Annotated in this window: 97 protein-coding genes, 1 tRNA gene and 2 pseudogenes (2 of these 100 running past the window's edge); 56 read left to right on the forward strand and 44 right to left on the reverse strand. The window is 76.3% G+C overall.

Annotation, left to right across the window (positions count from 1 at the left end; translation table 11 throughout):
* Both ACI79Z_RS01815 and ACI79Z_RS01820 read right to left on the reverse strand, forming a co-directional pair.
* Nucleotides 1–1,305, reverse strand: partial view of an ABC transporter permease gene (locus ACI79Z_RS01815; protein ID WP_456901495.1) — the 5' portion only. 348 nt of this gene lie to the left of the window's left edge; 1,305 of the gene's 1,653 nt are visible here — the first part of the coding sequence; it begins with the start codon at nt 1,303–1,305; its stop codon lies off the left edge, out of view.
* Nucleotides 1,302–2,228, reverse strand: a complete 927-nt coding sequence (locus tag ACI79Z_RS01820) for an ATP-binding cassette domain-containing protein (RefSeq protein ID WP_456901496.1) — start codon at nt 2,226–2,228, stop codon at nt 1,302–1,304. Before ACI79Z_RS01820 ends, ACI79Z_RS01815 begins: the two co-directional genes overlap by 4 nt.
* A gap of 74 nt (nt 2,229–2,302) precedes the next feature.
* On the opposite strand from ACI79Z_RS01820, the gene ACI79Z_RS01825 reads away from it, so the two are divergent.
* A complete protein-coding gene (locus ACI79Z_RS01825; RefSeq protein ID WP_456901497.1) occupies nt 2,303–2,806 on the forward strand; it encodes a GbsR/MarR family transcriptional regulator in 504 nt (167 codons plus the stop codon).
* On the opposite strand, the gene ACI79Z_RS01830 is transcribed toward ACI79Z_RS01825, so the two are convergent.
* A complete protein-coding gene (locus ACI79Z_RS01830) occupies nt 2,803–6,234 on the reverse strand; it encodes a BTAD domain-containing putative transcriptional regulator (RefSeq protein ID WP_387990604.1) in 3,432 nt (1,143 codons plus the stop codon). The two genes, ACI79Z_RS01825 and ACI79Z_RS01830, sit on opposite strands and share 4 nt — an antisense overlap.
* 130 nt (nt 6,235–6,364) lie before the next feature.
* Between ACI79Z_RS01830 and ACI79Z_RS01835 the strand changes: the two genes are divergently transcribed.
* Nucleotides 6,365–7,816, forward strand: a complete 1,452-nt coding sequence (locus ACI79Z_RS01835) for an FAD-binding oxidoreductase (RefSeq protein ID WP_456901498.1) — start codon at nt 6,365–6,367, stop codon at nt 7,814–7,816.
* A 189-nt stretch (nt 7,817–8,005) separates the two neighbouring features.
* Here ACI79Z_RS01835 and ACI79Z_RS01840 read toward each other — a convergent pair whose 3' ends face one another.
* On the reverse strand, nt 8,006–9,709 hold the full coding sequence (locus ACI79Z_RS01840; RefSeq protein WP_456901499.1) for an FAD-binding oxidoreductase: 1,704 nt from the start codon (nt 9,707–9,709) through the stop codon (nt 8,006–8,008).
* A 38-nt stretch (nt 9,710–9,747) separates the two neighbouring features.
* On the opposite strand from ACI79Z_RS01840, the gene ACI79Z_RS01845 reads away from it, so the two are divergent.
* The 3 genes from ACI79Z_RS01845 (at nt 9,748) to ACI79Z_RS01855 (ending at nt 14,598) form a co-directional block, all read left to right on the forward strand.
* On the forward strand, nt 9,748–11,253 hold the full coding sequence (locus ACI79Z_RS01845) for a glycerol-3-phosphate dehydrogenase/oxidase (RefSeq protein WP_456901500.1): 1,506 nt from the start codon (nt 9,748–9,750) through the stop codon (nt 11,251–11,253).
* Between the two features lie 145 nt (nt 11,254–11,398).
* The gene (locus ACI79Z_RS01850; RefSeq protein WP_387990593.1) at nt 11,399–13,729 is read left to right on the forward strand and encodes a glycoside hydrolase family 65 protein; all 2,331 of its coding nucleotides are present in this window, start codon (nt 11,399–11,401) and stop codon (nt 13,727–13,729) included.
* Nucleotides 13,730–13,803: 74 nt separating this feature from the next.
* Entirely contained in the window at nt 13,804–14,598 is a 795-nt protein-coding gene (locus tag ACI79Z_RS01855; RefSeq protein WP_456901501.1) for a class I SAM-dependent methyltransferase, read from the forward strand.
* A gap of 45 nt (nt 14,599–14,643) precedes the next feature.
* Here ACI79Z_RS01855 and ACI79Z_RS01860 read toward each other — a convergent pair whose 3' ends face one another.
* Entirely contained in the window at nt 14,644–15,396 is a 753-nt protein-coding gene (locus tag ACI79Z_RS01860; RefSeq protein WP_387990587.1) for a MerR family transcriptional regulator, read from the reverse strand.
* A 132-nt stretch (nt 15,397–15,528) separates the two neighbouring features.
* On the opposite strand from ACI79Z_RS01860, the gene ACI79Z_RS01865 reads away from it, so the two are divergent.
* Nucleotides 15,529–16,419 (forward strand): haloalkane dehalogenase, encoded by an 891-nt coding sequence (locus ACI79Z_RS01865; protein WP_387990584.1) that lies wholly within the window; start codon nt 15,529–15,531, stop codon nt 16,417–16,419.
* 84 nt (nt 16,420–16,503) lie between these two features.
* Here the strand turns inward: ACI79Z_RS01865 and ACI79Z_RS01870 are convergent, their stop codons facing one another.
* Nucleotides 16,504–17,943: a sensor domain-containing diguanylate cyclase gene (locus ACI79Z_RS01870; protein ID WP_387990581.1), complete on the reverse strand. Its 1,440-nt coding sequence runs from the start codon at nt 17,941–17,943 to the stop codon at nt 16,504–16,506.
* 61 nt (nt 17,944–18,004) lie between these two features.
* Nucleotides 18,005–18,604 (reverse strand): TMEM165/GDT1 family protein, encoded by a 600-nt coding sequence (locus ACI79Z_RS01875; RefSeq protein ID WP_387990578.1) that lies wholly within the window; start codon nt 18,602–18,604, stop codon nt 18,005–18,007.
* 323 nt (nt 18,605–18,927) lie between these two features.
* On the opposite strand from ACI79Z_RS01875, the gene ACI79Z_RS01880 reads away from it, so the two are divergent.
* Entirely contained in the window at nt 18,928–20,049 is a 1,122-nt protein-coding gene (locus tag ACI79Z_RS01880) for an MFS transporter (RefSeq protein WP_456901502.1), read from the forward strand.
* A 94-nt stretch (nt 20,050–20,143) separates the two neighbouring features.
* Here ACI79Z_RS01880 and ACI79Z_RS01885 read toward each other — a convergent pair whose 3' ends face one another.
* Both ACI79Z_RS01885 and ACI79Z_RS01890 read right to left on the reverse strand, forming a co-directional pair.
* The gene (locus ACI79Z_RS01885) at nt 20,144–22,768 is read right to left on the reverse strand and encodes a diguanylate cyclase domain-containing protein (RefSeq protein ID WP_387990572.1); all 2,625 of its coding nucleotides are present in this window, start codon (nt 22,766–22,768) and stop codon (nt 20,144–20,146) included.
* A gap of 113 nt (nt 22,769–22,881) precedes the next feature.
* Nucleotides 22,882–24,645: a GGDEF domain-containing protein gene (locus ACI79Z_RS01890; protein WP_456901503.1), complete on the reverse strand. Its 1,764-nt coding sequence runs from the start codon at nt 24,643–24,645 to the stop codon at nt 22,882–22,884.
* A gap of 106 nt (nt 24,646–24,751) precedes the next feature.
* Between ACI79Z_RS01890 and pheA the strand changes: the two genes are divergently transcribed.
* A complete protein-coding gene (gene pheA / locus ACI79Z_RS01895; RefSeq protein ID WP_456901504.1) occupies nt 24,752–25,687 on the forward strand; it encodes a prephenate dehydratase in 936 nt (311 codons plus the stop codon).
* A 60-nt stretch (nt 25,688–25,747) separates the two neighbouring features.
* On the opposite strand, the gene ACI79Z_RS01900 is transcribed toward pheA, so the two are convergent.
* Nucleotides 25,748–27,844 (reverse strand): MMPL family transporter, encoded by a 2,097-nt coding sequence (locus tag ACI79Z_RS01900; protein ID WP_456901505.1) that lies wholly within the window; start codon nt 27,842–27,844, stop codon nt 25,748–25,750.
* 58 nt (nt 27,845–27,902) lie between these two features.
* Between ACI79Z_RS01900 and ACI79Z_RS01905 the strand changes: the two genes are divergently transcribed.
* Nucleotides 27,903–28,361 carry a MarR family winged helix-turn-helix transcriptional regulator gene (locus ACI79Z_RS01905; RefSeq protein ID WP_456901506.1) on the forward strand — a complete coding sequence of 153 codons (459 nt, stop codon included), beginning with the start codon at nt 27,903–27,905 and terminating at the stop codon, nt 28,359–28,361.
* Nucleotides 28,362–28,451: 90 nt separating this feature from the next.
* Here the strand turns inward: ACI79Z_RS01905 and ACI79Z_RS01910 are convergent, their stop codons facing one another.
* From ACI79Z_RS01910 to ACI79Z_RS01920, 3 genes are all read right to left on the reverse strand, one after another.
* Nucleotides 28,452–28,787, reverse strand: coding sequence for a GroES family chaperonin (locus tag ACI79Z_RS01910; RefSeq protein ID WP_387990558.1), 336 nt, complete (start codon nt 28,785–28,787; stop codon nt 28,452–28,454).
* A gap of 94 nt (nt 28,788–28,881) precedes the next feature.
* Entirely contained in the window at nt 28,882–29,229 is a 348-nt protein-coding gene (locus ACI79Z_RS01915) for a metallopeptidase family protein (RefSeq protein ID WP_387990556.1), read from the reverse strand.
* Nucleotides 29,226–30,659 carry a GuaB1 family IMP dehydrogenase-related protein gene (locus ACI79Z_RS01920; protein ID WP_456901507.1) on the reverse strand — a complete coding sequence of 478 codons (1,434 nt, stop codon included), beginning with the start codon at nt 30,657–30,659 and terminating at the stop codon, nt 29,226–29,228. The genes ACI79Z_RS01915 and ACI79Z_RS01920 overlap by 4 nt, the downstream gene beginning before the upstream one ends.
* 89 nt (nt 30,660–30,748) lie before the next feature.
* Between ACI79Z_RS01920 and serS the strand changes: the two genes are divergently transcribed.
* The 4 genes from serS (at nt 30,749) to ACI79Z_RS01940 (ending at nt 35,470) form a co-directional block, all read left to right on the forward strand.
* Nucleotides 30,749–32,041, forward strand: a complete 1,293-nt coding sequence (gene serS, locus ACI79Z_RS01925) for a serine--tRNA ligase (protein WP_456901508.1) — start codon at nt 30,749–30,751, stop codon at nt 32,039–32,041.
* The gene (locus ACI79Z_RS01930; RefSeq protein WP_387990547.1) at nt 32,038–32,964 is read left to right on the forward strand and encodes an HAD family hydrolase; all 927 of its coding nucleotides are present in this window, start codon (nt 32,038–32,040) and stop codon (nt 32,962–32,964) included. The genes serS and ACI79Z_RS01930 overlap by 4 nt, the downstream gene beginning before the upstream one ends.
* Nucleotides 32,957–33,760 (forward strand): Cof-type HAD-IIB family hydrolase, encoded by an 804-nt coding sequence (locus ACI79Z_RS01935; RefSeq protein ID WP_387990545.1) that lies wholly within the window; start codon nt 32,957–32,959, stop codon nt 33,758–33,760. The genes ACI79Z_RS01930 and ACI79Z_RS01935 overlap by 8 nt, the downstream gene beginning before the upstream one ends.
* Before the next feature lie 69 nt (nt 33,761–33,829).
* A complete protein-coding gene (locus ACI79Z_RS01940) occupies nt 33,830–35,470 on the forward strand; it encodes a methyl-accepting chemotaxis protein (RefSeq protein WP_387990542.1) in 1,641 nt (546 codons plus the stop codon).
* Between the two features lie 72 nt (nt 35,471–35,542).
* On the opposite strand, the gene ACI79Z_RS01945 is transcribed toward ACI79Z_RS01940, so the two are convergent.
* Nucleotides 35,543–36,082 carry a bacterial proteasome activator family protein gene (locus ACI79Z_RS01945; protein WP_456901509.1) on the reverse strand — a complete coding sequence of 180 codons (540 nt, stop codon included), beginning with the start codon at nt 36,080–36,082 and terminating at the stop codon, nt 35,543–35,545.
* Nucleotides 36,083–36,180: 98 nt separating this feature from the next.
* Between ACI79Z_RS01945 and ACI79Z_RS01950 the strand changes: the two genes are divergently transcribed.
* Nucleotides 36,181–37,410, forward strand: coding sequence for a cysteine desulfurase-like protein (locus ACI79Z_RS01950; RefSeq protein ID WP_456901510.1), 1,230 nt, complete (start codon nt 36,181–36,183; stop codon nt 37,408–37,410).
* 9 nt (nt 37,411–37,419) lie between these two features.
* On the opposite strand, the gene ACI79Z_RS01955 is transcribed toward ACI79Z_RS01950, so the two are convergent.
* Nucleotides 37,420–38,412, reverse strand: a complete 993-nt coding sequence (locus ACI79Z_RS01955; RefSeq protein WP_456901511.1) for an NAD(P)H-quinone oxidoreductase — start codon at nt 38,410–38,412, stop codon at nt 37,420–37,422.
* A gap of 38 nt (nt 38,413–38,450) precedes the next feature.
* Entirely contained in the window at nt 38,451–39,128 is a 678-nt protein-coding gene (locus tag ACI79Z_RS01960; RefSeq protein WP_456901512.1) for an NAD(P)-dependent oxidoreductase, read from the reverse strand.
* 154 nt (nt 39,129–39,282) lie between these two features.
* On the opposite strand from ACI79Z_RS01960, the gene ACI79Z_RS01965 reads away from it, so the two are divergent.
* Nucleotides 39,283–40,257 (forward strand): AraC family transcriptional regulator, encoded by a 975-nt coding sequence (locus ACI79Z_RS01965; RefSeq protein ID WP_387990528.1) that lies wholly within the window; start codon nt 39,283–39,285, stop codon nt 40,255–40,257.
* A gap of 68 nt (nt 40,258–40,325) precedes the next feature.
* A complete protein-coding gene (locus tag ACI79Z_RS01970) occupies nt 40,326–41,072 on the forward strand; it encodes a hypothetical protein (RefSeq protein WP_456901513.1) in 747 nt (248 codons plus the stop codon).
* Between the two features lie 60 nt (nt 41,073–41,132).
* On the opposite strand, the gene ACI79Z_RS01975 is transcribed toward ACI79Z_RS01970, so the two are convergent.
* From ACI79Z_RS01975 to folP, 4 genes are all read right to left on the reverse strand, one after another.
* On the reverse strand, nt 41,133–42,731 hold the full coding sequence (locus tag ACI79Z_RS01975) for an AMP-binding protein (RefSeq protein ID WP_456901514.1): 1,599 nt from the start codon (nt 42,729–42,731) through the stop codon (nt 41,133–41,135).
* Between the two features lie 79 nt (nt 42,732–42,810).
* A complete protein-coding gene (locus tag ACI79Z_RS01980; protein WP_456901515.1) occupies nt 42,811–43,245 on the reverse strand; it encodes a PaaI family thioesterase in 435 nt (144 codons plus the stop codon).
* 43 nt (nt 43,246–43,288) lie between these two features.
* Nucleotides 43,289–43,867: a universal stress protein gene (locus ACI79Z_RS01985; protein WP_387990515.1), complete on the reverse strand. Its 579-nt coding sequence runs from the start codon at nt 43,865–43,867 to the stop codon at nt 43,289–43,291.
* Nucleotides 43,868–43,975: 108 nt separating this feature from the next.
* Nucleotides 43,976–44,836 carry a dihydropteroate synthase gene (folP, locus tag ACI79Z_RS01990; protein WP_387990512.1) on the reverse strand — a complete coding sequence of 287 codons (861 nt, stop codon included), beginning with the start codon at nt 44,834–44,836 and terminating at the stop codon, nt 43,976–43,978.
* Nucleotides 44,837–44,922: 86 nt separating this feature from the next.
* Here folP and ACI79Z_RS01995 point away from each other — a divergent pair, with 86 nt between their 5' ends.
* Nucleotides 44,923–45,384, forward strand: coding sequence for a MaoC family dehydratase (locus ACI79Z_RS01995; protein ID WP_387990510.1), 462 nt, complete (start codon nt 44,923–44,925; stop codon nt 45,382–45,384).
* A 57-nt stretch (nt 45,385–45,441) separates the two neighbouring features.
* Here ACI79Z_RS01995 and ACI79Z_RS02000 read toward each other — a convergent pair whose 3' ends face one another.
* From ACI79Z_RS02000 to ACI79Z_RS02010, 3 genes are all read right to left on the reverse strand, one after another.
* Entirely contained in the window at nt 45,442–46,698 is a 1,257-nt protein-coding gene (locus ACI79Z_RS02000; RefSeq protein WP_456901516.1) for a serine hydrolase domain-containing protein, read from the reverse strand.
* 117 nt (nt 46,699–46,815) lie between these two features.
* A complete protein-coding gene (locus ACI79Z_RS02005) occupies nt 46,816–47,100 on the reverse strand; it encodes an HU family DNA-binding protein (protein ID WP_387990504.1) in 285 nt (94 codons plus the stop codon).
* Between the two features lie 446 nt (nt 47,101–47,546).
* Nucleotides 47,547–48,659 carry an EAL domain-containing protein gene (locus ACI79Z_RS02010; RefSeq protein ID WP_456901517.1) on the reverse strand — a complete coding sequence of 371 codons (1,113 nt, stop codon included), beginning with the start codon at nt 48,657–48,659 and terminating at the stop codon, nt 47,547–47,549.
* Nucleotides 48,660–48,805: 146 nt separating this feature from the next.
* Here ACI79Z_RS02010 and ACI79Z_RS02015 point away from each other — a divergent pair, with 146 nt between their 5' ends.
* Nucleotides 48,806–51,538, forward strand: a complete 2,733-nt coding sequence (locus ACI79Z_RS02015) for a SpoIIE family protein phosphatase (RefSeq protein WP_456901518.1) — start codon at nt 48,806–48,808, stop codon at nt 51,536–51,538.
* 73 nt (nt 51,539–51,611) lie between these two features.
* Here the strand turns inward: ACI79Z_RS02015 and ACI79Z_RS02020 are convergent, their stop codons facing one another.
* Nucleotides 51,612–52,835 carry a saccharopine dehydrogenase family protein gene (locus ACI79Z_RS02020; RefSeq protein WP_456901519.1) on the reverse strand — a complete coding sequence of 408 codons (1,224 nt, stop codon included), beginning with the start codon at nt 52,833–52,835 and terminating at the stop codon, nt 51,612–51,614.
* A gap of 28 nt (nt 52,836–52,863) precedes the next feature.
* Nucleotides 52,864–53,595 (reverse strand): trimeric intracellular cation channel family protein, encoded by a 732-nt coding sequence (locus ACI79Z_RS02025; RefSeq protein WP_387990493.1) that lies wholly within the window; start codon nt 53,593–53,595, stop codon nt 52,864–52,866.
* A gap of 103 nt (nt 53,596–53,698) precedes the next feature.
* Between ACI79Z_RS02025 and ACI79Z_RS02030 the strand changes: the two genes are divergently transcribed.
* Nucleotides 53,699–55,696 carry a putative bifunctional diguanylate cyclase/phosphodiesterase gene (locus ACI79Z_RS02030; RefSeq protein WP_456901520.1) on the forward strand — a complete coding sequence of 666 codons (1,998 nt, stop codon included), beginning with the start codon at nt 53,699–53,701 and terminating at the stop codon, nt 55,694–55,696.
* Nucleotides 55,693–56,598: an ABC transporter substrate-binding protein gene (locus ACI79Z_RS02035; RefSeq protein WP_456901521.1), complete on the forward strand. Its 906-nt coding sequence runs from the start codon at nt 55,693–55,695 to the stop codon at nt 56,596–56,598. The genes ACI79Z_RS02030 and ACI79Z_RS02035 overlap by 4 nt, the downstream gene beginning before the upstream one ends.
* A gap of 12 nt (nt 56,599–56,610) precedes the next feature.
* Here ACI79Z_RS02035 and ACI79Z_RS02040 read toward each other — a convergent pair whose 3' ends face one another.
* Nucleotides 56,611–58,671 (reverse strand): acyl-CoA dehydrogenase family protein, encoded by a 2,061-nt coding sequence (locus tag ACI79Z_RS02040; protein WP_456901522.1) that lies wholly within the window; start codon nt 58,669–58,671, stop codon nt 56,611–56,613.
* Nucleotides 58,668–59,330, reverse strand: a complete 663-nt coding sequence (locus ACI79Z_RS02045; protein ID WP_387990481.1) for a TetR family transcriptional regulator — start codon at nt 59,328–59,330, stop codon at nt 58,668–58,670. The genes ACI79Z_RS02040 and ACI79Z_RS02045 overlap by 4 nt, the downstream gene beginning before the upstream one ends.
* A gap of 90 nt (nt 59,331–59,420) precedes the next feature.
* Between ACI79Z_RS02045 and ACI79Z_RS02050 the strand changes: the two genes are divergently transcribed.
* Genes ACI79Z_RS02050 through ACI79Z_RS02065 form a run of 4 tightly spaced genes read left to right on the forward strand, consistent with a single transcriptional unit; the run spans nt 59,421 to nt 64,147 of the window.
* Nucleotides 59,421–60,710: an acetyl-CoA C-acetyltransferase gene (locus tag ACI79Z_RS02050; protein WP_456901523.1), complete on the forward strand. Its 1,290-nt coding sequence runs from the start codon at nt 59,421–59,423 to the stop codon at nt 60,708–60,710.
* A gap of 14 nt (nt 60,711–60,724) precedes the next feature.
* Nucleotides 60,725–62,065, forward strand: a complete 1,341-nt coding sequence (locus ACI79Z_RS02055; RefSeq protein ID WP_456901524.1) for a 3-oxoacyl-ACP reductase — start codon at nt 60,725–60,727, stop codon at nt 62,063–62,065.
* A complete protein-coding gene (locus tag ACI79Z_RS02060) occupies nt 62,065–62,916 on the forward strand; it encodes a MaoC family dehydratase (protein ID WP_456901525.1) in 852 nt (283 codons plus the stop codon). The genes ACI79Z_RS02055 and ACI79Z_RS02060 overlap by 1 nt, the downstream gene beginning before the upstream one ends.
* 16 nt (nt 62,917–62,932) lie before the next feature.
* A complete protein-coding gene (locus tag ACI79Z_RS02065; protein ID WP_456901526.1) occupies nt 62,933–64,147 on the forward strand; it encodes an acyl-CoA dehydrogenase family protein in 1,215 nt (404 codons plus the stop codon).
* Between the two features lie 6 nt (nt 64,148–64,153).
* Here ACI79Z_RS02065 and ACI79Z_RS02070 read toward each other — a convergent pair whose 3' ends face one another.
* Nucleotides 64,154–65,335 (reverse strand): hydroxymethylglutaryl-CoA reductase, encoded by a 1,182-nt coding sequence (locus tag ACI79Z_RS02070; RefSeq protein WP_456901527.1) that lies wholly within the window; start codon nt 65,333–65,335, stop codon nt 64,154–64,156.
* 208 nt (nt 65,336–65,543) lie between these two features.
* On the opposite strand from ACI79Z_RS02070, the gene ACI79Z_RS02075 reads away from it, so the two are divergent.
* The 4 genes from ACI79Z_RS02075 to ACI79Z_RS02090 are packed head-to-tail and all read left to right on the forward strand — an operon-like array spanning nt 65,544 to nt 68,999.
* Nucleotides 65,544–66,512, forward strand: coding sequence for an ABC transporter substrate-binding protein (locus ACI79Z_RS02075; protein WP_387990463.1), 969 nt, complete (start codon nt 65,544–65,546; stop codon nt 66,510–66,512).
* Entirely contained in the window at nt 66,509–67,369 is an 861-nt protein-coding gene (locus ACI79Z_RS02080) for an ABC transporter permease (RefSeq protein ID WP_456901528.1), read from the forward strand. Before ACI79Z_RS02075 ends, ACI79Z_RS02080 begins: the two co-directional genes overlap by 4 nt.
* Nucleotides 67,366–68,139, forward strand: coding sequence for an ABC transporter permease (locus ACI79Z_RS02085; RefSeq protein ID WP_387990458.1), 774 nt, complete (start codon nt 67,366–67,368; stop codon nt 68,137–68,139). The genes ACI79Z_RS02080 and ACI79Z_RS02085 overlap by 4 nt, the downstream gene beginning before the upstream one ends.
* A 38-nt stretch (nt 68,140–68,177) precedes the next feature.
* Entirely contained in the window at nt 68,178–68,999 is an 822-nt protein-coding gene (locus ACI79Z_RS02090) for an ABC transporter ATP-binding protein (RefSeq protein ID WP_456901529.1), read from the forward strand.
* Here ACI79Z_RS02090 and nagA read toward each other — a convergent pair.
* Complete coding sequence (gene nagA / locus ACI79Z_RS02095; RefSeq protein WP_456901530.1) at nt 68,996–70,129, reverse strand: N-acetylglucosamine-6-phosphate deacetylase; 1,134 nt, start codon at nt 70,127–70,129, stop codon at nt 68,996–68,998. The genes ACI79Z_RS02090 and nagA overlap by 4 nt on opposite strands.
* 185 nt (nt 70,130–70,314) lie before the next feature.
* Here nagA and ACI79Z_RS02100 point away from each other — a divergent pair, with 185 nt between their 5' ends.
* The 6 genes from ACI79Z_RS02100 (at nt 70,315) to ACI79Z_RS02125 (ending at nt 77,681) form a co-directional block, all read left to right on the forward strand.
* The gene (locus ACI79Z_RS02100) at nt 70,315–72,078 is read left to right on the forward strand and encodes a glycoside hydrolase family 2 protein (RefSeq protein WP_456901531.1); all 1,764 of its coding nucleotides are present in this window, start codon (nt 70,315–70,317) and stop codon (nt 72,076–72,078) included.
* A gap of 117 nt (nt 72,079–72,195) precedes the next feature.
* The gene (locus ACI79Z_RS02105) at nt 72,196–73,725 is read left to right on the forward strand and encodes an ABC transporter substrate-binding protein (RefSeq protein WP_456901532.1); all 1,530 of its coding nucleotides are present in this window, start codon (nt 72,196–72,198) and stop codon (nt 73,723–73,725) included.
* An 8-nt stretch (nt 73,726–73,733) separates the two neighbouring features.
* Nucleotides 73,734–74,666: an ABC transporter permease gene (locus ACI79Z_RS02110; RefSeq protein WP_456901635.1), complete on the forward strand. Its 933-nt coding sequence runs from the start codon at nt 73,734–73,736 to the stop codon at nt 74,664–74,666.
* On the forward strand, nt 74,663–75,601 hold the full coding sequence (locus ACI79Z_RS02115) for an ABC transporter permease (RefSeq protein WP_387990445.1): 939 nt from the start codon (nt 74,663–74,665) through the stop codon (nt 75,599–75,601). Before ACI79Z_RS02110 ends, ACI79Z_RS02115 begins: the two co-directional genes overlap by 4 nt.
* A complete protein-coding gene (locus ACI79Z_RS02120) occupies nt 75,598–76,617 on the forward strand; it encodes an ABC transporter ATP-binding protein (RefSeq protein ID WP_456901533.1) in 1,020 nt (339 codons plus the stop codon). Before ACI79Z_RS02115 ends, ACI79Z_RS02120 begins: the two co-directional genes overlap by 4 nt.
* Nucleotides 76,614–77,681, forward strand: a complete 1,068-nt coding sequence (locus tag ACI79Z_RS02125; protein WP_387990439.1) for an ABC transporter ATP-binding protein — start codon at nt 76,614–76,616, stop codon at nt 77,679–77,681. Before ACI79Z_RS02120 ends, ACI79Z_RS02125 begins: the two co-directional genes overlap by 4 nt.
* A 4-nt stretch (nt 77,682–77,685) precedes the next feature.
* On the opposite strand, the gene ACI79Z_RS02130 is transcribed toward ACI79Z_RS02125, so the two are convergent.
* Nucleotides 77,686–79,449, reverse strand: coding sequence for a helicase-related protein (locus tag ACI79Z_RS02130; RefSeq protein ID WP_387990437.1), 1,764 nt, complete (start codon nt 79,447–79,449; stop codon nt 77,686–77,688).
* A gap of 214 nt (nt 79,450–79,663) precedes the next feature.
* Between ACI79Z_RS02130 and ACI79Z_RS02135 the strand changes: the two genes are divergently transcribed.
* From ACI79Z_RS02135 to ACI79Z_RS02145, 3 genes are all read left to right on the forward strand, one after another.
* Nucleotides 79,664–79,750 (forward strand) — tRNA-Ser (locus ACI79Z_RS02135).
* Nucleotides 79,751–79,842: 92 nt separating this feature from the next.
* Nucleotides 79,843–82,431, forward strand: a complete 2,589-nt coding sequence (locus tag ACI79Z_RS02140; protein WP_456901534.1) for an EAL domain-containing protein — start codon at nt 79,843–79,845, stop codon at nt 82,429–82,431.
* A 103-nt stretch (nt 82,432–82,534) separates the two neighbouring features.
* Entirely contained in the window at nt 82,535–83,575 is a 1,041-nt protein-coding gene (locus tag ACI79Z_RS02145; RefSeq protein WP_387990431.1) for a GGDEF domain-containing protein, read from the forward strand.
* Between the two features lie 7 nt (nt 83,576–83,582).
* Here the strand turns inward: ACI79Z_RS02145 and ACI79Z_RS02150 are convergent, their stop codons facing one another.
* Nucleotides 83,583–84,692, reverse strand: coding sequence for an NAD(P)/FAD-dependent oxidoreductase (locus tag ACI79Z_RS02150; RefSeq protein ID WP_456901535.1), 1,110 nt, complete (start codon nt 84,690–84,692; stop codon nt 83,583–83,585).
* Nucleotides 84,693–84,772: 80 nt separating this feature from the next.
* On the opposite strand from ACI79Z_RS02150, the pseudogene ACI79Z_RS02155 reads away from it, so the two are divergent.
* Together ACI79Z_RS02155 and ACI79Z_RS02160 are read left to right on the forward strand one after the other, a co-directional pair.
* Nucleotides 84,773–85,051: pseudogene (locus tag ACI79Z_RS02155) on the forward strand (mycothiol transferase); the annotation flags it as partial.
* Nucleotides 84,990–85,322: a mycothiol transferase gene (locus ACI79Z_RS02160; protein WP_456901636.1), complete on the forward strand. Its 333-nt coding sequence runs from the start codon at nt 84,990–84,992 to the stop codon at nt 85,320–85,322. The pseudogene ACI79Z_RS02155 and the gene ACI79Z_RS02160, both read left to right, overlap by 62 nt.
* Here the strand turns inward: ACI79Z_RS02160 and ACI79Z_RS02165 are convergent.
* Nucleotides 85,319–85,888 carry an LOG family protein gene (locus ACI79Z_RS02165; protein WP_456901536.1) on the reverse strand — a complete coding sequence of 190 codons (570 nt, stop codon included), beginning with the start codon at nt 85,886–85,888 and terminating at the stop codon, nt 85,319–85,321. The two genes, ACI79Z_RS02160 and ACI79Z_RS02165, sit on opposite strands and share 4 nt — an antisense overlap.
* A 10-nt stretch (nt 85,889–85,898) precedes the next feature.
* Nucleotides 85,899–86,357, reverse strand: a complete 459-nt coding sequence (locus tag ACI79Z_RS02170) for a MaoC family dehydratase (RefSeq protein WP_387990421.1) — start codon at nt 86,355–86,357, stop codon at nt 85,899–85,901.
* A gap of 93 nt (nt 86,358–86,450) precedes the next feature.
* Between ACI79Z_RS02170 and ACI79Z_RS02175 the strand changes: the two genes are divergently transcribed.
* Entirely contained in the window at nt 86,451–86,930 is a 480-nt protein-coding gene (locus ACI79Z_RS02175; protein WP_387990418.1) for an NUDIX domain-containing protein, read from the forward strand.
* 2 nt (nt 86,931–86,932) lie between these two features.
* Here ACI79Z_RS02175 and ACI79Z_RS02180 read toward each other — a convergent pair whose 3' ends face one another.
* Nucleotides 86,933–87,736, reverse strand: coding sequence for an endonuclease/exonuclease/phosphatase family protein (locus ACI79Z_RS02180; RefSeq protein ID WP_456901537.1), 804 nt, complete (start codon nt 87,734–87,736; stop codon nt 86,933–86,935).
* Between the two features lie 164 nt (nt 87,737–87,900).
* Here ACI79Z_RS02180 and ACI79Z_RS02185 point away from each other — a divergent pair, with 164 nt between their 5' ends.
* The 4 genes from ACI79Z_RS02185 to ACI79Z_RS02200 all read left to right on the forward strand — a co-directional run bounded on the left by ACI79Z_RS02185 (nt 87,901) and on the right by ACI79Z_RS02200 (nt 90,653).
* Nucleotides 87,901–88,671, forward strand: a complete 771-nt coding sequence (locus ACI79Z_RS02185) for a hypothetical protein (RefSeq protein ID WP_456901538.1) — start codon at nt 87,901–87,903, stop codon at nt 88,669–88,671.
* A gap of 34 nt (nt 88,672–88,705) precedes the next feature.
* Nucleotides 88,706–89,596 (forward strand): 1,4-dihydroxy-2-naphthoyl-CoA synthase, encoded by an 891-nt coding sequence (locus tag ACI79Z_RS02190; RefSeq protein ID WP_456901539.1) that lies wholly within the window; start codon nt 88,706–88,708, stop codon nt 89,594–89,596.
* A gap of 11 nt (nt 89,597–89,607) precedes the next feature.
* Entirely contained in the window at nt 89,608–89,940 is a 333-nt protein-coding gene (locus ACI79Z_RS02195; protein WP_456901540.1) for a hypothetical protein, read from the forward strand.
* A 116-nt stretch (nt 89,941–90,056) separates the two neighbouring features.
* Nucleotides 90,057–90,653 (forward strand): TetR-like C-terminal domain-containing protein, encoded by a 597-nt coding sequence (locus tag ACI79Z_RS02200; RefSeq protein WP_387988559.1) that lies wholly within the window; start codon nt 90,057–90,059, stop codon nt 90,651–90,653.
* Between the two features lie 31 nt (nt 90,654–90,684).
* On the opposite strand, the gene ACI79Z_RS02205 is transcribed toward ACI79Z_RS02200, so the two are convergent.
* Both ACI79Z_RS02205 and ACI79Z_RS02210 read right to left on the reverse strand, forming a co-directional pair.
* Nucleotides 90,685–91,371: a TetR/AcrR family transcriptional regulator gene (locus tag ACI79Z_RS02205; protein ID WP_456901541.1), complete on the reverse strand. Its 687-nt coding sequence runs from the start codon at nt 91,369–91,371 to the stop codon at nt 90,685–90,687.
* Between the two features lie 52 nt (nt 91,372–91,423).
* A complete protein-coding gene (locus ACI79Z_RS02210) occupies nt 91,424–91,885 on the reverse strand; it encodes a DUF5946 family protein (RefSeq protein ID WP_456901542.1) in 462 nt (153 codons plus the stop codon).
* Nucleotides 91,886–92,046: 161 nt separating this feature from the next.
* Here ACI79Z_RS02210 and ACI79Z_RS02215 point away from each other — a divergent pair, with 161 nt between their 5' ends.
* Nucleotides 92,047–93,159, forward strand: a complete 1,113-nt coding sequence (locus ACI79Z_RS02215; protein WP_456901543.1) for an NDMA-dependent alcohol dehydrogenase — start codon at nt 92,047–92,049, stop codon at nt 93,157–93,159.
* Between the two features lie 101 nt (nt 93,160–93,260).
* On the opposite strand, the gene ACI79Z_RS02220 is transcribed toward ACI79Z_RS02215, so the two are convergent.
* The 4 genes from ACI79Z_RS02220 to ACI79Z_RS02235 all read right to left on the reverse strand — a co-directional run bounded on the left by ACI79Z_RS02220 (nt 93,261) and on the right by ACI79Z_RS02235 (nt 97,903).
* Nucleotides 93,261–94,229, reverse strand: a complete 969-nt coding sequence (locus ACI79Z_RS02220; protein ID WP_456901544.1) for a glucosyl-3-phosphoglycerate synthase — start codon at nt 94,227–94,229, stop codon at nt 93,261–93,263.
* Between the two features lie 82 nt (nt 94,230–94,311).
* Complete coding sequence (locus ACI79Z_RS02225) at nt 94,312–96,459, reverse strand: phage holin family protein (protein ID WP_456901545.1); 2,148 nt, start codon at nt 96,457–96,459, stop codon at nt 94,312–94,314.
* Nucleotides 96,456–97,097, reverse strand: a complete 642-nt coding sequence (locus ACI79Z_RS02230) for a DedA family protein (protein ID WP_387988553.1) — start codon at nt 97,095–97,097, stop codon at nt 96,456–96,458. Before ACI79Z_RS02230 ends, ACI79Z_RS02225 begins: the two co-directional genes overlap by 4 nt.
* Entirely contained in the window at nt 97,094–97,903 is an 810-nt protein-coding gene (locus ACI79Z_RS02235) for an MBL fold metallo-hydrolase (protein WP_456901546.1), read from the reverse strand. The genes ACI79Z_RS02230 and ACI79Z_RS02235 overlap by 4 nt, the downstream gene beginning before the upstream one ends.
* Nucleotides 97,904–98,021: 118 nt before the next feature.
* On the opposite strand from ACI79Z_RS02235, the gene ACI79Z_RS02240 reads away from it, so the two are divergent.
* The 6 genes and pseudogenes from ACI79Z_RS02240 to nrfD all read left to right on the forward strand — a co-directional run bounded on the left by ACI79Z_RS02240 (nt 98,022) and on the right by nrfD (nt 104,794).
* Complete coding sequence (locus tag ACI79Z_RS02240; RefSeq protein ID WP_387988551.1) at nt 98,022–98,258, forward strand: hypothetical protein; 237 nt, start codon at nt 98,022–98,024, stop codon at nt 98,256–98,258.
* Nucleotides 98,259–98,309: 51 nt separating this feature from the next.
* A complete protein-coding gene (locus tag ACI79Z_RS02245; protein WP_387988550.1) occupies nt 98,310–98,696 on the forward strand; it encodes an MmcQ/YjbR family DNA-binding protein in 387 nt (128 codons plus the stop codon).
* A gap of 108 nt (nt 98,697–98,804) precedes the next feature.
* Nucleotides 98,805–99,305 (forward strand): hypothetical protein, encoded by a 501-nt coding sequence (locus tag ACI79Z_RS02250; protein WP_387988549.1) that lies wholly within the window; start codon nt 98,805–98,807, stop codon nt 99,303–99,305.
* Nucleotides 99,306–99,388: 83 nt separating this feature from the next.
* A pseudogene (gene fdh, locus ACI79Z_RS02255) lies at nt 99,389–102,679 on the forward strand (formate dehydrogenase).
* Nucleotides 102,680–102,689: 10 nt separating this feature from the next.
* Entirely contained in the window at nt 102,690–103,757 is a 1,068-nt protein-coding gene (locus ACI79Z_RS02260) for a 4Fe-4S dicluster domain-containing protein (RefSeq protein ID WP_387988548.1), read from the forward strand.
* On the forward strand, nt 103,754–104,794 hold the full coding sequence (gene nrfD / locus ACI79Z_RS02265; protein ID WP_456901547.1) for an NrfD/PsrC family molybdoenzyme membrane anchor subunit: 1,041 nt from the start codon (nt 103,754–103,756) through the stop codon (nt 104,792–104,794). The genes ACI79Z_RS02260 and nrfD overlap by 4 nt, the downstream gene beginning before the upstream one ends.
* Nucleotides 104,795–104,808: 14 nt before the next feature.
* Here nrfD and ACI79Z_RS02270 read toward each other — a convergent pair whose 3' ends face one another.
* Both ACI79Z_RS02270 and ACI79Z_RS02275 read right to left on the reverse strand, forming a co-directional pair.
* Nucleotides 104,809–105,630 carry an SDR family oxidoreductase gene (locus ACI79Z_RS02270; protein WP_456901548.1) on the reverse strand — a complete coding sequence of 274 codons (822 nt, stop codon included), beginning with the start codon at nt 105,628–105,630 and terminating at the stop codon, nt 104,809–104,811.
* A 23-nt stretch (nt 105,631–105,653) separates the two neighbouring features.
* Nucleotides 105,654–107,780 (reverse strand): SpoIIE family protein phosphatase, encoded by a 2,127-nt coding sequence (locus ACI79Z_RS02275; protein ID WP_456901549.1) that lies wholly within the window; start codon nt 107,778–107,780, stop codon nt 105,654–105,656.
* Between the two features lie 166 nt (nt 107,781–107,946).
* On the opposite strand from ACI79Z_RS02275, the gene ACI79Z_RS02280 reads away from it, so the two are divergent.
* Nucleotides 107,947–108,111 carry a hypothetical protein gene (locus ACI79Z_RS02280; RefSeq protein ID WP_456901550.1) on the forward strand — a complete coding sequence of 55 codons (165 nt, stop codon included), beginning with the start codon at nt 107,947–107,949 and terminating at the stop codon, nt 108,109–108,111.
* Between the two features lie 12 nt (nt 108,112–108,123).
* Here the strand turns inward: ACI79Z_RS02280 and ACI79Z_RS02285 are convergent, their stop codons facing one another.
* Nucleotides 108,124–109,323 (reverse strand): glycoside hydrolase family 3 N-terminal domain-containing protein, encoded by a 1,200-nt coding sequence (locus ACI79Z_RS02285; protein ID WP_456901551.1) that lies wholly within the window; start codon nt 109,321–109,323, stop codon nt 108,124–108,126.
* 108 nt (nt 109,324–109,431) lie between these two features.
* Here ACI79Z_RS02285 and ACI79Z_RS02290 point away from each other — a divergent pair, with 108 nt between their 5' ends.
* Together ACI79Z_RS02290 and ACI79Z_RS02295 are read left to right on the forward strand one after the other, a co-directional pair.
* On the forward strand, nt 109,432–110,070 hold the full coding sequence (locus ACI79Z_RS02290) for a TVP38/TMEM64 family protein (RefSeq protein ID WP_456901552.1): 639 nt from the start codon (nt 109,432–109,434) through the stop codon (nt 110,068–110,070).
* A gap of 182 nt (nt 110,071–110,252) precedes the next feature.
* On the forward strand, nt 110,253–111,371 hold the full coding sequence (locus tag ACI79Z_RS02295; RefSeq protein WP_456901553.1) for a glycosyltransferase family 4 protein: 1,119 nt from the start codon (nt 110,253–110,255) through the stop codon (nt 111,369–111,371).
* Here ACI79Z_RS02295 and ACI79Z_RS02300 read toward each other — a convergent pair.
* Entirely contained in the window at nt 111,358–112,470 is a 1,113-nt protein-coding gene (locus tag ACI79Z_RS02300) for a glycosyltransferase (protein ID WP_456901554.1), read from the reverse strand. The two genes, ACI79Z_RS02295 and ACI79Z_RS02300, sit on opposite strands and share 14 nt — an antisense overlap.
* A gap of 289 nt (nt 112,471–112,759) precedes the next feature.
* Here ACI79Z_RS02300 and ACI79Z_RS02305 point away from each other — a divergent pair, with 289 nt between their 5' ends.
* Both ACI79Z_RS02305 and ACI79Z_RS02310 read left to right on the forward strand, forming a co-directional pair.
* Nucleotides 112,760–113,734 carry a glycosyltransferase family 2 protein gene (locus tag ACI79Z_RS02305; RefSeq protein ID WP_456901555.1) on the forward strand — a complete coding sequence of 325 codons (975 nt, stop codon included), beginning with the start codon at nt 112,760–112,762 and terminating at the stop codon, nt 113,732–113,734.
* Nucleotides 113,735–114,391: 657 nt separating this feature from the next.
* Nucleotides 114,392–115,343: the 5' portion of a Gfo/Idh/MocA family protein gene (locus ACI79Z_RS02310; RefSeq protein WP_456901556.1), read on the forward strand. It continues 110 nt past the right edge of the window; the window shows 952 of its 1,062 coding nt (coding positions 1–952); its start codon is at nt 114,392–114,394; the stop codon falls past the right edge of the window.

Genomic DNA, 115,343 nt, shown 5'->3' on the forward strand with positions numbered 1-115,343 from the left:
CGCCACCCGCACGACGCCCGTGGTGAGACCGGATGCCGTCAGGGCCAGCCCCGAGCCCGCCAGGGCGACGGCGACGTGGCTGCCCAGCCACCGGGACCGGCTGGTGGCGGTCGCCAGCACCGGCTCGGCGCGCTGGCCGGACTCCTCGCCGCGGGCGCGCAGCACCGACGAGACCGCGTAGGCGCCGGCCAGCAGTGCCGTGACGCCGAACGTGGTGCCGAGGTAGGCGTCCACCAGCTCGCCGACGTCCGGGTCGCCGAAGACGGCCAGCGCCTGCTCGTTGCCGGCGACCAGCGTCTCGACGGACTCCGCGAGGGCGCCCTGCACCACCCCCAGCAGGGCCAGGCCCAGCGTCCACGCGACGAACGCCCCCCGCTGCAGGCGGACGGCGAGGCCGAGCGGCGAGCGCAGCGACCACGGGGCGTGCGCCGGGCCCGGCCGCGGCTGGACGAGGCCGGCGCCCAGGTCGCGGCGGTCGAGCAGGGCGAACCCGGCCAGGACCAGCGCCACGGCGACGACCGCGCACAGCACCAGCGGTGCGACGGCGTCGTCGGAGAACGGGTGGGTGGCCTGCGCCCAGCCGATCGGCGAGGTCCAGACCACCCAGCTGCCCTCGACGTCGCCGAGCGCACGGAGCACGAAGGACACCGCGAACAGCCCACCCACCAGGCCGTGGACCGCCCGGGTGTGTCCGGTCACCTGCACGGCCACGGCGGTGATCCCGGTGAACACCAGCCCGCACGCCCCGAACGAGGCGCCGAGGAACAGGGAGCCGACGGCCGGCAGTCCGGTCGCCGTGGCGGCGGTCCAGACGGCGACGGTGAGCACCGCACACGCCAGCGACGACAGGAGGACGGCGGCCAGCAGCGGTGCGTGCCGGCCGACGCGCGCCGACCGGACCAGCTCGGTCCGGCCGGCCTCCTCGTCCGCCCGGGTGTGCCGGGTGACGGTGGACGTCGCCATCAGCGCGGCGACCAGCATCACGGTCGCGGAGATCTCGAAGGCGACCGCCCCGGCCACCGTGCCGAGCCCCACGGGCGGGCCGGCCAGGGCGATCGTCGCCGCGTTGCTGCCCACGGATGCGCGGTAGGCGGCCAGGGCCTCGGCGGTGTCGTAGAGCGACTGGCTCGAGACCGACTGCAGCGCCACCAGGAACGTGCCGGCGGCGATCCACACCGGCAGCCGCACCCGGTCACGGCGCAGCGCGAACCGGAGGAGCGTGCCGGTGCCCGTGGTGGTCGACGGCCGGGTCCCGGTCACCGGCGGCACCGGCCGGGCGGGGGCCTCCGACAGCCGGGTGGTCACGACCGCACCGCCTCGGACCCGGAGGGGGCGCCGTTCTCCGCCAGCTCGTCGCCGTAGTGCCGCAGGAAGAGCTCCTCGAGCGTGGGCGGCGTGCTGGTCAGGGCCACGACACCGAGCGTGGTCAGGTACCTGAGGGTGCCGTCCAGCGCGTCGGTGTCGACGTCGAAGCGGACCCGGCCGTCCTCGTGCCGCAGGTCGTGGACGCCCGGCAGCGCCGCCAGGCCGCTCGCCGGGCGAGCGGTCTCGGCGACGACGGACGTGCGGGTCAGGTGCCGCAACTGGCCGAGGCTGCCGCTCTGCACCGTCCGGCCGTGCCGGATGATGCTGACCCGGTCGCACAGGGCCTCGGCCTCGGCCAGGATGTGGCTGGAGAGGAGCACCGTGCGGCCCTCGGCGCGGACCTCGCGGATGCACTCCTGGAACACCGCCTCCATGAGCGGGTCGAGTCCGGACGTCGGCTCGTCGAGCACCAGCAGGTCGGCGTCGGATGCCAGCGCGGCCACCAGGGCGACCTTCTGCCGGTTGCCCTTCGAGTACGTGCGGGCCTTCTTGCGCGGGTCGAGGTCGAACCGGTCGAGCAGCTCGGCGCGACGTCGCGGGTCGAGCCCGCCGCGCAGCCGCCCGATCAGGTCGATGGCCTCGCCGCCGGAGATGGTCGGCCACAGGGTCACGTCCCCGGGCACGTAGGCCAGGCGCCGGTGCAGGGCCACGGCGTCGCGCCAGGGGTCGCCGCCGAGCAGGCGGACCCGGCCGGCGTCGGGACGCAGCAGGCCGAGCAGCACCCGGAGGGTCGTGGACTTGCCGGACCCGTTCGGGCCGAGGAAGCCGTGCACCTCACCGGTGTCGACCTCGAGGTCGAGCCCGTCCAGGGCGCGCGTGGCGCCGAAGGTCTTGACCAGTCCCGCGATGGAGATCGCCGTCATGGCCGTGAACTTACAGACTTTTCACTATTTCGTGAACAGTATTGAGCGCCAGGAGGCCCAGTACGATGGGCGGCGTGGCGGTTGCGGACGACCTGGACGCCGAGCGGGCGACCCTCCTGCGGTTCGTGGAGCGGTTCGCGCTCGTGCTGCGCGAGTCGGGCATGCAGCCGATGCAGGCGCGGGTCATGGCCTACGCGCTCGCCGACGACGCCGACCGCTACACCGCCGCCGAGCTCGCGGAGGGCCTGCAGGTCAGCCCGGCGGCGATCAGCGGGGCCGTCCGGCAGCTGGTCCAGGTCGGCTTCCTGGTGCGCGAGCGTGAGCCCGGTACGCGCAGCGACCTGTACGTGCTGGACGACGCCAACCTCTGGACCCGTGCCGTCACGGCGGAGCTGCAGACGCTCCGGCGGTTCGAGGACGTCGCGGCGTCCGGCATCGAACTGCTCGGCGCCGACCGGCCCGGTGGCCGGCGGCTCGCCGAGACGCGCGACTTCCTGGCGTTCCTGCGCGAGGTCCTCGCCGACGCCGTCGCCCGCTGGCCCCGGGAACGGGAACGGCGGGGCGCCGGGCCGCACTAGGCGGGACGCTCCTCGACCGGTGGGTGCACGGCAGGGCGCGGCGTCGGGGGCTCGGAGCGCCGGCGCCGCGGCGGCCGGTGCGCCTGCTCGGCGGGCACCCGGGCCAGGTGGGACTCGGCCAGCGCCACCTGGTGCGGCGAGCCGACCCTCCGGCCCTGCTCGCGGGCGCCGGTCCACCAGTCGCGGGCGGCCACCGTGTCGCCGGTGCGCTCGGCGATCCGGCCCAGCAGCTCGTCGTAGGCGCCCAGGCTGAACGCCGGGGTGCCCAGCACCGCCTGCCGCCCGCGGAAGGGCAGCAGCTGCACGGTGGCCACGGTCAGCTCGGGCTCGTCGCCCAGGTGCAGCGCGGCCTCGGCCTGCAGCAGCACCGCGACGTCGCTGGCCCAGTCGCGGATCTGGGTGCGGCCCCAGCGGGCGCGCAGCCGCCGGGCCACCGCGAGGTCGCCGGACTCCGCGGCGGCCACCACGGCCATGAGCTGCAGCAGCGGGTTGCCCTCGTCGCCGGTCTCCACGAGCAGGTCGATCGCCTCGGGCAGCCGGTGGTCGCCGCGGCGCAGCGCGAACAGGTGCGCGGCGTAGGCGTGCCGCGAGTGGGGCGTCACCCGGCGGTAGAGCTCGTGCGCCTCGGTGGTCAGGTCCTCGGCGCGGGCGGCGTCCCCGGCCAGCCAGGCGGCGCCGGCCTGCTGCCACAGCACGTGCGGGCGCACCTCCGGGCCCGACAGCGAGAACGCCAGCCGCCGCCCGGCCTCCAGGTCGGCCTCGAAACCGGCGCGGTCGGTGAGGTGCAGCCGGATCGCCGCGCGGTGCAGCCGGGCGTAGAACTCGGTGCGCCGCGGCAGCCCGCGCCCGGCCAGGGCCAGCGCCTCGTCGGTCGCGGCCAGCCGCAGCTCGGCGGCACCGGGCCGGCCCCACACCGCGAGCGAGTAGTTGTTCAGCGTCCGGCCCAGCAGCTCCGGGTCGCCGACGCCGCGGGCCAGCGCCACCGCCCGCTCGGCGTACCGCACGCCGCGCTGCAGGTCCTCGCTGAAGGCCAGCTCGACGCCGAGGGTGCCCAGCAGCCGCGCGGTCAGCCGGTCCCGCTCGGCCTCGGTCGCGTCCGGGGCGATCTCGTCGCGGTGCTCGAGCAGGTCCTCCAGCAGGGCGACCATCTCGGCGTCGACGACGCCGTGCGGCCGCCAGTTCCACAGCGTGACCTCGCCCCAGACCGCGGCCGACTCCAGCTGGCAGCGCGGGTCGCCGAGCTCGCGGGCCAGCGCGATCGCCTCGCCGACCACCTGGTGGGCCTCGGTGCGCTCGCCGCTGCGCAGCAGGTCGTTGCCCAGCGCGGTGAGCAGGTCGTGCCGGGTGCGGACCGCGCCGGGCTGCGCCGGGTCGACCAGCCGCAGCGCGCGGCGGGTGTGCACCGCGGCCTCGCCGTCGGCCAGGCGGGCCCGGGCGTTGGCCGCCGCGGCGGTGGACCACCGCAGCCCGGCGGCGGGGCCGGCCACCGGCGCGGCCTCGACGAAGTGGTGCGCCAGCCGCTCGACCACGGCGTCGTCGGGGCGGCCGCCGGCCACCTGCCGCTCCAGCGCCTCGCCGAGCCGGGCGTGCAGGCGGGCCCGGCGCAGCGCGGGGAGGTCGTCGGCGAGGACCTCCTGCACCAGCGCGTGCGTGAACCGCCAGCTCCACGGCGTGCCGCCCTCGACGACCAGGCCCGCGGCGACCGCGGCGTCCAGGGCCGCCAGCGCGGCCTCGGCCGGCTCCCCGGCGGCCTCGAGCAGGTCGAGGGTGACCTCCCGGCCGGCGACGGCGGCGAGCTCGAGCACCGGGCGGGCGCCGGCGGGCAGCCGGGCCAGGCGGGTCCGCAGCACCTCGCCCACCGACGGCGGCACCGGCACCGCGTGCAGGTCGCGGCCGCCGCGCATCCAGCGGGACAGCTCGACGACGAAGAACGGGTTGCCCGCCGTGCGGTCGTGCACCGTGGCGGCCAGGCCCGGGTCGCCGGCAGAGCCCAGCTGCGCGGCCAGCAGCGAGCCGACGTCCTCGGCGTCCAGGCCCTGCAGGGTGATCGTGGTGGCGGCCGGCTCGCGGGCCAGCCGGGCCAGGCAGTCCGCGACCGCCTCGGGCAGGTCCTCCCCGACGCTGCGCACGGTCACGACGACCAGCAGCGGCACCCGCGGCAGGTGCCGGGCCAGCAGGGTCAGCAGCTGCACCGACGTGGTGTCGGCGCCCTGCAGGTCGTCGAGGACGACCATCGCCGGCCGCTGCCGGGCGGCGGCGGTGAGCCTGCCGCGCAGCTCCTGGAACAGCCGGAACCGGGCGGCGTCGGCGTCGTCGCCGTCGTCCCCGGCGGGCGCGGGCGGCTCCTGGCCCAGCTGCTCGAGCGCCTGCGTCCACGGCCACAGGGCCGGGGCGCCGGCGTCGTCGGCGCAGCGGCTCTCGGCGACCGCCCACCCCGCGGCCCGGGTGGTGTCCGCGACCGCCTCGGCCAGCCGGGTCTTGCCGATGCCGGCCTCGCCGGCCAGCACGACGACGGCGGGCCGCCCGGCGGCGACCTGCTCGGCGGCCGCCCGCAGCCGGGCCAGCTCGGCGCGGCGGCCGACCAGCGTCTCGTCGCCGGGGACCGCCAGCGCGGTGGGTGCCGGCGGCGGGACCACCGACAGCACCGGCCGGGGCACCCGTGAGGCGAGCTTGGGGTCCTGCCGGAGCACCGCCTGCTCGAGGTCGCGCAGCTCGGGGCCGGGGTCGATGCCCAGCTCGTCGCGCAGCAGCTCGGTGCAGCGGCGCAGCGCGTCCAGCGCGTCGGCCTGCCGGTCGGCGGCGTAGAGGGCGGTGACCAGCCGGGCCCACAGCCGCTCGCGCAGCGGGTGCTCGGCGACCAGGCGCTGCAGGTCGGCGACGGCGGCGTCGGCGCGGCCGACGGCCAGCAGCGCGTCGCACCGGCGCTCGCGGGCGCGCACGTGCAGCTCGGTGAGGCGCAGCCGGTCGGTGGCCGCGCCCGGCCCGTCGCCCAGCTCGGCCAGCGGCTCGCCCCGCCACAGCTCGAGCGCGCGGTCCAGCGCGGCGACCCCGCCGGCGGGGTCGCCGGCCTCGACGGCGCGGTCGCCCTCCTCGACCAGGCGGGCGAAGCGCAGGCTGTCGAGGTCCTCGGCGCCGACCTGCACCAGGTAGCCCGGCGCCCGGGTGAGCAGCACCGTCGGCGCCTCGCGCGGCCCGCGCTGGGGCTCGAGCACCCGGCGCAGGTGCGAGACGTAGGCCTGCAGGGTCCCGGTGACCGTGGGCGGCGGCTCGTCGCCCCACAGCGTGGTGACGATGCGGTCGATCGGGACCACCCGGCCGGCCTCGGCCAGCAGCAGGGTCAGCAGCGCGCGGGGCTTGGCCCCGCCGACGTCGACGGGGCGGTCGTCGGGACCGGTGACCTCGAGGGGACCGAGGACGCGGAACCGCACGATCGGGCATCGTGACAGGTCGCGCGCCGCCTGGGGAGGGGTTCGTGCGCCTCAAGTCGGGCGCAAGTGGCGGTCAAGGCGGGGTGGCCACGGTGGTCCCCGGCCATCCCCCCTGCCCCGAGGACCCGACATGAGCCTGACCGAGACCCCCGCCGCCGCCCCGCTCCCGCGCACACCGCTCGACGACGCCGTGCCCGCCGCCCTCGACCCCGCCGCCGTCGCGGAGCTGCGCGGCCGGGTGCACGGGCCGGTCTACGTCGCGGGCGACGACGGCATGGCGGCCGAGGTCGCGGCCTGGAACCTCGCCGTCACCCACACGCCCGCCGTCGCGGTGGGTGCCACCTGCGCCGCCGACGTCGCGGCCGCCGTCTCCTTCGCCGCCGCGCACGGCCTGCCGGTCGCCGTCCAGGCCACCGGCCACGGCCCGGTCCGCAACGCCGACGGCGCGCTGATGATCACCACCCGCCGCATGCAGGGCGTCGCCGTCGACCCGGCCCGCCGCACCGCGCGGGTCGAGGCGGGCGTCAAGTGGCAGAAGGTCGTCGCGGCCGCCGCCGAGCACGGGCTGGCCGGGCTGTGCGGCTCGTCGTCCGACGTCGGGGTGGTCGGCTACACCCTCGGCGGCGGGCTCGGGCCGCTGGGCCGCCGGCACGGGTTCGCCGCCGACGCCGTCGTGAGCGTGGAGATCGTCACCGCCGACGGCGTGCTGCGCACCGTCTGCGCCGAGACCGAGCCCGAGCTGTTCTGGGCGGTGCGCGGCGGCAAGGGCAACTTCGGTGTCGTCACCGCGCTGGAGTTCGAGCTGTTCCGCGTGCCGGCGCTGGTCGCCGGCGGGCTGTTCTTCGCCGGCAGGGACGCGGCCGCGGTGCTGCACGCCTACCGCGCCTGGGCGCCGACGCTGCCCGAGGAGGTCGGCACCTCGGTCGCCGTGCTGCGGCTGCCTCCGGTGGAGGAGCTGCCGCCGCCGCTGCGCGGGCAGACCGTCGTCCACCTGCGCTACGTCTACGCCGGCGAGGACCCCGAGCTCGGGACCGCGCTGGTGGCGCCGATGCAGGCCGCGGGGGAGGTGCTGCTCGGCGGCGTCGGGCCGATGCCGACCACGGCCCTGGACGCGGTGCACATGGACCCGACCGACCCGATGCCCGGCTGGGAGAAGGGGATGCTGCTCGCCGAGCTGACCGGGGAGACCGTGGACGCGTTCCTCGCCGCCGCCGGCCCCGACGTGCAGGTGCCGCTGGTCATGGCCGAGATCCGCCAGATGGGCGGTGCGCTCGCCCGCCCGGCGCGGGTGCCCGACGCCGTCCCGGGCCGTGGCGCCGCCTGGTCGGTGTTCGTGATCGGCCCGATGGTGCCGGAGCTGGCCGAGGTGGTGCCCGCGGTCGGCCGCGGCGTGCTCGCCGCGCTGGCGCCGTGGGCCGCGCCCGGCGGGATGGTCAACTTCCTCGGCGACGTCAGCGGTCCCGAGGAGGTCCTCGCCGCCTGGGACCCGGCCTCGGCCGAGCGGCTGCTGGCCGTCAAGCGGGCGGTCGACCCCGACGACGTCTTCTCCACCGGGTACGCGCTGCGGGGCCGGGGTGCCTGAGCAGCCGCCCCGCCCGCGGCCGCCGGCCTGGCTGCGGCGGCGGATGGGGATCCCGCCGGCCCTGCCCCCGCCGGGCTGGACCCCGCCGGAGACGAGCACGATCAGGTGAGCTGATCCTGCGGCGTCCTGGCTCACCCCCCACGGTGAGCCAGGACGCGCGGCGGTGAGCTCAGCTGATCATCCGCGGCGTCAGTCGGGCAGGAGGACCCCGGGGTTGCAGATGCCCTGGGGGTCCAGCCGGGCCTTGACCGCGCGCAGCACCTCGACGCCGAGCGGGCCGACCTCGCGCTCCAGCCAGGGGCGGTGGTCGGCACCGACGGCGTGGTGGTGGGTGAGCGTGCCGCCGGCGGCCAGCAGCGCCTCGGTCGCCGCCCGCTTGGCGGTCAGCCACTGCTGCAGCGGCAGGTCGTCGTCGCGGTCGGCGAGCACGGTGACGTACAGCGAGGCGCCCGTGGCGTAGCCGTGGGACACGTGCGTCATCAGCAGCGGCCGCTTGCCGGGCCGGCCCAGCGACCGCTGCAGCGCGGTGCGGACGGCGTCGTAGACGGCCGGCAGCGCGGTCCAGGTGGCCGCCGTCTCCAGCGTCTCGACCAGCAGGCCCGCGTCCATGAGCCGGTCGCGCAGGTAGGGGGCGGCGAACCGGTGCCGGCGCCACGACTCGCCCACCCGGCGGCCGACCCGCGCCGCGCCGTGCTCGCGCAGCACCGGGAGCACCGCCCGGCGGCGGGCCCGCACCACCTGCGGCAGGCCCTCCCAGCCGACGACGAGCAGGCAGCCCTCGCCGCGGCGGCGGGCCCGCAGGACGCCGCGCAGCAGCCGGGCGCCGGTGCCGCCGGCGTTGAGCAGGGTGGCGCGGGTCTCGTCGGGGTCGGAGAGGCGGACGACGTCGGGCAGCAGGTCGTGCCGCGCCAGCCGCTGCAGCCCGGCGAGCCCGTCGGCCCAGGTGCGGAACGACCAGCCCTCGTACAGCCGGGCCCGCGGCGCCGGGCGCACCCGCAGCCGCAGCCCGGTGATGATCCCGAGCGCGCCCTCCGAGCCCAGCGCCAGGCCGAGCAGGTCGGGTCCGGCCGCCGACGCCGGCGGGTGGCCGAGCTCCAGCACCCCCGACGGCGTGGCCAGGGTCAGGCCCGCGACGAGGTCGTCGAAGCGGCCGACGCCGGTGGAGGACTGCCCGGCCGAGCGGGTCGCCGCGTAGCCGCCGAGCGTGGCGTACTCCCAGCTCTGCGGCAGGTGGCCCAGCGTCAGCCCGTGGGCCCCGAGCGCCTCCTCCAGCGCCGGGCCGCGCATGCCGGGGCCGGCGGTGACCAGCGACGAGGCGACGTCGACGTCGGTCAGCGCCGCCATCCGGGACAGGTCGACCGACAGCGAGGGCCGGTCGTCGGGGTCCATCCCCGACAGCCCGCCGACGACGCTGGTGCCCCCGCCGAACGGGACGACGACGACCCCGTGCTCGGCGCACAGCGCCAGCAGCGCCGCGGTCTGCTCCGTGCTGCCGGGCAGGACGACGGCGTCGGGCGCGTCGGAGGCGTCGCCCTCCCGCCGGCGCAGCAGGTCCAGGTAGCTCTTGCCGCCGGCCCGGCGCAGCCGCGCCTCCCGGTCGGTGCGCACGTGGTCGGCGCCGAGGAGCGCGACCAGCGCGTCGTGGACGTCGGCCGGCAGCCGCGAGGGCGCCAGCCGGATGTCGGCGACGGCGACCGGCGGGGTCGGCCGCGGCTCCCAGCCCAGCTCCCCGGCCAGGTGGCGGCGCGCGGCCTTGGGCAGCGCGGTGGCGAGGTCGGGGTCGCGGGTGAGCTCGAGGGAGCCCTCCGCCGCGTCCCCCGGCTCGGCCACCGTGGCCACCCGGGAGCTGCCGGGCCCCCACCCCTGGACGGTCAGTTCCGGCTGCTCGGACACGGCTACAGTCTGCCGGTGCTCCGACCGGGACCCCGCACGTGACCGGCGGGCCCGACCTCACCCCGGAGCGCCGCGCGGCCGACCTCGAGGCCCTGGCCGGCGGTGTCGACGTCGTCGTCGTGGGCGGGGGCGTGACCGGCGCCGGGGTGGCCCTCGACGCCGCCGCCCGCGGGCTGTCCGTGGCGCTGCTCGAGCGCACCGACCTCGCCGCCGGCACCAGCCGGTGGTCGAGCAAGCTGGTGCACGGCGGCCTGCGCTACCTGGCGCACGGCGAGGTCGGCCTGGCGCGGGAGAGCGCCCGCGAGCGCGCCGTCCTCATGCGCACCACCGCGCCGCACCTGGTCCGGGCGCTGCCGTTCCTGGTGCCCGACGCCGCCGGCCGCGACGTCAGCGCCGTCGGCGCGCTGGGCGGCCGGCTGGGGGACGCGGTGCGCCGGTCGGTGCGCGGCGGGCGCGGCTCGCTGCCCGGCACCCGCCGCGCCGGCGCCGCGGAGGTCGCGCGGCTGACGCCCGCGGTGCGCCCCGGCCGCGGCGGCGCGGTGTTCTGGGACGGTCAGCTCACCGACGACGCCCGGCTCGTCGTCGCCCTGGCCCGCACCGCGGCCGCGCACGGCGCGCGGGTGCTCACCGGCGCCCGGGTGACCGCCGTCGACGGGGGCGAGGTGGCGGTGGAGGTCGACGGCGCGGCGCTGACCGTGCGGGCGGGCGCGGTGGTGAACGCGACCGGCGTGTGGGCGCAGGCGCTGGCGCCGGGCATCCGGCTGGCGCCCTCGCGCGGCTCGCACCTCGTCGTCCGCGCCGGCCGGCTCGGCGACCCGGTCGCGGCGCTCACCGTGCCGCTGCCCGGCTCGCGCTCCCGGTACGTGTTCGCGCTGCCGCAGCCGGGCGGGCTGGTGTACCTGGGGCTCACCGACGAGCCGGTGCCCGGACCGGTCCCGGACGAGGACCCGGTGCCGGCCGACGCCGAGGTGCGGCAGCTGCTCGACACCGTGAACCGGGTGCTGGCCGTGCCGCTGACCGGGGACGACGTCGTCGGCTCCTACGCCGGGCTGCGGCCGCTGGTGCTGCCCCGGTCGGCGGGGGCGGGGCCGGGCGACGCCACCGCGGACCTCTCGCGGCGGCACCTGCTGCGGTGGGACGGACCGGTCCTGTCGGTCGTCGGCGGCAAGCTGACCACCTACCGGGCGATGGCCGCCGAGGCCGTCGACGCCGTCGTCGCGCGGCTGGGCCGGGGCGCGCGCCGCTCGCCGACCGCCCGGCTGCCGCTGGTCGGGGCGGCGTCCCCGGCCGAGCTGGCGCGGGTGGCCGCCCCGGCGCGGCTGGTCGCCCGGTACGGCACCGAGGCGCCGCGGGTGGCCGCGCTGGGGACGGAGCCGGTGGTCGGGGGCCGTCCGGAGACGGTGGGGGAGCTGCGGTTCGGCGCGCTGGCCGAGGGGGCGCGGAGCGTGGCCGACCTGCTCGACCGGCGGGTGCGCCTCGGCCTGGTCCCCGCCGACCGCGCCGCCGCCGTGCCCGTCGCGGAGTCCGTCCTGGCCGGGGCATAGGAGGCGGTCCGCACCCGCGGCCCCCCGGCGTGCGGGGAGCGTCCTGTGCCGCCGCCGGTCGCGCGGGTGCGCGCCGGGCGGTAGGACGGGGAGCGGGACCCGGCCGGGTGCCCCCGACAGCCCTCCGAGACCGCGAGGACCCGCCGTGAGCGCCCCCAGACTCGACGTCGCCCCCTGGACGGTCCGCGAGCCGCACGTGGACACCGGGACGCTCGACGTCGCCGAGTCCCTCTTCAGCCTGTCCAACGGCTACGTCGGCATCCGGGGCACGCTCGACGAGGTCGAGCCGTTCGGCATGCGCGGCACCTACCTGTCCGGGGTCTACGAGACCCACCCGCTGTCCTATCCCGAGGGCGGCTACGGCCAGCCCGGCGAGGGGCAGGCGCTGCTCACCGTCACCGACGGCACGCCGCTGCGCCTCCTGGTCGACGGCATCCCGCTCGACGTGCGGGAGGTCCGGCCGGAGGTCCACGAGCGCACGCTGGACCTGCGCGCCGGCACGCTCGACCGGCTCGTGCGCTGGACGACGCCGCGCGGGACGACGATGGAGGTCACCTCGCGGCGGCTGGTCTCGCTGGCGGAGCGGTCGATCTGCGCCGTCCGGTACGAGGTCCGCGCGCTGGACGGGCCGGCGCACGTCGTCGTGCGGTCCGAGCTGGCCAGCGGGGCGGTGACGCCCACGGGCGTGGACAACGACGACCCGCGCGTCGCGGAGTGCCTCGACAACGCCTTCGAGCCGCTGGTGCACGCCTCCGCGGCGACCGGCGGCACCCTCGCGGCCCGCACCCGGCGGTCGGGCATCACGGTCGCGGCCGCGGTCGACCACGTGGTCGACCGCGGGCACGTCAGCTCCGACGCCGACGAGCACCGCGTCGTCACCACGGTCGCCGCCGACCTGGCCGCCGGCGGGGCCCTCGCGATCACCAAGGTGGTCGCGCACACCTGGTCGCTCGACGCGTGGGCGGGTTCCCTCGTCGGCCAGGCGTCCGCGGCGCTGGCCTCCGCCCTCGACCTGGGGTGGGAGGGCCTGCTGGCAGCGCAGCGCGGCGTGCTCGACGAGTTCTGGGCCACGGCCGACGTCGAGGTCGACGGCGACCCCGAGCTCCAGCAGGCGCTGCGCTACAGCGTCTTCCAGCTGTTCTGCTCCGCCGCCTGCATCTCCGGCGCCCCCGTCGGGGCCAAGGGCCTGACCGGCATGGGCTACAGCGGCCACACCTTCTGGGACGTCGAGGGGTTCGTGCTGCCGGCACTGACCCTGCTGCGCCCGGACACGGCGGCCCGCCTGCTGCGGTGGCGGGCGGAGACGATCGGCTCCGCCCGCGAGCGCGCCCGGACGCTGGGCCGGGCGGGCGCGGCGTTCGCGTGGCGCACCATCAGCGGGCCCGAGGTGTCGGCGTACTGGCCGGCGAGCACGGCGGCGATGCACGTCAACGCCGACGTCGCCCGCGCCTTCTGGCTGTACGAGAACGCCACCGGCGCCGACCTCGACGACGTCGGCGGCCTGCCGGTGCTGGTGGAGACGGCGCGGCTGTGGATGTCGCTGGGGCACGAGGACGCGGCCGGGGCGTGGCACCTGTTCGGCACGACCGGTCCGGACGAGTACACCGGCGTCGTCGACGACAACGTCTTCACCAACCTCATGGCGCGGGCCAACCTGCGGCGCGCGGCCGACGCCTGCCGCAGGTACGAGGCGCGGGCCGCGGAGCTCGGTGTGGACCACACCGAGACCGCCGCCTGGCGGGCCGCGGCCGACGCGGTCCACGTGCCGTGGGACGAGGGGCTGGGCGTGCACCCCATGAACGCCAACTTCACGTCGTACGAGGAGTGGCCCTTCGAGGAGCAGTGCGACGCCTACCCGGTGCAGGAGCACAACCACTACGCCACGTTCTACCGGCGGCAGGTGCTCAAGCAGGCCGACCTCGTCCAGGCGCTGTGGTGGTGCCGCGACGAGTTCACCGACGAGGAGGTGGCGCGCGACCTCGAGTACTACGAGGCGCGCACCGTGCGGGACTCCTCCCTGTCGGCCGCGGTGCAGGCGGTGGTGTGCGCGCAGGCGCAGCACCCCGACCTCGCCCTGCGCTACCTGCGCGAGTGCGCGCTCGTGGACCTGCGCGACGTCCGGCAGGGGACGGCCCAGGGGCTGCACCTGGCCTCGGTGGCCGGGGCCTGGCTGGCGCTCACCGCGGGTCTGGGGGGTATGCGCGAGGACCACGGGGACCTCGAGATCGCGCCGCTGCTGCCGTCGTCGCTGTCCCGCACGGCGTGGCACGTCACCTGGCGCGGCAGCGTGCTCCGCGTCGAGACGACGCAGCAGGGCACCACGCTCACGCTGGTGCGCGGGGAGGGGCCGATGACCGTCGTCGTCGACGGCGCCGCGCAGGCGGTCACGACCACCCCGGTGCGCGTGCCCCTGCGCGCGCCCACGCCGCTGCTCAGCGAGCCGCGGCAGCCGGCCGGGCGCGAGCCGCGGACCTGACGCCCCGTCCGGTCCCATCCCGTTCAGTGAGATGACCGTTCCGCTGTACGGGACGAACGGAGCAGGATGCCGGCGTGGACACCTACACGCACGGGCACGCCGAACCGGTCCTGCAGTCACACCGCTGGCGCACCGCGGAGAACTCCGCCGCGTACCTGCTGCCGCACCTGCGCCCCGGGCTCGACCTGCTCGACGTCGGGTGCGGGCCGGGCACGATCACCGTCGACCTGGCCCGCCGGGTCGCGCCCGGCCGGGTGCTCGGCCTCGACGTCTCGGCCGACCCGCTCGGCGAGGCCCGGGACCTCGCCGGGCGGGAGGGCGTCGCGGTGACCTTCGCCGTCGGCGACGTGTACGCCCTCGACCTGCCCGACGACTCGGTCGACGTCGTCCACGCCCACCAGGTGCTGCAGCACCTCACCGACCCGGTGGCGGCGCTGCGCGAGATGGCCCGTGTCTGCCGCCCCGGCGGGCTGCTCGCCGTCCGGGACGTGGACTACGCCGCCACGTGCTGGTTCCCCGCCGACGCCGGCCTGGACCGGTGGCTGGAGCTCTACCACTCGGTCGCCCGCGCCAACGGCGCCGAGCCCGACGCCGGCCGGCGGCTGCTGTCCTGGGCGCACGCCGCGGGCCTGCGCGACACCACCGCGACGACCGGCTCCTGGTGCTACGCCTCACCGGCCGAGCGGGAGTGGTGGGGCCGCTCGTGGGTCGGCCGCGCGACGGCGTCGGCGTTCGCGGAGCAGGCCCTGGGCTACGGCCTGGCCACGCGGGACGAGCTCGAGGAGCTCGCCGCCGCGTGGCTGCGCTGGGCCGCCGCGGACGACGGCTGGCTCGCCATGCTGCACGGCGAGCTGCTGGTCCGCGTCTGAGCCCCGGGGGTGGCAGGGGACGGCCGTCCCTGCCGCCCCTCGGGCTCAGCCCTGGCGGGCGGCGTTGGCCTGCACGGCGGTGCTCACCCACTGCGCCAGGCCCGGCGCGACCCGCTCGTAGGTGGCCGTGAACCGCTCGTCCTCGACGTACATCCGGCCCAGCGCCGCGTGCACCTCCGGCGGGCAGTCGTAGAAGTTCCGCGTGACCTGCTGCCGGTGCTCCTCGGCGAGGTCCATCGCCTGCGGCGAGCCGGGCGCGACGCCGGCCCGCAGCGCCTCGGCCATCCGCCGCACCAGGTCCTCGCCCTCGGCCTTGATCCGGAGCCAGTCCTCCTTGGTGTAGGCCGCGGTCCGCCGCTTCGACTGGGCGTAGGCGTCGGTGTCGCCCCACCGCTCCTGCACCTCGGCCTCGTACTGCTCCGGGTCGTGCTCGCCGAACACCTCGAACCGCTCCTCCGGGGTCAGTGCGATCCCCATCTGCCTCGCCTCCATCTCCTTCTCGACGGCCGCGACCATCGCCTGTGTCCGCTCCAGCCGGTCCCGCAGCAGCCGGTGCTGCCGGCGCAGGTGCTCGGCGGGGTCGGCGGACGGGTCGTCCAGCAGGGCCGCGACCTCCTCGAGGGGGAACCCGAGCTCGCGGTAGAGCAGCACCTGGTGCAGCCGGTCCAGGTCCGCCGCCGAGTAGCGGCGGTAGCCGGCCGCGGTGCGTCCCGACGGCGACAGCAGCCCGATCCGGTCGTAGTGGTGCAGCGTGCGCACCGTGACGCCGGCCAGCGCCGCCACCTCGCCCACCTTCACCCCGGGTCCCTCCTCCCTGACGGCGACGAGTGCACAGCCTGACGCTGCGTCAGGGTCAAGCGCGATCGTCGCGTCAGGGCCGGGCGCGGTCCCCGGACGGCGGAGGAGCAGCGCCTGGGCGAGGATGCCGGGGTGGCCGCTGAGGACGTCTCGCCCGAGGACCCCTTCCCCCGGCAGCGGGTGACCGTCCGGGGCACCGAGATGGCCTACGTCGACGTGGGTGAGGGCGACCCGATCGTCTTCCTGCACGGCAACCCGACGTCGTCCTACCTGTGGCGCAACGTGATCCCGCACGTGCAGCACCTCGGCCGCTGCATCGCGCCGGACCTGGTCGGCATGGGGGAGTCCGGGAAGCTGCCCGACCCGCAGCGGGGCACCTACTCCTTCGCCACGCACGCCGCGCACCTGGACGGGCTCCTCGAGGCGCTCGGGGTGGAGCGGCGGGTCACCTTCGTGCTGCACGACTGGGGCTCGGCGCTGGGCTTCTCCTGGGCGCACCGCCACCCCGAGGCGGTCCGCGGCCTGGCCTTCACCGAGGCGATCGTCACCCCGATGACCTGGGCCGACTGGCCGGCGGACGGCCGGAAGATCTTCCGGGCCATGCGCAGCGAGGACGGCGAGGTCGTCGTCCTCGACAAGAACGTCTTCGTCGAGCGGATCCTCCCGGCGTCCGTGCTCCGCGGACTCCCCCCGGAGGCGCACGAGCGCTACCGGCAGCCGTTCCGCGAGCGCGAGGACCGCTGGCCGACGCTGGAGTGGCCGCGCCAGCTCCCCATCGCCAACGTGCCACCGGCCGTCCACGACGTCGTCGCGCGGTACGGGCACTGGCTGCGGACCAGCGCCGTCCCGAAGCTGTTCGTCGACGCCGAGCCCGGGTGGCTGCTGACCGGGCGGGCACGCGGGCTGGTGCGGAAGTGGCCGTCGGTCACCGAGGTGACCGTGCCGGGCTCGCACTTCGTCCCCGAGGACTCACCGCACGCGATCGGCCGGGCGCTGGCCGACTGGATCCCCACGCTGCCCTGAGCGGCTGCCGGGCCCGTCCGGGACGGCGCCCGGGCTGCGGCGGCAGGGTCGAGCACCGCCCGAGCCCCGTCCCCGGCGCGGAGGTCAGCGGCGGCGGGAGCGCTTGACCTCGTACATCGCCGCGTCGGCGCGGCGCAGCAGGCTGTCGGCGGTGTCACCCTGCCGGGAGAGGGCGACGCCGGTGCTCGAGCGCAGCGGCGGCCCGCCGTCGGTGGGGGTCGCGAGGGTGGCCGCGATCCGGTCGACCAGGCGCCGGGCGGCGTCCTCGGTGCCGGTGCCGGGGCACAGCACGACGAACTCGTCGCCGCCGATGCGGGCCACGGTGTCGCCCGGGCGCACCGCCCCCCGCAGCGCCGCGGCCATCCGCAGCAGGGCGGCGTCGCCGGCGGCGTGGCCGAGGGTGTCGTTGATGGCCTTGAACCCGTCGAGGTCGCAGTACAGCAGCGCGGCCGCCAGGCCCTCGCGCGCCTGGACCTGCAGCGCCTGCGCGAGCCGGTCCAGCAGCAGCGCCCGGTTCGGCAGGCCGGTGAGCGCGTCGTGCAGGGCGGCCTCGCGCAGCCGGGCCTCGAGCTCACGCTGGGCGGTCACGTCCATCATCGCGACGACGGCGCCCGTGGGCCGGCCCGCGGCGTCGCGGATGCGGGTTCCGGAGGCGCGCACCACGCGCAGGGGAGCGCCGGGCAGGTCGATCGCCATGTCGGCGTCGCGGACCCGGCCCTCGGCGTGGACGCGGGCCAGGGGGACCTCGGCCAGGCCGAGCCGGCGTCCGTCGGGGGTGCGCAGCCCGAAGGCCTCGACGACGTCCTCGGTGAGCCGGACGCCCTCGACCTGGCCGGCGTGCCCCTCGGGCAGCCCGTGCCACTGCCGCCCGAGCCGGTTGACCAGCGTGATGCGCCCGTCGGCGTCGGCGGCGACCACCCCGACCGGCAGCGCCTCCAGCAGCGCGCGGGTGAAGGCCTCGGAGCGGGCGGCGTGCGTCGCGGCGGCCCGGGCCTGGTCGCGGGCGGCGGCGTTGGCGGTGGCGAGGGCGGCGAGCTGGCGGGCCTGCCGGCGCCGCTGGAACAGCGCCACCACGACCGCGGCGAGGTCGGCCAGCCGGTCCCCGGTCCCGGGGGCGAAGGCGTGCGGCTCGGAGTCGAAGACGCACAGGGTGCCCACCGTCGCCCCGTCGACGACCAGCGGCGCGCTGGCGTAGGCGCGGACGCGGGCGCGGCGGCCGTCCACCCACGGGTTGCCCGCGTACCGCGGCTCGGCGGCGAGGTCCGGGTGCACCCGGACCCGCGGGCTCCCGGCGTTCATCGCCGCGCACAGCGACTCCTCGCGCGGCGACGAGGAGCCCAGGAACCCGTGCGGCACCAGCTGGTGCTGCTCGCAGGCGTCGAGCAGGTTGACCGTCGCGTACCGCACGCCCGCCAGGTCCGCGGCGACGCGCACGACGGCGGCCAGCTCGGCGTCCCGGGCGAGCGCGCGGACGTCGAGGTCGGCGGCGCCGGCGTCGCGGTCGGGCGGGGTGGAGACGGTCATGGCGGAGGCAACGGCCCTCGCGCCCGTCGTCCGCACCGCCCGGCCCGCGGCCGTCCCCCGATCAGGTGAGGGCGCGGACGGTCTCCACGGCGGCGAACACGGCGAAGACGACGAACAGCCCCGCGGCCACCCGGCGGATGAGCGCCACCGGCAGCCGGTCGGCCAGCGCCCTGCCGAGGAACACCGCGAGCCCCGAGACGGTCAGCAGCGCCGCCCACGCGCCGACGAACACCGACACCGGCGCGTCGAACCGGGCGGCCAGGCCCGCGGTGGCCAGCTGGGACAGGTCGCCCCACTCCGCGGCGAACAGCACGCCGAAGGAGATCGCGGCGGCGCGCAGGAACGACGTCCGCTCCCGGGCGTCGGCCGCCTCCCCGCCGTCCTCGGGCCCCTCGGACGCGCTGCGCCACAGCAGGACCGCCCCGACGAGGAACAGCACCGCCACGACGCCGCTGACCAGGGCCTCCGGCAGCAGCGACAGCAGGCTGCCCGCGGTGACGGCGATGGCGACCTGCAGGCCGAAGGCGGTGCCGACGCCGACGAACACCGGCAGCGGCGGGAACCGGGTGGCGAGGACCAGGCTGGCGAACAGGGTCTTGTCCGGGAGCTCGACCGGCAGGACGAGGGCGAACGCCGTCACGACGACGGACCAGACGATCACGGGTGGGTCTCTCTTCCGCTCGGCACGGCCGGGCGGGGGCGCACGCCTCCGACCGGCAGCGCGACGACTGCTCAGGCCGGAGGTCTCGCCCACCCGCGCGGGGCGCGGGCCCGCTGACCGGGCGGCTCCCGGGGGAGCGCGCCAGCGTGTCGACCAGCGGACGGGGGGCTACTCCCCTCCTCGGCCGCCCAGGCTAGTCGACGGGCCCCGTGAAACCCGGTGCGCCCGGGTGTGGGGCTCGTTACCGTCGTCCCGTGCCGTTCCGTTGACGCCCGTCGTCCGCCGTACCGCCGTCGCCCGCCCGGCCGCTGGCCCGCCTGGCCGTGGCCTGGACCGCGCTGTCCGGGCTGGCGCCCGTCTACCCGCTCTACGCGCTGCTGTTCCTCGACACCGGGCTGGGCCCGGCCCAGGTCTCGGGCCTGTTCGCGCTGTGGTCGGTCACCGGCCTGGTCGCCGAGGTGCCCACCGGGGTGCTGGCCGACCGCTGGTCGCGCCGCGGCGCGCTGGTGCTCGCCGGGGTGCTGGAGGCGGTCGGCTTCGTCCTCTGGACCGTGGCGCCCGGGCTGCCCGGCTTCGCCGCCGGGTTCGTCGTGTGGGGCGTGGGCGGCGCGCTGGTCTCCGGTGCCGCCGAGGCGCTGGTCTACGAGGCGCTGGCCGCCGTCGGCGCGGAGGAGGAGTTCGTCCGCGTCCAGGGCGCGATGACGGCGACCGAGCTTCTCGTGCAGGTGCCCACCGCGCTGCTGGCCGGCGTGCTCGTCGAGGCCGGCGGCTACGCGTTGGTCGGCTGGGCGAGCGTGGGGGTGTGCCTGGCCGCCGCGGCGCTGGCCACCCGTTTCCCCGAGACCACCCCCACCGGGGACGACGACGGCGGCCCGGGCCTGCGTGCCGCCGTGGGCGAGGCGCTGCGCCGGCCGTCCCTGCGGCTGACCGTGGTCGCCGTCGCGCTGCTCGGCGGGCTGGACGCGCTGGAGGAGTACTTCCCGGTCATGGCCCGCGACCGCGGCGTCCCCACCGAGCTGGTGCCCACCGCCGTGCTGGGGGTCGCACTGGCCGGCGCGGCGGGCGCGGCGCTGGCCGGCCGGCTGGGGCGGCTGCCGTCGCGGGCGCTGCCGGTCCTGCTGGCCGTCTCGGCGGCGCTGCTGGCGGCCGGGGCGCTCGCGGGGACGCCCGTCGCGCTGGCCGCCGTCGCGCTGTCCTACGGCCTGTACCTGGCGGTGCTGGTGGTGGGCGAGGCGCGGCTGCAGGAGCAGGTGCCCGGCGCGGCGCGGGCCACGGTCACCTCGGTCGCGGGCCTGGGCATCGAGCTGGCGTCGCTGCTGGTGTTCGCCGCCTGGGCGCTGGGCTCCGCGCTCGCCGTCGCGGCGCTGTTCCTCGCCGTCGTGCCGATCACGTGGTCGGCCTTCCGGCCGACACCGCGGCCAGGTGCCGTCCCCGAGCGGCGTTGAGCCCTGCCACGCCGTCCCGGCCGGGAGCCTCCGGCCCCGCGACCGGTCCGCCGTCCTCCGCAGGGCGGCTCGCCACCCGACGTGGCGCCCCTCCCTACCTGGCGGTGCGGCGGGCGATGCGGGCGGCGAAGACGCCGGCGGCGTGGCCGTTGTCGATGTTGCTGACCACGACGCCGGGCGAGGCCGAGTTCAGCATCGTCAGCAGCGCGCCGAACCCGCCGAACGAGCCCGGCTGACCGGTCGAGGTGGGCACCGCGACGATCGGCACGTCGGTCATCGCGCCCACCGTGCCGGCCAGCGAGGCGTCCAGGCCCGCGACCACGACCAGGCAGTCCACGTCGTCGAGCAGGGTGCGGTCGGTGAGCAGGGGGCGCAGCCGGCTGCCGCCGACGTCGTCGACCCGCACGACCTCGGTGCCGGTCACCCGCGCGACGAACGCGGCCTCGGCGGCCACCGAGGCGTCGGCGGTGCTCGCGCACAGGACGCCGACCCGGCCCAGCGGCTCGGGGATCGGCCCGACGGCGGCCGACATCGCCGCCGCGTCCACCGTGGTGGAGCCGTCGTACGCGGCGGCCAGCGCGACCAGCGTGTCGGCGCTGGCCCGGACGACCAGCGCGGGCCGGTCCGGGTGCGCCGCGCGGGTCTCCCGGACCAGGGCCAGCACCTGCTCGGTGGACCGGCCCACGCCCCAGACGACGTCGGGCTCGGCCGGCGCCGGGCGGGCCGGGGCGGCCGGGGGCGCCGGGGCGAGCGCGGGCTGGCCGGCGCTGCCGAGCGACAGCGGCGGGTCGGCCAGCAGCGCGGCGAAGCCGCCGACCGGGTCCAGCGGCGAGGACTGCACCGGGCCGACCTGCACCGACGCGCGCGCGGCCGGCCGGGCCGGCGCCGGCGGGGGCTCCGCGGGCGTGTCCGGGGCGCGGGTCTGGGTGACCGCCGACAGCCGGACGACGCGGTCGCGGCCGCTGCGCTTGGCGTCGTAGAGGACGCCGTCGGCGGCGGCGAACAGCGTGCGGCGGTCGTCGCCGCGGGTGGCCGAGGCGATGCCGACGCTGATCGTCACCGGCACGGGCAGGCCCAGCGCGGTCCAGTCGTGCGCGGCGACGGCGCGGCGGATCCGCTCCAGTGCCCGCTCGGCCTGCTCGGCGGTGGTGTCGGGCAGCAGCACGACGAACTCGTCGCCGGCCCACCGGCACACCTCGTCGGTGTCGCGGCACCCGGCCAGCAGCAGGTCGGCGACCGCGCGCAGCACCGCGTCGCCGCCGGGGTGCCCGACGGCGTCGTTGATGGCCTTGAACCGGTCGACGTCGACGACCGCCAGCGCCGGCGTGGTGCCCGCGCTGAGCAGCCCGTCCAGCCGCGCCTCGGCGTAGCGCCGGTTGGGCAGGTGGGTGAGCGGGTCCTCGTAGGCCTGGCGGCGCAGCTGCCCGGCGGCGCGCTCGTTCTCCAGCAGGCTCTTGCGCCGGCCGAACAGCTCGACCCAGCGGGTGCGCCGCTCGTCGACCCGGTCCAGCTCGTCGGCGAGGTAGGCCTGCAGGTAGGGCAGCGCGCGGCCGGCGTCGTCGAGCTCGGCGTGCAGCGTGCACAGCTCGCGCAGCGCCGCCCGCCGCAGCCGGGGCAGGCCGTGCTCGGTCGCCAGCGCCAGCGCCCGAGCCAGCTGCTCGTCGGCGCTGCGGCCGTCGCCCTGGCGGCGCAGCGCCCGGCCCAGCCCCAGCAGCGCCGAGGCGAGCAGTGCGCGGTCGCCGGTGGCGCTGGTGGTGCGGACGGCGGCGCGCAGCGGCCCGGCCGCGGCGGCGGGCTCGCCCAGCCCCACCAGCGCCCAGCCGTGCACCACCTGCGCGGCCACCACGCCGTCGGCGTCCGGCGGCAGCTGGGCCAGCGCCTGCTCGGCCAGCTCGCGGGCCTCGGCGAAGTGGGTCCCGGCGGCCTCGGGCTCGCCGTCGTCGAGCAGCGCCTCGCCCAGCTCCGCGCACAGCGCGCCCAGGCACGTGGCCGCCCGCGCCACCAGCACGTCGGGGTCGGCGTCGTCGGGGCCGAGCGTGCCCTGCCCGGCGGCCGCGGCGGCCGTCTCCAGGGAGCGGCGCTGGTAGTCCAGGGCCAGCGGCATGAGCTCGAGGTCGGCGAGGACGCCGGCCAGCGTGCCGAGGGTGTCGACGAGCAGCGCGTCGGGCGGGAGCGCGGGGTCGAGCAGGCTGGCGGCCTCGACCGCCTCGTCCATCGCCGCGTCGATCCGCCGCGACAGCAGCTCGATGCGGGCGTGCCGGGCCAGGCCCGCGGCGCGCTGGACGGCGTCGTCGGTGGCGTCGAAGGCCGCCTTGGCCGAGCGCACCAGGGCGATGGCCTCGGCGGCGTGCGCGGCCGACTCCGAGCGCGGGTCGCCGTCGCCGGAGGCCCGGTCGGCGGCGCGGTCGTCGCCGCGCTCGAGCAGGCCCGCGACGCCGGCGTGCAGGTCCAGCGACTCGGTCGCCTCCGGCGCGTCCAGCGGCTCGCCGACCAGGGTGAAGCCGGCGACGCGCAGCCGGCGGACCAGCAGCTCGGCGCGCAGGGTGTCGGCCCAGGCGCGGCCGAGGGAGGGTTCGCCGTCGTGCCCGGTGGCGGCGCCGGACGGCCCGGCCCCGTAGGGCGTCGACGGGTCGACGACCGACAGCAGCCGCTCGGCGTCGTCGAGCTGCCAGTTGGCGAGGGCGGCGGTCACCCGGTGGTGCAGGGCTCCCGGTGGCACCACCGCACTGTGCACGCCGTCGTGCGGTTCCACGGGGAGCGCGGGCCGGGCGCGCCGTGTGGCGCCGGTCCCGTCGCCCGTCGCGTCACTGGCGTCCCAGGCGCGGCCGGCGCTCACGACGGCGTCCCCCCGGCCGCGTCGCCGGCGGGCCCGCCGTCCCCCGTGCTCCCGTCGGCCGTGCTCCCGTCGGCCGTGCTCCCGTCGGCCGTGCTCCCGTCGGCCGTGCTCCCGTCCACGAGGCCCGGCGCGCGGACCCGGTTGCGCCCGCCCCGCTTGGCGGAGAACAGGTGCAGGTCGGCGGTGTCGAACAGCGAGCGCCAGCCGACCGGCGCGGTGTCGTCCTCGGCCGCGGGCGCGGTGGCCACGCCGATGCTGACGGTGATCGGCTCGGGGAGCGCGAGGTCGGCCCAGTCGGCGTCGGCCACGGCGGCGCGCAGCCGCTCGGCGGCGGCGACGGCCTGGGCGGGGCTGGCCGTGGGCAGGACGACGAGGAACTCGTCGCCGGCCCAGCGGTAGACCTCGTCGCCGACGCGGCTGTGCTCGCGCAGCAGCGTCGCCACCCGGCGCAGCACCTCGTCGCCGTGCGAGTGGGAGGTGTCGTCGTTGACCTCCTTGAACCGGTCGACGTCGACGACGGCCAGCGACAGCGGCTCGGCGCCCAGCCGCAGCCCGGCCAGCCGGCGCTCGGCGCTGCGCCGGTTGCCCAGCCCCGTCAGCGGGTCCTCGAGGGCGTGCCGGCGCAGCACGGCGGCCTGCCGCTCGACCTCGCGCAGCCGGCTGCGGCGGACGAACATCTCCGCCCACAGCTCCCGGCTGCGCGCGTGCGCCCGGCCGGTGTCCGCGCGGTAGGCGTCCAGCCAGTGCAGCGCCTCGGCGGGCCGGCCCATCGCGGCGGTGACCTGGCCGAGCTCGAGCAGGCACTGCCGGTAGCGGCGCCGGTCGGCGGTGGCGGCGAAGGCCCCCGCGGCGTCGACGAGCAGGTCGGCGGCCTCCTCGCCGTGCCCGCCGCCGGTGTGCACCTGCGACAGCCGGGACAGCAGCCGGGACAGGGCCAGGTCGGCGTAGCCGCGCAGCCAGGTGCTGCCGGCGCGGTGCACCCGCCGGTGCACGCTGCGCAGGGGGCCGAGGGCGTCGTCGAGGTCGTCGTGGCAGGCCAGCGCCCAGGCCTGGACGACGTCGAGCAGGGCGAGGTCGCCGGGATCGGGCTCGACGTCGAGCGCGCGGGCGTCGTCGGCGCAGGCCAGCGCGGCACCGGCCAGCTCGCGGGCCCGCCCGGCCTCGCCGCGGCGGCGCAGCGTCTGGGCCAGCTCGGTGTTCTGCTGGGCGCGCAGCTGCAGCAGCTGCCACCGGTCGGCGGGGTCGGCCAGCGCGGCGGCCACCCGGTGCCCGCGCTCGGCCTGCGCCACGGCGAGCTCCTCGAGGTCCAGCGCGGTGAGGGTGAGCGACAGCCACAGGTGCGCCTGGGACAACGCGCGCGAGGGCTCCTCGGCGGGAGGGGACAGCTGCTCGGTGAGCAGGCTCGCGTCGACGGCGAGCAGCATCGCGGCGTCCGGGTGGTCGGCGGTCGCCTCGACGTGCGCCAGGTAGGCCAGGACCAGGGCCGTCGAGGCCGACGGGGGACAGGCGCCCAGCGCGTCGCGCGCGGCGGCCACCTCGGCGCCGGTGGCGTCCCGGTCGCCGTCGAGCAGGCCGCGGCGGGCGCCCAGCGCGTGCCGCCAGGCCGCCCAGCGGGGGTCGCTCGCCGCGCCGAACGCGGCCTCGGCGTCGTCGAGCCCGTCCCGGAAGGCGTCGGCGTCGTCCCGGCTGCTCGCGGTCAGCAGGCGCCGCAGTGCAGCATCGAGGTCACCGTCGGTGACGGGTGCGGGGCCGGGGGTCACGCATCCCTCCTCCTCGACGCCGGGTGGCCGGCCGCACGGGCCGGCGGCGAGGCAGTTCCCCCCGGACCCGGACTGCGCCCCGGCCCGACCGCACTACCCTCGTCGGGTGCCCCAGACGCCTCCGACGCGGTTCGCCTATCTCGGGCCCGAGGGTACCTTCGCCGAAGCCGCGCTGAGCAGCGCCGTTGCCCCCGGGGAGGGAGTGCGCCGGCCCGCGGCCAGCGTCGCGGCCGCGCTGGCGGCGGTCCGCGCCGGGGACGCCGACGCCGCCCTCGTGCCGCTGGAGAACTCGGTCGAGGGCTCGGTCCCGGCCACGATGGACGGCCTGACCGACGGCGACCCGCTGGTCATCACCCGCGAGGTGTTCCTCCCCGTCTCCTTCGTCCTCGCCGCGCGCCCGGGCACCCGGCTCGGCGACGTCCGCGCCGTCGTCAGCCACCCGCACGCGCTGGCGCAGACCGCGCGCACGCTGGCCGAGCGGCTGCCCGGCGTCCCGACGCTGCCGGCCTCCTCCACCGCGGCCGCGGCCCGGGCGGTCGCCGAGGGCGGGTCCGACGCCGCGGTGTGCGCGCCGATCGCCGCCGAGCGGTACGGGCTGGTCCCGCTGGCCGACGACGTGGCCGACTTCCCCGGTGCGGTCACCCGCTTCGTGCTCGTGTCCCGCCCCGGGGCGCTGCCGGAGCCGACCGGTGACGACAAGACCTCGCTGGTCGCCGTCGTCGCCGACCGCACCGGCGCGCTGCTCGACGTCCTGCGCGAGTTCGCCGTCCGCGGGATCAGCCTCACCCGCATCGAGTCCCGGCCCACCCGCGACCGGCTGTGGGTCTACTCGTTCTCGCTGGACTGCGAGGGGCACGTCGCCGAGGCGCGGGTGGGGGAGGCGCTGGCCGCGCTGCACCGGGTCTGCGAGGACGTGCGCTTCCTCGGCTCCTACCCGCGCGCCGACGGCCGCACCAACCGACCGGTGCCCGCCGAGGCCGCCGACGCCGCGTTCACCGAGGCGGGCGAGTGGCTCGCCCGCCTGCGCGCCGGCGAGGTCTGACGGAGGACCCTCCTGCCCCCACCGCCCGCAGGCCCGCGGCGGGTCCCTGCGGAGGGGCGGTCAGGCGGGTTCCAGCTCGCGCTCGGGGGCGGTGGCGCGGCGGCGGGACAGGCGGCTCGGCCACCAGGTGCGGTCACCGAGCAGCGCCACCGCCGACGGCACGAGCAGCGAGCGGACGACGAAGGTGTCGAGCAGCACGCCGAACCCGACGAGGAACGCCAGCTGGGTGAGGAACAGCAGCGGCAGCACCGCCAGTGCCCCGAACGTCGCGGCCAGCACCATCCCGGCGCTGGTGATGACCCCGCCGGTGACGGCCAGCGCGCGCAGGACGCCGTCGCGGGTGCCTTGCCGCGCGGACTCCTCCCGCGCCCGGGTCATGAGGAAGATGTTGTAGTCGATCCCCAGGGCGACGAGGAACACGAACCCGATGAGCAGGATGCCGGGGTCGCTGCCCGGGAAGCCGAAGACGCCGTCGAACAGCAGCGCGGCGACGCCGACCGTCGCGCCGACGCTGAGCACCACGGTCGCCACCAGCAGCAGCGGCGCCACCAGCGAGCGCAGCAGCAGCGCCAGGACGACGGTGATCACCACGAGCACGCTCGGCACGATCACGCGCAGGTCGCGCGCGGCGGTCTCCCGGGCGTCGAGGTTGCTCGCGGTGTCGCCGCCGACGAGCGCGGCCGGGTCGGCGTCGTCGAGCGCGGACCGCAGGTCCTGGACGACGTCGATGGCCTCGGTGCTGTCGGCCGGGACGGCGAGGGTGACGTCGAGGCGCACCAGCCCGTCGACGACGAGAGGGTCGCCGCCCGGCTGGCCGCCGGTGAACGGGACGGCCGACGCCACGCCCTCGGTGGCCGCGGCGACCTCGGCGACCTCCGGCCACGTCCCCTCCGGCGTGACGACGACGGTGGGGCTGCCCGAGCCGGCGTCGAAGTGGCGGGCCAGCGCCTCCTGCCCGTCGACGCCGTTGGACCCGCCGCGGATGGCGTCGCTGAAGGTGATGCCGCTCGCGTCGTACGTGGGCGCGAACACCGCCGCGGCGACCAGCGCCAGCGTGCTGAGGGCCAGGACGCGCCGCGGCCGGCGGCCGACCAGCGCCGCGACCCGCCGCCACCCGCGGCCCTCGCGCGGCTGGTCGCCGACGTGCGGGCGGAACGGCCAGAACGCCGCCCGCCCGAGCAGCGCGAGCGCGGCCGGCAGGAAGGTGAGCGCGGCGACGACGGCGAGCGCCACGCTGACCGCCGAGATCGGCCCGAGCCCGCGGTTGGACGCGAGGTCGGAGAACAGCAGGCAGAGGACGCCGAGGACGACGGTCGCGCCCGAGGCCACGATCGGCTCCCACGAGCGGCGCAGCGCCACGCGGATCGCGGTGAACCGGGACGGCTCGCGCTGCAGTTCCTCGCGGAAGCGGGCGACCAGCAGCAGCCCGTAGTCGGTGGCCGCGCCGACGACCAGGATCGCCGCGATGCCCTGGCTCTGGCCGTTGACGGTGATCAGGTCGGCGTCGGCGAGCAGGTAGGCGACCGCGTTGCCCGCGGTGAGCGCCAGGCCGGCGGTGCCGATGACCAGGAAGGGCAGCAGCGGGCTGCGGTAGACCACCAGCAGGATGAGCAGCACGACGCCGAAGGCCGCGGCCAGCAGCAGCCCGTCGATGCCGGCGAAGCCGTTCGCGAAGTCGGCGAAGATGCCGCCCGGTCCGGTGACGAACGCGTCGGTGCCGTCGACGGCGATCGCGGCGCGCAGGTCCTCGACCACGGCCACGATCTCGTCGCCCAGCTCGGGGGTCAGCGGCAGCACCGCCTGCACCGCCTCGCCGTCCTCCGACGGGATCGGCGGCGAGGCCTGCCCGGCCAGGGCGCCGGCGTCCTCGGCGACCGCGGTGGCCTCGGCGAGCGCCCGCCCGACGGCGTCGAGGGTGGCCGGGTCGAGAGGCCCGTCGGCCTCCCACAGCAGGACCGCCGGGATGGCCTCGGTGGGGGAGAAGGCCTGGGAGAGCTCCGCGACGCGCGTGGACTCCGCGCTGTCGGGGAGGAAGGCGGCGGTGTCGTTCTCCTGCAGGCCGGTGAGCTGCCCGCTCAGCGAGCCGAGCGGGCCGGCGGCGCCCAGCCAGGCCAGCAGGACGAGCAGGGGGAGCAACCAGCGGACCCGACGGGCCATGGTGAGATCCTCTCGGGGGCCGATAATCTCGGTGTTCGAGACATTAGGGGGTGGGTCGATGGTGCGCAACGACGGCGAGCGGGCGGAGGTCCCCCTGCTGCTGCGGCGGCTCACGGTGGAACTCGACGCCGTCGGACAACGCTTCGCCGACAGGCACGGTCTCGGACGCACCGACGTCCGCGCCGTCATCGCGATCATGGACGCCGCCCGGGCCGGGGAGCCGCTGACCGCGGGCGGACTGGGCGCCGCGGTGGGGCTGAGCTCGGCGTCAGTGACCGCGCTGGTGGACCGGCTGGAGCGGGCCGGTCACGTGCAGCGCGTGCGCGACCCGGCCGACCGGCGCCGTGTCGTCCTGCAGATGACCGCGCCGACGACGGCTGCCGGCGCCGCCCACTTCGGCGGGCTGCAGCGGGAGCTGCTCGCGGCCCTGGAGGACTTCACCGACGCCGAGGTCGCCGTCGTCCGCCGCTGGCTGACCGCGATGACCGACGTCGTGGCCCGCCACGCCCAGGCCTAGGGAGTGACCCGCGCGGACCGGGCGCCGTCCTCCGCGTGTGCACGCACCGTGCCGCGGCCCACCCGCGGACCGCGGTGCGTGCCCACGGCGTCAGAGGTACAGGCCGGTGGACTCCTCGATCCGCTCCGCGGCGACGGCGTGCACGTCGCGCTCGCGCAGGATGATCAGCTCCTCGCCGTGGACCTCGACCTCGTGCTGGTCCTCGGGGGAGAACAGCACCTGGTCGCCGACCTTCACCTGCCGCACGCTCGAGCCGACGCCGCGCGCCTCGCCCCAGACCAGCCGCTTGGCGACCTGCGCGGTCGCGGGGATGAGGATGCCGCCGGTCGAGCGCCGCTCCCCGTCCTCCCTGCGGAGGGCCACGAGGATCCGGTCGTGCAGCATCTTGATCGGCAGCCCGCTGCCCCTGGCGACGTCGGATGGCACGGTGATCACGGTACGCGGTGGTGAGGTGCTGGAACGGCCCCGTCCAGGGGCTCGCCCCGAGCGTGCGGGGGGTGAGGGGGACGGGGTCCTCCCGTCATCCCCAGCCCAGCTCGTGCAGGCGCTCGTCGTCGATGCCGAAGTGGTGGGCGATCTCGTGGACGACGGTGACCGTCACCTCCTCCACCACCTCCTCGGCGGTCGAGCAGACGTCGCAGATGGCCTCGCGGTAGATCATGATCCGGTCCGGCAGCGCGCCGCCGTACTGCCAGCCGCGCTCGGTCAGCGCGTACCCCTCGTAGAGGCCCAGCAGGTCCGGCTCGTCCTCGTTGCGGTCCTCGACCAGCACGACGACGTTGTCCAGCAGGGCCATCAGGTCGGCCGGCACCGCGTCCAGCGCGTCGGCGACCAGGGACTCGAAGACCTCCCGGGGGAGCGGCCTCACCAGCTGGTGGGCAGCGGGCGGCCCTCCTCGTAACCGGCCGTGCTCTGCACCCCCACCACCGCCCGCTCGTGGAACTCGTCGACGGTGCGGGCCCCGGCGTAGGTGCACGACGAGCGCACCCCGGCGACGATCCCGTCGACCAGGTCCTCCACGCCGGGCCGGGCGGGGTCGAGGTACATCCGCGACGACGAGATGCCCTCCTCGAACAGCGCGGCGCGGGCGCGGTCGAAACCGCTCTGCTGCGCCGTCCGGGCCTTGACCGCACGCGCCGAGGCCATCCCGAAGGACTCCTTGTACAGCCGGCCGCTGCCGTCGTCGTGGATGTCCCCGGCGCTCTCGTAGGTGCCGGCGAACCAGGAGCCGACCATCACGTTGGCCGCGCCGGCGGCCAGCGCCAGGGCGACGTCGCGGGGGTGGCGCACCCCGCCGTCGGCCCACACGTGCTTCCCCAGCCGGCGGGCCTCGGCGGCGCACTCCTCGACGGCGGAGAACTGCGGCCGGCCGACGCCGGTCATCATCCGCGTGGTGCACATGGCGCCCGGGCCCACGCCGACCTTGACGACGTCGGCCCCGGCCGAGACCAGGTCGCGGGTGCCCTCGGCGGTGACCACGTTGCCCGCCACCACCGGCACCGACCCGGCCGCCGACCGGGCCGCGCGCACCGCCTCGACCGCCTTCTCCTGGTGGCCGTGCGCGGTGTCGACGACGAGCACGTCGACCCCGGCGGCCAGCAGCGCGGACACCTTGCCCGCGACGTCGCCGTTGATGCCGACGGCGGCCGCGGTGAGCAGCTGCCCCTGCGCGTTGACCGCGGGCGTGTAGACCGTCGAGCGCAGCGCGCCCTTGCGGGTGATGACGCCGACCAGCCGCTCGCCCTCGACCACCGGCGCGGCGCTCACCCGCTCCTCGGACAGCACGTCGAAGACCTTCGGCAGCTCGGTGCCGGCCGGGATGGTCAGCGGGTGCTCGGCCATGACCTGCGAGAGCTGGCTGAACCGGTCCACGCCCTGGCAGGCGCCGTCGGTGACGACGCCGACGGGCACGCCGTCCTCGACCACCACCACGATGCCGTGCGCGCGCTTGGTCATCAGCGACAGCGCCTCGCCCACGGTCGAGCCGGGGGACAGGGTGATCGCGGTGTCGTAGACGGGGTGCCGGGCGTGCACCCAGGAGACGACCTCGCCGACGACGTCGACGGGGATGTCCTGCGGCAGCACCGCGAGGCCGCCGCGGCGGGCGATCGTCTCGGCCATCCGCCGGCCGCTGATGGCGGTCATGTTCGCGACGACGACCGGGATGGTCGTGCCCACCCGGTCCGGCGTGGTCAGGTCGACCTCGAGCCGGGAGCCGACGGTGCTGTGGTTGGGCACCATGAACACGTCGGCGTAGGTCAGGTCGGTGGGCGGGCGCTGACCGTCGAGGAACCGCATGCCCCCGAGTGTCCCAGCCCCTGCCCCTCGCGGGGTGCACGTCGTCGCGTGCGCGGGGTGATCACCGGCGGCCCACCTACGATCGAGGCGTGATCGACCTGCGCCTGGTGCGCGAGCACCCCGACGTCGTCCGTGCCAGCCAGCGCGCCCGCGGCGCCGACGAGTCCCGGGTCGACGCGCTCCTGGCCGCCGACGAGGCCCGCCGCGCCGCCGTCAAGCGCGCCGACGACCTGCGCGCGGAGCAGAAGGCGGCCTCGCAGGCGGTGCGCGGCGCGTCGAAGGAGGAGCGCCCCGCCGTCCTGGAGCGGGCGAAGGCGCTCGCCGCCCAGGTCAAGGAGGCCGAGGAGGCCCAGCGCGCGGCCGACGCCGCGCTGCGCGAGGCCCACCTGGCCATCCCGAACGTGGTCCACGACGACGTCCCGCCCGGCGGCGAGGACGACGCGGTCACCCTGCGCACCGTGGGCGAGGTGCCGTCCTACGACTTCGAGGTGCGCGACCACCTGCAGGTCGGCGAGGCGCTCGGCGCCATCGACATGGAGCGCGGCGCGAAGGTCTCCGGCGCCCGGTTCTACTTCCTCACCGGCCCCGGCGCGCTGCTCGAGTTCGCCCTCGCCCAGCTGGCGATCACCCGCGCGGTGGCCGCCGGGTTCACCCCCGTCGTCGCGCCGGCGCTGGTCAAGCCCGAGGCGATGGAGGGCACCGGCTTCCTCGGCGAGCACGACGAGGAGGTGTACCGGGTCGAGCGCGACGACCTGTACCTCGTCGGCACCTCGGAGGTGGCGCTGGCCGGGATGCACGCGAACGAGGTGCTCGACCTGTCGGCGGGACCGCGCCGCTACGCCGGCTGGTCGTCCTGCTTCCGCCGCGAGGCCGGCTCCTACGGCAAGGACACCCGCGGGATCATCCGGGTGCACTGGTTCGACAAGGTCGAGATGTTCAGCTTCTGCCGGCCCGAGGAGGCCGCCGCCGAGCACCTGCGGCTGCTCGCCTGGGAGGAGGAGTTCCTCCAGGCGCTCGAGCTGCCCTACCGGGTGGTCGACATCGCCGCCGGCGACCTGGGCACCAGCGCCGCCCGCAAGTACGACATCGAGGCCTGGTTCCCCAGCCAGGGCACCTACCGCGAGCTGACCAGCACCTCGGACTGCACCACCTTCCAGGCCCGCCGGCTGGCCATCCGCCACCGCGACGAGGACGGGCGGCCGCAGACGGCGGCCACGCTCAACGGCACGCTGTGCGCCATCGCCCGCACCATCGCCTGCCTGCTCGAGGTGCACCAGCGCGCGGACGGCTCGGTGCACGTGCCGGCGGCGCTGCGGCCGTGGCTGGGCGGCCACGAGGTCCTCACCCCCGGCATGACCCTGGCCGCGCCGGTGCCCGCGTGAGCAGCCAGCCGCCGGCCGCGCTCCCGGTCCCCGGGGCGGCGGTGCCGGAGGCCGGTGACGTCGTCGACCTCGGCGGCGTGCTCGACGAGCTCGGGACGTGGCGGCCACGCCTGGTGGCCACCGACCTCGACGGCACCCTGCTCGACTCCTCCGGCGAGGTCAGCCCCCGCACCCGCGCGGCGCTGGACGCCTGCTGGGCCGCCGGCATCCCCGTCGTCGGGGTCACCGGCCGCGGGCCGCGGCTGGTCGACAGCGTGCGGGCGGCGCTCGGCGGCCGCGGCATCGCCGTCCTCGCGCAGGGCGGCTACGTCGTCGACCTCGAGCGCGACGAGGTGCTGCGCACCGTGGGCCTGCCGCGCTCGCAGGCCGAGGCCGTCGTCGCCCGGATCGAGGAGGTGGCGGGGGACCTCGTGCTCGCCGTCGAGGACGCCGCCGAGCAGGCCGAGGCCCGGGCGGCGCTGCGCGTGCAGCACGGCTTCGACTGGCCCTACCCCGAGCCCGCGCACCTGCTGCCCCGGCACTCGGTCCTCCCCGAGGGGGCGGTGCTCAAGGTGTTCCTCCGCTCGTCCACGCTCGGGCAGGACGAGCTGCTGGCCCGCGCCCGGCGCGTCGTCGACCCGGCCGAGGCCGAGCTGACCCACGCCGGCCTCGGCTTCATCGAGGTGCTGCCGCCGGGCGTCACCAAGGCCACCGGCCTGGCCGTCGCCCTCGACCACCACGGCGTGGACCTGGGCGACGTCCTGGTCTTCGGGGACATGCCCAACGACCTGCCGATGATCGGCGCGGTCACCGACGCCGGCGGGCACGCGGTCGCGGTGGCCAACGCGCACCCGGCCGTCCGCGCGGCCGCCCGGGGCCGCACCGGCGGGCACGACGCCGACGGCGTGGCCCGCTACCTCGAGGCGGTGCTGGCCGGTGTCTGACTGGCGCCCGCGGCTGATCGCCAGCGACATGGACGGCACGCTGCTGCGCTCCGACGACACCGTGAGCCCGGCGACCGTGGCCGAGCTGGAGCGGTGGCGGGCCGACGGCGTCCCGGTCGTCCTGGCCACCGGCCGCCCGCCGCGGTGGATGCACCGCATCCGTCAGGTCCTGGGCCGGGGCACCGCGGTGTGCTGCAACGGCGCGGTGCTGCTGGACCTGGAGACCTTCGAGATCCTCGAGGAGGAGGCGCTCCCGCCCGCCGTGCTCGCCGACGTCACCGAGGGCCTGCGCCGGGTGCGGCCGGACACCTGGTTCGCCGTCGAGTACGGCCTGGAGTTCCGGCACGAGCCGGTCTACCGGCCGCGCTGGGACGTCGACGCGCCCGGCGTCGCCGAGGCGCCGCTGGAGGAGATCGTCGCCGTGCCCGCGGCCAAGCTGCTGGCCCGCCACGAGGACATGGGCCGCGACGAGTTCGTCGCCCTGGTCGAGGACGTCGTCGGCGACCGCGCGACGGTCACCAACTCCTCGTCCGACGCGCTCGCGGAGATCTCCGCCCGCGGCGTCACCAAGGCCACCGGGCTGGCGCGGGTCGCCGCCCGGCACGGCGTCGGCCCGGGCGACGTCGTCGTGTTCGGGGACATGCCCAACGACATCGCGGCCTTCGACTGGGTCCGCGAGGGCGGCGGCCGGGCCGTCGCGATGGCGCACGCCCACCCGGACCTGCTCGCCGCCGCCACCGACGTCACGGGCACCAACGACGACGACGGCGTGGCCGCCTTCCTCGCCTCGCTCTGAGCCGGCTCAAGCCCGCGGCCGGGCTGCCGATGTGGAACGCGACCGATCGCGCGCCACGGAGGGCAGCACATGAGCACCACCCCGACCCGCGTCCCGCAGACGCCTCCTGCCGAGTCCGTGACGGGAGGGTGGGGGCTGCGCACGCGACTGCTGGGCGCGATCCTCGTCGTCGCCCTGACGACGATCGGCATCGGTGCCTTCGGTATCGACCGGATGGCCAGCCTCAGCGACCGGGCCGACCGGGTCTACAGCGACGGCGCGCTGCCGGTGGCCGGCCTGCAGCAGCTGCAGGTCGACTGGTGGCAGCTCATGACCCACACCGCGCGGGCCAACATCGTGACCCTGCCGGCCGAGAGCCGCGCCTCCGCGCAGCAGAAGGCTGGTGAGACCGCGCAGACGCTCACCGAGGACACCGCCGCGGCGGCCGAGCTGCCCATGTCGGCGGAGACCCGCGCGTCCTACGAGGAGTTCGTCGGCGCCTCGCAGGCCTACCTCGCCGACCTGCAGCTGCTGGTCGCCGGCGCGACCCCGACCGGCAGCACCCTGCCCCTGGCGGAGCAGCAGGCGATCATCACCCGCCTCAACGCCAACGAGGCCGTGATCGCCGACTCCCTCGCCGCGGCCACCGAGACCGCCCGGGTCGACGCCGAGGCGACCGCCACCGACGCCGCCGACGCCTACGCCGCCGCCCGCACCCTGACCCTCGTGATCATGGCCCTGGGTCTGGTCGTCGCGATCGTGCTCGCGGTCCTCGTCGCCCGCAGCGTCACCCGGCCGGTCGAGCGGATCCGCGAGGTGCTCGGCAAGGTCGCCGGCGGCGACCTGCGGGTCCGCGCCGGCGAGGCCGGCGGCGGCGAGCTCGGCGAGGTCGCCCGCTCGCTGGACCGGACGCTGGACTCCCTCAGCGGCGTGCTCGTGCTCGTCCGCGACTCCGCCGGCCGGCTGCAGGGTGCCTCCACCCGGCTCGACTCCGCCGCCAGCGGCATCGCCGAGTTCTCCCGCGCCGCCTCCGACCAGACCGACGCCGTCGTCGCCTCCGCCGGTGAGGTGGCCGCCAGCGTCGACACCGTCGCCACCGGCTCCTCGCAGATGGAGACCGCGATCCGGGAGATCGCGCACAACGCCGCCGAGGCCGCCCGCGTGGCCGGTCAGGCCGTGGACGTCGCCGAGACGACGACCCGCACGGTCGGCAAGCTCGGCGACTCCTCGCAGGAGATCGCCACGGTCGTGAAGCTGATCAACGGCATCGCCGAGCAGACCAACCTGCTGGCGCTCAACGCCACCATCGAGGCCGCGCGCGCCGGGGAGGCCGGCAAGGGCTTCGCCGTCGTGGCCAGCGAGGTCAAGGAGCTCGCGCAGGAGACGGCCCGGGCGACCGAGGACATCTCCCGCCGGGTCGAGGCCATCCAGGCCGACACCGCCGGCGCCGTCGAGGCGATCAGCCGGATCAGCGCCGTCATCGGCGAGATCAACGACTTCCAGGCCACGATCGCCGCGGCGGTCGAGGAGCAGACGGCGACCACCAACGAGATGAACCGCAACGTGGCCGAGGCCGCGGGCGGCTCGCGGGACATCGCCACCGCGATCGGCGGGCTGGCCGCCGGCACCCAGCAGACCGGCGCCCGGGTCGCCGACGCCCAGCGCGCCGCGGCCGAGCTCGCCCGCATGAGCGGCGAGCTGCAGGAGGCGGTGGCCCGCTTCGCGGTCTGACCCAGGGCCCGCACCACAGCGGCCCGGTCCCGCCGTCCGCGCGCGGACGGCGGGACCGGGCCGCTGTCGCGTCTAGAGGTACTGGCCGCCGCCGGGGCGGTGCTCGGACGTGCCGCCGGGCAGCGCCCGCCCACGCCGGATCTCCTCCAGCTGGGCCCGGGCGGCCATCTGCTGGGCGAACAGCGCCGTCTGGATGCCCTGGAAGACGCCCTCCAGCCAGCCGACGAGCTGGGCCTGGGCGATCCGCAGCTCGGCGTCCGACGGGGTCTCGCCCTCACCGAAGGGCTGGGTGATCCGGCGCAGCTCCTCGGACAGCTCGGGCGCCAGGCCCTGCTCGAGCTCCTGGACCGACGAGGTGTGGATGTCCCGCAGCCGGGCCCGGCTGGCGTCGTCGAGGGGCGCGGCGCGGACCTCCTCGAGCAGCTGCTTGATCATCGTGCCGATCCGCATGACCTTGGCGGGCTGCTCGACCATCTCGCCGACGGTGGGCGGGCCGTCGCCGTCGCCGTCCGGGCCGCCGGTGGGCACGGGCATCGCGCCGACCGGACGCCCGTCGGGACCCACGACGACGACCTGCTGCGGACGCTCCATGCCGTTCCCCGGTGCCGTCATGCCTCCATCCTGCCCCTCGCCGTCACCGGCTGAACGCCGGGCGGCGGGGGCCGGGTGCGGCGGCGGTCCGGGTGCGGCGCCCAACTAGGGTCGCCCGCATGCACCCGGGGGAACCACGGCTGGACGTCGCGCGCGTCCGCGGCCTGTTCCCCGGCCTCTCCGACGGCTTCGTGCACACCGACGCCCCCGGCGGCACGCTGATGCCCGAGAGCGTCGTGCACGCCGTCTCCTCGGCGATGCGGGTGCCGGTGGCCAACCGCGGCGGGGTCTTCCCGTCCTCGGCGCGCACCGAGGGCCTGGTGGCCGCGGCGCGGTCCGCCGTCGCCGACCTGGTGGGCGGGGTGTCCACCGGCGTCGTCCTGGGCCCGAACACCACCTCGCTGGTCTACGCGGTCGCCCGCGCGCTGTCCCGCACCTGGCGCTACGGCGACGAGGTGGTGGTCAGCCGCCTCGACCACGACGCGAACATCCGGCCCTGGCTGCAGATGGCCGAGCAGGTCGGCGCCGTCGTCCGCTGGGCCGAGGTGGACATCGAGACCGGCGAGCTGCCCGCCTGGCAGTACGACGACCTCATCACCCCGCGCACCCGCCTGGTGGCGGTGACGGCGGCCAGCAACGCCATCGGCACGCGCCCCGACGTCGCCGCGATCGCCGCCCGCGCGCACGCCGTCGGGGCGCTGGTCTTCGTCGACGCCGTCCAGGCCGCGCCGCACGTGTACCTCGACAAGGCCGCCCTGGGCGCGGACTTCCTGGCCGTGTCGGCCTACACCTGGTGCGGTCCGCACGTGGGCGCGGTGGTGGCCGACCCGGCCCTGCTCGCCGAGCTCGCCCCCGACCGGCTGCTGCCCACGCCCGACCGCGTCCCCGACCGGTTCGAGACCGGCACGCCGCCGTTCGAGCTCTACGCCGGGGTCACCGCCGCCGTCGACCACCTCGCCGGCCTGTGCGACGACGCCACCGGCAGCCGCCGCGACCGGCTGCGCGCCTCCATGGCCGCCGTCGCCGCGTACGAGACCAGCCTGTTCGACTGGCTGGACCAGGCGCTGCGGGCCATGCGGCACGTCCAGGTGGTGGGCTTCCCCGAGCACACGACGCCGACGCTGTCGTTCACCGTGCCCGGCATGCGCCCGCGGCAGGTGGCCGCCGAGCTGTCCCGGCGCGGCATCTGCGCCTGGGACGGCGACTTCTACGCCCGCGAGCTGTTCGACGCGCTCGGCGTCAACGAGCTCGGCGGCGCCGTCCGGCTCGGGCTGGCGCACTACAACACCGCCGAGGAGGTCGGCTACGTGGTCGACTCGGTGGCGGCGCTGCGGGGCGCGCTGCTCTAGGCGCCGTCCCTACGCGTCGGGGAGCAGCAGCACCTTGCCGATGTGCTCGCTGGCCTCGACGACGCGGTGCGCCTCCGCCGCCCGCGACATCGGCAGCCGCCGGTCGACGATCGGCCGGACCACCCCGCGCTCGACGTCGGGCCACACCTGCGCCCGCACCGCGGCGACGATGTCGGCCTTGCCGCCGGGGCCGGTCGGCGGGCGCGAGCGCAGCGCGGTGGCCGCCACCGACGCCCGCTTGGCCAGCAGCTTCGCGATGTCCAGCTCCGCCCGCGTGCCGCCCTGCATGCCGATGACCACCAGCCGCCCGCCGACGGCGAGGGCGTCGACGTTGCGGGCCAGGTACTTCGCGCCCATGTTGTCCAGCACGACGTCGACGCCCGCGCCGTCGGTCTCCTCGCGCACCCGCTGGACGAAGTCCTCGGACCCGTAGTCGATCGTCACCTCGGCGCCGAGCTCGCGGCAGAACTCGAGCTTGGCCGCGCTGCCGGCGGTGGTGAACACCCGCGCGCCGGCCCGGACGGCGAGCTGGATCGCCATCGTGCCGATCCCGCTGGACCCGCCGTGCACCAGGAAGCTCTCGCCCCGGCGCAGGCCGGCGAGCTGGAAGACGTTGGACCAGACGGTGCAGGTGACCTCGGGCAGCGCGGCCGCGGTGGCCAGCTCCACGCCGGCGGGGCGGGGGAGCAGCTGCACCGCCGGGACGGCGACCCGCTCGGCGTACCCGCCGCCGGCCAGCAGCGCGCACACCTCGTCGCCCACCGACCAGCCGGTCACGCCCTCGCCGACCTCGCTGACGATCCCGCTGCACTCCAGGCCGAGGACCTCGCTGGCGCCCCTCGGCGGCGGGTAGTGGCCGGCCCGCTGCAGCAGGTCGGCCCGGTTGACGGCGGTGGCCGCGACGTCGACGACGACCTCGCCGGGACCGGCCACCGGGTCGGGCACCTCACCCCAGCCGAGGACCTCGGGGCCGCCCGGTCGACTCGCGATCACCGCACGCATGCCCCCGACCCTAGGAGGACCCTCCCGCGAGCTCGCTCTCAGGAGCTCGGTGCGGGCGCCACCGACGCCGTGGCGCCGGAGACGGTGAGGCAGCGCCCGCCCCCGGGCTCGGCCACCAGGTCGGCGAGCACCCCGCCCAGCGCCCGCCGCGAGACGTGCATCCCCCCGGTGTCCCCGGCCGGCGAGGTCGCGGCCGGCTCGTCGCCGTCGGTGAGGGACACCGGCTGCACGATCGTCCAGTCCAGGCCGCTGTCCCGGACGACCCGCTCCTGCCGCTCGTGGTCGGCGATCTGCGGCCGCAGCAGGAGGGCGAACACCAGCCGGGCCGACAGCGGCAGCCGCCCCCGCGTCTCCCCGACGCCGTAGGAGGACTGGACGACCAGCCGCGGGACGCCGTGCTCCCGCATCGCGGCGACCACCGCGGCCGTCCCCCGCGAGCGGACGTCGAGCGGGGTGCCGCGGCTGCCCAGCAGGCGCACCCGCAGCGGGTGCTCGCTGATGCCGAGGGCCACCACCACGGCGTCCTGCCCGCGGACCGCCCGCGCCACGTCCCCGGGCGCCGTGGCGTCGCCGTCCACGGCCCGGACGCCGCGACGCCCCGCGTACGCCGCCGACGCCCGCCGGGCGAACGCGGTCACCTCCCGTCCCTGCCCGGCCAGCGCCTCCACGGCCGCCCGTCCGGATCCACCCGTCGCACCCACCACCAGAACGCGCACGTCCCTGCTCCTCCCGGTCCCGCCGGCGCCCGTCGCCGGTCGCCGTCGACACTGGCGGCCGGGGCGGCCGGAGCCCATGACCGCGCGTCCGCGGACGGTGCCCGTTCGTCCGGCGGACCTGGACGCCCGGTGCGGACGCCAGCAGGCTGGGACCGTGCACGCGGACGCCGTGACCGACGGGGACCACGCCCGGCCCTGGGCGCCGGTCGACCCCCTCGGCGGCGTGCTGGCCGACCTCCGCATCCGCGGCACCTTCTACTGCCGGGCGGAGGCGACCGCGCCGTGGGGCCTGGAGATGCCCGCCCTCGCCGGGTGCATGAGCTTCCACGTCGTCACCCGGGGCAGCTGCCTGCTCGAGGTCGACGGCGAGCGGCGCGAGCTCGGCGTCGGGGACCTGGCCCTGGTCCCGCACGGGCGCGGGCACCTGCTGCGCAGCGGCCCCGGGGCGCCGGTCGCCGGGCGCGCCGACCTGCTGCCGCAGCGGTACCTGGGCGACCACTGCTCCGTCCTGCGGCTCGACGGCGGAGGCCCACCGGCGGCGATGGTGTGCGGGGTGGTCGAGCCCGACCGGCCGGGCGCCGCCCACCTGCTCGGCCTGCTCCCGCCGGTCCTGGTGGTCGACGGGTCGGACCCGGCCCGGACCGGCTGGCTGCCGCTGCTGCTCCGGGTGCTCGCCGACGAGGCCGCGGTGGACCGGCCCGGCGCCGAGGCCGTGATCACCCGGCTGGCCGACGTCGTGGTCGTCCAGGCCGTCCGGGCGTGGCTGGACACCGCAGCCACGGGCCCGGGGTGGCTCCGGGCCCTCCGCGACCCCCAGGTGGGGCGGGCCGTGGCGTCGCTGCACCGCGAGCCCGGCTCGGCCTGGACCCTGACCCGGCTGGCGCGGGAGGCCCGCATGTCGCGCTCGTCGTTCGCCGCCCGGTTCACCGAGCTGGCCGGAGAGCCGGCGATGCACCACCTGGCCCGCTGGCGGATGCACCTGGCCACGGTCGCGCTGGGGCAGGGGGCGCGGGTGGGCGAGCTGGCCGGGAGCCTGGGCTACGAGTCGGAGGCCGCGTTCTCGCGCGCGTACAAGCGGATCGTCGGCGTCCCGCCGACCGCGGCCGGGGCGGCCGCGCGACGCTCCTGAGGTCGGTCCCGGCGCCGTCCAAGCTGGCCACAAGCCCGTTGCAGGGGCCGGGCGGCACCGTCCCCACCGTGACCACGACGAGCACCCCTCCGACGAGCACCCCTCCGACGAGCACCTCCACGACGACGTCCCCCGCCCCCGTCCGCCGCGCGCCCGCCCGCCGCGGCCCGGTCCGCTCCCTGGGCGACCACGCGCTGCTGCACCGGGCGCTGCGCTCGGGCACCCGGGTGGTCGCCGAGGCCCTGACCGGCATCGCCTTCGACGAGTCCTGCTGCCCCGAGCGGCAGCGCGAGCTGGTCCGCTGGACGAGCGGCGTGCTGGCCGAGGTCCGGGCGCACGCGGTGCTGCGCCGGCGGCTGGAGGCCGCGGTGTCGCGCGTCGTGCTGCCCGGCGGGGGCCCGGACGTGCGCCGCCCCGGTGGTGACGCCGCCCTCGACGAGGCGCTCACGCGGGCCGTCCTGGCGCTGCCGCTGTTCGCCCGCGACGTGAGCGCCGGCGCTCCCGCCCTGGCCCTCGCGCTGACCGACCTCGCCGACCTGGTCGCCGCCCGGCTGGACGCCGAGGAGGCCGTCGTGCTGCCGCTGGTCGACGAGCACGTGTCGGCCGCCGAGCGCGGCCGCGCCGAGCGGGCCGCTCGCCGGGGCCTGCCCGCCGGTCAGGCGCTGTTCACGTTGCCGTGGCTGCTGGACGCCTGCCACCCCGCCGAGCGGGTCATGGTGCTGGAGACGGCCTCCCGCCCGGCCCGGCTGGTCCTGCGGTTCGCCGGCGCACGCCACGGGCGCACCCGCGACGCCGTCCTCGGCACGCCCTGGTGACGCCGGGGACGGCAGCGGGCCGGCTCCCCGGGAGGGGAGCCGGCCCGCTGTGGACGACCGCTAGGCGCGGGCCTTGAGGTCCTTGCGCAGGATCTTGCCGGCCGCGGACTTGGGCACCTGGTCGATGAACTCCACCGCGCGGATCTTCTTGTGCGGGGCGAGCCGGCTGCCGGCGAAGTCCATGACGTCCTGCTCGGAGATCTCCGCGCCGGGCGCCTTGACGACGAACGCCTTGGGCAGCTCCTCGCCGCTCTCCTCGTCCTTGACGCCGATGACGGCGGCGTCGGCGATGGCCGGGTTGCTCAGCAGCACGGCCTCGAGCTCGGCCGGGGCCACCTGGTAGCCCTTGTACTTGATGAGCTCCTTGACCCGGTCGACGACGGTGTAGCAGCCGTTCTCGTCGACGACCGCGACGTCGCCGGTGTGCAGCCAGCCCTCGTCGTCGAGGGTCTGGGCGGTCGCCGTCGGGTTGTTGAGGTAGCCCTTCATGACCTGCGGGCCGCGGACCCACAGCTCCCCGCGCTCACCGGGGGCGGCGTCCGTGCCGGTCTCCGGGTCGACCAGGCGGCACTCGGTGTTGGGCAGCGCCAGGCCGACCGAGCCCTTGGGCACCTCGGTGACGCCCTCGGGCAGCCGGGTGGCGTCCGGGGTGGTGTGCGAGACCGGCGACAGCTCGGTCATGCCGTAGCCCTGCGCGACGACGACGCCGTCGGCGGCGCCCTTGCGCAGCCGGTCCTGGGCGGCCTGGGCCAGCGCCTCGTCCAGCGGCGCGGCGCCGGAGGTGATGCTGCGCAGCGAGGACAGGTCGAACTGGTCGACCATCGGGTGCTTGGCCAGCGCCAGCACGATGGGCGGCGCCACGAACGCGCGGGTGATCTTCTGGTCCTGGATCGTGCGCAGGAACTGCTCGAGGTCGAACCGCGGCAGGGTGACCACGGTGCCGCCCCACTGCAGGCCCTGGTTCATGAGCACGGTCAGGCCGTAGATGTGGAAGAACGGCAGGACGGCGATGATCCGCTCGTCGCCCTCGACCAGCTCCACCAGCGGGCGGGACTGGCTGACGTTGGCCACCAGGTTGCGGTGGGTGAGCATGACGCCCTTGGGCAGGCCCGTGGTGCCGCTGGAGTAGGGCAGCGTGACCAGGTCGTTCGCGGGGTCGATGTCGACCTCGACCGACGGGGCGTCGCTGGTGATGAGGTCCAGCAGCGAGGCGTGGCCCTCGGCGCCGTCCATGACGATGACCTCGTCGACCGGCGTCTGCTCGGTGGCCTCGAGCGCGCGGTCGAGGAACGGCGAGACGGTGACGAGCACCTTCGCGCCGGAGTCCTTGAGCTGGTAGGCGACCTCGTGGGCGGTGTAGAGCGAGTTGATCGGGCTCATCACCAGGCCGGCGCGGGCGATGCCGTGGAAGACGACCGGGTACCACATGGTGTTCGGGCACAGCACCGCGACGACGTCGCCCTTGCGCAGGCCGCGGGCGGCGAGGGCGGCCGCGACCCGGTCGACGTAGGTCGCCAGCTGGCCGTGGGTGATCGAGTCACCGGTCAGCCCGTCGACCAGAGCAGGTGCGTCCGGCCGCGACGCCCCGCCGGCGAGGACGAACTCGGGTACCGACTGGTCGGGGATCTCGACGTCGGGGTAACGACTGGCCAGAGCCACGGTGCTCCTCCTCAGGGGTGCGTAGTGGCGCCAGTCTCACACCCCGGGTGTGTCGCGCGACACGCGGGTTACTCGCCGGTCACCTCTCCCGTTCCCGCGGCCAGAGCACCGACTGGGTGCACCGGAACAGGGCGAGGGTCCTCCCGGCGTCGGAGGCGACGACGGCGTCCCAGACCTGCGTGGTCCGGCCGGCGTGCACGTTCGTCGCCACCGTGCGCAGCCGGCCCTCGCGGAGGGTGCCGAGGAAGTTGCTCTTCAGCTCGATGGTCGTGAAACCGGCCGACCCGTCGGGCAGCAGGGCGCGGGTGGCCAGGCCGCAGGCGGTGTCGGCCAGGGCGACGACGGTGGCCGCGTGCAGGTAGCCGTTGGGCGCGAGCAGCTCGGGGCGGACGTCGAGGGCGGCCTCGAGCCGGCCCGGCTCGTGCGCGGTGACGGTCAGCCCGATCAGCCCGGGCAGGGTGCCCGGCAGCAGCGCGTTCAACTCGTCGGCGGTGAGGAACCCGGGAGCGGCCACGGCCGCGACCGTAGCGCCGCGCGAGCGGGGGGACCCGGCCGCGTCAGGGGGCGGCGGAGTCGGTCCTCGCCCGGCGGAAGCGGCGGCGGTGGGTGCGGACCCGCTCGCCGTCGGGGCGGCGGCGCAGGTGCAGCCGCTCGCGGTGCGCCTCGGCCGAGTGGACGACGGTGACCGGGCACGGCGCGTGCAGGACGCACTGCAGGCCCGTCGAGCCGAGCAGCACGCTGGAGAACCCGCCGTGCCCCCGGCTGCCGACCACCAGCAGGTCCGCGCCCACCGACTCCCGGACCAGGCCCTCGGCCGCCGAGCCGAGCACGGCCGTCACGTGGATCACCGGGTGCGGCTCCGGCACCTCGCGCAGCACCTCCTCGACGAACGCCTCGGCCCGCTCCACCGCCGCGGCCTCGGCCCGCTCGTAGTGGACGTCGCCGACGACGTCGAAGTCCATCCACGCCTCGGGCGGGCGGTACACGGTGACCGCCTCGACGGGAACGCCCCGGCGGACGGCGTCGTCGAGGGCGAACCGCAGCGCGGCCCGCGCCCCCGCCGACCCGTCGACGCCCACCACCACCCGCGGCCCGTGGGCCCGGGACTCCTCGACGCCTGCGACCTGCTCGGTCATGACGGCCTCCCCGGCACCGTCCCCGCGGGACCCGGCGCCCCGGCGGGCGACCCGAGCATGATCCGTCCGGCCGCCCGGCGGAAGGGCCCTCCGCCGCGCCCGGTCGGCTCAGGCCAGGCCGCGGGTGGTCCGCGCCGGCGGACGGTCGCCGCGGATGGCGGCGACCATGTCCAGCGTCTGGCGGGTCGCGGCGACGTCGTGGGCGCGGAACACGCGGGCGCCCAGCCACGCGCTGACCGCCGTCGCGGCGAGCGTGCCGGTCAGCCGCTGCTCCAGCGGGACGTCGAGGGTCTCCCCGACGAAGTCCTTGTTCGACAGCGCCACCAGCACCGGCCAGCCGGTGGCCACGAGCTCGCCGAGCCGGCGGGTGGCCTCCAGCGAGTGCCGGGTGTTCTTGCCGAAGTCGTGGCCGGGGTCGACCAGCACCCGCTCGCGGTCCACGCCGGCGGCGACCGCAGCCTCGGCCAGCGCCGTCGTCCGCGCCACGACGTCGGCCACCACGTCGTCGTACCGGACCCGGTGCGGCCGGGTCCGCGGCGGCAGCCCGCCGGCGTGTGTGCAGACGATGCCCGCGCCCGCCTCGGCCGCGACCTGCGCGAGCTCGGGGTCGACCCCGCCCCACGCGTCGTTGACGACGTCCGCCCCCGCGGCGAGCACCTCCCGGGCCACCTCGGCCCGCCAGGTGTCGATCGAGATCGGCAGGTCCGGGTGGGCGGCGCGGATGGCGGCGACCAGGTCCACGGTGCGGCGGATCTCCTCGGCGGGGGAGACCTCCGCGCCCGGGGCGGCCTTCACCCCGCCGACGTCGACCACGTCCGCGCCCTCGGCCACCACCCGGTCCACCCGCTCCACCGCGGCGGCGAGCTCGTAGGTCGCTCCGCGGTCGTAGAAGGAGTCCGGCGTGCGGTTGACGATCGCCATGACCACCAGCCCGCCGTCGGGCACGTCCCGCCGGCCCAGTCGCAGCACCCCGTCGCCTCCGTCCCGGCCGATGTGGTGGAGTCAGCCAACCAGACCACCGGCGGTCCGGACCGAGGGACACAGGAGGACAGGCGATGGCGCAGACCACCGTGGACGGGGTCGAGGGCGTGCAGGGGCTCGTGGGGCGGCACCTGGGCCACAGCGACTGGGTCGAGGTCACCCAGGAGCAGGTGCAGCAGTTCGCCGACGCGACCGGCGACCACCAGTGGATCCACGTCGACGTCGAGCGCGCGAAGAAGGAGAGCCCGTTCGGCGGGCCGGTGGCGCACGGCTACCTGACGCTGTCGCTGGTCCCGTCACTGCTGCCGCAGATCGTCGAGATCACCGGCTTCCGGATGGGCGTCAACTACGGCACCGAGAAGGTGCGCTTCCCCTCGCCGGTGCCGGTGGGCAGCCGCGTCCGCGCCGGCGCGACGCTCGCGTCCGCGACGCCCTTCGACGGCGGGATCGCGATGAACATGGACGTCACCGTCGAGGTCGAGGGCCAGACCAAGCCCGCGATGGTCGCCACCGTCGTCTACCGCCGCTACCTGTAGGCCGGGCGGTGCACTCCCGCGGACGCGCCCGGGGCGCGTCCGCGGGAGCGCACCGCCTCAGGCGACGATCGACTGGTTGACCAGGGCGCGCAGGTAGGCCCGGATCGGCAGCGTGCTCGAGGGCAGCAGCTGCGTGTAGAAGCTGACGACGACGTCCTCGACCGGGTCGACGTAGAACGCCGTCGACGCCGCCCCGCCCCAGCTGTAGTCGCCGACGCTCGCGACGCCGCCGTAGCGCGCCGGGTCCAGCACCATCGAGAAGCCCAGCCCGAAGCCCACCCCGCGCAGCGGCGTCTCGGCGAACAGCGGCCGCCCGAACGTCTCCAGGTCGGCGTTGCCGGGCAGGTGGTTGCGCACCATGTGCGCCAGCGTCCGCGGGCCGAGCAGCCGCCCGCCGTCGTAGGAGCCGCCGCGGCGCAGCATCTCGCAGAAGCGCAGGTAGTCAGCCGCCGTCGAGACCAGCCCGCCGCCGCCGGACAGGAACGTCGGCTTGCGGTGCGCCGCCTCGCCCATGGCGTCGATCGGCGCGAAGGAGGTGGCCGGGCCGCCGGGCTGCCCGGGGACGGCGGCGTAGAGCCGGGCGAGGGAGTCGACGTCGTCGTCCTCGCGCAGGCCGAAGGAGGTGTCGGTCATGCCCAGCGGGCGGAAGACCCGCTCCGCGAAGAAGACGTCGAGGGTCTGGCCGGAGACGACCTCCACGAGCCGGCCGAGGACGTCGGTGGAGACGCCGTAGTTCCACTCCGACCCGGGCTGGAAGACCAGCGGCACCGACGCCCACTGGCGGCACGCCTCGGCCGAGTCGACGCCGGGCGGGGTGCCCCACTCGTGGCCCATCGCGCGGTACATGGCGTCGACCGGGTGGGCGTGGTGGAAGCCGTAGGTGAGCCCGGAGGTGTGCGTGAGCAGGTGCCGGACCCGGATCGGCTCGACCTGCGGCTGGGTGACCGGCTTCTGCGCCGACCCGGCGACGTACACGCGGGTCTCGGCGAACTCCGGCAGCCACTTCGCGATCGGGTCGGTGAGCTCGAAGGCCCCCTCCTCGTACAGCATCATCGCCGCCACCGAGGTCACCGGCTTGGTCATCGAGAAGATCCGCCAGCGGGTGTCCTCCTCGACCGGGAGGCCGTTCTCGACGTCGCGGGAGCCGTACCGCCCGACGTGGGCCAGCCGGCCGTGCCGCGACACCGTGACGAGGAAGCCGGGCAGCTGCCCGTCGTCGACCCAGCGGGCCAGCCGCCTGTCCAGGCGCTCCAGCCGGCCGGCGTCGAGGCCGACCTCGGCCGGGTCGGTGTCCAGGGCCAGTCCGCTCGCCACGTGCTCCTCCGTCCCGGCACCGCCGCCCTCGGGCGGCGCCTGCCTGCGCATCCTGACCCACGGGACGTGGGCGGGGTCACAGGGGGCAGGCGCCGCCCCGGCGGGGGGCCCGGCGGGTCAGACCGGCACGTTGCTCGCGGCCTTCTTCAGGTTGGAGCCGGCGGTCACCTTGACGGTGTTGGCCGCGGGGATCTCGATGGACTCACCGGTCTGCGGGTTGCGGCCGGTGCGCGCCGAGCGCTGGGTCCGCTCGACGGTGATGAGACCGGAGACGGCCACCTTCTCGCCGCGGGTGATCGCCTCCACGAGCTCCTCCTGCAGGCCGCTCAGCACGGCGTCGACGGTGGAGCTGGGGACGTCGGCGCGCTTCGCGATGGCGGAGACGAGTTCGGCCTTGTTCACGGGGTTCCTCTCAGACGTCGGGGCCCGCGCGGTCTCGGCGGGCCGCCGGGTGGGGTGCCGGCCGCGGGTCCGCGGCGGCGGTCCCGGGCGGGCGCCCGGGACGGACCGGTCCCCGTCGGGGGTCCGGCCCGGGGCACCGTGACACGCCGACGGGGCATCTGGCCAGTGCACGGGCCTGATCACGACCCTACGGACCCGCCGGTACCACCCGTCCCGGGGAGGGGTGGCCCCCCGCGACACGGCGGGAGCCGCGTGCCGCAGGTCCCCCGGGACCGACCCCGCCGTCGGCGACCCGTGCCCGGGCGGTGACGTGTCGGGCCGGAGCGGCGACCCGGCCGGGGTCCCGGCGTCGTCGGCGGCGGTGACGAGGCGGTGCGGCCGGGGACGACGTCCCCCGCGGGTGGACGTCTCCACCGGGCGGTTCCTCCCGGTGGTCCGGGGTGCGGTCAGCGGGCGGCGGCCGCGGAGGCCAGGTCCTCGACGCGCAGCAGGCCCACCACGGCGCCGGCCGCGTCGGTGCAGACCACGGGGTCGAAGCGCTGGGCCGGCGAGCGGGTCAGCGCCCGCTGCAGGGTGGCGGTGACGTCGTCGGTGGGCTCGGCACGCAGCGACACGGGGGCGGTGTGCGCCTGCCCGGTGCGCGGGTCGGTCAGCCGCAGGGCCAGCGGCTCGCCCTGCGGGCCCACCAGGACGACCGGCGGCACACCGGGGAAGGCCTCGGTGACCTCGCACTGGCGCACCGGCCGCAGCAGGCCCGCGACGGTGGACGCCGTCCGCGCGCGGGCGGCGCAGCCGCGGACCAGCGCGGCGACGTCCGGGTCCAGCGGCGCGAACCCCGGCGTGGGCCGGCCGAGCAGCCACCCCTGGGCCAGCGGTACGCCGAGCCGGCAGAAGGCGGCCAGCTCGCTCCGGGTCTCGATGCCCTCGGCGAGCAGCCAGGCGTCGATGCGGCCGGCGAACTCGCCGACCATCTCCGCCAGCGCCATCCGCACCGGGTCGGCGTCGGCGCCGGCGACCAGGGACCGGTCGAGCTTGACCAGCTGCGGCCGCAGGGCGGCCAGCTGCTGCAGGCCCGACCAGCCCGAGCCGGTGTCGTCGAGGGCGACCAGCGCACCCCGCGCCCGCAGCGCGGCGACCTGGAGCCGCAGCGCGCCCAGGTCGTCGACCGGCGCGTGCTCGGTCAGCTCGACGACGACGCGGTGCAGGTCCGGGCGGGTGGCCAGCGCCTCCTGCACCGGCGCCGTCCCGAGCAGGTGCGGACCGACGTTGACGGTGAGGAAGGTGTCCGCGGGCAGGTCCGGGACGGCGGCCAGGGCCTTGTGCAGGGCCAGCGCCTCGAGGTCCGCGGCGATCCCGGCGTCCGCGGCCGCGGCGAACCACACCTCCGGGCCGGCGGTGCCCGGGAACCGGGACAGCGCCTCGTACCCGGCCACGCGGGCCCGCGCGAGGTCCACGATCGGCTGGAAGACCAGCGTGAGGTCGTCGGGATCGGCGAGCAGGGGGCGGCAGTCCGGCAGCCGCCGCGTCAGCATCCCCGTCATGGCGAGGGGATCGGCCACCGACGCCGTCCGCCCGACCCGTCCGGCGGCGTCCCTCACCCGGGCGGGGGACCCTGGCGCCACTGCGGACGGCGTGGTCCGCCCGGCCGCCGCCCGTGGCACCATGGACGGCTGCGACCGCCCGGTCGCGTGAGGACAGGAGGGCCGTGACCGTCCCCCTGCCGTCCGCGCCCGACGACGTCCTGCAGGACCCGCACCGCGTCGCCGCCGCCCGCCGCCTGTTCCTCGAGGTGCCGGACCCCGCCGCCTACGACCGGCTGTCCGGGCTGGCCGCGCGGCTGCTCGACGTCGACCACGCGAAGGTCACCCTGTTCATCGAGCGGGACACCGTCGTCGGCGGGCACGGCCTGCCGCCCGGCGTGGTCGGCGGGCGGGCCCTGCTCACCGGGGCCTTCTCCGAGCGCGTCGTGCGCGAGGGGCGGGCCCTCGCGGTGCCCGACGCGCGGGCCGACCGCGTGCTGGCCGCGCTGCCCGCCGTCACCTCCGGCGAGGTCGTGGCCTACCTGGGCACGCCGCTGCTGTCCGCGTCCGGCTTCGTCGTCGGCGCGCTCGCCGTCTACGACCCCGAGCCGCGCACCTGGCAGCCCGACGACGTCGCGCTGCTGGAGCACCTGGCCGCCTCGGTGGTGGCCGAGCTGGAGCTCTCGGCCGCCCGCTCCGCCATCGGCGTGTCCCGCACCCGGCTGGAGGTCGCCCTCGAGGCCAGCGAGATCGGCATCTGGGAGTACGACCTGCGCAGCGGGGCGCTGCACTGGGACGAGCGGTGCGCGGCGGTGCACGGCCTCGACGGGCCCCTGGACATCGCCGACGTCGACCGGATGCTCGCCGAGCGGATCCACCCCGACGACCACGCCGCGGTGCGGGCGGCGATGGCCTCCGCGCTGTCCGGCGCCGGCGAGTACGCCGTCGAGGCCCGCGCCCTGCACGCCGACGGCAGCGTGCGCTGGACGGTGTCCCGCGGCCGCGTGGTGCGCGACTTGCGCGGCGAGCGGGTGCGGGTCCTCGGCACCGTCCTCGACGCCACCGAGGCCCGCGAGCAGGCCACCCGCCGGATGGCGGCGGTGCAGCGGGCCGCCGCCGTCGCCGAGGTCGCCGCGGAGCTGGCGAACGCGACCGCGCTGTCGCAGCTGGCCGAGATCGCGCTGCGGGGTGCCCGGGTGCTCGGGGCGTCCTCCAGCGCGCTGGCCGCGTTCGACGGCGACGGCGCGCTGCGGCTGCACCTCGCCCGCGGCCTGGCCGACACCGTGGCGAGCGCCGCCGCGGAGGCCGACGTGGAGCTGTCGCCCGGGGCCATGGTGGTCGAGCTCGACGACACGCTGCCCACCCAGTACGCCGCCCGGCACGGCGAGCGGCTGGTCTTCGCCGACCTCGACGAGGCGGTGGCCCGGTTCCCGCAGATGGCCGAGGTCGGCGCCGCGCTCGGCCTGCGCGCGCTCGCCGCGCTGCCGCTGCGGGTCGAGGGCCGGCTGCTGGGCAGCTTCGTCGTCCTCTGGGACACCGAGCACGTCTTCGTCGACGACGACGTCGAGCTGCTCGACGCGCTGACCGCGCAGATCGCGCTGAGCGTCTCCCGGCTGCGGTCCCAGGCCGAGCGCGCCGAGGCCGTGCGGGCCATGTCCCGGGCCAACCAGCGGCTGCAGCTGCTGGCCGACGCCGGCCGCGTGCTCTCGGGCAGCCTCGACATCGGCGAGCAGCTCGGGCAGCTCGCCGACCTGGTGGTGCCGGCGCTGGGGGACTGGTGCTGGATCGTCGTCACCGAGGAGCAGGGCCGGCTGCACGAGGTGGCCTGGGCGCACCGCGACCCGGCCCGCCGGGACGACGTCGCCGCCTACGTGCACACGATGGCGACCGGGATGAGCGACGAGCACGCCGCACGGGTGGTCACCCGCACCGGCCGCCCGCTCGTCGTCCCGGAGCTGGACGCCGCCCGGATCGCCCGTTCGCTGCCCGACCCGGCGGACCAGGAGACGCTGCTGCGGCTGGCGCCCCGCTCGGCGCTCGTCGTGCCGCTGGTGGCGCGGGGGCGGGTCATCGGCGCCCTGGGCACCGCCAACGACGCCGCGCGCGGGCCGCACACGCCGGGCGAGGTCGACACCGCGATCGAGGTCGGCCGCCGGGCGGGGCTGGCCCTGCAGGCGGCCCGCCTCTACGAGCAGCAGCGCGACCTCGCCGACGCCCTGCAGCACAGCATGCTCACCGCGCCGCCCCGGCCCGAGGGCTGCGAGATCGTCGTCCGGTACGTGCCGGCGTCGGAGGGCGCCGAGATCGGCGGCGACTGGTACGACGCGTTCGTCGAGGCCGGCGGCGCGGTGGTCCTCGCGATCGGCGACGTCGTCGGGCACGACCGGCACGCCGCCGCGGCGATGGGCCAGCTGCGCGGGCTGCTGCGCGGCATCGGCTACGCAGGCGGGGGCTCACCGGCCGAGGTGCTCGCCGGGCTCGACCGCGCCGCGGCCGGGCTGGCCCTCGGGGCGATGGCCACCGCGGTCCTCGCCCGGCTGGAGCGCACCGACGGCGGGGGCGTCCGGCTGCGCTGGTCCAGCGCCGGGCACCCACCGCCGGTCGTCGTCCTGCCCGGCGGCGGCGTGCGCGTGCTGGACGAGGGGACGGCCGACCTGCTGCTGGGCGTCGACCCGCGCCGCCCCCGCACCGACCACGACTGCGAGCTGCCCGTGGGCAGCACGGTGCTGCTCTACACCGACGGCCTGGTCGAGCGGCGGGACCGCGACCTCGACGCCGGGACCGCCGCCCTCACCGCCGCGCTGGGCGAGTTCGGCCACCTCCCGCTCGAGGAGCTGTGCGACCGGCTGCTCGGGCGCATGGTCCTGCCCGGCGCCGAGGACGACGTCGCGCTGCTCGCCGTCCGCGTCGAGGGATGACACCGCGGTCCTCCGGACCGCACCGCGGCCACGTGCCGCCCACGGGCTGGGATGTGCCGGAAGGAGGCCCTCCCTAGAGGGCCGTGACCTCGTAGGTGTGCCCGGCGGCGCGCAGCCGGTCGACCAGCACACCGTCCAGCGCCGTCGCGGGGGTCAGCGACCCGGCCCGGTCCGGCAGCCGGTCCTCGTCGAGGGCCAGCCCCAGCGCCGCCTCGCCGAGCATCACCGACGTCGCCTTGTAGCCGGGGTCGCCCTGCCCGGCCACGGTGGCCCGGTAGCGGCGGCCGCCCTCGGTGTCGGCGTCGACGACCATCCGGAAGAAGCCCCTCTCCCGCACCGACTCGCTCGGCCCGCTCCCGGGTGCCGGGAGCACCCGGTCGAGCAGGGCCCGGGTGGGCGGGAAGGCGATCGCGCCGAGCGCCGCGGCGAGACCGGTGGTGACGCCGGCGGCGGCGAACGCGCCGGGGATCCCGCGGCCGGTGCTCATCGACTCGCCGTAGCGCAGGCCCCGGCCGTAGGCCCAGTCCTGCAGCGCGTTGCTGCGGCGCACGATCCGGGTGTTGAACGGCGCCATCACGAACGGGGCGGTCCACCGGCCCCCGGCGGCGAGCGCGGGCGGCATGGCGTCCGGCGGCTGCTTCGTGTCCGGCTCGGCGGCGCGGTCGGGGGAGAGGGCGTACGGGTCGGCGATCACCCTCCGCACCGCCCGGTCGGTGGCCATCGCCTCGACCTGCGCGCGCATCGAGTCGACCGTGCCGCCGCTGAACCCGCCGCGGACGGTGGCGACGAGGCGGACGTCGGTGAGCCCGCCCGCGCCGTCGGCCCGGGCCCGCTCGGCCAGCAGGAACACCGACAGGTCCGACGGGATCGAGTCGTAGCCGGCGGCGTGCACGAGGCGGGCGCCGGTCTCCCGGGCGACGGCGTCGCAGCGGTCGATGGCCTCGCGGACGAACAGCACCTCGCCGGTGAGGTCGGCGTAGTGCGTGCCCGCCCGCGCGCAGGCCTCCACCACCGGCAGGCCGTAGCGGTGGTAGGGACCGACCGTGGTGGCCAGCACCCGGGTGGTCTCCGCCATCCGGGCCAGGGACGCCGGGTCGCTGCTGTCGGCCTCGAGCAGCGGCCAGTGGCGGGCCGTCTCCGGCAGGTCGGCCGCGGCGGCGGTCAGCCTCTCCTTCGACCGGCCGGCCAGGGCGACGCGCAGGCCGGGCGGCGCGGCCTGGGCCAGGTAGGCGGCGACCAGGCGGCCCACGAAGCCGGTGGCGCCGAAGAGGACGACGTCGTGCTCCCGCTCGGGCATGCGGCTCATCCTGCCGGGCGGCTCCGGCTCACCGCATCCGGCGGCGGAGGACCCGGCGGCGCCCGTCCGGCCGCCGGGACCGGTCGCGGGCCGCCAGCCGGCTGCGGGCGCGGCCGGGGAGGTCCACGGCGACCGGCGCCTCCCACCCGCGCCACACCGACAGCACCCGCAGCGCCGCCACGAAGGCGATCACCAGCAGCGCCACCGGGATGGGGTCCACGCCGAGCGGCCCGGCCAGCAGCGTGAGCAGCGTGGCGCCGAGCAGCGCGGCGACGGCGTTGTAGGGCCCGGGCTGCACGATGTCGGCGCGCTGGGCGAGCAGCACGTCGCGGATCACCGCCCCGCCGACCGCCGTCAGCGTCCCGATGAACACCACCGAGGCGCTGGGCAGGCCGGCGAGCTGGGCCTTCTGCGCGCCGATGACGGTGAACAGGCCGAGGGTGAGCGCGTCGAGCACCACCAGCAGCGCGGTGAGCCGGGACAGCCAGCCGGAGAAGAAGAAGGTGACCGCCGCGGTGATGGCCACGGCGGGCAGGTAGGCGCGGTTGGTCAGCGCCACCGGCGGCCCCTCGGCGAGCAGCACGTCGCGGATCAACCCGCCGCCGAGGCCGCCGCTGACCGCCAGCAGCAGGACACCGGAGACGGCGAAGCCCTCCCGGGCGGCCAGCAGCCCGCCGGTCAGCGCGCCGACGACGATCGCGGCGAGGTCGACCGCGGCCGGGACGCGCAGCGTCTCCGTGGCCGCCGCGAGGGTGCTCACGAGGGTCCATCCTCCCGCCCGCCCCCGCGCCGCCCGGGACCTGGCCCCCCGGACGGGTGAGACGGCGCTCGACCGGCGGCCCGGTCCGTCCGATGAGGCAGCCATGAGCAGGTCCCGGAGCGCGACGGCGGCCGGCACCCGGCTGTTCGCCGCCTACGCCGCGGCCAGCCTGGTGCCGGTGGTCGTGCTGGGTGCGGTCCTCGCGGCGGGCATCCGGCAGGACGCCGTCGACCGCGCGCTGAAGTACGGCCACGCGCAGGCCGCGGTGGTCGAGGAGATGACCATCGCCCCGGCGCTGCGCGGGCAGGACCTCGGCACCGGGCTGACCGGGGCCGAGCGCGAGCGGCTGCAGGCGGCCACCGACCTCGCCGTCTTCCGAGGCTCGATCCTGCGGCTGCGGCTGCGCGACTTCGCCGGCGCGGTCGTCTTCGCCGACGACGGCGCCACCGGTCCCGAGACCGCGCTGCCCGACTACCCCGCCGGCGAGGACGTCGTCCCCGCCGCCGGCGCCGCGTTCGCCACGGCCGCCGCCGGCGGGACCGACGTCGCCCTCCTCGACGACGACGGCCTCGCCGTGGGCCGGATGATCCGCGTCCTGCAGCCCATCGTCGCCGACACCTCCGGCCGCTCGGTCGGCGTGCTCGAGCTGCTGCTGCCCTACGACACCGTCGCCGCCCGGGTCGAGGCGGCCACCACCCGCACCCACTGGCGGCTGGGCGCCGGCCTCGGCGCCCTCCACCTCGTGCTCGCCGGGATCTCCTGGTCGACCACCCGCCGGCTGCGCCGCCAGGCCGCGCAGGCCGCCCACGACGCGCTGCACGACCCGCTGACCGGCCTGGCCAACCGCGAGCTGTTCGCCCGGCGGGTGGCCGCCGAGGTGGGCCGGGGCGCCCCGGCCGCCGTCGTCCTCGTCGACCTCGACCGGTTCAAGGAGGTCAACGACACCCTCGGCCACCACGCCGGCGACCAGCTGCTGCGCGAGGTGGGCCGGCGGCTGTCGGCCACTGTGCGGGCGGAGGACACCGTGGCCCGCCTCGGCGGCGACGAGTTCGGCCTGCTGCTGCCCGGCATGGACGACGCCGGCGCCGCCCGCGAGCTGGTGCAGCGGGTCAGCGACGCGCTGTCGGTGGAGACCGTGGTCGAGGGCGTGCCGCTGGCGGTGGAGGCCAGCTGCGGCATCGCCATGCACCCGGCCGACGCCACCGACGTCGAGACGCTCATGACCTGCGCCGACGCCGCCATGTACCAGGGGAAGCGCGGCGCGACCGGCGTCGTCGTCTTCGACCCCCGCGCCACCGCGCCCTCGCCGCACTCGCCGGCGCTGCAGCACGACGTGCGGCGCGCGCTGGAGGACGGCGACCTGCGCCTGCACTACCAGCCGCAGGTGGACCTGGCCTCCGGCGCCACCGTCGGCGTGGAGGCGCTGCTGCGCTGGCAGCACCCGCAGCGCGGGCTGATCGGCCCCGGCGAGTTCCTGCCGGCGCTGGAGCAGTCCGGCGTCATGGGCGCGCTCACCGAGTGGGTGCTCCGGCAGGCGCTGGCCGACTGCGCCGCCTGGACGGCCGCCGGCGAGGACTGGACCGTCTCGGTCAACGTCTCGGTGCGCAACCTCGAGGCGCCCGGGTTCGCCGCCACCGTCGCCCGGCTCGCCGCCGCGGCCGGGGTGCCGCCGGCGAAGCTGGTCCTCGAGGTCACCGAGACCGCGCTGCCCGCCGACCTCGCCGCCGCCTCGGCCTGCCTGGCCGAGCTCGCCGCGCACGGGTTCGGCGCGGCGCTGGACGACTTCGGCGTCGGCTACGCCAGCCTGTCGCACCTGCGCTCGCTGGCGCTGGCCGAGGTCAAGGTCGACCGGGCCTTCGTCACCGGGGTCGACCTCTCGGCCGAGGACGCCGCCGTCGTGCGGTCGCTGGTCGAGCTCGCCCACGGCCTGGGGCTGTCGGTGTGCGCCGAGGGCGTCGAGACGCCCGAGGTCGCCGCCTGGCTGCGGGCGGTCGGCTGCGACCGCGCCCAGGGCTGGCTGTTCTCCCGGCCCCGCCCGTGGCCGGAACTCACCTGCGCGGCCCGCCCGGCGTCCGCGCCCGCCCAGGAGGTCCTCGCGTGACCCGCACCCGCCGTGCCGTCGCCGGCACCGCCGTCCTCGCCGCCGCCCTGGTCGCCGCCGGGTGCGGGGCAGCCGCCCCGGAGACCGCCGCCGGCCCGGCCGCCGCCGTCGCCGTCGACGAGGAGCTGCACGCCGCGCTGCCCGCCGACGTGCGCGCGGCCGGCGTCCTGACGGTGGCCAACGACCCGTCCTACCCGCCGGCGTCGTCGTTCGGCCCCGACGGGCGCACCATCGTCGGCTTCGAGCCCGACCTCGGCGCCGCGCTCGGCGACCTGCTCGGCGTGGAGGTGCGCTTCGAGGCCGCGCCGTTCGACACGCTCCTCGACGACCTCGCCGCCGACCGGTTCGACCTGGTCATGAGCGCGGTCACCGACACCGCCGAGCGCGAGCAGCAGGCCGACTTCGTCAACTACTTCCGCGCCGGCTCCTCGATCGTCGTCGCGCGCGGCAACCCGCTCGGCATCCACGAGCTGGCCGGTCTGTGCGGCCGCAGCGTCGCCGTCGAGGCCGGGACCGTGCAGGTCGGGCTGCTGGAGCGGGCCCAGGCCTCGTGCGCGCAGCGCATCGACCTGCACGAGCTGCCCACCAACGACGACGCCCTGCTCGAGCTGCGCACCGGCCGCGCCGACGCCGTCGTCGCCGACTACCCGCCGGCGGTCCACGTGACCACCGACCCGCGGACGCAGAACAGCTACCAGCTGGTCTCCGACACCCAGTACGAGCCCGGGCTGTACGGCATCGCCGTCGCCCCGGACCGGACCGGGCTGCGCGACGTGCTCACCGAGGCGCTGCAGCGGCTGGTCGACGACGGCGTCTACCAGGAGCTGCTCGACCGCTGGGAGGTCGGGCACGGCGCCGTGGACGCGATCACGGTCAACGGCGCCCTGCCCGCCGGCAGCTGACCCGGGCTCCCGCTACTGAGCGGGCGCGACCTCCACCGAGGTGGCGCTGTCGTCCGGGGCGACGACGGCGGTCCGCAGCCGGGCGTCTGCGGCGGCCCTGTCCTCGAGGTGCATGGCCTCCTGCCGGTCCGCCTCCTCCTCGAGGATCGCGGCGGCCTTCCACTCCCGCGGGATGGCGAACCCGTCGACGAGGGTGACCATGTGCGGCCGCAGCTCGGCCAGCAGGGTGTTCACCGCGGCGGTCAGCGCCTTCGACCGGGCCGGGGTGAGCTGGCCGTGCTCGAGGAACCAGCCCTTGTCCGCCTCGATGGTCGACAGCGCGTAGAGGTCGCACAGGGCCTCGAGCAGCGCCTTCGCGTCCGGGTCGGTCGTCCGCTCGATCCCGGCGACGAACGCCTCGAGCACCACCCGGTCGATGTGGGTGGACGCCGTCCGCAGCACGTGGTCCTGGACGCTGTTGAACACCTGGAAGGGCTCCATGCCCTCGTTGGCGGCGTTCCGGCGGAGCCGGCGGATGGCGCCCTCGAGGGTGTGCTTCTCGCGGAACTCGAACACCTTCAGCTGCCAGCCGCGGTCGCGCAGCGGCACGTCCTCGTCCCGGCCGGGGACGGCGTCGACGAGCCGGGCGATCAGGCCGCGGGCCGCCGTCCGCTCGAGGACGGTCTCGCGGACCATGTCGGCGACGAACGCGACCCGGCCCCAGCCGTCGAGGGAGCCGAAGGCGTCCCGGTAGCCGGTGAGCAGGCCCTTGGCGACCAGCTGCAGCAGGACGGTGTTGTCGCCCTCGAACGTGGTGAACACGTCGGTGTCGGCCTTGAGCTGGGGCAGCCGGTTCTCCGCCAGGTAGCCGGCGCCGCCGCACGCCTCGCGGCACGTCTGGATGGTGCGGGTGGCGTGCCAGGTGTTGGCCGCCTTGAGCCCGGCCGCACGCGACTCGAGCTCCCGCTGGGCGGCCTCGTCGACGGCCTCGCCGTGCTCGTGCACCGCCGTCTGGACGTCGTGCATCGTGCTGACCAGCTCCTCCTGGGCGAACGCCAGCGCGTAGGAGGTGGCCAGGGCCGGCAGCAGCTTGCGCTGGTGGACCAGGTAGTCGTTGAGCACGATCTCCCGGTCGCGGCCGGGGGCGGCGAACTGGCGGCGGACGTCGCCGTAGCGGACGGCGATGTCGAGGGCCAGCTTGGTCGCCGAGCCGGCCGAGCCGCCCACGCTCACCCGGCCGCGGACCAGCGTGCCGAGCATGGTGAAGAAGCGGCGGGTCTCGTTCTCGATGCTGGAGGTGTAGGTGCCGTCCTCGGCCACCTGCCCGTAGCGGTCGAGCAGCATCTCCCGCGGCACGCGGACGTGGTCGAAGGACAGCCGGCCGTTGTCGACGCCGAGCAGGCCCGCCTTCGGGCCGTCGTCGCCGATGGTGACGCCGGGCAACGGGTTGCCGTCCTCGTCGCGGATCGGCACCAGCCAGGCGTGCACGCCGCGCGGCTCGCCCTGCGTCACCAGCTGGGCGAAGACGACGGCCATCCGCCCGTCCTCGGCCGCGTTGCCGATGTAGTCCTTGCGCGCGGCCTGGTGCGGGGTGTGCAGGTCGAAGGTCTGCGTCCCGGCGTCGTAGGTGCAGGTGGTGCGCAGCTGCTGGACGTCGGAGCCGTGGCCGGTCTCGGTCATGGCGAAGCAGCCGGGCAGCGCGAAGCTCATGATGTCGGGCAGGTAGGCGTCGTGGTGCCGCTGCGTGCCGAGCAGCTGGACGGCGCCGCCGAACAGGCCCCACTGGACGCCGGCCTTGACCATCAGCGACAGGTCGCCGAAGGCCAGCATCTCGATGGAGGTCACGGAGCCGCCGGCGTCGGCCTCGCCCCCGTACTCCTTGGGGAAGCCCAGGCCGACGCGGCCGGTGGCGGCGAGCTCGCCGGCCAGCCGGGTGATCCGCTCGCGGGCCTCCTGCACCGACTCGCCGTACACCGGGGCCCACTTCGGGTCGCCGAGCTGCTCGCGGGCGTCGCGGCGCACGTGCGCCCACCGTCCGTCGAGCACCTCCTGGAGGCGCGCCGGGTCCACGGTGCGGGGGAGGGTGGAGGTCACTTCGTCTCCTCGGGGGTCGGTCCAGCGGGGGCGAGGCTCGAGAGCCCGGCCCAGGCGAGGTCGGTGAGGTGGGCGGCCAGGTCCGCCCGGGGCATCGGCCGGTCGGCACGCAGCCACCAGTCGGCGGCGGCGCGGACCAGCCCGACCAGGCCGTGCCCCCAGGGCGCGGCGGCCGCGGGGTCCCGGCCGGCCTGCTCGAGGGCGACGGACACCAGCGCGGCGGCCTGGTCGCCGACCAGGTCCGACAGCGTGCTGACGGGGTCGGCGTCGACCGGCCTGTCCAGCAGCGGGTGGGCGACGACGAAGCGGTAGAGCTCCGGGTCGGCCTCCAGGAACGCCAGGTAGGTCTCGACGGCGGCGGCCACCATCCGGCGCGGGTGGTCGGTGCTGGTCATCGCCGCGCGCAGCTTCTCGGTCAGCTGCGCCGCGACCCGGTTGCAGACGGCGACGTAGAGCTCGCTGCGGTCGGCGAAGTGCCGGTAGACGACGGTCTTGCTGGTGCCGGCCTCGGCGGCGATCTCGTCCATGCCGACGCCGGCGCCGTGCTTGCCGACCGCGGCGACGGTGGCGTCCACCAGCTGCTCGCGGCGCGCGCGGCGGTGCTCGTCCCACCGCGAGTCCCGGCGGTCGCGCCGCCGGGAGGCCGTCTCGGCTTTCATGTAACCCACGGTACCGTGTACCGTCGGTACCGGCCACTCCGTCAGCCGTTCGCGCGCGAATGGCGCACCAGGGACCCCTGGAGGTCACCGATGAGCCCGACCCAGCCCCGCCGGGCCGCCGTCCTCGGCGGCAACCGCATCCCGTTCGCCCGCTCGAACTCCCGATACGCGCAGGCGTCCAACCAGGACATGCTCACCGCGACGCTGGACGGCCTGGTCGCCCGCTTCGGGCTGCAGGACGAGCAGGTGGGCGAGGTCGTCGCCGGCGCCGTCCTCAAGCACTCGCGCGACTTCAACCTCACCCGCGAGTCGGTGCTCGGCTCGACGCTGTCGGCCGCGACCCCGGCCTACGACGTGCAGCAGGCCTGCAGCACCGGTCTCGAGGCCACCGTGCTGGTCGCCAACAAGATCGCGCTGGGCCAGATCGAGTCCGGCATCGCCGGTGGCGTGGACACGACGTCGGACGCCCCGCTGGCCGTGGGCGACGACCTGCGCCGGGTGCTCATCGAGCTCAACAACGCCAAGACGATCGGCCAGCGGCTCAAGGCGCTCTCGCGCATCCGCCCCGGCTCGCTCGTGCCCGAGATCCCGCGCAACGCCGAGCCGCGCACCGGCCTCGCGATGGGCGAGCACCAGGCGATCACCGCGCGGGAGTGGGAGATCGGCCGGGAGGAGCAGGACGAGCTCACCGTCCGCTCGCACCGCAACCTCGCCGCCGCCTACGAGCGCGGCTTCCTCGACGACCTGGTCACGCCCTACCTGGGCCTCACCCGCGACCAGAACCTGCGCCCGGACACGACCGTGGAGAAGCTGGCGAAGCTCGAGCCGGTCTTCGGCAAGGACGACCCCGCAGCCACGATGACCGCCGGCAACTCGACGCCGCTGTCCGACGGCGCCTCCGCCGTCCTGCTGTCCTCCGACGAGTGGGCCGCCGAGCACGGCCTGCCGGTGCTCGCCCACCTCGTCGACGCGCAGACCGCCGCCGTCGACCACGTCCACGGCGGCGAGGGTCTGCTCATGGCGCCGGCCTACGCGATGCCGGTGGTGCTCGCCCGCAACGGCCTGACGCTGCAGGACTTCGACTTCTACGAGATTCACGAGGCCTTCGCCTCCACCGTGCTCGCCACGCTCAAGGCGTGGGAGGACCCGGCGTTCTGCAAGGAGCGCCTCGGCCTCGACGCCCCGCTCGGGTCGATCGACCGGTCGAAGCTCAACGTCAACGGCTCCTCGCTCGCGGCCGGGCACCCGTTCGCGGCGACCGGCGGCCGGATCGTCGCCTCGCTGGCCAAGCAGCTGCACGAGGCCGGCCCCGGGAAGCGCGGGCTGATCTCCGTCTGCGCGGCCGGCGGCCAGGGCGTCGTCGCCATCCTCGAGTCCTGAAGGAGCTGCACCCCGTGAGCGACTGGTACACGACCTTCGCCAACTCCGGCGTCGGGTCCTCCCTCGTCAAGCAGCTCGGCCTGCCCCGGCCGGCCGTGCTGCGCCGGTACGAGCCGGGGCAGCCGCTGCTGCCCGGCCCGGCCGTCATCGGGACGGCGGGGGAGGGCCGGCTGGGCGGGACGCTCGCCGCCGTCCTCCGCGACGCCGGCGTGACCGTCCCGGCCGGCGACGACGGCGGCGAGCGGCCCGCCGCCGTCCTGCTCGACGCCACCGGCCTGACCGGGCCCGGGCAGCTGGCCGGGGCGCACGCCTTCCTCGCCCCGGCGGTGGAGCGGCTGCGGCCCACCGGCCGGGTGCTCGTGCTCGCCGACCCGCCCGCGGCCGCGGACTCCCCGGCGCAGGCCGCGGCCCGGCAGGCCCTGGAGGGGCTGGTCCGGTCGGTGGCCAAGGAGCTGCGCGCCGGGTCGACGGCCAACCTGGTGGTCGTGCCGGAGGGCGCCGAGGCGTCGGCCGGCAGCGCCGTGCGGTTCTTCCTCTCCGGCCGGTCGGCCTACGTCGACGGCCAGGTGCTCACCGTGTCGGCGGCCGACGTGCCCGCGGACGAGGACCCGGTGCGCCCGCTGCAGGGCAAGGTCGCCGTGGTCACCGGGGCCGCGCGCGGCATCGGGGCGGCGATCGCCCGGGTCGTGGCCCGCGACGGCGCGCACGTGGTCGCCGTCGACGTGCCGGCGGCCGGTGAGTCGCTGGCCGCGGTGGCCAACGAGGTCCGCGGGACGGCGTTCCAGCTCGACGTCACCGCCCCCGACGCCGCCGGGCGGCTGGTCAGCCACCTGCGCGGGCGCCACGGCGGGGTCGACGTCGTCGTGCACAACGCCGGCATCACCCGTGACAAGCTGCTGGTCAACATGGACGCCGCCCGGTGGGACTCCGTCATGGCGGTCAACCTGCAGGCGCAGCTGGACCTCACCCGCGCGCTGCTGGACGCCGACGGTCTGCTCCGGCCGGGCGGCCGCGTGGTCGCGGTCAGCTCGCAGTCCGGCATCGCCGGCAACCGCGGGCAGACGAACTACGCGGCGAGCAAGGCCGGCGTCATCGGGATGGTGCGGGCGTGGGCGCCGGAGTTCGCCGCGCGCGGCGCCACGATCAACGCCGTCGCGCCGGGCTTCATCGTCACCGAGATGACAGCGAGGATGCCCTTCGGCACCCGCGAGGTCGGCGCCCGGATCAACTCGCTGCAGCAGGGCGGCCTGCCCGTCGACGTCGCCGAGACCATCGCCTGGCTGTCCTCGCCCACGGCCGCCGGCGTGAACGGGCAGGTCGTGCGCGTGTGCGGCCAGTCCGTGCTGGGCGCCTGATGGTCACCGTGCTCGGGTCGGCGCCGTCGATGGCGCCGCTGTTCGTGCGGGCCGCGCTCACCGCGCGGGGCCGCGGCGGCGACCTGCCGGACACCCGGCTGGCCCGCCGCGGCGTGACCGTGGACCCGGCCGGGGTGGCCGCCTACGCCCGGGTGTGCCGGTTCCCGCTGGCCGACGCGCTGCCGGTGACGTTCCCGCACGTGCTGGCCTTCCCGCTGCAGGTCGCGCTGATGAGCGACCGCGCCTTCCCGCTGGCGCTGCCCGGCCTGGTGCACGTCCGCAACCGGATCGACGTGCTGCGCCCGGTCGGGCAGGGGGAGGCCCTCGACCTCGAGGTGTGGGCCGAGCGGTTCGCCGTCCACCCGCGCGGCGCGACCGTCGACCTGTGCGCGTCGGTGTCGGCCGGCGGCGGCGAGGTGTGGCGCGGCCGCTCCACCTACCTCGCCCGCGGGGCGCGGGCGCCGGAGGGGGCACCTCCCTCCGACGTCGACGTCGCGGTCGGGGAGCTGCCGGCGGGGACCGTCCGCTGGCGGGTGCCCGGCGACGCCGGCCGCCGCTACGCCCGGGTCTCCGGCGACGTGAACCCGATCCACCTCTCGGCCCTCACCGCCCGCGCCTTCGGGTTCCCGCGGGCGATCGCGCACGGGATGTGGGTGGAGGCGCGGGCGCTGGCCGCGCTGTCGGGCTGGCTGCCCGGGGCGCTCACCGTCGACGTCGGGTTCCGCAAGCCGCTGCTGCTGCCCTCGACGGTCACCCTGGCGGCCGCGCCGGCCGACGGCGGCTGGGACCTCGCGGTGCGCGGCGCGCAGAACGGGTCCGACCACCTCGTGGGCACCGTCCGCCCGCTCTGACCGGAGGAGATGCACCGTGGCCGTGTCGTTCGCGCTGACCGAGGACCAGGTCGAGCTGCAGCGGTGGCTGCACGGGTTCGCGGCGGACGTCATCCGTCCCGCGGCCGCCGAGTACGACGAGCGCGAGGCCTTCCCGTGGGAGGTCCTCCAGGAGGCGGCGAAGACCGGGATCTACTCGCTCGACTTCTTCGCCACCCAGTGGTTCGACGAGTCCGGCCTCGGCATCCCGCTCGCCATGGAGGAGCTCTTCTGGGGCGACGCCGGGATCGGGCTGGCGATCGTCGGCACCACGCTGGCGGCCGCGTCCGTGCGCGCCAACGGCACCGACGAGCAGGTGGGCCGGTGGATCCCCGCCATGTTCGGCACCGAGGCGGAGCCGAAGGTCGCCGCGTTCTGCTCGTCGGAGCCCGACGCCGGCTCCGACGTCGGGGCGATGCGCACCCGCGCGGTCTACGACGAGGCGACCGACGAGTGGGTGCTCACCGGCACCAAGACCTGGGCCACCAACGGCGGCATCGCCGACGTCCACGTCGTCACGGCCGTCGTCGACCCGGAGCTCAGGGCCCGCGGCCACGCCAGCTTCGTTGTCCCGCCGGGCACGAAGGGGCTCACCCAGGGGCAGAAGTTCCTCAAGCACGGCATCCGCGCCTCGCACACCGCCGAGGTCGTGCTCGACGGGTGCCGGGTCCCCGGCGACTGCCTGCTCGGCGGCCGCGAGCGGCTCGAGGAGCGGCTGGCGCGGGCGCGGGAGGGCGTGCGCAGCGGCCGCACCCAGCCCTCGATGGCCACCTTCGAGCGCACCCGGCCCGGCGTCGGCGCCCAGGCGGTCGGGGTGGCGCGGGCGGCCTACGAGTACGCGCTGGACTACGCCGGGCAGCGGGTGCAGTTCGGCCGGCCGATCGTCGAGAACCAGGCGATCGCCTTCGCGCTCGCCGACATGAAGACGTCCATCGACGCCGCCCGTCTGCTGGTCTGGCGGGCCGCGTGGATGGCGCGCACCGGCCAGCCGTTCACCTCCGCCGAGGGCTCGATGAGCAAGCTGGTCGCGGGCGAGACGGCGGTGCGGGTGACCGAGCAGGCCATGCAGATCCTCGGCGGCAACGGCTACACGCGCGACTACCCCGTCGAGCGCATGGCCCGCGACGCGAGGATCTACACGATCTTCGAGGGCACCTCGGAGATCCAGCGGCTGGTCATCGCACGGGCGATCTCCGGCGTCCAGATCCGTTGAGCCGGGTCAGCGGTTGCGGCCCAGCGCGTCGTGGCTGGTGACCCAGTCGCCGGCGAGGATCGCCGAGGTCAGTGACACGTCGCCGGCCAGCACCACGCCGGCGCAGATCTCGGCGAACTTCTGCACCTTGCCGGCGCTGTAGCAGCCGAGCAGCTCCAGGCACTCGCGCTGGGTGGGCAACCCGGTCCCGCCGCCGTAGGTGGCCACGATCAGCGACGTCAACGTGGTCGACCAGTAGTAGTCGCCGTTCTCCAGCAGCTGGGTGTAGGTGACCCCGGAGTGCGACTCGCTGACGTTGGCCACGTCCTGGCCGGTGGCGATGAACAGCGCCGTCAGCCCGTTCGCCGCGTGCGCGCCGTTGTAGGCCGCCCCGGACATGAACGACCCGGCCATGCCGATCTGCCGGTACTCGAACAGCTCCCGGGTGTCGACGCCGGTCAGCCGACGCAGCACCTCCTTCGGGATGGTGGCCTCGGCGACGACGCGCTTGCCCCGCGTCATCAGCATGTTGATCTGCGAGTGCTTCTTGTCGGTGTCGATCGCGCCGGAGAGCACGAAGCGCGGGTGGTCGGGGTGGTTCGCGCGGATCCACTCGCAGGCGGCCAGCGTCGCCTTGCCGGTCATGTTCTGCCCGGCGGCGTCGCCGGTCGTGTAGTTGACCCGCAGGTACCGCAGCGGCCCGATCTGGTGCTGGCCGATGTAGGTCAGCCGGCCCGAGCGGGTGGTGGACTCCGCGGCGGCGCGGATCTCGTCGAGGTGCTCGTCGACCCAGCGGCCGAACTCCCGGGCCTGCAGGGCGTCGTCGAGGATGAACGCCGGGGCCCGCTGCATGTGGTCGTCGACGACGGTGGTGCGGATGCCGCCGCTCTCGCCGAGCACCCGCATGCCGCGGTTGTAGCTGGCCACCAGCGTGCCCTCGGTCGTGGCCAGCGGGACGAAGAAGTCGCCCTGCGCGTGCTCGCCGCGCAGGGTCAGCGGGCCGGCCAGCCCGATGGGCACCTGGGCGACGCCGGTGAAGTTCTCGATGTTGCCGGGCAGGACGGCGGGGTCGAAGGAGTACCGGCGGATGTGGTCGAGGCCGGCTCCGGTGCGCTCGGCGACGAAGGCCTGGCGCTTGTCGGCCATCTCGCGGGTGTAGTCGTGCTCGCGGTCACGGGGGATGCGGGTGCGGTGGGTGGTGTCGGTCATGAGGCACCTCGGTGTGAGTGCTGACAGGGCGCTGAGTGTGACTCGGCTCACCCTATTTCACTCGATAGATACAGAGCGTGACGAGAGTGATTGACGGGGCGCGCGCCACCCTGCGAACTTGCGGGCACAGACCTCCACCCCGAGACCCCTCGGTGCGCAACAGCCCGGTGAGAGCTGTCCGGGAGGCCCCTGAGGTGAAGGAGACCCGATGCGTCGCCACGTGGCCGCTCTGCTGGCCGTTCCCGTGCTGTTCCTCGCCGCGTGCGGGGGTGCCGAGCCGTCGGCGAGTGCGAGCGGCGGGGCCGCGGACGGCGGGCCGACCCCCGTCACGGTCGGTGTCGTGCCGATCGTCGACGTCGCGCCGATCTACCTGGGTGTGCAGCAGGGCTTCTTCGAGGAGGAGGGCATCGACCTGACCCTCGAGACCGCGCAGGGCGGTGCGGCGATCGTCCCGGCGGTCCTCAACCAGGAGTACCAGTTCGGCTTCAGCAACATGACCTCCCTGCTCACGGCCGCCTCGCAGGGGTTGCCGCTGGAGGTCGTGGTCGCCGGCGCCGCCTCGACCGGCGAGCAGGGTGCCGACTACAGCGCCGTCCTCACCCGGCCCGACAGCGGGATCACCGACGCCGCCGACCTGGCCGGCCGGACGGTGGCGGTCAACACGCTCGGCAACATCGGGACGACGACGATCAACGTGTCCGTCCGCGCGGCCGGCGGCGATCCCGCCACGATCAACTACGTCGAGCTGCCGTTCAGCGAGATGCCGGCGGCCCTCGAGCAGGGTGACGTCGACGCCATCTGGGGGACCGAGCCGTTCCTGACCATCGGCACCCGGGCGGGCGCCGTCGTCGTCGCGTCCAACTTCGTCGACGCCGCGGACGACCTGACCGTCGCGGGGTACTTCACCAGCCGGCCCTTCGCCGCGGAGAACGCCGACGTCGTGGAGCGCTTCACCGCCGCGATGGAGCGGTCGCTGGAGTACGCCTCGGCCAACCCCGAGGCGGCCCGGGCGGTGCTCTCCGAGTACACCGAGATCGACCAGGCGGTCATCGACACCATGGTCCTGCCGGCCTGGGGGCCGGAGGTCAACCGCGCGTCCGTCGAGCGGCTCGCCGAACTGGGCGTCCAGGACGGCCTCCTCGACGACGCTCCGGACCTGGACGCGCTCCTGCCGTGAGCGGCGCACCCGCGGCGGCCCGGGAGGACGTCCCGGCGGGCCCCGCGGCCGGCCGCGCGGCGCCCACGCCGCGCGGCCGGCGGCGACGGGTGCCGCAGGCCGCGCTGGGACTGGCCGGACTGGCCGGCCTCGTCCTCCTGGTGGAGCTGCTGCCACGGACGGGGCTCGTGCCGTCCCGGTACTTCCCGCCCGCCTCCGAGATCGCCGTGGCGCTGGCCGAGCTCACCGGCCGCGGCGCGTTCTGGACCGCGGTGGGGGACACCCTCCGCGGGTGGGCGATCGGGTTGTCCGTCGCGGCGGTGGCCGGCGTCGTCGTCGGCCTGCTGATCGGCAGCTCGCGGCCGGCGCGCGAGCTCACCGACTCGACGATCGAGTTCCTGCGGCCGATCCCGTCGGTCGCGCTGATCCCGCTGGCGATCCTCGTGTTCGGCAGTGACATCGAGAGCAAGCTGCTGCTCGTCGTCTACGCCGCCTTCTGGCAGGTCCTCGTCCAGGTCCTCTACGGCGTCGCCGACGTCGACCCGATCGCCCGGGACACCGCGCGCGCCTACGGCCTGGGCGCCTGGGCGCGGGCCCGGCACGTCACCTGGCCGACGACGCTGCCGTACGTGATGACCGGCCTCCGGTTGGGCGCCGCGGTCGCCCTCATCCTCGCCGTCACCGCCGAGCTCGTCATCGGCGTGCCCGGGCTGGGCGAGTTGCTCAACACCGCGCAGAGCAGCGGCGCGGTCGCGCAGACCTACGCGCTCGTGGTCGTCACCGGGATCCTGGGGGTGCTGGTCAACGTGGTCTTCCGGGCCGTGGAGCGGCGGGCGCTCGCCTGGCACCCGTCGCAGCGTGCCGAGGTGCCGGTGTGACCGTCCTCCGCCGGATCGGCACGACCCTCGCCCTGCCGGCCGTCCTGTTCACGGTCTGGTGGGTCCTGTCGGCGGACTCCACCGACTACTTCTTCCCGCCGCTGTCGGGCATCGTCGAGACCCTCGGCGACGAGTGGCTGGGCTCGCGGCTGACCGCCGACGTGCTGCCCAGCCTGCTGCGGCTGACCGCCGGCTTCGCCCTGGCGGCGGTCGTCGCCGTGGCCCTCGGGATGGTCATCGGCCTGTCGCGGACGGTCCGCGGGGTGCTCGAGCCGGTCCTGGAGTTCTTCCGGGCCATCCCCCCGCCCGTCCTGGTGCCGGTGTTCATCCTGTTCCTGGGCATCGGCGACGGCATGAAGGTGGCCGTCATCGCCTTCGGCTGCACCTGGCCGGTCCTGCTCAACACCGTCGAGGGCGTCCGCGCGGTCGACCCCGTGGTGGCCGACACCGCGCGCGCCTACCGGATCGACGGGATGGCGCGGCTGCGGCACGTCGTGCTGCCGGCAGCGAGCCCGCAGGTGTTCGCCGGGCTCCGCCAGGGCCTGTCCGTGGCGATCATCCTCATGGTCATCAGCGAGCTGTTCGCCGCGTCCAACGGGCTCGGGTTCGCGATCGTCCAGGCCCAGCGGACCTTCGCCATCACCGAGATGTGGGCCGGGATGCTCGTGCTGGGCCTGCTCGGGCTGCTGCTCGCGCTGCTGTTCCGGGTCGTGGAGAACCGGGTGCTGGCCTGGTACCACGGCCTGCGCCGCGCGCACCGCGCTCCCTGACCTCCCACCACCCGTCCCCTCCGCTCGGAAGGCACCTCATGACCGACCTCGACGTCCGGGGTATCCGCAAGGTCTACGACGGTCGGACCCGCACCGTCGAGGCGGTGCGCGACCTGACCTTCACCGTCGCGACCGGTGAGCTCGTGTGCCTGGTCGGGCCCTCGGGGTGCGGCAAGACGACGCTGCTCAAGATCATCGCCGGCCTGCTCGAGCCGACCTCCGGGGAGGTCTTCCTCGAGGGGCGGCGGGTCGACGGCCCGCCGCCGGACATGGCGGTCGTCTTCCAGGAGTACGGCCGGTCGCTGTTCCCCTGGAAGACCGTGCGGGACAACGTCGAGCTCCCGCTCCAGCAGAAGAAGGGGCTCACCGCCGCCCGCCGCCGGGAGCTGGTGGAGGAGTCGCTGGCCGCCGTCGGCCTGGCGGAGGCCCACGCCGCCTATCCGTGGCAGCTGTCGGGCGGCATGCAGCAGCGGGTGGCGATCGCGCGGGCGATCGCCTACGAGCCGCGTGTCCTGCTCATGGACGAGCCCTTCGCGGCCGTCGACGCCCAGACCCGGGCGGACCTGGAGGACCTCATCCGGGACCTCTGGCACCGGTTCGGGGTGACCACGCTGTTCGTCACGCACGACATCGACGAGGCCGTCTACCTCGGCCAGCGGGTGCTGATCCTGTCGCAGTCGCCGACCGTCGTCCGGCAGGACCTCGTCATCGACCTGCCCGACCAGCGGGACCAGCTGCACACGCGGTCGTCGCCGCGGTTCGCCGAGCTGCGGGCGCAGGTCTACTCGCAGATCCACCGGCCCCGGACCGACCCGGCCGTCCCCGAGGAGGTCCCCGCGGGTCGGGGCCCGCGCCCCTAGAGCACCCGCCGGCCGGCCGCCCAGACGGCCGTGGCGGACCGGTCCGCGCCGAGGGCGACGACGTCCGCGGCGGCGCCCGGCGCCAGCCGGCCCAGCCGGTCGCCGAGGCCCAGCGCCCGCGCCGGGGCGGCGGTGAGCGCGGTGACGGCGGCGACCGGGTCGACGCCGGCGGCGAGGGCGGTGCGCAGCGCGGCGTCCTGGGTGAGCGTCGACCCGGCGATCGTGCCGGTGCCGGCTAGCACCGCCCGGCCGCCGCGCACGGTGACCGCCTGCCCGCCCAGCCGGTGCTCGCCGTCCCCGGCGCCGGCGGCGGCCGTCGCGTCGGTGACCAGCGCGACCCGCCCCGGCGCGCCGTCCATCAGCAGCCGCGCGACGACCGGGTGCACGTGCACGCCGTCGAGGACGAGCTCCAGGGTGACCCGCGGGTCGGCCAGCGCGGCGCCGACGGGGCCGGGCGCGCGGTGGTGCAGGCCCGGCATGGCGTTGAGCGCGTGGGTGAGCAGCCGGGCGCCGGCGTCGAACGCGGCCGCGGTGAGCGCGGCGTCGGCGTCGGTGTGCCCGACGGCGACGACGACGCCCGCCGCGGTGAGGTCGCGGACCGCCTGCAGCGCGCCGGGCAGCTCGGGCGCGACGGTGACCTGGCGGAGCGTGCCGCGGGCCGCGGTGAGCAGCCGGTCGACGACGTCGGGGGTGGGTGCCCGCAGGTGGCGGGGGTCGTGCGCGCCGCAGCGGGCCGGGGCCAGGAAGGGGCCCTCCAGGTGGGCGCCGAGCACGGTCGGGTCCGCGGCGGCCACCTCCGCGATGCCCGCCAGCGACGCCTCCAGCGCCTCCAGCGGCGCGGCGACCAGGCTGAGCACCGAGCGCGTGGTGCCCGCGGCGCGGTGCACGGCCAGCGCGGTGCGGATCGCGTCGGGGCCGTCGTCGAAGGCCGCGCCCCCGCCGCCGTGCGCGTGCAGGTCGACGAAGCCCGGGGTGAGCTCCGCGCCGGCCAGGTCGACGGTCTCGCCGGCGTGCCCGGGCGGCGGGCCGGTGCCGGTGGCGGCGATCGTGTCGCCGTCGAGCAGCACCCAGCCGCCGTCGGTGACGCCGCCGGCGTCGAGCAGCCGCGCGCCGGCCAGCAGGGTGCTCATCCGCGCAGGCCCGGGACCACCCGCCGGCACACGTCGGGATCCTCCTCCACACGGGCGGGAACGGCGACGACCCGTGTGTGCGTCCGTTGCCGACCCGCGGTCGTCTCGCGGGGCCCGGGACGGCCGCAGGTCGACGTCGGGCGGCGTGCCGTGCAGGGCGGCTCCGGGTCCGGTGAGGTGGGGGCGTGCCCGTCGCCGACGACCCGACCGCCCACCCCCGCCCGCTGCTGCGCCGGCCCTGGCGCCCGCTCGACGGGGACTGGCAGTTCGCGGCGGACCCGGACCGCGCCGCCACGCCCGGCACCGTGCGGTTCGACCGCACGATCCGCGTCCCCTACGCCCCGGAGACCCCGGCCAGCGGCATCGGGTGGGCCGGCCCGCTGCACCGCGCCTGGTACCGCCGCCCGCTGCCCGCCCGGCAGGGCGACCGCCGCACGGTGCTGAACCTCGGCGCGGTCGACCGCGTGTGCGACGTCTGGGTGGGCGGCGTGCACGTCACGCGGCACGAGGGCGGCTACACGCCCTTCCGGGTCGACGTCACCGACTCCCTGGGCGACGGCGCCGACCTCCTCGTCCGGGCCGACGACGACCCCCGCGACCTCGAGGCGCCGCGCGGCAAGCAGGACTGGCGCGACCAGCCGCACGAGATCTTCTACCCGCGCACGACCGGCATCTGGCGCACGCCGTGGCTGGAGTCCGTGGCGCGGGAGCACGTCACCGACGTCGTCTGGCGCGGCGACCCGCGCACGCTGCGCGTCGACGTCCGGGTGGAGCTGTCGGTCCCCGTCACCCGCGCCCGGCTGCACCTGCGCCTGTGGGCCGGCGAGCGGCTGCTGGCCGACGACGCGGTCCGGGTCGACGGCGCGGTGGTCGAGCGGACGCTGCAGGTCGGCGACGGCGGCACCGACGACCGCTGGCACCTGACCTGGGAGCCCGGCCCGTCCCCGGTGCTGGTCGACGCCGAGGTCGCGCTGGTCCGCGACGACGGCGAGGTCCTCGACGAGGTCGCGAGCTACACCGCGCTGCGCTCGGTCGAGGTCGACGACGGGCGCCTGCTGGTCAACGGCCGGCCGGTGCCGCTGCGCCTGGTGCTGGACCAGGGCTACTGGCCGCACACCGGCGCCACCCCGCCCGACGTCGCCGCGCTGCGCCGGGACCTGGAGCTCACCCGCGCGCTGGGCTTCACCGGCGCCCGCAAGCACCAGAAGACCGAGGACCCCCGCTACCTCGCCCTCGCCGACCGGATGGGCCTGCTCGTCTGGGCGGAGATGCCCGCGGCCCACCGCCCCGGCCCGACGGCGGCCGCCCGGCTGCTGCGCGAGTGGGCCGACGTGGTGGTCGCCCACCGCGGGCACCCGAGCGTGGTCGCGTGGGTGCCGCTCAACGAGTCCTGGGGCGTGCAGGAGGCGGCCGCCGACCGCGCCCAGCGCGGTCTGGTCACCGCCCTGGCGGCCACCGCCGACGCGCTCGACGGCACCCGCCCGGTCTCGGCGAACGACGGCTGGGAGGCCCTCGGCGGGGCGATCCTCGGCGTCCACGACTACGAGCAGGACCCGGCGGTGCTCGCCGCCCGCTACGCCACCGCCGCCGACCTCGAGCGCCTGGCCGGCGGACGGCGTCCCGACGGCCGGCTGACCGACCTCGACCGCGCGGGCGTCGCCGGGCGCGCCGTCGTCCTGTCCGAGTTCGGCGGGATCGCGCTGAACGCCGGGCGCTCCGACGCCGACCGCACCGAGCCGTGGGGGTACGCCGACGCCCGCTCCCCGGAGGACCTGCTCGCCCGCTACCGTGACCAGTGGGCCGCCGTGCACGCGAGCACCGCGCTGGCCGGCGCCTGCTGGACGCAGCTCACCGACACCTACCAGGAGGTCAACGGGCTGCTGACCGCGGACCGGGTGCCCAAGTGCGACGTCGAGGCGATCCGCCGCGCCACCACCGGCGCCGGGTGACGGCCGGGTCGAGGAAACGTAACGATCACCGTCTCGAACTGCGGGGACGGCGGGACAGGGCCAGGGTCGGGGCGGAGACGACACCGAGCGACGACACCGAGCCCCGCGGAGGTCCCCGTGCGCACGAACCGGCTCCTGCCCCTCGCCGCCGCGGCGGCCCTCGTCCTCTCCGCCTGCGGCGGCGGGGAGAGCGTCGACACCGGAGGAGGAGGCGGCGGCGGGGGAGGCGACGACGTCCTGGTCGCCGCGGTGAGCGCCGAGCCCGACCAGTTCGACCCGCACGTCACCAACGCCTACGCGAGCTTCCAGGTGCTGGAGAACGTCTACGACACCCTCGTCGTCCCCAGCGCCGAGGACCTCACGATGCAGCCGAGCCTGGCCGAGTCGTGGACGACCAGCCCCGACGGGCTGACCTGGACCTTCACCCTCCGGGACGGCGTCACCTTCCACGACGGCAGCGAGTTCGACTCCGCCGACGTCGTCTACAGCTACCGGCGGATCATCGACGAGGAGCTGTCCAACGCCTACCGCTTCGCCACGGTCGCCGACGTGCAGGCGCCCGACCCGCGGACCGTCGTCATCACCCTGACCCGGCCGACGCCGAACCTGCTCGAGCTCATCGGGTCGTTCAAGGGCATGGCGATCGTCTCGGAGAACGCCGCCGAGGAGTTCGACCTGCAGAGCGAGGCCAACGGCACCGGCCCGTTCCGGCTGGAGAGCTCCGACGCCAACGCCACCACCCTCACCACCTTCGACGACCACTGGGGCGGGGCGCCGGCCATCGACGGCGTCGAGTTCCGCTACATCGCCGAGCCCAGCTCCGCACTGACCGCGCTGCGCAACGGCGAGGTCCAGTGGACCGACAACGTCCCGCCGCAGAACGTGGCGGACCTCGAGGACGACGAGGCGGTCGAGCTCGGCTCGGTCACCAGCGTCGAGTACTTCTACCTGTCGATGAACTACGCCGTCCCGCCGTTCGACAACCGGGACGTGCGCCGGGCGATCGCCACCGCGCTGGACCGCGACGAGATCACCCAGGCCGCCCGCTTCGGCACCGCGCAGCCCAACCAGACCGCCATCCCCGAGGGCAGCCCCTGGTACCTGGACTACGCGCCGTTCACCCCGGACGAGGACGCCGCCCGCCAGCTGCTGGCCCAGGCCGGCGTGCAGACGCCGCTGACGATGGGGCTGATGGTCACCGACGAGTACCCCGAGACGGTGGCCGCCGCCCAGGTGATCGCCAGCGAGCTCGAGCCGATCGGCATCCAGGTGGAGATCCAGGAGGAGGACCTCGCCACCTGGCTGGACCGGCAGGACCAGGGCGACTTCGACGCCTTCATGCTCGAGTGGATCGGCAACATCGACCCGGCCGACTTCTACGAGAACCAGCACCTGTCCACCGGCGGCAGCAACTACCAGGGCTACAGCAACCCGCAGGTCGACGACCTGCTCACCCGCGCCGCCACCGAGCCGGACCAGGCCACCCGCAAGGGCCTCTACGACGAGGCAGCGCGGATCATCGTCGACGACGTCAGCTACCTGTACCTCTACAACCCCGACGAGGTGCAGGCCTGGGTGCCCGGGCTGACCGGCTACCAGGTCCGGGCCGACTCGGCGATCGACTTCGAGAACGTGGAGCTGCCCTGAGCGGCTACCTGCTCCGGCGGGCCGGCCAGGCGATCGTCGTCCTGGCCGGTGTGAGCGTCCTCGTCTTCTCCCTCATCCACCTCGTGCGGGGCGACCCGATCCGCCTGGCCCTCGGCACGCGGTTCTCCCAGGAGACCTACGACGCCCTGCGGGAGCGCAGCGGGCTGGACCTCCCCCTGGTCCAGCAGTACTTCACCTGGGCCGGGCGGGCGGTCACCGGTGACCTCGGGGTCAGCTTCCGCAGCGGCGAGACGGTCACCTCGCTGATCGCGGAGCGGCTGCCGGCCACGCTGACGCTGGCCTTCGCGTCCCTGCTGGTCGCGCTGGTCATCGCGCTGCCGCTCGGGATGCTCTCGGCGCTGCACCCGCGGTCGTTCGTCGACCGGCTGGCCACCGTCGTCAGCCAGTTCGGCATCTCGGTGCCGGACTTCTGGCTGTCGATCATGCTGATCCTGGTGTTCGCCGGGACGCTGGGCTGGCTGCCCTCGGGCGGTTACGTCCCGCTGACCGAGGACCCGCTGGGCTGGGCGCAGCGGCTGGTGCTGCCGGCGATCGCCACCGGCGTCGTCTCGGGCTCGGTGATCACCCGGTTCGTCCGGTCGAGCATGCTCGAGGCGCTGGGCTCCGACCACGTGCGGACGGCGCAGGCCAAGGGCGTCGGGACCCGCCAGGTGCTGACCTGGCACGTGCTGCGCAACGCCCTCCTGCCGCTGGTCACGGTCACCGGCGTGCAGCTGGCCTACCTGCTGTCCGGCGTCGTCGTCGTGGAGATCGTCTTCTCCTGGCCGGGGCTGGGGCAGCTGGCCTACCAGGCGGTGCGCGACCGGGACTTCCCCGTGCTGCAGGGCGCCGTCCTCCTGTTCGCCCTGGTCTTCCTCGTCATCAACCTGCTGGTGGACCTGCTCTACAGCCGCATCGACCCGAGGATCGCCCGCCGATGACGCAGCTGCCGACGCCGGGCGCCACCCCGGCCGCCCCCCCGCCCGCCGAGCCGCTGCCGACGGCGGCCCCGCCACGCCCCCGCTGGCGGGAGACGCTCGGCCTGCTGGCCCGCAACCCGACCGCCGCCGTCTCGGCCGTGGTCCTGCTCCTGATCGTGCTGATGGCGGTCTTCGACGAGACGCTCGCCCCCGACGGTCCCAACGAGCAGGACCCGTCGCTGCAGCTGCAGCCGCCGAGCTGGGACCACCCGTTCGGCACCGACGAGTTCGGCCGCGACATCCTCAGCCGGGTGATCCTGGGCGCGGCGACGTCGCTGCGGGTCGGGTTCCTGTCGGTCGCGTTCGCCCTGGTCGTCGGCACGCTCATCGGCCTGCTCGCCGGCTACTACGGCCGGTGGGTCGACGACACGCTGATGCGGCTGATGGACGTGCTGTTCGCCTTCCCGGCGGTGCTGCTGGCCATCGCGATCGTGGCCATCCGCGGCGCCGGGCCGGCCAACGCGATCCTCGCGATCGGCATCGTCTACGTGCCGATCTTCGCCCGGGTCACCCGCGCCAGCGTGCTCGGTGTGCGCGAGGAGGTGTACGTGCGGGCCTCGCGCTCGGTCGGCGCCTCGGACTGGCGGCTGATCACCCGGCACGTGCTGCCGAACGCCGCGCCGCCGATCATCGTGCAGACCTCGATCAGCCTGGCCTTCGCGGTGCTGGCCGAGGCGGCGCTGTCCTTCCTCGGCCTGGGCCCGCGCCGGCCCAACCCGTCGTGGGGGCTGATGCTCGCCGACGGCCGCGGCTTCATCGAGCAGGCCTGGTGGTACACGGTCTTCCCGGGCCTGGCGATCGTCGTCACGGTGCTGTGCTTCAACCTGCTCGGCGACGGGCTGCGCGACGTCCTCGACCCGCGGCAGCGCACCCTCATGGCCGGGGGCGGACGGTGAGCGCCCTGCCCGAGCCCGCGGTGGAACCGGTCCTGGAGGTCGAGGACCTGCGGGTGGACCTGCGCACCCCGCGCGGGACGGCGCACGTCGTCAACGGCCTGAGCTACACCGTCGGGCCGGGTGAGACGGTGGCCGTCGTCGGGGAGTCCGGCAGCGGCAAGAGCGTCTCGGTGCTCGCGCTGATGGGCCTGCTGCCGGCGCGGACGGCCACGGTGACCGGCCGGGCGCTGCTGCGGGGCGAGGACCTGCTCACCATGTCCCCCGACCGGCTGCGGCAGGTCCGCGGGCCCGGCGTCGGCATGGTCTTCCAGGACCCGATGACCTCGCTCAACCCGGTGCTCACCGTGGGCCGCCAGCTCACCGAGGGCATCCGCGCGCACGGGGCGGTGTCGAAGGCCGCGGCCCGGGCGCGCGCGGTGGAGCTGCTCGGCGAGGTCGGCCTGCCCGACCCGGGCCGCGCGGTGGACCGCTACCCCCACGAGCTGTCCGGCGGCATGCGGCAGCGGGTGGTCATCGCGATCGCGCTGGCCAACTCGCCGTCGCTGCTCATCGCCGACGAGGCGACGACGGCGCTCGACGTCACCGTGCAGGCGCAGATCCTGGACCTGGTCGAGCGGCTGCAGGCCGACCACGGCACCGGCGTCATCTGGATCACCCACGACCTCGGCGTCGTCGCCGGCGTCGCCGACCGGGTGCTGGTCATGTACGGCGGGCGCTGCGTGGAGGACGGCACGGTCGACGACGTCCTCGAGCGGCCGGTGCACCCCTACACCCGCGGCCTGCTCGGCGCGCTGCCCGACCTCGCCGCCGACGACGGCGGTGACCTGGCCACCATCCCCGGGACGCCGCCCGCGCCCACCGACCTGCCCGCCGGCTGCGTGTTCTGGCCGCGCTGCCCCGTGCGCGGCGACGCCCGCTGCGAGACCGAGCAGCCGCCGCTGGCCGTCGTCGGGTCCGGGCGCGCGGGGCTGCCACACCGGGCGGCCACCTGGTGTGCGGAAGGGGAGGCGTCGTGACGTCGACGACGAAGCGGGAGGTCCTGGTCTCCGCGCGGGGCCTGGAGGTGCACTTCCCGGTCCGCTCGGGCGGGGTGCTGCGCCGCACCACCGGCGTGCTGCGCGCCGTCGACGGCGTGGACCTCGACGTGTACCGCGGCGAGACGCTGGGCCTGGTGGGGGAGTCCGGCTGCGGGAAGTCCACGCTGGGCAACGCGCTGCTGCGGCTGGTCCCGCCGACCGGCGGCACGGTCACCTTCGACGGCACGGACGTCACCGCGATGGGCAGGAAGGAGCTGCGCGAGCTGCGGCGCCGGGCCGGGATGGTGTTCCAGGACCCGTTCGCCTCCCTCGACCCGCGGCGCACGGTGGCGCAGACGGTGGCCGAGCCGCTGGAGGTCCACGGCCTGCACCCGGGGCGGCAGGCGCGGGCCGCGCGGGTGCGCGAGCTGCTCGAGCTGGTCGGCCTGGACCCGGCGGTGGCCGCCCGCTACCCGCACGAGTTCTCCGGCGGCCAGCGGCAGCGGGTCGGCATCGCCCGCGCACTCGCTGGCGAGCCGGACTTCCTCGTCTGCGACGAGGCGATCGCCTCCCTCGACGTCAGCGTGCAGGCGCAGGTGCTCAACCTGCTGCGGCGGCTGCAGCGGCAGCTCGGCCTCACGCTGCTGTTCGTCTCGCACGACCTGTCGGCGGTGCGGCACGTGTCCGACCGGATCGCGGTGATGTACCTGGGCCGGGTGGTCGAGGTCGGGCCCGCGGCCGCCGTCGCCGCCGAGCCGCAGATGCCCTATACGCGGGCGCTGCTGTCGGCGGTGCCGCTGCCGCACCCGGCGCTGGAGCGGTCCCGGCAGCGGATCGTGCTGCGCGGCGACGTCCCCTCACCGGCGCGGGTGCCCAGCGGCTGCCGGTTCCGCACCCGCTGTCCCGACGTGTTCGAGCCCTGCCCGGACGTCGACCCGGCGCTGCAGCCGGTCGGCTCGGCACCGGGGCACGTCGCCGCCTGCCACCTGCACGGCGTCGTCGGGAAGCCGGTGCAGCGCGAGCGGCCCGACGAGCCGGTCACCGCGGGCGACCCGGCGACCTGACCCGTCAGCCGCGGCCGCTGCGGGTGGGGCGCCGGCCCTGGCGGGAGCCCGAGCGGGGAGCCCGCCGCCCGTCCCGGCCGCCGGCGCGGGGGTGGCCGTCCCGGCCCCGCCCGCGCGGCGCGCTGCACGGGCGGCAGGTGGAGAACCACGGGGCGATGGCGGTGCCGCACTCGGCGCAGGCGCTGGACCGGCTGACCGCGATGGCGTCGGGCAGGAGCTCGCTGATCGCCTCGGCGCACTCCTCCTCGACCCAGGCGGCGTCGTCGGCGTCCAGGTCCGCGACCCCGGGGAACTGCCGCAGCAGCGCCTGGGCGTCGCGCGCGGCCGCGGCGGCCTGCTCAAACTCCTCGACGCTCCCGCCGACCGGGACGTCGGGCAGCACCAGCTCGGGCCGCACCGGCAGGCCCGCGGCGTGCCGCAGCGCGGCGCGGGCGAGCACCAGCCAGCGGGTGCGCCGCGGCGGCTCGTAGTCGATCGGCAGCTGCACCAGGCGCCAGACGGTGCGCAGGTCGCCCACGGCGCCGAGCGGCCCGCGCAGCAGCGGCAGCAGCGCCCGCACCCGCAGCACCAGCTCGCCGACGTCGTCCGGGGTCATCGCCCGGTCGCGGGTCGCCGTGTGCGCCCAGGCCTCCCAGCGGACCAGCGCCTCGGGCAGGTCGGCCGCCTCGAAGGCGCCGAGGTCCTCGAGCTCCGGGCGCAGCCGCGCCCCGCGGGCCGGCAGGTCGCTGACCCGCTCGCCGCGGGCCACCTCGGCGCCGACGGCCACGAGCGCCGCCGACGGCCGCAGCCCGGGCACGCCGGCCAGGACGCCGACCGTCCCGTGCCCGGTCAGGCCGTAGCGGCCGGCCCGCCCGGCGATCTGCGCGGCCTCCCAGCTGCGCAGCGGCCGCAGCTCGGTGCCGTCGAACTTCGTCGTCTCGGCGAACAGCACGGTCGTCGCGGGGACGTTGATGCCGTGGCCGATCACGTCGGTGGTGACGAGGACGTCGAGCTCGCCGGTGGTGAACCGCTCGATGACCTCGCGCCGGGTGGCCGGGGGCAGCGCGCCGTAGAGGACGCCCACCTTGCCGGGCCGGTGCCGGTCGAGCTCGGCGGCGACGGCGTAGACGGTCTTGCGGGAGAAGGCGACGACGAGGGTCTGCGGGCGGACGCGCGGGGTGCGCACCGGCGCGCGCAGGACGTCGAGCCGGGACAGCCGCCGGTGGTGGACGACCTCGACGTCGCCGGCGTCGGACACCAGCGGCGCCAGCTGCGGGTGGGCCTCGGCGGCCGCGATCAGGTGCATCTCGCGGTACTCGCCGGTGAGCAGCAGCCGGGCCCAGTGGTGGCCGCGGTCGGGGTCGGCGATCCAGTGCGACTCGTCGAGGACGAGCAGCTCGCCGCGCATCGGCGCCTTCTCCACCGTGCAGCAGAGGATCGCCGCCTGCGGGTGGACCTCCTCCTCGCCGGTGGACAGGCCGACGGCGCCCTCGGGCAGGCCCGCGGCGAGCTTGGCGTAGGCCTCGTGGGCGAGCTGGCGCAGCGGCGCGGCGTAGACGCCGGAGCCGGTGGCGGCCAGCGCCTGCAGCGACTCGTGGGTCTTGCCCGAGTTGGTCGGGCCGAGGTGGAACACGACCCGCCGCGGCGGGGTCGTGCGGACGGGCAGTTCCGGCGCGGCGTCCTCGACCCACAGCTGCTGGGCGCGCCGCTCGGCGCGGGCGGCATCGCGCTCGGCGGCGCGGTCCGCCGTCGTGGGGACGGGAGGGCGCTCGACGGCGGGGCGCCGCACCCGGCGGCGGGTGGACGGCGGGGGAGCGGTCTCGGGCAGGGGGTGTCCTTCGATCGGCGTGCGGGGCGGGGTCGACGCGACGGAGCCGCGGACCGGGTCGGGGGGACAACACCGTCCGGTCCCGGATCATGCCCGGCGCGGCCGCGGCGGGGCGCACAGCGCGGGGCGTCCCGGGTGGGTCCGCCCGGCGGGGCGGGTTAGCCTCCACCTGCCGGGAGGGCTCGCCTAGTGGCCGATGGCGGCGGTCTTGAAAACCGCTATGGGGTCAAACCCATCGTGGGTTCGAATCCCACGCCCTCCGCTCGCGCGCACCGACCGGGGTGCTGCGCGCCCCTCCGTCCCTTAGCCTGCCCCTCCGCACGAGATCCGAGTCGGACCGGTCCGGGGAGTGGCATGAGCGGAGGCGTGGCGCCGGAGGACCCCGTGCCGGAGGACCCCGTGCCGGAGGACCCCGCGCCCGAGGACCCCGCGCCCGAGGACCCGGTCCTCGCGCTGGCCCGCAGCCGGCGCTGGCTCGCCGAGGCGCAGCGGCTGGCCGCGATGGGCAGCTGGGAGTGGGACGTCCGCACCGGCGCGGTGACCTTCAGCGACGAGCTGTTCGCCGTCTACCGGCTCGACCCCGCCGTGGTGACGCCGACCTTCGAGCTCTGCATGCAGATGGTGCACCCCGACGACCGGAGCCGCGCCGAGCAGGCCATCCTCTCCGCCCTCGGCGCGGGCGGGGTGTTCGACTTCGACCACAGGGTCGTCTGCGGCGACGGCGCGCTCATCTGGGTGCGCGCCCGCGGGTCGGTCACCCGGGACGAGGCGGGCGACGCCGTGCTCCTGGTCGGCACGGCGCAGGACATCAGCGAGCGGGTGGCGATCGAGGCGCGCCTGCAGGAGAGCGAGCGGCGGCTGCTGGAGGCGCAGCGGGTGGCGCGGCTGGGCCGGTGGGACTGGGACGTCGTCACCGACACGGTGACCTGGTCCGACGAGATGTACCGCATCTTCGGCGTGCCGCCGGACGCGCTGGTGCCCACCGTCGAGGGCTACCTGGCGCGGGTGCACCCCGAGGACCGGGCCGAGCTGGTGCGCCTGCTCGCCGACGTCCGCGCCGGCCGGGAGGAGTACGGCCTCGAGCACCGGGTGCTGCGCGCCGACGGCAGCACCGGCTGGGTGGCCTGCCGCGCCGCGGTCGAGCGGGACGCACACGGCGCGGAGGTGCGCGTCCACGGCACCGCCACCGACGTCACCGAGCGCAAGGCGGCCGAGCTGGCGGCCGCCCGGGCCGCCGCGGAGCTGGCCGCGCAGGCCGAGCAGCTGCGCCGGCTGGCCTTCACCGACCCGCTCACCGGGCTGGCCAACCGGGCGCTGTTCGCCGACCGGCTGGCCCACGCCCTCGAGGCGCGCTCGCCCGCCGGCGTGAGCGTGCTGCTGATCGACCTCGACGACTTCAAGGACGTCAACGACGTGCTGGGCCACCAGGCCGGCGACCGGCTGCTGGTCGAGGTCGCCGAGCGGCTCACGCGGTGCGTCCGGCCCGAGGACACGGTCGCCCGCCTCGGCGGGGACGAGTTCGCCGTCGTCCTGGCCGAGGCCGACCACGGCGAGCAGGTGGCCCGGCGCATCAGCGCCGCCCTCGACGCCCCGGTCCGGTTCGGCGACCGGCAGCTGGTGCCCAGCGGCAGCATCGGCCTGGCCCGCAGCGCCGGCGGCGAGCACGTCCCCGCCGAGGCGCTGCTGCAGCAGGCCGACATCGCGATGTACGCCGCCAAGCAGGCCGGCAAGGGGCGGCACGCGGTCTTCGACCCGACCATGTCGACGGCGGTCCTCGCCCGCGCCGACGTCGAGAACGGCCTCCGGCAGGCGCTCGAGGACGACGGGTTCGTCGTCCACCTGCAGCCGCTGGTCGACGTCCGCACCCGCGCGGCCACCCGGGTCGAGGTGCTGGTGCGCTGGCCGCGCCCCGGCGGCCTGGCGCTGCCGGCGGAGTTCCTGCCCGTCGCCGAGCGCAGCGGGCTCGTGCGCGCGCTCGGCCAGCGGGTGCTGCGCACCGCGTGCCTGCGGCTGTCCGGCTGGCTGGCGGCGGACCGGCGCCGGTCGGTGTCGGTCAACGTCTCGCCGGTGCAGCTGCGGGAGCCGGACTTCGCGACGACGGTCCTCGGCGTCCTGGCCGGCACCGGCGTGCGCCCCGGGCAGCTGCTGCTCGAGGTGACCGAGACCGTGTTCCTCGAGGCCGGGCCCCGGGTGGTCGGCCAGCTCGACGAGCTGCGGGCGGCGGGCATCCGGGTGGCCATCGACGACTTCGGGACCGGCTACTCCTCCCTGGGCCGGCTGCAGGCCCTGCCCGTCGACGGCATCAAGATCGACCGCTCGTTCGTGCAGCAGATCGGCGACGGCGCCGACGACCAGCCGATCCTCACGGCCATGGTCACGCTCGCGCACTGCCTGGGCCTGGAGGTCACCGCCGAGGGCGTGGAGACCGGCGTGCAGGCGGCCCGGCTGGTCGAGCTCGGCGTGGACCACCTGCAGGGCCACCACCTCGCCCGTCCGGTGCCGCCCGAGGACCTGGCCGGCGCGGTCGCCGCCGCCGGCGCCGTCCTGCAGGCCGCCGGGGACCGGTCCGCGGGGCGGGGCCGGGAGCCCGTCGTGCTGCTCGCCGCGCCCGACGACGCCCGCAGCCGGGCGCTGCGCGGCGTCCTGCTGCGCGACGGCCTCCCCGTCGTCGTGCCGGGGGCGGCCGCGCCGGAGGCCGACGCCGTCCTGCTCGTGACCGGCCGGGGCCGGGACGCCGTCGACCGGGTGGCGGAGCTGGGCGCCGTGCCGGGGACCGCCGTCCTCGTGCTCTGCGACGACGCCGACCGGGCCACCCGGGCGCGGCTGCTCACGGCCGGCGCCGACGACGTCCTCGTCGACCCCGACTGCTGCCCGCCCGGCCTGGCCGACCGGCTCCGGGCGGTGGTGCGGACGGCGGCCGCCGAGGCGCACCGGCGCGACTGACCCCGCGGAGGTGCGCGGCGCGTCCCGCGGCCCCGCCGGGGTTCCTCTCACCCCTGTGGGTGGGTCGGCTCATCCCGAGGGCCGTTGCTGCCGAAGAGCGGGTGTGGCCATCCACCGGGGACTCAGAGCCCGGCAGCCGCGCGCTGCCGCCCGCTCGCTGGTCCTCGTGCTGGGCATCTCCGCGGGCGCCCTCGCCGCGGTCAACGGTTTCGGTGCGAACGCCGCCTCGCCGCTGACCCTGGCGGCGTGCTGGATCGTCGTCGCCGTCCTCGTCGCGAGCGCCGTCGCGTGCCGTCGTCTCGCGCCCGAGCGGCTCGACCGCTCCGGCGTGTTCCCCCTGCTCGCGGTGACCGGGGTCCTGCTGGTCGCGGGGCTGAACCTCGTGACCGAGGACCCGTCGGCCGGCGCCCAGGCCTTCCTCGCGTTCCCGGTGCTGTGGGCGGCCGCCCACCTCCGGCGGGCGGCCGTCACGCTGGTCACGGCCCTCGCCGTGGCGGCGAACGCCACCGTGCTGCTGCACCTGGTTCCGGTCGAGAACGCGGTCAGCGACGCCCTCCTCCTCGGCACCGTGCTCGCCGTGGTCGCCGTGATGCTGGAACGGGCCGGTGCGGTGCAGGAGCGGCTGGTCGAGGCCCTGGAGCAGCAGGCCACCGTGGACACCCTCACCGGCCTGGTCAACCGCCGGGTCTTCGACGACGCGCTCGCCGTCGCGCTCACCGGCCCCGCCGGCGCCGACGGCACCGCCCTGCTGCTGCTCGACGTCGACTCGTTCAAGCAGATCAACGACCAGCACGGCCACCCCGTCGGCGACGACGCGCTGGTCCACCTCGCCGGGATCATCCGGCGGCAGATCCGCGCCGGCGACGCCGTCCTGTCCCGGCTGGGCGGTGACGAGCTCGCCGTCCTGCTGCCCGGGTGCACCGCCGAGGTCGCCGTCGCCCGCGCCGAGTCGGTGCTCGGGACGGTGCTGTCCACGCCGCTCGCGCTCCCCGACGGCAGCCTGCTGGCGATGTCGGTGAGCGTCGGGGTGGCGCACGCCCGCGGCGCCGCGGTCGGGATGCGCGAGTTCTACGCCGCCGCCGACCGGGCCCTGTACCGCGCCAAGCGCGCCGGCCGCGGCCGCGTCGAGGTCGCCCCCGCGTAGCGGCGGCTCAGCGCAGGTGCCGGGCCGCGGCCGCCAGGGTGCGGGCGGTGAGCCGGCCGTCGGCCAGGCCCAGCGCCACGACGTCGTCGAACACCCGCTGGTCGCCCGCCGCCGCGCGGAACGCCGCGTCCATCACCCGGGGCCACCGGCTGACCCACGACGCCGCCGACGCCGACCGGTGGTGCGCGCCCAGCCGCCGCCGCAGCGCCCTCCGGTGCACCGCGCCCGCGGCCGCCCCCGCCGACGCGGCCGCCCCGGCCAGCGCCCCGGACAGCACCGCGTAGAAGATCCCCTCGCCGGTCATCGGGTTGACCAGCGACGCCGCGTCGCCGGCCAGCAGCACCCGCCCGTCGGGCTGCCGCGGCCGGCCGGTGGACAGCGGCAGCCGGTGTGCCCGCAGCCCCCCGGGCTCGACCCCGGGCAGCAGCCGGTGCAGCCCCTCCACCAGCGCCGCCCGGGTGGCCCCGCCGGAGACCAGCTCGCCGTAGCCGACGTTGGCCCGCCCGTCGCCGAGCGGGAACGACCACGCGTAGGCAGGCCAGCGCTGCTCGGTGGTCACCAGCACCTGGGTGCCGCCCTGGCCGGGCAGCTCGGGCGCGTAGCCGCGCAGCGCCACCGCCATCCGGTCGTCGGGGTTCCGCGGCAGGCCCAGCGCCCGCCGCACGACGGACTCCGCGCCGTCGGCCCCGACCAGGACCCCGGCGGTGAGCACCCCGTCGACGTCGACGCCGTCCGGTCCCGGCGTGACCCGGCGGACGGCGTGCCGCCGGAACACCGCCCCCGCGTCGAGGGCCGCGGCAAGCACGCGGGCGTCGAACACCGCGCGCGGCACCACCGACGACGGCCGGTGCGTGGCCCGCTCCACCGCCGCGCCGCCGGGCGAGCGCAGGGACAACCGCGGCGCGGGCGCGTAGCCGGCGGTCAGCGCGGCGACGTCGGCGCCCAGCCCGGCGAGCACGTCGAGTGCCTCGGGGGCGATGCCGTCGCCGCAGACCTTGTCGCGCGGGAAGTCGGCCCGGTCGAGGACGAGCACCGAGGCGCCGTCGCGCCGCGCGGCCAGCGCCGCCGCCGCGCCCGCCGGGCCGCCCCCGACCACGACGACGTCCCAGCGCTCCACGGGGGCGACGCTAGGCAGCGCCGCGGCCGGCGGCCAGCCGGGCGCTGTCCCGCCGCCCGGTCCCGGCGCAGGGTGGCCGGGTGACCGCACCCGACGAGCGCGAACTGCTGCTGCGCCTGCTGGCCGACCAGCGCACCGCGCTGCGCAACGCCCTGTACGGGCTCACCGAGGAGCAGGCCCGCGCGACCCCGAGCGCCAGCGAGCTGTCGCTGTCCGCGCTGCTCGAGCACGTGACCCAGGGCGTGCGGGCCGACCTGGCCGGGCGGGTCGGGCGCCGTCCGCACGCGGTGGAGGGCGATCCGCAGGCCGAGTGGATGGCCGGGTTCGCCGTCGTCCCCGGCGAGACCGTGGAGGTCCTGCTGCACCGGCAGGCGGAGGTGGCGCGCGAGACCCGAGGAGGTCGTGCGCGCCGAGCGCGACCTGGACCGGGTGGTCGCGGTCCCCGACGGCGTCGCGCGCTGGCTGCCCGAGGGCACCGTGTTCACCGTCCGCTGGCTGCTCCTGCACCAGATCGAGGAGCAGGCCCGGCACGCCGGCCACGCCGACGTCATCCGCGAGTCGATCGACGGCAAGGGCGCCTGGCAGCTGGAGGCCGAGGCGCAGGGCACCGCCGCTCCGACCTGGACCTAGGGCGGGGTGGGCGCCCACTTCCGCGGCGGGTGCTGGTAGCCCTCGACGAAGGCGAGCAGCCCGGCCGCGTCGGTGACCACGCCGAGCGCGTCGAGCCGGCGCCGCTCGAGGTAGCCGTCGTCGGCCATGCGGCCCAGCTGGGCGAGCAGCGGCTGCCAGAACCCGTCGACGTCGAGCAGCACCACCGGCTTGGCGTGCAGGCCGAGCATCCCCCAGGTCCAGGCCTCGAAGAGCTCCTCGAGCGTGCCGGCGGCCCCGGGCAGCGCGACGAAGGCGTCGGAGAGCTCGGCCATCCGCGCCTTGCGCTCCTGCATGGAGGCCACGACCTCCAGCCGCGGCAGGCCGGGGTGGGCCAGCTCGTCGTCGACGAGGTGCTGCGGGATCACCCCGACCACCTCGCCACCGGCGGCCAGGGCGGCGTCGGCGACGACACCCATCAGCCCGACGTGCCCGCCGCCGTAGACGACCCCGACGCCGGCCTCGGCCAGGCCCGTGGCCAGGTGCGCGGCGGCCCTCCGGTGCGACTCCGGCCCGGGCCGGCTGCCGGTGAAGACGGCGATCCGCATGCGCTGGTGGCTAGCCGCCGTAGTAGCGGTAGACCGGCTCGGCGGTGCAGGCCGGCTTCTCGCTGCCCTCGCGCTCGACGACGGCGGAGAAGGTCAGCTGCAGCCCGCCGGCGACCTGCTCGACGTCCTTGAGGGTCGCGGTCAGCCGCACGCGGGAGCCGACCGGCACCGGCGAGGGGAAGCGCACCTTGTTCAGGCCGTAGTTGACGCCCATGGCGGTGTCGGTGACCGCGAAGACCTGCGCGAACAGCGGCACGAGCAGCGACAGCGTGAGGTAGCCGTGCGCGATCGGCCCGCCGAAGGGGCTCTCGGCCTTCGCCCGCTCGACGTCGACGTGGATCCACTGGTGGTCGCCGGTCGCGTCGGCGAAGGTGTCCACCCGGTCCTGCGTGACCTCGAACCAGTCGCTGGTGCCCAGCTCCTGCCCGATGAGGCCCGGGACCTCGGCCATCGTCGTCGTGGTCGCCATGCGGGGTGCCTCCGTCGTCGTCGCCGGTCGTCCTCCCGGATCCTGCCAGTGCGGTTTCCCGGCCCGCGGCCCGGCTGCGGTTCACTTGTCCGGGTGGCGACCATCCGTCTGACCCCCACCGACGGCTGGACCACCTGCTCCCTGGGCCACCGGCACTGGGGCCGGGCCGGCGCGGCCGGCCTGCTGGTGCACCGCGACGGCGGCGACGGCCCCGAGCTGCTGCTGCAGCACCGCGCCCTGTGGTCGCACCACGGCGGGACGTGGGGGACGCCGGGCGGGGCGCTGCACGTGGACGAGACGCCCGAGCAGGGCGCGCTGCGGGAGGTCGAGGAGGAGCTCGGGCTGGCCGCCGCCGACCTCGTGCTCGGCGCCCGCTCGGTCGACGACCACGGCGGCTGGGCCTACACGACCGTCCTGGCCCGCCCGGTCGGCGACCTCGACCCGTCGCGGCTGCGGCTCGACGGCGAGAGCACCGGCGTCGCGTGGGTGCCGCTGGCCGCGCTGCACCAGGTCGCGCTGCACCCGGGGCTGGCCGCCTCGATGGACCGGCTGCGGCCGCTGCTCGCCGCCTGAGCTCAGCCGACCGTCACGGTCAGCGCCCGGTGGTCGCCCACGCCCAGCCGGTGGGCGGCGGCGTCCCGGGCGGTCACCCGGCCCAGCGCGAGCAGGTGGTCCAGCTGCAGGCGCGGCCCGTGCGCCGGGAAGCTCGCCTCCCGCACGAGTGCGGTCGCGCCGAGCAGCCGCGCCGGCAGCCCGCCGGGCAGGTTGAGGTCGCCGGCGACGACCACCGGCCCGGGCAGGGACGCCACCCAGCGCCGCAGCCGGCGCAGCTGCCGCACCGCCGTCGGCGGCGAGAACGACAGGTGGGTGGCCACCACGGTCAGCCCGTCCAGGCAGGCGGCGACGGCGACCCGCGGCTCGTCGGGCACCCACCACAGCCGCGGCCGGCCGGTGGCCGGGTCCGGCGCCCGCAGCGGCAGCCGGGCGCGGCCGGACCCCAGCCCGAGCACCGCCCAGTCCCGCGCCGGGCGGCGGACCAGCAGCGCGACGCCGTACGCGGGGCCGTCCGGCGCGCGCTCCGGCCCGCGCAGCCCGGGCGGGTCGGCAGCGGACCACGTGCCGCGGAACGGGCTCGGCGTCCCGGTGAGCGTGGCCGCGTGCCGCCAGTCGCCCGCGCCCAGCGCGCCGGCGAGCACCGCGGCCTGGTCGGTGCCGCCCGAGCGGGGCTGGCCGACGTCGACCTCCTGGACGGCGAGCACGTCGACGTCGAACCCGGCGACCGCCGCGGCGAGCGCGGCCGGGGCCAGCGCGCGGCCGTCGGCGCCGCGACCGGAGGCGAGGTTGAGGGTGCCCACGCGCAGGGCGGCGCCGTCGGGCACGGGTCCGACGCTAGCGGCGGCGGGTCGCCCGTGCGCGGGACTCGGCTGGCCAGCGCAACCACCGGGCTGGTACTTCGTTGTACCGGACGTGTGAGGGCAGTCTCACCACCTCGACGGAGAGGGGTCGACCCATGGGCGCGCGGCACCGCGCAACGGAGGACGTCGTGGCAGGGGACCCGGCGGCCGCCGCCGAGCCGGCTCCCGAGACCGCGGGGCAGCGCTTCTGGTGGCGCGTGCTCATGTCCTTCGCCGTCACCGGGATCGTCGTCTCCCCGCTGATGGCCACGGCCGGCGCGGACGTCTCGGGAGCCGTGGCCGGCGACCGCGGCACGGGCGTCTACTCCGGCGACGACGCGGTCGCGCAGCCCCCGGCCTACGCCCGGCTGACGCCGTCCTTCGGCGTCCCCGGCACGCCCGACGGCTTCCTCTTCCCGGGCTTCGGCACCACGGTCTCGTCGCAGCGCGCCACCGCGGGCACCGGGCCCTCCGCCGGGCTGACCGGCATCGCCGGCTCGGTCGCGGCCGCGACGACCGGTGCCGCCGCGCCCGCCGCCCCCGCTCCCGCCGTCCCCGCCGCTCCGGCGCCCGCCGCCCCGGCCCCGGCCGGCACCGCGGGCGGCGCCCCTGCCGGCTCCGGCTCGTCGGGCGGCCCGGCCCCGTCCGGCGGCACGACGGCGCCCGCGGCCCCGGCTCCCCCTGCGCCGGCCGCACCGGCCCCCGTCCCGACGGCGCCGGCCCCGGTCCCGGCGGACCCCGTCGGCGACGCCGTGGGGGGCGTGGTCGGCGGTCTGACCGACACGGTGGGCGGCGTGGTCGGCGGTGGCACCGAGGCGGTCGGTGGCCTGGTCGGTGGTGCCACGGGCACCGTGGGCGGGGTCGTCAGCGGCGTCACCGGCGGCGTCACCGGCGGACTGGGCGGTCTGCTCGGCGGCTGAGGCGGGGTCGCGGACGCCCGGATAGGTTCACGTCATGAGCGCCCGCGACGACGTCTCGGAGATCTTCGACAGCGCCGCGTGGCAGCCGGTCGACGGGTTCGACTTCGCCGACATCACCTACCACCGCGCCGTCGACGCCGGCGTCGTCCGGATCGCCTTCGACCGGCCCGAGGTGCGCAACGCGTTCCGCCCGCAGACCGTCGACGAGCTCATCACCGCGCTCGAGCACGCCCGGCTGGCCACCGACGTCGGCTGCGTGCTGCTCACCGGCAACGGCCCGAGCCCGAAGGACGGCGGCTGGGCGTTCTGCTCGGGCGGCGACCAGCGGGTGCGCGGGCGCCACGGCTACGAGCACGAGGTGGGCCGCAGCAGCGGCCGGCTGCACGTGCTGGAGGCGCAGCGGCTGATCCGGTTCATGCCGAAGGTCGTCGTCTGCGTCGTCCCCGGCTGGGCGGCCGGCGGCGGGCACAGCCTGCACGTGGTCAGCGACCTCACCCTCGCGAGCGCCGAGCACGCGCGGTTCAAGCAGACCGACGCCGACGTCGGCAGCTTCGACGGCGGCTTCGGCTCGGCCTACCTCGCCCGCCAGGTGGGCCAGAAGTTCGCCCGCGAGGTCTTCTTCCTCGGCGAGGAGTACTCCGCCGAGGACGCGCACCACATGGGCATGGTCAACCGCGTCGTCCCGCACGCCGAGCTGGAGCTCACCGCGCTGGACTGGGGCCGGCGGATCGTCGCCAAGAGCCCGACCGCGCAGCGGATGCTCAAGTACTCGTTCAACCTGATCGACGACGGCCTGGTCGGTCAGCAGCTGTTCGCCGGGGAGACCACCCGGCTGGCCTACGCGGCCGAGGAGGCCGTCGAGGGCCGCGACGCCTTCCTGGAGAAGCGCGACCCCGACTTCTCCCGCTTCCCCTGGCACGTGTGAACGGAGGACCCGTGATCGTCGAGGTGGTGGGCGGCGCCGACGAGCGCCCCGAGGTGCGGGTGGTCGACACCGACGACCTGAGCAAGCTGCAGCTGGCCCTCGGCCAGGTGACCGACGAGGAGGCCGACGAGGTGCTGCGCGAGGCGGGCCTCGGACGGCTGCAGGACGACGGGACCGGCCTGCTCGACACCGCCGCGCTGCGGGCCGCCGCCGAGCCCGACGCCGACGTCGCCGACTGGGGCGAGCGCTTCGACCGGATGGTCGAGCAGGCCCGCGACCGGGGCTGGGTCAGCGACGACGGCGCCACCCTCCGGGTCCACGTCGAGGGCGCGGCGGGCGCCTGAGACGGGGTCCCGACGGTCCGGTCGGGTGACGATACGGCCCCGGTCGTTGTGGTCACTCCACTGACAGGTCAGGATGAGACCGTGCGCAACCTGATGTCGTGCGAACGAGTTGGCTCGTGAGCGGCACCCCCGGCCGCCCGCTGAGCGCCGAGCTGTCCGAGCAACTGGTCGCCGTCGCCGTCGACATCCTCGCCGACGAGGGCTGGGGCCGGCTCAACAGCGACCGGGTCGCGGCCCGGGCGCGTGCGGGCAAGGCCGGCATCTACCGGCGCTGGCCGTCGATGGCGGCGCTGGCGAGGTCCGCGGTCAGCCGCTTCACGCTGGTCCGCGTCCCCGAGGACGAGGGCTCCCTGCACGCCGACCTCGTCGCGCTGGTCGCCTCGTGGCGCCGGCCGCTGTCCCGCGAGGAGCGCGCCGTGGCCAGCCTCGTCGGTGCCGCCCGGCACGACGAGGACCTGCGCGCCGGGCTCGAGGCCGCCCTGGTGCGCCCGCTGACCGAGGCCGTCGAGGTCCTGGGCGAGCGCTGGGCGGCACGGGGCGAGGAGGTGCCGGCCGAGCGGCTGGCGCTGCTGCGCTCGGTGCTCGAGGCCTTCTGGTGGCAGCGGCTCACCGCGGCCGGTGACGGCGGGATGGTCGCCGACCACGTGGAGCAGGTCGTCGACGACGTACTGCTCCCGATCGTGGTCCCGGCCGCGGAGCCCGCCCGCCGCTGAGGCCGGCCACGGCCGGGCGGCCGGGACCGGGTCAGACGGCGCGCAGGGCGCGGGCGGACTCGTCCGCCGTCGCGGAGCTCACCAGGCCCGCCTCGTAGCCGGAGAGCAGCCGCTCCGCCAGCGCGCGCGTGGCCGCGGCCACCTCCGCCGCCTGCTCGGGCGCGGGCATCGGCGAGCGCGGCTGGGTGACCAGGATCCGCGAGACCGCCAGCCACGTGGCGGCGACCACCGCGGCCGTCGTCCGCGGGTCGGCGGGGACCGGGTGCTCGGGGCAGGGGCCGGTCCAGGCCTCGACGAGGGCCTCGCGCAGCCGGGCCTCGGCGGTGTGGTGCAGCTCCCGCTCGGAGGCCTGCAGCGCCGGGGAGCGGTCGAGGTCGGTGACGGTGCAGCGCCCGGTCGGATCGGCCAGCCGCTCGACGTAGTGCCCCACCGAGGCGACCAGGTGCGCGCGCAGCGCGGTCAGCGCGGGGACCCCCGCGGGACGCTCCCGCACGGCGGCCGCGGGCCCGTCGACCCACGGCGTCCGGTCGGCCCAGTAGAGCTCCTCCTTGGTCGTGAAGTGGTTGAAGACCGTCTGCACCGCGACGTCCGCCGCGGCCGCCACGTCGGCGATGGTCACGGCGTCGAAGCCGCGGTCGGCGAACAGTCGCTGCGCCGTCTCGCGCACGTGCGCGCGGGTGAGGGCCTTCTTCTGGGCCCGACGGGACTGATCACTCACGGTACGAAGGGTAGCAACGCTGCGTTGCCGGTCTCGCCGAAACGGAACGACATCATCCGGTCGGGGCGTGCCGCCAGTCGTCGGCCACGGCCGTCGCCCACGTCTCCACCAGCACGGTCAGGTCGATGACGTCGAGGTCGGCGGCGACGTCCGCGATCGTCGTCGTCCACTCCCGCGGGCGGGCCGGGAGCGGGTCGGCCGGCCCGACCCCGAGGGCCGCCAGGGCCGCGCGCAGCGCGGGCGGATCGGCCGGGTCGGGGTGCTGCGCGGCGTAGGCGGCCTCGGCCAGGGCCAGCGCCGGGGGAGCGGTGCCGTCGGGCGCCGGATCGTCCCGGAGCCCGCGCACGGTCTCCTCGAACAGCCGGGTGCAGGCGGCCGAGGCGCCCGGTCGCGCGGCGGGCTCGCCGGGCAGCGGCACGAGGACCGAGCCGCAGCCGGGGCAGCGGGTGGTGGGCCGGGGATCGCCGGTCGCGGTGCCGGGGGAGGGCGGGGCGGCGGGCCGGGGAGCGGGCACCCGGCGATCCTGCCGCACCCGGCCGGGCGCGGTGCACGGAACCGCACGTGGCACCGGGTGCCACCCCGGCGTGGGGCACCGCCGCGGCGTGGGGTTGGCTGGGCGCCGAGACGACGGCGTCCGCGAGGGCGGGTGCCGGGCCAGAGGAGGGCCGGGGACCGGTGAGGACCAGGGGAGCGGTGCTGCGCGAGGCGGGCACCGAGTACGAGATCGTCGACCTCGAGGTCGTGGACCCCGGCCCCGGTGAGGTCCTCGTCGAGATGGCCTACGCCGGGCTGTGCCACTCCGACGAGCACCTGCGCCACTCCAACCCCGGCGGGCGGTACCCGATCGTCGGCGGCCACGAGGGCTCCGGCGTCGTCCTGGCGGTCGGGCCAGGCGTCACCTCCGTCGCGCCCGGCGACCACGTCGTCACGAGCTTCCTGCCCGCCTGCGGGCACTGCCGGTACTGCGCCACCGGCCGCTCCAACATCTGCGACGCGGGCGCCACCATCGCGATCGGGCAGCTGCCCACCGGCACCTATCCCTTCCGGCTGGACGGCGAGCCCCTCGGCGGGTTCTGCATCGTCGGCGCGTTCGCCCGGCACACGGTGCTCAGCGAGTTCTCCTGCGTGCGCATCGACCCGCACCTGCCGCTGGACACCGCGGCGCTGCTCGCCTGCAGCGTGCCCACCGGCTGGGGGTCGGCGGTCTACTCCGGCGGCACCCGCCCCGGTGACGTCGTCGTGGTGGTCGGGCTCGGCGGGGTCGGCGTCAACGCCGTCCAGGGCGCGGTGCACGCAGGCGCGGTGCACGTGATCGGCGTCGACCCGGTGGCCATGAAGCGGGAGTTCGCGGAGACGCTGGGGGCCACCCACACCGTGGCCGACGCCCGGGAGGCCGCGCAGCTGGCTCGCGAGCTGTCCCGCGGCACGGGCGCCGACGTGGTGGTCGTGACCGTCGGGAAGATGTCGGCCGAGGTGATGGCCGGGGCGTCGGCGTGCCTCGGCAAGGGCGGCACGCTGGTGCTCACGGCGCTGGCCGACCACCCGCGCGAGGGCCACGTCGACCTCAACGGGCAGATGACCACGGTGTTCGAGCACCGCGTGCAGGGCTCGCTGTTCGGCTCGTGCAACCCCTTCCGCGACATCCCGATGCTGGCGCGGATGGCCGAGGAGGGGCGGCTGGAGCTGGGCCGGCTGGTCACCCGGCGGTACCCCCTGGACGAGCTGAACCAGGGCTACCGGGACCAGGCGGCCGGCGAGACGATCCGGGGCCTGCTCGTCCACGGCTGAGCGGCGCACGGTCGTGCTCTGCCCCCGATGCGGACCAGAGCGCGAGGCTCCCTTCGTGCTCTGCCCCCGATGCGGGGCGGAGCACGACTGCCGGCAGGACCTCAGACCGCCCCGGCCCGGGCGGCCCGGTACTCGGGGACGGTCACCATCGGCGGCCGCTCGTCGACGGCGACCGGCGTGCTGACCGGCAGGAAGCCGCTGCCGTCGGCGCGGAACTGGGTGAGCAGCCCACCAGCGCCGGACCGGCCGCTGCGGGCCAGCACCGCCGAGACCACCTGGCCGGCCATCCGGCCCAGCGCCTCCTGGTCCTGCGAGGTGTGCCGGCGCACGCCCAGGTCGACCTGCGCCAGCCCGTGCAGGCCGAGCAGCCCGAGCAGGTCGACCAGCAGGCCCACCTCCACGCCGTAGCCGGAGACGAACGGCACCTGCTCCAGCGCCTCGCGCCGGCCGGCGTACTCCCCGCCCAGCGGCTGCACGAAGCCTGCGAGCTCCGGCCACAGGGCGTTGAGCAGGGGGCGCGCGGTGAGCTCGGTGACCCGGCCGCCGCCGGCGGGGGTGACGCGGCCGTCGACCTCCAGCGGCCGGGCGTAGCAGCCCTTGACGTAGCCGACCTGCGGATCGGTCAGCAGCGGCGCGAGCAGTCCCGGGACGTAGTGCGTGACGTCGCCGAGCAGGTCGGCGTCGAGGAAGACCAGCAGGTCGCCGCTGGTGGCCGCGAGCGACTTCCACAGCGCCTCCCCCTTGCCGGGCCGGCTGCCGTGCGCGGGCAGCACGTCCGCGGCCGCGACGACGTCGGCCCCGGCGGCGCGGGCGACCTCGGCGGTGCGGTCGGTGGAGTCGGAGTCGACGACGAGCACCTCGTCGACCAGCGGGACCAGCCGGACCCAGCGCTCGACCAGGCCGGCGACGATCCCGCCGACGGTGGCCTCCTCGTCGCGCGCGGGCAGGACCAGGCTGACCCGGTGGCCGCCGCGGCGCTTGGCCCGCAGCAGGCCGAGGACGTCGACGTCGGCGACCGAGCGGACGGCGGACGTGCGGCCGGAGAACCAGGTGGCGGCGTCGGGTCGCATCGCCCCACTGTCCTGGAGGCCCTCGGCTCGCCGCCACGGGGCCCGGCAGGTGTTCACGGAGCCGTAGCCGGGCGTTCCGCCGTCAGACGCGGCTGGGATCCCGGAGGGCCGCGGGGCTGTCCGGCCCCACCTGCGCGCCGGCGCCGTCGGGCTCCGGGTGCCCGAGCTCGGTCAGCCAGCCGCGCAGCACCCGGTGCAGGTGCTCGGCCCCGACGATCTCGCCGGGGGGCGTCAGGACCCGGGGGTGGGCGAGGAACCCGCGCTGCTGCGGGCCGCCGAGCCCGCCGTGCGACCCGACGTGCGGCTCGAAGGGCGAGGCCTCGTCGGTGTCCGGGTCGTAGCGGCTGTTGACCATGACGTCGGGGCAGTGCGGGAACGCGGACACCCGTGCCACCAGCGCGGGCGCGTGCTCGCCGTAGCCGGCCAGCGGGTCCTCGCCGACGACGACGCCCGTGGCCAGCCGGTGCAGGCCGTCGCGGCCGAGGACGACCGGCCCGTGCTCCTCGGAGTGCACCAGCACGAAGCCCACGCCGTCGTGGTCGACCAGCGCCGGCAGCAGGTCGGGCCAGTGGTGCTCGATCTCCTCCAGCGGCACCCGTCCGGGCAGGTCCGGGAAGGAGACGCCGGCGGTGTGGCCGGAGACGACGACCACCACGCCCGGCGCCACCCGCGCCACCCGGCCCGGCTCCCCGGACGGCGTCCGGTGCGCGTGCTCGCCCGCGCCGGCGGACTCGACCCGCTCGCGCAGCCGGCGGGCGATGAACCCCGGCCCCGACGCCACCTCGGCCAGCGCGGTGGTCACCTGCCAGCCCTCGGCCGGGCGTCGGCTGTCGCGCGGTTCGGGTCCGCGCCGCCCTGGGTCCGGCGTGCCGCCGCAGTGCCGGCCGACGAAGGACTCGATCGTCTCGCCGAACCGCTGCGCGAAGGCCTCGCCCTGGGTCTGGCCGTGGTCGGACAGCAGCACCACGTGGTACGGCCGCGGCGCGAGCTCCGCGGCGCGGGCCAGCCGGCCCACCTGCTGGTCGATGCTGCGCAGCACCTCGAGGGTGTCGAAGCGCTCGACGCCGCTGTGGTGGGCGACCTCGTCGTAGCCGAGGAAGTCGGCGTAGACGGCCGGGCGGCCGACCATCATGTCCTCGAGGATCGCCGCGACGACGACGTCGCGGGCGATGACCGTCGTCCCGGGCCGGGCCAGCGGGTAGAGGCCGCCGCGGCTGACCCGGGGCCGCACGTCGGCGCGGCGCTGCCGGGCGGCCGCGGACAGCTCCCGGTAGACGTCGGCGAGCGAGACGCCGAGCGTGCGCAGCGCGTTCACCGGGTTGGCGAAGTACGCGTAGTAGCCGGCGCCCACCCGCTCGCGCCGCCGTCCCGACCGCCGGGGCACCACCAGCGGCAGGGCGCTCATGGTCAGGCTGACGTGCGGGGCGTCGCCGGTGAACAGGTTGCCGCGGCTGGCGCCGCCGCCGGCCAGCAGCCCGCGGCCGTCGGAGTGCCGCCGCTCCACCTCGGCGGCGTCGGCCGGGTGGGAGACCGCGACGACGTGGTCGCGGTCCTTCTCGTAGTAGCGGAACCCGAGGACGTCGTGGTTGGAGCCGTGCAGGATGCCGCAGACCGAGGCGCCGGTCTGCGAGCTCCAGTCGGTGTGCCACGAGGTGAGCGCGTGGCTGCCCGACCGCAGCCACGCCGCCAGGGTGGGCATCGACCCGTCGCGGACCGCGCGCCGGGCGGTGTCGGCGCCGAGCCCGTCGATCTGCAGGAACAGCACGCCCGGCGGGCAGGGCCCGGCGGCCGAGGCGGAGCCGGCGCGGCGGCGGGCGCGGCGGAAGAACACCTCGTCCTCGTCGATCGCCAGCGCGCTGCTCACCACCGCCGTCACCGCCGCCATGGCGACGACGACCAGGGTGGCGGTGCCCAGGTCGGTGACCACGACGCCCGGGACGGCGAAGGAGACCGCGAGCACCCCGGCGCCCAGCAGCAGGAAGCTGCCCAGGCCGAGGGTGAACAGCGCCAGCGGCAGCGCCACGCGCATGACCAGCGGCCAGACCACGCCGGCGAGCAGGCCGAGCAGCAGCGCGGTCAGCGGCGGTTGCCACCAGGCGGCCATCGTGAACCCGGCGAGCCACCGGTCGAGGACGACGAGGGCGAGCGTCGCCAGGAGCCAGGTGAGCAGCACCCGGGCCGGTGCGCGGCCGCGGCCGAGCACCCGGCCGCGCTGGTCCGGCCGGCTCACGCGGGGCCGCACGACGTCGGGCTGCCCTCGTCCTCCGGCTGCCGCTCGGGCTCGGTGTGCCGCCGGCGGCGGGACCCGACCAGGTTGAGCACCGCGCCGACGACGAGGACCAGCAGCGTGGCCACCAGCGTGGCGACCAGCGGGCTGTCGAAGATCCCGCCGCTGGCCACGCCGAGCAGCGCGTAGGCGACCGCCCACAGCGAGGCGGCCAGCAGCGAGGCGGGCAGCAGCCGCCGCCACGGGTAGGCCAGCGCGCCGGCGGCCAGCAGCACGGGGATGCGCCCGGCGGGCAGCAGTCGCCCGGCGACGACGATCTGCCAGCCGTGCCGGCGGAACTGCTCGCGGACCTCCTCGATGCGGTCGGCGTGCTGGCCCCGCGCGACCCAGCGCACCGCGGCCGGCCCGCCGAACCGGCAGACGGCGAAGGTGGTGACGTCGCCGAGCCAGGCGCCGAGGGTGGCGACGACGAGCACCGCGACCAGGTTGAGCTCGTGCGCGGTGACCGCGAACGCGGCGGCGGCGCCGACCAGCGGCCCGGTGGGCACCACCGGGACGATCGACCCGAGCAGCACGCCGCCGAACAGCACGGGGTAGCCCAGCGACCCGTCGGTCCAGGCGGCGGCGAGGGTGGTGCTCATGCGGCGTCCGCCACGGTGGGGAGCGTGACCGGCCGGCCCGGCTCGGGGACGACGACGCTGGTGCGCAGCCGGCGGGCGGCGACCGCCTCGGCGAAGGCCAGCGGCGGCTCGGTCAGCAGCCGGCGGTAGCGCCCGGCCAGCCCGGGGAGCGTGGTGCCGCCGCGGACGGCGAGGGTGCCCCAGTGCACCGGGACGGCGACCTGCGGGCGCACGCGCGCCACGGCCTCCGCGGCCCGCGCGGGGTCGAGGTGGCCCGGACCGAGCGTGGGACCCCAGCCCCACACGGGCACCAGCGCGACGTCGACCCCGCGGTCGCCGATGCGGGTCATGCCCTCGAACAGGTCGGTGTCGCCGCAGGCGTAGACGCTGGACCCGGCGCCCTCCAGCAGGTGCCCGACGGCGACCGTCTCCGGGCCGTGGGTCAGGCGGGGGCCCCAGCGGTGGCCGCTGTGCACCGCGGGGACGGCGGTGACCCGCAGCCCGCGGTGCACCAGCGACTCCCCGGGGGCGAGCTCGTCCACCCAGCGGACGCCGCGCGAGCGCAGCCACGCGCCGGCGCCGCGCGGCACGACCACGCGGGCGTCGTCGGCCAGCAGCCGCAGGCTGGCCAGGTGCAGGTGGTCGGCGTGGAGGTGGCTGACCAGGACCAGGTCGGCGCCGGCCCAGGCGGCCGGGGGCGGGAGGGGGGAGACCCGCCGCAGCGGGCCGAGGGAGCGGGTGAGGACCGGGTCGGTGAGCACCGTGGACCCGGCCAGCTCGACGCGGACGGTCGAGTGGCCGATCCAGTGCAGCCGGGGACCCTCCACGCGGCCAGTATCGACCCGGGGACCGACGGGTCCGGGGACGCCGTCCCCCGTCCGGGGCGGCCGGCCCGGCGTGCCGCTCCGGGTGCGGCGGGGACGGATGCGTTCCACCATGCCTCCCATGACCTCAGCGGGGACCGACCCGGGGTTGCCACGGCCGGCGGCGGAGCTGTCCGGCGAGCTGCGGCGCATGGCGCTGCACCTGGAGACGGCGGCGGTGCTCGAGCTGCGGGCGCAGCGCACCACCGACGCCGTGCAGGTGGCGGTGCTGCGCCGGCGCGCCGAGCACCGACGACGGGAGGCGGACCGCCTGCGGGAGCGGCTGGCCGCCCGCGGCGTGGCCCTGCCGCGCGGGTAGCGGGCGCCGGGCGCGGCCCCGGGCTGACCCGGGAGCGCTAGCGTCGCGTCCGTGGCCACCTGGGCGGACGTGCGGCGCCTGGCCCTCGCGCTGCCCGGGACCACGGAGGGCACCTCCTACGGCCGGCCGGCGTGGAAGGTCCGCGACCGCGCCTTCGTCTGGGAGCGCCCGCTGCGCCGCGCCGACGTCGAGCAGCTGGGGGACGCCGCGCCGGAGGGCCCGGTCCTCGGCGCCGCCGTCGCCGACGAGGGCGTCAAGCAGGCGCTGGTCGCCGACGACCCCGCCGTCTACCTGACGACGCCGCACTTCGACGGGTACGCCGCCGTGCTGGTGCGGCTGGACGCGATCGACGTCGCCGAGCTCGGGGAGCTGGTCACCGAGGCCTGGCTGGCCAGGGCGCCGGCCCGGCTGGCGCGCGAGTACCTGGCCGGGCGGTAGTCCCTCCCGGTACCGGGCGGTACGGCGCCACGCACGAACCCCTGGCCGCGTGCCGCGGGGTCTGGCATCTTGCGCCGCCGTCCCGCTCCCGAGACCACTGGAGATCCCGTGCGTCTGCGCCCCCTCGTCGCCGGCACCGCCCTCGCCGCGACGTCCGTCCTCGCCCTCGCCGCCCCCGCCGCCGCGGCGCCGAGGCCCGCCCACGAGGCCGACGTCGTCGGCGTCGTCCAGGTCGACCGCGGCGACCGCACCGTGGCGCAGGTCCAGGTCCGCTACCGGTGCGCCGCCGGCGAGGACCTCGGCCTGTGGGTGTCGGTCAAGCAGACCGCCGACCGCACGGCCGACCCGCGCCTGGAGCAGGAGGGCAGCAGCGGCGTCTCCGCGGCGTGGAGCGACAGCCACCGCAACGCCTTCACCTGCGACGGCAGGAGCCGCGTCGGCACCTTCGAGGTCGACCAGACCGAGCCGGCGTGGGACGGCGGGGTGCGTGCCGGTCTCGGCCCGCTGGCGCGGGGCGAGGCCTACGTGCAGTTCTGCCTGACCGACCCGGACGCCCCGGGCCCCGAGGGGCTGCTGCTCAGCCACAGCGAGTTCGTGCACGTGCGCTGACTCCCGGACGCCGCGGTACCGGCACGACCGGTACCGCGGCGTTCCACGCGCCGGATCGCGCCGGGAGTGGCAGAGTCCACAGCGTGAAGACCTGGCTCGACGCCTGGCCGGTGTTCCGGCAGCTGACCGGCCCCGATCCGCTCGGACGCGGCAGGGCCGCGCGGAGCAAGGCGACGGAGGGCGTGGTGAGCCGCACGGCCACCGCCGACCGCGTCGTCCAGAGCGTCTGCCCGTACTGCGCCGTGGGCTGCGGGCAGCGGATCTTCGTGAAGGACGAGCAGATCGTCCAGATCGAGGGCGACCCGGACTCGCCGATCAGCCGCGGCCGGCTCTGCCCCAAGGGCAGCGCCAGCAAGTCGCTGGTCACCAGCCCGACCCGCGTGACGACGGTCAAGTACCGCCGGCCGTACGGGACGGAGTGGGAGGACCTCGACCTCGACACGGCGATGCACATGATCGCCGACCGCGTCCTCGAGGCCCGGCGCAAGGGCTGGCAGGACGAGAACCACGGCAAGCGCGTGAACCGCACCATGGGGTTGGCGAGCCTCGGAGGGGCGACCCTCGACAACGAGGAGAACTACCTCATGAAGAAGCTGTACAGCGCCCTGGGCGCCATACAGATCGAGAACCAGGCGCGCATATAGCACTCCGCCACGGTGCCCGGTCTGGGTGCCTCGTTCGGTCGTGGCGGTGCCACGAACTCCCAGGAAGACCTCGCGAACTCCGACTGCATCGTCATCGAGGGTTCGAACATGGCCGAGTGCCACCCGGTGGGTTTCCAGTGGGTGAGCGAGGCCAAGGCGCGCGGCGCGAAGGTCGTCCACGTCGACCCGCGGTTCACCCGGACCAGCGCGATCGCCGACCTGCACGTGCCGCTGCGCATCGGCACGGACATCGCGTTCCTCGGCGGGCTGATCAACTTCGTCCTCGAGAACGACCTGTACTTCAAGGAGTACGTGGTCGCCTACACCAACGCCGCGGCACTGGTGAGCGAGGACTTCGTCGACGCCGAGGACCTCGGCGGCCTGTTCTCCGGTTTCGACCCGGAGAACAACACCTACGACGAGTCCAGCTGGCAGTACGAGCCGGAGGAGCCGCCGCACTCGGGCTCCGACGACCCGGCCGGGGCCGCCGCGCAGGACGAGCTCGAGGACCACCCCCAGGTGAGGAAGACCGACAAGGCGCAGGCGGCCGGCAGCGGTGGCCCGCCGATCGCGGCGAAGCCGAGGCGGGACGAGACGCTGCAGCACCCGCGGACGGTCTTCCAGGTCCTGAAGCGGCACTTCGCCCGCTACACCCCGGAGATGGTGGCCGAGGTCTGCGGCATCGAGCCGGAGGTGTTCCTGCAGGTCGCCCGCTGGGTGACCGAGAACAGCGGGCGGGACCGGACGACGGCGTGGGTGTACTCGGTGGGCTGGACGCAGCACAGCGTCGGCGCGCAGTACATCCGCACCTGCTCGATCCTGCAGACGCTGCTGGGCAACATCGGCCGTCCCGGCGGCGGCATCCTGGCGCTGCGCGGGCACGCCAGCATCCAGGGCTCGACCGACGTCCCGACGCTGTACAACCTGCTGCCCGGTTACCTGCCGATGCCGCACGCGATGCAGCACCAGTCCCTCGACGAGTACTGCGCCGACGCCGCCGGCAAGGCCGGCTTCTGGGGCAACAAGCGGACCTACATGGTCAACCTGCTCAAGGCCTGGTGGGGCGACGCCGCGACGCCGGAGAACGACTTCGCCTTCGGCTACATGCCGCTGATCGACGGCGACCACAGCTCCTACCGCCAGATCAAGGACATGATCGAGGGGAAGATCTCCGGCTACTTCCTGGTCGGCGAGAACCCCACGGTCGGCCACCCCAACGGCCGGATGAACCGGTTCGGGCTGGCCAACCTGGACTGGCTGGTCGTCCGCGACCTGCAGATGATCGAGTCGGCGACGTTCTGGAAGGAGTCGCCGGAGATCGAGACCGGCGAGCTCGCCCCGGAGACGATCGCCACCGAGGTCTTCTTCATGCCGGCGGCGTCGCACGCGGAGAAGGAGGGGACCTTCACCCAGACCCAGCGGCTGCTGCAGTGGCGGCACAAGGCCGTCGACCCGCCGGGCGACGCGAAGAGCGACCTGTGGTTCTACTTCCACCTCGGCCGCATCCTGCGCGAGCGGCTCGCCGGGTCCACCGACCCGCGCGACCGGCCGCTGCTGGACCTCACCTGGGACTACCCGACGCACGGTCCCGACCAGGAGCCCAGCGCCGAGGACGTGCTGCGGGAGATCAACGGCGTCGGGCCCGACGGGCGCGCCGTCTCCGGGTACATGGAGCTCCAGGACGACGGGTCGACGTCGTGCGGCTGCTGGATCTACTCCGGCGTCTACGCCGACGAGGTCAACCAGTCCGCCCGCCGCAGGCCCGGCCGCGAGCAGGGCCCGGTCGCCTCCGAGTGGGGCTGGGCGTGGCCGTACAACCGGCGCATCCTCTACAACCGCGCCTCGGCCGACCCCGACGGCAGGCCGTGGAGCGAGCGCAAGAAGTTCGTCTGGTGGGACGAGGAGGCCGGCCGCTGGACCGGCGCCGACAACCCGGACTTCGAGGCGACCAAGCGGCCGGACTACGTGCCCCCGGAGGGGGCCCGGGCGCAGGACGCGATCGGCGGCGCCGACCCGTTCATCATGCAGGGGGACGGGAAGGCCTGGCTGTACGCGCCCGCGGGCGTCGTCGACGGGCCGCTGCCGACGCACTACGAGCCGGCGGAGTCCGTCGTCGAGAACGCCTTCTACAAGCAGCAGGCGAACCCGACGATCGAGCGCATCGAGGGCCCGTGGAACCGGGAGAACCCGCCGCTGAGCCCGGTCTTCCCGTTCCAGGTGACCACCTACCGGCTCACCGAGCACCACACGGCCGGCGGGATGAGCCGGACGCTGCCCTACCTGTCCGAGCTCCAGCCGGAGTTCTTCGTCGAGGTCAGCCCCGAGCTCGCCGCGCTGCGCGGGCTGGTCAACGGCGAGTACGCCACGCTGGTCAGCACGCGGACGGCGATCGAGGCGAAGGTGCTGGTCACCGAGCGGATGCGGCCGATCCGGCTGCGCAACGGCCAGGTCGTGCACCAGATCGGGATGCCCTACCACTGGTCCTACAGCGGCATCTCCACCGGCGACTCGGCCAACGACCTGCTCGGCATCGTGCTCGACCCGAACACGCACATCCAGGAGGACAAGGTCAGCACCGCCGACATCGTCCCGGGACGGCGCCCGCGCGGTCCCGAGCTGATCGAGTTCGTGGAGGGCTACCGGCGGCGCGCGGGCGTGGCGTCCGGGCGGGTCGGGCTCAACGGCCGTGACCCGGTCGCCGCCGAGGCCGGCGAGGGATCCCAGCAGTGAGGAGGCCGGCATGACCCCGATCAGCTCGGCGAGCGCGGCGTTCACCGGGCACGACCCGGAGAACCGGCTCTACGGGCCGGTGCCGGACGTCACCGGGCAGGCCGGCTACGACCCGGACCACCCGGCGCGGGTGGGCTTCTTCACCGACACCTCGGTGTGCATCGGCTGCAAGGCGTGCGAGGTGGCGTGCAAGGAGTGGAACACGCTGCCGATGGACGACTCGCACGGCGTGCGCGACGTCATCGGGCTGTCCGGGATGTCCTACGACAACACCGGTCAGCTGGGCGCCAACTCCTGGCGGCACGTGGCGTTCATCGAGCAGTCCCGCACCGTCGACCTCCCGATGCCGACCTTCGGCCGCCCGGGGGACGACCGGCGGGACTCCGGGCCCTCGCCGGTGGCGGGGCGCCCGGACGAGAGCCTGGCGCACGTCCAGCAGTCGAGCGTGCTCAACGCCGAGGCGCTGAGCGAGTTCGACCCGCAGACCGGGCAGAGCGGCACCGACAAGCAGATCCGGTGGCTGATGAGCTCCGACGTCTGCAAGCACTGCACGCACGCCGGCTGCCTGGACGTCTGCCCGACCGGGGCGCTGTTCCGCACCGAGTTCGGCACCGTCGTCGTCCAGGGCGACATCTGCAACGGCTGCGGCTACTGCGTCATCGGCTGCCCGTACGGCGTCATCCAGACCCGCAAGGGCGACGGCCGGGCCTTCAAGTGCACGATGTGCTACGACCGGCTCACCGACGGGCTGCAGCCGGCGTGCGCCACCGCGTGCCCGACCCAGTCGATCCAGTTCGGCAACCTCGACGAGCTGCAGGCCCGCGCCGACGCCCGCCTCGCCACGCTGAAGGCGCAGGGCGTGGAGACCGCGCGGCTCTACGGCCGGGACGAGGACGACGGCGTCGGCGGCGCGGGCGCGTTCTTCCTGCTGCTCGACGAGCCGGAGGTCTACGGCCTGCCGCCGGACCCGGTGGTCACCACCCGTGACCTGCCGGCGATGTGGCGCGCGGCGGCGGCCGGCGCGGCGATGATCGCCGGCGTCGTCATCTCGTCGTTCGTCGGGCGGAGGCCCCGGTGACGGAGGGGCTCACGACACCGGGTGCGGGCTGGCGGCGGGCCGACGGCCCGGCGGCGGAGGCCCGGGGCAAGCGGCGGCGCAGAGGCGGGCGGCGCGGCGGTGGTGGCGAGGTCGCCATGGTGGACGACGCCACGTTCACCTCGTACTACGGCCGCCCGATCATCAAGCCGCCGGTGTGGAAGTCGCCGGACGTGCCGCTGTACCTGTTCCTCGGCGGCATGGCGGGGTCGTCGTCGATCCTGGCGGCGGTCGCCGACGTCACCGGCCGGCCGGTGCTGACCCGGGTCGGCCGGTACACCGCCGGCGGCGGTGCGATCGCGTCGGTGGTCTTCCTCATCCACGACCTGGGCCGGCCCGAGCGGTTCCTGCACATGCTGCGGGTGTTCAAGCCGACCTCGCCGCTGTCGGTCGGCTCCTACATCCTCGCGCCGTTCGGCGCGGCGGCCGGGGCGACGGCGGCGGTCGAGCTGCTGGGCTGGTTCCCGCGGCTCAAGCGCTTCGGTGGCGTGGTGTCGGCGCTGTTCGGCGGGCCGCTGGCCACCTACACCGGGGTGCTGCTGGCCAACAGCGCGGTGCCGTCCTGGCACGCGGCGCACCGGCAGCTGCCGTTCGTCTTCGGCGGCTCGGCGATGGCGGCCGGCGGCGGGATGACCATGGTGTTCACGCCGGTGGCCGAGGCCGGTCCGTCGCGGCGGACCGCGGTGGCCGGCGCGGCGATCGAGCTGGCCGTGATGCACCGGGTGGAGACCGACCACGGGATCGTCAGCGAGCCGTACCACGAGGGCCGGCCCGGGACGCTGCTGCGCGCGGCGAGGGCGTGCACGGCGGCGGGCGCGGCGCTGACCGTCGTCGCCGGGCGCCGTCGGGCCGGTGCGGTGGTGTCCGGGCTGCTGCTGGCGGCCGGCTCGCTGCTCACCCGCTTCGGCGTCTTCGAGGCGGGGATGGCCAGCGCGCGGGACCCCAAGTACACCGTCGTCCCGCAGCGCGAGCGGCTGGCCGCCCGGCAGAACGGCCACGCGCCGACGGTCACCCGCTGACCGCCGCCGCGGGGCTACCCGCGGAGGTGCTCGGCGAACGTGCGCGGCGGGCGGCCGAGCAGCGCGGTGAGCACCCGCGGGCTGCCGGTGAACCCGTGCGCGCGGTACTCGGCGAACATCGTCGTCAGGCAGCGGCGGGCGTAGGAGCCGTCGTCCTCGGGCGGGGCGGCGTCGACGGCGGTGACCTCCCGGCCGAGGTGCTCGCCCACCAGCCGGGCGACGTCGGGCGCGGTGAGCTCCTCGGGGCCGGCCGCCTCGAAGGTGCCGCTGTCCAGACCGTCCCCGGTGAGCAGCACGGCGGCGGCCTCGGCGACGTCGCGCAGGTCGACGAAGGACTGCGCCCGCTCCAGGCCCCACGGGCTGCGCAGCTCGCCGGTCCCCGCCGCGGCGGCCACCTGCGCGTCGAGGTTGTCGGCGTAGGCGCACGGCTGCAGCACCCGCCAGCGGGCACCGGTCCCGGCGACGGCGCCGTCGAGCGCCTCCTCGACGCGGTCCTTGGCGGCGTGGTGCGGCATCGACCGGACCTGCGGCCGGAGCACCGAGTGGTAGACCAGCCGCGCCGCCCCGGCCCGCGCGGCGGCGCGCAGCACGGCGGGCGCGCCGTCGGCCTCACGCGGGTCGAAGTTGGGCCAGACCAGGTACAGGGCGTCGGCGCCGGCCAGTGCCGGTGCCGGGTCCCCGGCGAGGTCGGCGGCGACGACCTCCGCGCCCAGCGCCTCGAGCTCCGGCCGCGGCCGCGGGGTGGCGACGACGGCGCGCACCCGCTCGCCGCGCGCCCGCAGCGCCCGGACGACCGCGGTGCCGGTGGGTCCGCCCGCGGCGGTCACGACGATCACCGGGCCGACACTAGAGCGGCAGGTCAGGCGGGCGTGGCCGGGTCCGGGGGGACGGCACCGGGCACGTCGTTGGGTCCGGCGACGGCGGGCCGGGGCCGGTCCTGCGGGTGGAGGCGGACGGCGACCAGCGCGACGTCGTCGTCCGGGTGGCCGTCGACCATGTGCTCGACCAGCAGGTCGCACAGCTCCTGCAGCGGCCGGTCGCCGAGCTCTGCCAGCGCGGCGGTGAGCCGGGCGGTGCCGGCGTCGAGGTCGGCGTCGCGCCGCTCGACCAGGCCGTCGGTGTAGAGCAGCACGGTCGTGCCGCGGTCGAGCTCGACGACGGACTCGTTGCGCGGCCGCTCCGGGTCCACGCCGAGCAGCACGTCGGCCCGCTCGGGCGCCAGCACGCGCACCTCGCCGTCGGCCGTGAGCACGATGGGCGGGGTGTGCCCGGCGTTGGACCAGCGCATCCGGGTGGTGCCGCGTCCGACCTCCCCGGGCGTCTGCTCGAGGCGGGCGACGGCGGCGGTGGCGAGGGTGCCGAACCGCAGCAGCTCCATGGCGCGGTCCAGGTCGCGCAGCACCGCGGCCGGCCCGGCGCCGGTGGCGACGGCGATGCCGCGGACCAGGCTGCGCAGCTGGCCCATCGTCGCGGCCGCGGCGGCGTCGTGGCCGGCGACGTCGCCGATGACCAGCGTGGTGGCGCCGTCGGCCTGCAGGAACGCGTCGTACCAGTCGCCGCCGACGGCGGCCGCCTCGGCGGCGGGGAAGTACCGGACGACGATCTCGGCGTGGTCCGGCTCGGGCGGCGCGGTGAGCATCGAGCGCTGCAGCTGCAGGGCCAGGTGCCGCTGGGCGCCGTAGAGGCGGGCGTTGTCGAGGGCCATCCCGAGACGCTCGGCGACGTCGCGGAGGGTGGCGACCTCGTCCGCGGTCGGGACGCGGCCGTCGGTGTAGAGCAGCGAGAGCAGGCCCAGGGTGTGGCCGCGGCCCCGCAGGGGCAGGGCCACCGCCGCGCTGGGCGCCAGCCGGGACAGCAGCCTGCGCGGCTCGCCTTCCAGAGTGGTGGCGAGGGCCTCCTCGCCGGACAGCAGGAGTGGCTCGCCGCTGCTGAGCGTCCGGCTCACCGCGGGGATGCCGGGCAGCGCGGCCGCGCGGGACCGGGCGTAGTCCTGCAGCAGCTCCCGCGACGCCTCGTCGGCGTGCCAGGAGCTGACGCCCCGGGTGTGGCCGTGCTCGTCGAGGACGCTGACGATGCACGCGTCGGCGAGCGCGGGGACGACCATGCGGGGCACCTGGCCGGTGGCGACCTCGGCGTCCATCGACCCGGCGAGCTCGGTGCTGATGCGCGCCACGGTGAGCGTCCGCTCCGCGGCGCGGCGGAGCTCCTCCTGGGCGCGGACCCGGTCGGTGACCTCGATGAAGTAGACCGACAGGCCCTCCGCGGTCGGCCAGGCGCGCAGCTCGTACCAGCCGTCGAGCGGGGCGGGGTAGTAGGCGTCGAAGGACACCGGCTGACGGGTCTCCACCGCGCGCCGGTAGCTCTCCTCGAACACCGAGCTCACGGCGGCGGGGAAGGCCGCCCAGATGTCCTCACCGAGCAGGTCCTCGCGACGGCGGCCCAGCAGCCGCTCGGCCTCGGCGTTGACGTGGGTGAAGCGCCAGTCGGGGTCGAGCGAGTAGAAGCCGGCCGGCATGGCCTCGAGGACCTGGGCGACGCCGAGGGACTCGCCGCGCTGGTCGGTGACGTCGTAGGCAGCACCGAGCAGCCGGGTGGCTCCCCCGTCGACGCCGCTCAGGGCGCGGCCCTGGGCGGAGATCCAGCGGGTGACGCCGCCGGGCAGGGTGATGCGGTACAGCGCGCTGAAGTCGCCGCACTCGTCGACGGCGGCCTGCAGCGCGGCCACGACCTCGTCGCGGTCGTCCGGGTGCAGGCGGGCGGTGAAGCCCTCGATGCTGCGGTCGAAGCCCGCGCCGTCGTACCCGAACAGCGCCACCAGGCGCTCGTCCCAGTCGAGGACGCCGGTGCGGAGGTCCCAGTCGAAGGTGCCGATGCCGGCGGCCTGCATCGCCAGTTCACCACGCAGGGCCGAGGCGATCTCGTCGATGTGCCGCTGCTCCGGGGCGCTGCTGAGCCGCCCGGTCCTGCCTCGGTCCCCCACTGCCACCTTCCCGGTCGTGTACCCGCTGCACGGGCGATCCCGTCCCGGTGGTTGGAGACGCGGTCCGCACCATGTGTACCCGGCCTATCCTGTTGTGAGCAACGCGTCCGGTGGAGATCACGGGAAGCGCGTTCCGCATAGCCACGGGGGTCGTCCGTCGGCTGGGGGAGACGTGCCGTGGTGGGTGTGGGCGCTGGTGGTGTGGGTCGTCCTCGCGGCCGCTCTGGCGGTCATCCTGGGCAAGGTGATCCGGGCGGCTGACCGGCGCGAGTCGAAGGACGAAGGGTCGGTCCGCGACGACGAGGAGGTCCCGCCCGGGGGACACCGGGCCTCGTGAGCGCCTGTCCGGTCATGCCAGCAGGCCGGCCTCGGCCTTCGCGGTCAGTGCGGTGCGGACGGCGGCGTCGACGGTGGCCGAGAACTCCGGGTCGGCCTCGGCGCGGGCGAGGACGGCGTCGAGCATCTCCGGGTAGACGTCCTCGGTCACGGTGAGCACGAGCGTGCCGCCGGCCTCGAGGAAGCGGACGGCGCGGTCGCCGGGCGGCACGTCCTCGAACGCCGCCGCCGCGCCGACGTCGTCGGTGATCACCACGCCGTCGAAGCCGAGGAACCCGCGCAGCAGCGTCGTGACCACCTGCCGCGAGAAGGTGGCCGGCGCGCCGGGGTCCAGCCGGGGGTAGGTGGCCGAGGAGAGCATCACGAACGGGTCGGCGTCGGAGCGGGCGAGCTCGCCGAACGCGGCCACCTGCTCGCTGTTCGCGGTGGTCACGTCGTCGGTGACGCCGGCGGCCTCGTCGGTGTTGGCGTCCACCAGCCCGAGGCCGGGGAAGTGCTTGAGCGTGGCGGTGACGCCGTGGGCGGCCAGCCCGTCGACGACGGCGCGCACGTCGGGGACGACGTCGGCCGCGGTGTTGCCGTACTGGCGGCCGAAGGCGCCGATCGGGTCGTTCGCGGCCTCGGTGCCGGCCGGGACGACGTCGGCCACCGGCGCGAGGTCGAGGTTGATCCCGGCCGCCGCCAGTTGGGCGCCGAGGGTGCCGGCGAGGGCGGCGAGCTGCTCGGGCGGGAGCTGCCCCTGCTCGGCCGCGGGCGGCAGCCGGTCGAAGCCGGGGCCCTGGAGCGACTGCACCTGCCCGCCCTCCTGGTCGACGGCGACCCAGGGCCGTGGCCCGGGCGCGGAGTCCGTCCAGCGCCCGGTGACGGCGGCGATGTCGGTCGCCGCGGCCTGCGAGCGGCCGGCGAGGAAGACGCCGCCCACGCCGCCGGCGACCAGGGCGTCGCCGGGGGAGAGGTCCTCCAGCCGCACGCCGACGACGAACAGCTGCGCCACCTGCGCCCGGCGGTCCATGCCGGCCAGCGCCGTGTCCACCTGCTGTGTGACCGGGTCGGCCGGCGGCGTCGTCGGGTCGGTCGTCCCCGTCGGCGCGGTGCTGCTGCCGGACGGGCTGCTCGACTCCGCCGTGGTCTCCGGGGAGCCCGAGCAGGCGGCGAGGACCAGGCAGAGGAGCGCGAGCAGGACGGCCGGGCGGGTCCGGACGGGCGGGCGCATCGGGCTCCTCGGACGGGGACGGCGGGCGACCTCCCCAGTGTGCCGACCCGGGACGGCGGCCCCGCGCGGCACCATGGGCGGGTGCGGACGGCGTGGGTGCGGGCAGGCGTGTTGCTCGCCGTGCTCGTCGCCGGCACCGTCGTGGCGCTGACCGTCGAACTGCCCGAGGTCGGTGCGGTGCGCCGCTGGGTCGGGGGCGCCGGCGTGGCGGGGCTCGTCCTGCTGGCTGTCGCGAAGGGGGCCCTGCTGGTCGGCCCGGTGCCCCGGTCGGCGCTGTGCGTGCTGCTCGGCGTCGTCCTCGGGTTCCGGACCGGCGCGGCCGTGGCCTATGCCGGTGGCCTGCTCGGCGCGCTGGCCGCGTTCGCCCTGTCCCGGTCCCTCGGGCGGGACACCGCCGTGCGACTGGCCGGGCCGCGGGTGGCCGCCGTCGACCGCGCGGTGGCCGGCCGGGGCTTCCTCGCCGTCCTCGTCGCGCGGGTGCTGCCGGTGGCGCCGTTCGCCGTGGTGAGCCACGCGGCGGGGCTGTCCGCCGTGCGGTTCCGTGCCTACGCGGCGGGCAGCGCGCTGGCCCTCCTGCCCACCACCGCGCTGCAGGTGGGAGTGGGTGCCGCGGTGCCGGGGCTGTCGGCGTGGGCGGCGCGGGCCGGGTCGCCGATGACGGCAGCGGTCGGGTTGCTCGTCGTCGCCGGGACGATCGGCCTGTTGCTCTGGCGCCGCTCCTGCCGTGCCCCGCGGACGCCGAGCTGACCGGTGGGCCTCGGCGCGCGGATCGACCTGCCACACCCGGGTGGCGACGTACCCTCTCGTCCGGGCAGGGCGCGGATCGGCCGGACTCCGGGCCGTCGACGCCCTCGACACGGGAACGTCGGACGGAGCCACGTGGGCCAGCGGAACCCTGGTGGTGCTGAGCCGGGCGGAGCGTGCCCGTCGTGACCGCTCCCGTCCGGTGGTTGGTGATGGCCGGCCACGTCCCCCCCGACGCCCGGGGCGGCGGCATCGTCCGCTACACGGTCGAGCTGGCGCGCGCACTCGGTCGGCGCGACGACGTCGAACTGCACCTCCTGACCTCCGCCGCCGCTGCCGGGCCGCTGAGCGAGCTCGCCGGTGGTCCCGACCGGGTGGTGCCCGTGCCGGCGGTGCCGGACCCCGCTCTCCCGGCGTTCGAGCGGTTCCTCCTCGGGCGGCGTCTGGGTTCCCGTTTCGACGTGGTGCAGGGCACCAAGCACCTGCTGCCCCGCGGCGTGGGAGCGCGGGCGGTGCTCACCGTGCACGACCTGCTCCTCTTCGACCGCCCGGCGGACTTCCCCCTGCCCAAGAGACTGCTGCTGGGCAGGCACTACGCCGCGTCCCTGCGGCAGGCGGACACCCTGGTGTGCGTCAGCGCGGCCACCCGGGCCAGACTGCTGCGCTGGGACCCGCGGCTGGCGCCCCGGGCGGTGGTGACGCCGCTGACCACCAGCCCCCGACTGCTGGACAGCGAGCCGGTGCCCGTCCCGTCGCTGGTCGGTCGGTCCTTCGCGCTCGTGGTGGGCGACCCCTCTCCGCGGAAGAACCTGGCCGTCGTCGTGTCCGCGTGGGCGCGGGTCGTCCGGCAGCGTCCCGATGCGGTGCTGGCGCTGGTGGGACCACCGGCGTGGGGGACGGAGTCCTACGGTCCCGACCACGCTGCTCTCATCGCCTCCGGGCACGTCGTCCAGCTCACCGGGGTCGACGACGGCACGCTGCGCTGGTGCTACGAGAACTGCGTGGTCGTGCTGACACCGAGTCTGGCCGAGGGCTTCGGACTGCCGGCGGTGGAGGCGCTCGACCTCGGAGCTCCGCTGGTCACCTCGACGGACCCGGCACTGGTGGAGGTCAGTGGGGATGCCGCTGCGCACGTGCCCGCCGACGACGTGACCGGCTGGGCCGACGCGGCGCTGCGCCGCCTGCAGGAGTCCCCGGCCCGCGCCACCGGTGTGCGGCAGCGCAGGACGTGGGACGACGTGGCCGCGGAGACGGTCGCGGCGGTCACCGGCCGTCCCGGCGCGCGGCCGGTCAGGGAGAGCTGAGCACGTCGTCGACGACGGCGGCCATCGCGCGGCGGAAACGCGGCCGGGAGAACGACTCGGCGTGCCTCCGGACCGCGGCAGGGTCGTAGTCGGCGCCGTCGAACGACGTCAGGGCCCGTGCCCAGACCGCCACCTCGTCCTCCCCTGGTCCCGCAACCGGCACCAGCTCACCGGTGACGCCGGGCAGCACCGAGTCGCGCGCTCCGCCGGCGTCGACGGCGAGGACCGGCGCGCCGCAGGCCTGGGCCTCGACCGGGACAATGCCGAAGTCCTCGACGCCGGGCATCACCAGGGCCCGGCACCGGCGGAAGAGGTCCCGCAGACAGTCGTCGTCGACCCGGCCGAGGAACGTGGTCTTCGGCCCGGCCAACTCCTCCACCTCCGCGCGCGCCCGCCCGCCGCCGACGACGACCAGGGGCACGTCCGCCCGTCTGGCGGCCAGTACTGCGAGGTCGGGCCGCTTGTAGGGCACCAGCCGGCCGGCGACCAGGAAGAAGTCCTCGCGCGGGACCGCCGGGTCGGGACGGTAGAACTCCGTGTCGACCGGGGGGTGCACGACCGTGGCCTCGCGGTGCCACCAGGACCGGATCCGGTCGGCCACGGCCCGCGAGTTCGCGATCATCGTGTGCACCCGGGCCGCGGCACTCCGGTCCATCGGGCGGAAGGCAGCGGAGAAGGCGCCGAGCCCGGCTGCTCCGAGCCGGCCGCCGGCCTCGTTGGCACGCATCGCCGGGTCCCACACCCAGCGGGCCGGACTGTGCACGTAGGCCACCACGGGCGCCGGGGTCGCGCGTACGACCTGCGTGGCGAAGGCGTGGTGCGAGGCGATGACGACGTCGGACGGCGGCACCCGCAACCTGCTCATCGCGACCGGGAGGGCCGGGAGGAGGTGGGCGTACGTGGTCCCCCGGACGAGCCGGCTCAGGCGCGTGCTGTGCACCCGGTGGTCGATGTCAGGGGGCAGGACTCCCGGCCGGGCGATCGGCGCCAGGACGGGGGCGTCCGGCCACTCGCGGGCCAGCTGCTCGACCACCATCTCCGAGCCGGCGTACTCGGTGAAGCGTTCGTGGACCAGCGTCACCCGGGGCCGGTCGCTCACGGCCGGCGTCCGGCCCCGCGCCGGTCGGGCGACCCACCGGCGCCCGCGACCGTCTGCGCCGTCCAGGAGGAACCCGCGCGACTGACTCGCATTCCGTCATGATGCCCGTCGCAGGGGAGAGGGGCGGAGTGATGACGGTCGTCCTGATCGGCCTTCCGGCCCGACCCACCCGCCTCTCACCCGCCGCGCTTGCTCGACTCCACGTCGAGGCGCGCTCTTGGAGGGTTCACCCGTGCGGATTCCCGCTACGCTCGCCCGGCCCAGCGCTCGTCGACGACAGAGGACTGCTGTGTCCGTCTCCGCGAACCGCGTGCCCCAGGTCGGTGCCCGTGACGGCACTGTGCCGAGGGATGGGTCAGGGGAGAGCCTCGTCGTCGTCCTGGCGTCCGCGAACCGGCCGGGGTTGCTCGGCGCTGTGGTAGCGGACCTGGGGCGCCAGACCCGGCAGGACTTCACACTCGTCGTCTCGGTGCCCGATCGCAGTAGCCTCCCGGATCGGCCTCTCCCCGACGGCACCGTGGTCGTGCACGCCAGGGGCCTGACCGCTCAGCGCAACGCCGCCCTCTCGGCCGTGCCAGAGGCCACCCACGTCTTCTGCTTCGATGACGACGCCGTCGTCCGGGAGGACTACCTGGAACGGGCGATGGGGTTCTTCGAGGCCCATCCCGAGGTCGTCGCCCTGACCGGTCGCGTCCTGCTCGACGGTGCCGCCGGGGCCGAGATCCCCCGAGCGGAGGCAGACCGGGCTCTCGAGGAGTCTCTCGGTAACCCCGTCACGGGGCACTGGACCTCGAGCCGTGAGCTGTACGGCTGCAACTTCGCCTTCCGCCCAGGGGCGCTCGAGGGGGAGCAGTTCGATGCCCGGCTGCCCCTGTACTCGTGGCTGGAGGACCACGACTTCGCGCGACGGGCGATGCGCCACGGGTCGCTCGCCAAGGTGCAGGACTGCGTGATCGTTCACCGCGGCGTGAAGTCCGGCGGACGGGTCGCACACGAACGGCTCGGCTACTCGCAGGTCATGAATCCCGCATATCTGCACCACGTCGGCAGCTTCCCGCTCTGGCTGGCCCTGCACGAGACGTTGCCACGTCTTGTCAAGAACGTCCTGCTCTCGGCACGAGGGCCTCAAGCAGAATGGCGGCGGGAACGCCTACGCGGCAACCTCCTCGCCGTGGCTGACGTCGTCCGTCGGCGGTTCACCCCCGAACGCATCGTGGATCTCGACCCAGAGCATCAGGCGGGTGACGGGAGGTCGGGCTCCTGAGGCGGCCCGCTGACAGCTCACCTGAGCCACCCCTGCTGCGTGAGGAGCATCGGTCGAGGCCCTCGTCGCCCGTCCCGGGGCTCGCAGCCCCCGGAGACAGGTGGAGACGGATCGCCAGGGACGGTCGGTCCTGATCGAGGAGGCGTCGGCTGTCGGCACGAGCACTCACGGTCTTCGACTCGGAACCGGTCCGTGCGCGCCAGAGTCCAAGGTCTCGGACGTTGCGCCTCGGGCGTGGAATCACTGTCGCGTGATGCATTCCTGACTGCTCGTGGTCTGCAACTGGTGGATGAGCGGTCCCATTCGTGAAGGCCTTGCGCTCCACAAAGCACTCTGGTTCCTTGTGCGGACCTCGGACGTGTTGCGTGTCCGGCGGTGCCAGGTGCCCAGGCCCCCGTCTGCGAATTCGGGGTGCCGGTGTCCCGCGGCAGTTCACCTTTGCAGTCAGCGAGCGGGGGACGCTTCATGAACGGCGCGGCTGGTGCAATTCCAGTGAGACCACCTTCGGAGTCCCGTGACCGGACGCGGACCGTCGACGCCTGGGTGATCCCGGGACCGACAGCCTCGGCCACCGGTTGACACCAGATGGCGTGCGCATGGCCGCTGGCGGCCTCTTCCATGCCGAACGCATCCTGAACTGCGAGACGGGAGACGACCGTGAGCACACCGATCGGCATCGCCGTGGTCGGCGCGGGTTACTGGGGGCCGAACCTGGTCCGCAACGCACAGGCCACCCCGGCGCTGCGGCTGGAGTACCTGTGCGACCTCGACGTCGCCCGTGCCCGCACGGTGCTCGGCGACTACAGCACCGTCCGGGCCACCGCTGACCTCGACGCGGTCCTGTCCGACCCGGCGGTCGACGCGGTGGCCGTCGCGACACCGGCGGCCACGCACACCGGCATCGCGATGGCCGCGCTCGCGGCGGGCAAGCACGTGCTGGTCGAGAAACCGCTGGCGGCCAGCCTCCCCGACGGGGCCAAGCTCGTGCGGACCGCCGAGGAAGCCGGGCTGGTCCTCATGCTCGACCACACCTACTGCTACACGCCGGCCGTCTCCCACCTGCGCGAACTGGTGCGCAGCGGTGAACTCGGGACGCTGCAGTACCTGGACTCGGTCCGGATCAACCTGGGACTGGTCCAGGCCGACGTCGACGTCGTGTGGGACCTGGCGCCGCACGACCTGTCGATCCTCGACTCACTGCTCCCCGACGGCGTCACCCCGGTGAGCGTGGCCGCGCACGGCGCAGACCCGCTCGGCTGCGGGCAGGTCTGCGTGGCGCACCTGTCGATCGAGCTCAGCTCCGGCGCGCTGGCGCACGTGCACGTCAACTGGCTGTCCCCGACGAAGGTCCGCACGACCATCGTCGGCGGCTCCCGGCGCACCGTCGTCTGGGACGACCTCAACCCCACCCAGCGGGTGGCGGTCTACGACCGCTCCATCGAGACCCGCGACCCCGGCGCGCTGGGCGTGGAGGCCCGCAACCAGACGCGGGTGTCCTACCGGATCGGGGACATGGTCGCCCCGGCCCTCCCCGAGAGAGAGGCACTGCGCACGATGATGGGCGAGTTCGCCGCGGCGATCACCGAGGGGCGACCGCCGCTCACCGACG

The organism is Geodermatophilus sp. SYSU D00663, from assembly GCF_054050655.1.

Coding starts and splice junctions, on each gene's coding strand:
- ACI79Z_RS01940 (WP_387990542.1), top strand. CDS start 33,830: ATGAGCACCACCCCGACCCGCGTCCCGCAGACGCCTCCTGCCGAGTCC.
- ACI79Z_RS02090 (WP_456901529.1), top strand. CDS start 68,178: ATGACCGACCTCGACGTCCGGGGTATCCGCAAGGTCTACGACGGTCGG.
- ACI79Z_RS01870 (WP_387990581.1), bottom strand. CDS start 17,943: ATGACCGTCTCCACCCCGCCCGACCGCGACGCCGGCGCCGCCGACCTC.
- ACI79Z_RS02260 (WP_387988548.1), top strand. CDS start 102,690: ATGACCCCGATCAGCTCGGCGAGCGCGGCGTTCACCGGGCACGACCCG.
- ACI79Z_RS01950 (WP_456901510.1), top strand. CDS start 36,181: ATGCACCCGGGGGAACCACGGCTGGACGTCGCGCGCGTCCGCGGCCTG.
- ACI79Z_RS02020 (WP_456901519.1), bottom strand. CDS start 52,835: ATGCCCGAGCGGGAGCACGACGTCGTCCTCTTCGGCGCCACCGGCTTC.
- ACI79Z_RS01985 (WP_387990515.1), bottom strand. CDS start 43,867: ATGACCGAGCAGGTCGCAGGCGTCGAGGAGTCCCGGGCCCACGGGCCG.
- ACI79Z_RS02115 (WP_387990445.1), top strand. CDS start 74,663: ATGACGCAGCTGCCGACGCCGGGCGCCACCCCGGCCGCCCCCCCGCCC.
- ACI79Z_RS02060 (WP_456901525.1), top strand. CDS start 62,065: ATGGTCACCGTGCTCGGGTCGGCGCCGTCGATGGCGCCGCTGTTCGTG.
- ACI79Z_RS01835 (WP_456901498.1), top strand. CDS start 6,365: ATGAGCCTGACCGAGACCCCCGCCGCCGCCCCGCTCCCGCGCACACCG.
- ACI79Z_RS01920 (WP_456901507.1), bottom strand. CDS start 30,659: ATGCGGTTCCTCGACGGTCAGCGCCCGCCCACCGACCTGACCTACGCC.
- ACI79Z_RS02240 (WP_387988551.1), top strand. CDS start 98,022: ATGACCTCAGCGGGGACCGACCCGGGGTTGCCACGGCCGGCGGCGGAG.
- ACI79Z_RS01820 (WP_456901496.1), bottom strand. CDS start 2,228: ATGACGGCGATCTCCATCGCGGGACTGGTCAAGACCTTCGGCGCCACG.
- ACI79Z_RS02190 (WP_456901539.1), top strand. CDS start 88,706: ATGAGCGCCCGCGACGACGTCTCGGAGATCTTCGACAGCGCCGCGTGG.
- ACI79Z_RS01955 (WP_456901511.1), bottom strand. CDS start 38,412: ATGCGTGCGGTGATCGCGAGTCGACCGGGCGGCCCCGAGGTCCTCGGC.
- ACI79Z_RS02140 (WP_456901534.1), top strand. CDS start 79,843: ATGAGCGGAGGCGTGGCGCCGGAGGACCCCGTGCCGGAGGACCCCGTG.
- ACI79Z_RS02030 (WP_456901520.1), top strand. CDS start 53,699: ATGAGCAGGTCCCGGAGCGCGACGGCGGCCGGCACCCGGCTGTTCGCC.
- ACI79Z_RS02170 (WP_387990421.1), bottom strand. CDS start 86,357: ATGGCGACCACGACGACGATGGCCGAGGTCCCGGGCCTCATCGGGCAG.
- ACI79Z_RS02050 (WP_456901523.1), top strand. CDS start 59,421: ATGAGCCCGACCCAGCCCCGCCGGGCCGCCGTCCTCGGCGGCAACCGC.
- nagA (WP_456901530.1), bottom strand. CDS start 70,129: ATGAGCACCCTGCTGGCCGGCGCGCGGCTGCTCGACGCCGGCGGCGTC.
- ACI79Z_RS02070 (WP_456901527.1), bottom strand. CDS start 65,335: ATGACCGACACCACCCACCGCACCCGCATCCCCCGTGACCGCGAGCAC.
- ACI79Z_RS01945 (WP_456901509.1), bottom strand. CDS start 36,082: ATGACGGCACCGGGGAACGGCATGGAGCGTCCGCAGCAGGTCGTCGTC.
- ACI79Z_RS02285 (WP_456901551.1), bottom strand. CDS start 109,323: ATGCGCCCGCCCGTCCGGACCCGCCCGGCCGTCCTGCTCGCGCTCCTC.
- ACI79Z_RS02045 (WP_387990481.1), bottom strand. CDS start 59,330: ATGAAAGCCGAGACGGCCTCCCGGCGGCGCGACCGCCGGGACTCGCGG.
- ACI79Z_RS01905 (WP_456901506.1), top strand. CDS start 27,903: ATGGTGCGCAACGACGGCGAGCGGGCGGAGGTCCCCCTGCTGCTGCGG.
- ACI79Z_RS01995 (WP_387990510.1), top strand. CDS start 44,923: ATGGCGCAGACCACCGTGGACGGGGTCGAGGGCGTGCAGGGGCTCGTG.
- ACI79Z_RS02075 (WP_387990463.1), top strand. CDS start 65,544: ATGCGTCGCCACGTGGCCGCTCTGCTGGCCGTTCCCGTGCTGTTCCTC.
- ACI79Z_RS02230 (WP_387988553.1), bottom strand. CDS start 97,097: ATGAGCACCACCCTCGCCGCCGCCTGGACCGACGGGTCGCTGGGCTAC.
- ACI79Z_RS02220 (WP_456901544.1), bottom strand. CDS start 94,229: ATGCGACCCGACGCCGCCACCTGGTTCTCCGGCCGCACGTCCGCCGTC.
- ACI79Z_RS01900 (WP_456901505.1), bottom strand. CDS start 27,844: ATGGCCCGTCGGGTCCGCTGGTTGCTCCCCCTGCTCGTCCTGCTGGCC.
- ACI79Z_RS02165 (WP_456901536.1), bottom strand. CDS start 85,888: ATGCGGATCGCCGTCTTCACCGGCAGCCGGCCCGGGCCGGAGTCGCAC.